This is a genomic window from Bradyrhizobium sp. USDA 4451 (genome assembly GCF_054822585.1).
In genome coordinates, this window is the sequence record NZ_JBTRCH010000001.1 from 6,901,221 (window position 1) to 7,016,563 (window position 115,343).

General features: G+C 65.0%; 91 protein-coding genes and 5 pseudogenes (1 of these 96 only partly in view). 37 read left to right on the forward strand and 59 right to left on the reverse strand.

What is annotated here, in order from left to right; all coding sequences use genetic code 11:
* Positions 1-130 precede the first annotated feature (130 nt).
* Positions 131-517: a hypothetical protein gene (locus ACVMB0_RS32405; RefSeq protein ID WP_456753819.1), complete on the forward strand. Its 387-nt coding sequence runs from the start codon at positions 131-133 to the stop codon at positions 515-517.
* A 21-nt stretch (positions 518-538) separates the two neighbouring features.
* Here the strand turns inward: ACVMB0_RS32405 and ACVMB0_RS32410 are convergent, their stop codons facing one another.
* From ACVMB0_RS32410 to ACVMB0_RS32420, 3 genes are all read right to left on the reverse strand, one after another.
* Positions 539-904, reverse strand: a complete 366-nt coding sequence (locus ACVMB0_RS32410; RefSeq protein ID WP_461348805.1) for a hypothetical protein — start codon at positions 902-904, stop codon at positions 539-541.
* Between the two features lie 28 nt (positions 905-932).
* On the reverse strand, positions 933-1,298 hold the full coding sequence (gene flaF / locus ACVMB0_RS32415) for a flagellar biosynthesis regulator FlaF (RefSeq protein WP_456753817.1): 366 nt from the start codon (positions 1,296-1,298) through the stop codon (positions 933-935).
* A gap of 206 nt (positions 1,299-1,504) precedes the next feature.
* Entirely contained in the window at positions 1,505-2,674 is a 1,170-nt protein-coding gene (locus tag ACVMB0_RS32420; RefSeq protein WP_456753816.1) for a flagellin N-terminal helical domain-containing protein, read from the reverse strand.
* Positions 2,675-3,037: 363 nt separating this feature from the next.
* Here ACVMB0_RS32420 and flbT point away from each other — a divergent pair, with 363 nt between their 5' ends.
* Positions 3,038-3,457 carry a flagellar biosynthesis repressor FlbT gene (flbT, locus tag ACVMB0_RS32425; protein ID WP_456753815.1) on the forward strand — a complete coding sequence of 140 codons (420 nt, stop codon included), beginning with the start codon at positions 3,038-3,040 and terminating at the stop codon, positions 3,455-3,457.
* Positions 3,458-3,531: 74 nt separating this feature from the next.
* Here flbT and ACVMB0_RS32430 read toward each other — a convergent pair whose 3' ends face one another.
* The 5 genes from ACVMB0_RS32430 to ACVMB0_RS32450 all read right to left on the reverse strand — a co-directional run bounded on the left by ACVMB0_RS32430 (position 3,532) and on the right by ACVMB0_RS32450 (position 11,486).
* Positions 3,532-5,412 carry a flagellar protein gene (locus ACVMB0_RS32430; RefSeq protein WP_461348806.1) on the reverse strand — a complete coding sequence of 627 codons (1,881 nt, stop codon included), beginning with the start codon at positions 5,410-5,412 and terminating at the stop codon, positions 3,532-3,534.
* 7 nt (positions 5,413-5,419) lie between these two features.
* Complete coding sequence (gene flgK, locus ACVMB0_RS32435) at positions 5,420-7,297, reverse strand: flagellar hook-associated protein FlgK (protein ID WP_456753813.1); 1,878 nt, start codon at positions 7,295-7,297, stop codon at positions 5,420-5,422.
* Between the two features lie 46 nt (positions 7,298-7,343).
* Entirely contained in the window at positions 7,344-9,176 is a 1,833-nt protein-coding gene (locus tag ACVMB0_RS32440; protein WP_456753812.1) for a flagellar hook protein FlgE, read from the reverse strand.
* A 223-nt stretch (positions 9,177-9,399) separates the two neighbouring features.
* Positions 9,400-9,915 (reverse strand): peptide-methionine (R)-S-oxide reductase MsrB, encoded by a 516-nt coding sequence (gene msrB, locus ACVMB0_RS32445; protein WP_461348807.1) that lies wholly within the window; start codon positions 9,913-9,915, stop codon positions 9,400-9,402.
* Positions 9,916-9,989: 74 nt separating this feature from the next.
* On the reverse strand, positions 9,990-11,486 hold the full coding sequence (locus tag ACVMB0_RS32450; protein WP_461348808.1) for an NAD(P)/FAD-dependent oxidoreductase: 1,497 nt from the start codon (positions 11,484-11,486) through the stop codon (positions 9,990-9,992).
* Positions 11,487-11,581: 95 nt separating this feature from the next.
* Between ACVMB0_RS32450 and ACVMB0_RS32455 the strand changes: the two genes are divergently transcribed.
* On the forward strand, positions 11,582-12,124 hold the full coding sequence (locus tag ACVMB0_RS32455; protein ID WP_456753809.1) for a SixA phosphatase family protein: 543 nt from the start codon (positions 11,582-11,584) through the stop codon (positions 12,122-12,124).
* A 145-nt stretch (positions 12,125-12,269) separates the two neighbouring features.
* Positions 12,270-12,695 carry a universal stress protein gene (locus ACVMB0_RS32460; RefSeq protein ID WP_163159795.1) on the forward strand — a complete coding sequence of 142 codons (426 nt, stop codon included), beginning with the start codon at positions 12,270-12,272 and terminating at the stop codon, positions 12,693-12,695.
* A 102-nt stretch (positions 12,696-12,797) separates the two neighbouring features.
* Here the strand turns inward: ACVMB0_RS32460 and ACVMB0_RS32465 are convergent, their stop codons facing one another.
* The 8 genes and pseudogenes from ACVMB0_RS32465 to ACVMB0_RS32500 form a co-directional block, all read right to left on the reverse strand.
* The gene (locus tag ACVMB0_RS32465; RefSeq protein WP_461348809.1) at positions 12,798-13,307 is read right to left on the reverse strand and encodes a hypothetical protein; all 510 of its coding nucleotides are present in this window, start codon (positions 13,305-13,307) and stop codon (positions 12,798-12,800) included.
* Positions 13,308-13,324: 17 nt separating this feature from the next.
* Positions 13,325-13,647: pseudogene (locus tag ACVMB0_RS32470) on the reverse strand (hypothetical protein).
* Positions 13,648-13,732: 85 nt separating this feature from the next.
* The gene (hspD, locus tag ACVMB0_RS32475) at positions 13,733-14,188 is read right to left on the reverse strand and encodes a small heat shock protein HspD (RefSeq protein ID WP_456797863.1); all 456 of its coding nucleotides are present in this window, start codon (positions 14,186-14,188) and stop codon (positions 13,733-13,735) included.
* Positions 14,189-14,654: 466 nt separating this feature from the next.
* Complete coding sequence (locus ACVMB0_RS32480) at positions 14,655-15,140, reverse strand: Hsp20/alpha crystallin family protein (protein WP_461348810.1); 486 nt, start codon at positions 15,138-15,140, stop codon at positions 14,655-14,657.
* 215 nt (positions 15,141-15,355) lie between these two features.
* Positions 15,356-15,679 (reverse strand): hypothetical protein, encoded by a 324-nt coding sequence (locus ACVMB0_RS32485; protein ID WP_461348811.1) that lies wholly within the window; start codon positions 15,677-15,679, stop codon positions 15,356-15,358.
* 453 nt (positions 15,680-16,132) lie between these two features.
* Positions 16,133-17,524, reverse strand: coding sequence for a serine hydrolase domain-containing protein (locus ACVMB0_RS32490; RefSeq protein WP_461348812.1), 1,392 nt, complete (start codon positions 17,522-17,524; stop codon positions 16,133-16,135).
* Between the two features lie 21 nt (positions 17,525-17,545).
* Complete coding sequence (locus ACVMB0_RS32495) at positions 17,546-20,089, reverse strand: EAL domain-containing protein (RefSeq protein ID WP_456753803.1); 2,544 nt, start codon at positions 20,087-20,089, stop codon at positions 17,546-17,548.
* Between the two features lie 208 nt (positions 20,090-20,297).
* A complete protein-coding gene (locus ACVMB0_RS32500) occupies positions 20,298-20,468 on the reverse strand; it encodes a DUF1127 domain-containing protein (RefSeq protein WP_456753802.1) in 171 nt (56 codons plus the stop codon).
* Between the two features lie 247 nt (positions 20,469-20,715).
* On the opposite strand from ACVMB0_RS32500, the gene ACVMB0_RS32505 reads away from it, so the two are divergent.
* Together ACVMB0_RS32505 and ACVMB0_RS32510 are read left to right on the forward strand one after the other, a co-directional pair.
* On the forward strand, positions 20,716-22,059 hold the full coding sequence (locus ACVMB0_RS32505) for an aminotransferase-like domain-containing protein (protein WP_456753801.1): 1,344 nt from the start codon (positions 20,716-20,718) through the stop codon (positions 22,057-22,059).
* Between the two features lie 88 nt (positions 22,060-22,147).
* Entirely contained in the window at positions 22,148-22,435 is a 288-nt protein-coding gene (locus ACVMB0_RS32510) for a hypothetical protein (RefSeq protein ID WP_456753800.1), read from the forward strand.
* Between the two features lie 160 nt (positions 22,436-22,595).
* Here ACVMB0_RS32510 and ACVMB0_RS32515 read toward each other — a convergent pair whose 3' ends face one another.
* Both ACVMB0_RS32515 and ACVMB0_RS32520 read right to left on the reverse strand, forming a co-directional pair.
* Positions 22,596-23,189 (reverse strand): YdcF family protein, encoded by a 594-nt coding sequence (locus ACVMB0_RS32515; RefSeq protein WP_461348813.1) that lies wholly within the window; start codon positions 23,187-23,189, stop codon positions 22,596-22,598.
* Between the two features lie 69 nt (positions 23,190-23,258).
* A complete protein-coding gene (locus tag ACVMB0_RS32520) occupies positions 23,259-23,873 on the reverse strand; it encodes a hypothetical protein (protein ID WP_456756492.1) in 615 nt (204 codons plus the stop codon).
* 83 nt (positions 23,874-23,956) lie between these two features.
* Here ACVMB0_RS32520 and ACVMB0_RS32525 point away from each other — a divergent pair, with 83 nt between their 5' ends.
* Positions 23,957-24,391 carry a hypothetical protein gene (locus ACVMB0_RS32525; RefSeq protein ID WP_456753799.1) on the forward strand — a complete coding sequence of 145 codons (435 nt, stop codon included), beginning with the start codon at positions 23,957-23,959 and terminating at the stop codon, positions 24,389-24,391.
* A gap of 26 nt (positions 24,392-24,417) precedes the next feature.
* Here ACVMB0_RS32525 and ACVMB0_RS32530 read toward each other — a convergent pair whose 3' ends face one another.
* Both ACVMB0_RS32530 and ACVMB0_RS32535 read right to left on the reverse strand, forming a co-directional pair.
* The gene (locus ACVMB0_RS32530) at positions 24,418-26,424 is read right to left on the reverse strand and encodes a S9 family peptidase (RefSeq protein ID WP_461348814.1); all 2,007 of its coding nucleotides are present in this window, start codon (positions 26,422-26,424) and stop codon (positions 24,418-24,420) included.
* Between the two features lie 78 nt (positions 26,425-26,502).
* Positions 26,503-27,921 carry an MFS transporter gene (locus ACVMB0_RS32535; RefSeq protein WP_461348815.1) on the reverse strand — a complete coding sequence of 473 codons (1,419 nt, stop codon included), beginning with the start codon at positions 27,919-27,921 and terminating at the stop codon, positions 26,503-26,505.
* A gap of 589 nt (positions 27,922-28,510) precedes the next feature.
* Here ACVMB0_RS32535 and ACVMB0_RS32540 point away from each other — a divergent pair.
* The 4 genes from ACVMB0_RS32540 (at position 28,511) to ACVMB0_RS32555 (ending at position 34,537) form a co-directional block, all read left to right on the forward strand.
* A complete protein-coding gene (locus ACVMB0_RS32540) occupies positions 28,511-29,587 on the forward strand; it encodes a lysylphosphatidylglycerol synthase transmembrane domain-containing protein (protein WP_456753796.1) in 1,077 nt (358 codons plus the stop codon).
* 104 nt (positions 29,588-29,691) lie between these two features.
* Complete coding sequence (locus ACVMB0_RS32545; protein WP_461348816.1) at positions 29,692-31,653, forward strand: SGNH/GDSL hydrolase family protein; 1,962 nt, start codon at positions 29,692-29,694, stop codon at positions 31,651-31,653.
* A gap of 299 nt (positions 31,654-31,952) precedes the next feature.
* Positions 31,953-33,542 (forward strand): ABC transporter substrate-binding protein, encoded by a 1,590-nt coding sequence (locus ACVMB0_RS32550; RefSeq protein ID WP_461348817.1) that lies wholly within the window; start codon positions 31,953-31,955, stop codon positions 33,540-33,542.
* Positions 33,543-33,601: 59 nt separating this feature from the next.
* Positions 33,602-34,537 carry an ABC transporter permease gene (locus ACVMB0_RS32555; RefSeq protein ID WP_456753793.1) on the forward strand — a complete coding sequence of 312 codons (936 nt, stop codon included), beginning with the start codon at positions 33,602-33,604 and terminating at the stop codon, positions 34,535-34,537.
* Here ACVMB0_RS32555 and ACVMB0_RS32560 read toward each other — a convergent pair.
* Complete coding sequence (locus tag ACVMB0_RS32560; protein WP_461349804.1) at positions 34,524-34,691, reverse strand: hypothetical protein; 168 nt, start codon at positions 34,689-34,691, stop codon at positions 34,524-34,526. The genes ACVMB0_RS32555 and ACVMB0_RS32560 overlap by 14 nt on opposite strands.
* Here ACVMB0_RS32560 and ACVMB0_RS32565 point away from each other — a divergent pair.
* From ACVMB0_RS32565 to ACVMB0_RS32575, 3 genes and pseudogenes are all read left to right on the forward strand, one after another.
* Positions 34,633-35,338 (forward strand): annotated as a pseudogene (locus ACVMB0_RS32565) (ABC transporter permease). The gene ACVMB0_RS32560 and the pseudogene ACVMB0_RS32565 overlap by 59 nt on opposite strands.
* Positions 35,335-36,315 (forward strand): ABC transporter ATP-binding protein, encoded by a 981-nt coding sequence (locus ACVMB0_RS32570; protein ID WP_461348818.1) that lies wholly within the window; start codon positions 35,335-35,337, stop codon positions 36,313-36,315. The pseudogene ACVMB0_RS32565 and the gene ACVMB0_RS32570 overlap by 4 nt, the downstream one beginning before the upstream one ends.
* The gene (locus tag ACVMB0_RS32575; protein ID WP_461348819.1) at positions 36,308-37,351 is read left to right on the forward strand and encodes an ABC transporter ATP-binding protein; all 1,044 of its coding nucleotides are present in this window, start codon (positions 36,308-36,310) and stop codon (positions 37,349-37,351) included. Before ACVMB0_RS32570 ends, ACVMB0_RS32575 begins: the two co-directional genes overlap by 8 nt.
* Before the next feature lie 59 nt (positions 37,352-37,410).
* Here ACVMB0_RS32575 and ACVMB0_RS32580 read toward each other — a convergent pair whose 3' ends face one another.
* Together ACVMB0_RS32580 and ACVMB0_RS32585 are read right to left on the reverse strand one after the other, a co-directional pair.
* Positions 37,411-37,974: a DUF2147 domain-containing protein gene (locus tag ACVMB0_RS32580; RefSeq protein ID WP_456753789.1), complete on the reverse strand. Its 564-nt coding sequence runs from the start codon at positions 37,972-37,974 to the stop codon at positions 37,411-37,413.
* Between the two features lie 127 nt (positions 37,975-38,101).
* A complete protein-coding gene (locus tag ACVMB0_RS32585) occupies positions 38,102-39,130 on the reverse strand; it encodes an NAD(P)/FAD-dependent oxidoreductase (RefSeq protein WP_456753788.1) in 1,029 nt (342 codons plus the stop codon).
* Between the two features lie 164 nt (positions 39,131-39,294).
* Between ACVMB0_RS32585 and ACVMB0_RS32590 the strand changes: the two genes are divergently transcribed.
* Positions 39,295-39,756 carry an acyl-CoA thioesterase gene (locus ACVMB0_RS32590; RefSeq protein WP_456753787.1) on the forward strand — a complete coding sequence of 154 codons (462 nt, stop codon included), beginning with the start codon at positions 39,295-39,297 and terminating at the stop codon, positions 39,754-39,756.
* A 98-nt stretch (positions 39,757-39,854) separates the two neighbouring features.
* Here the strand turns inward: ACVMB0_RS32590 and ACVMB0_RS32595 are convergent, their stop codons facing one another.
* Both ACVMB0_RS32595 and ACVMB0_RS32600 read right to left on the reverse strand, forming a co-directional pair.
* Positions 39,855-40,175 (reverse strand): 2Fe-2S iron-sulfur cluster-binding protein, encoded by a 321-nt coding sequence (locus ACVMB0_RS32595; RefSeq protein WP_021078007.1) that lies wholly within the window; start codon positions 40,173-40,175, stop codon positions 39,855-39,857.
* Between the two features lie 152 nt (positions 40,176-40,327).
* Complete coding sequence (locus ACVMB0_RS32600) at positions 40,328-40,705, reverse strand: Hpt domain-containing protein (protein WP_461349752.1); 378 nt, start codon at positions 40,703-40,705, stop codon at positions 40,328-40,330.
* Positions 40,706-41,084: 379 nt separating this feature from the next.
* Between ACVMB0_RS32600 and ACVMB0_RS32605 the strand changes: the two genes are divergently transcribed.
* The gene (locus tag ACVMB0_RS32605) at positions 41,085-47,030 is read left to right on the forward strand and encodes an apolipoprotein A-IV repeat region-like domain-containing protein (protein ID WP_461348820.1); all 5,946 of its coding nucleotides are present in this window, start codon (positions 41,085-41,087) and stop codon (positions 47,028-47,030) included.
* A 207-nt stretch (positions 47,031-47,237) separates the two neighbouring features.
* On the opposite strand, the gene ACVMB0_RS32610 is transcribed toward ACVMB0_RS32605, so the two are convergent.
* The 3 genes from ACVMB0_RS32610 to ACVMB0_RS32620 form a co-directional block, all read right to left on the reverse strand.
* Positions 47,238-48,104 carry an MlaD family protein gene (locus tag ACVMB0_RS32610; RefSeq protein ID WP_456753785.1) on the reverse strand — a complete coding sequence of 289 codons (867 nt, stop codon included), beginning with the start codon at positions 48,102-48,104 and terminating at the stop codon, positions 47,238-47,240.
* A 119-nt stretch (positions 48,105-48,223) separates the two neighbouring features.
* Positions 48,224-48,994 (reverse strand): ABC transporter ATP-binding protein, encoded by a 771-nt coding sequence (locus tag ACVMB0_RS32615; RefSeq protein ID WP_456753784.1) that lies wholly within the window; start codon positions 48,992-48,994, stop codon positions 48,224-48,226.
* Between the two features lie 2 nt (positions 48,995-48,996).
* Entirely contained in the window at positions 48,997-50,130 is a 1,134-nt protein-coding gene (locus ACVMB0_RS32620) for an MlaE family ABC transporter permease (protein ID WP_456753783.1), read from the reverse strand.
* A 143-nt stretch (positions 50,131-50,273) separates the two neighbouring features.
* On the opposite strand from ACVMB0_RS32620, the gene dgcA reads away from it, so the two are divergent.
* Entirely contained in the window at positions 50,274-51,275 is a 1,002-nt protein-coding gene (dgcA, locus tag ACVMB0_RS32625) for an N-acetyl-D-Glu racemase DgcA (protein ID WP_461348821.1), read from the forward strand.
* Here the strand turns inward: dgcA and ACVMB0_RS32630 are convergent.
* Positions 51,245-52,444, reverse strand: a complete 1,200-nt coding sequence (locus ACVMB0_RS32630; protein ID WP_461348822.1) for an MFS transporter — start codon at positions 52,442-52,444, stop codon at positions 51,245-51,247. The genes dgcA and ACVMB0_RS32630 overlap by 31 nt on opposite strands.
* 75 nt (positions 52,445-52,519) lie before the next feature.
* On the opposite strand from ACVMB0_RS32630, the gene ACVMB0_RS32635 reads away from it, so the two are divergent.
* The 3 genes from ACVMB0_RS32635 to ACVMB0_RS32645 all read left to right on the forward strand — a co-directional run bounded on the left by ACVMB0_RS32635 (position 52,520) and on the right by ACVMB0_RS32645 (position 55,455).
* On the forward strand, positions 52,520-53,524 hold the full coding sequence (locus ACVMB0_RS32635; RefSeq protein ID WP_461348823.1) for a hypothetical protein: 1,005 nt from the start codon (positions 52,520-52,522) through the stop codon (positions 53,522-53,524).
* Positions 53,499-53,801, forward strand: a complete 303-nt coding sequence (locus ACVMB0_RS32640; protein ID WP_461348824.1) for a hypothetical protein — start codon at positions 53,499-53,501, stop codon at positions 53,799-53,801. Before ACVMB0_RS32635 ends, ACVMB0_RS32640 begins: the two co-directional genes overlap by 26 nt.
* A 118-nt stretch (positions 53,802-53,919) precedes the next feature.
* The gene (locus tag ACVMB0_RS32645; protein ID WP_461348825.1) at positions 53,920-55,455 is read left to right on the forward strand and encodes a caspase family protein; all 1,536 of its coding nucleotides are present in this window, start codon (positions 53,920-53,922) and stop codon (positions 55,453-55,455) included.
* A gap of 67 nt (positions 55,456-55,522) precedes the next feature.
* On the opposite strand, the gene ACVMB0_RS32650 is transcribed toward ACVMB0_RS32645, so the two are convergent.
* The 4 genes from ACVMB0_RS32650 to thiD form a co-directional block, all read right to left on the reverse strand.
* Complete coding sequence (locus ACVMB0_RS32650; protein ID WP_461348826.1) at positions 55,523-56,512, reverse strand: threonine/serine dehydratase; 990 nt, start codon at positions 56,510-56,512, stop codon at positions 55,523-55,525.
* A gap of 42 nt (positions 56,513-56,554) precedes the next feature.
* On the reverse strand, positions 56,555-57,646 hold the full coding sequence (locus ACVMB0_RS32655) for a glycosyltransferase family 4 protein (protein WP_461348827.1): 1,092 nt from the start codon (positions 57,644-57,646) through the stop codon (positions 56,555-56,557).
* A complete protein-coding gene (locus ACVMB0_RS32660; RefSeq protein WP_050403538.1) occupies positions 57,643-58,455 on the reverse strand; it encodes a UDP-2,3-diacylglucosamine diphosphatase in 813 nt (270 codons plus the stop codon). The genes ACVMB0_RS32655 and ACVMB0_RS32660 overlap by 4 nt, the downstream gene beginning before the upstream one ends.
* 370 nt (positions 58,456-58,825) lie before the next feature.
* Positions 58,826-59,623 carry a bifunctional hydroxymethylpyrimidine kinase/phosphomethylpyrimidine kinase gene (gene thiD, locus ACVMB0_RS32665; protein WP_461348828.1) on the reverse strand — a complete coding sequence of 266 codons (798 nt, stop codon included), beginning with the start codon at positions 59,621-59,623 and terminating at the stop codon, positions 58,826-58,828.
* A gap of 203 nt (positions 59,624-59,826) precedes the next feature.
* Here thiD and ACVMB0_RS32670 point away from each other — a divergent pair, with 203 nt between their 5' ends.
* Positions 59,827-60,072, forward strand: coding sequence for an Lrp/AsnC ligand binding domain-containing protein (locus ACVMB0_RS32670; RefSeq protein ID WP_016845986.1), 246 nt, complete (start codon positions 59,827-59,829; stop codon positions 60,070-60,072).
* A 64-nt stretch (positions 60,073-60,136) separates the two neighbouring features.
* Here the strand turns inward: ACVMB0_RS32670 and ACVMB0_RS32675 are convergent, their stop codons facing one another.
* Positions 60,137-61,066 (reverse strand): c-type cytochrome, encoded by a 930-nt coding sequence (locus ACVMB0_RS32675; RefSeq protein ID WP_461348829.1) that lies wholly within the window; start codon positions 61,064-61,066, stop codon positions 60,137-60,139.
* A gap of 167 nt (positions 61,067-61,233) precedes the next feature.
* Between ACVMB0_RS32675 and ACVMB0_RS32680 the strand changes: the two genes are divergently transcribed.
* A complete protein-coding gene (locus ACVMB0_RS32680; protein ID WP_212015693.1) occupies positions 61,234-61,656 on the forward strand; it encodes a CHRD domain-containing protein in 423 nt (140 codons plus the stop codon).
* Positions 61,657-61,751: 95 nt separating this feature from the next.
* On the opposite strand, the gene ACVMB0_RS32685 is transcribed toward ACVMB0_RS32680, so the two are convergent.
* The 6 genes and pseudogenes from ACVMB0_RS32685 to ACVMB0_RS32710 form a co-directional block, all read right to left on the reverse strand.
* Positions 61,752-62,198: a c-type cytochrome gene (locus tag ACVMB0_RS32685; protein WP_456797851.1), complete on the reverse strand. Its 447-nt coding sequence runs from the start codon at positions 62,196-62,198 to the stop codon at positions 61,752-61,754.
* A gap of 103 nt (positions 62,199-62,301) precedes the next feature.
* Entirely contained in the window at positions 62,302-64,611 is a 2,310-nt protein-coding gene (locus ACVMB0_RS32690; protein ID WP_461348830.1) for a xanthine dehydrogenase family protein molybdopterin-binding subunit, read from the reverse strand.
* Between the two features lie 128 nt (positions 64,612-64,739).
* Positions 64,740-66,270 (reverse strand): annotated as a pseudogene (gene murJ, locus ACVMB0_RS32695) (murein biosynthesis integral membrane protein MurJ).
* Positions 66,271-66,312: 42 nt separating this feature from the next.
* A pseudogene (locus ACVMB0_RS32700) lies at positions 66,313-67,465 on the reverse strand (DegT/DnrJ/EryC1/StrS family aminotransferase).
* A gap of 52 nt (positions 67,466-67,517) precedes the next feature.
* The gene (locus ACVMB0_RS32705) at positions 67,518-68,534 is read right to left on the reverse strand and encodes a Gfo/Idh/MocA family oxidoreductase (protein WP_456753771.1); all 1,017 of its coding nucleotides are present in this window, start codon (positions 68,532-68,534) and stop codon (positions 67,518-67,520) included.
* Between the two features lie 251 nt (positions 68,535-68,785).
* Positions 68,786-70,198, reverse strand: coding sequence for a mannose-1-phosphate guanylyltransferase/mannose-6-phosphate isomerase (locus ACVMB0_RS32710; protein ID WP_456753770.1), 1,413 nt, complete (start codon positions 70,196-70,198; stop codon positions 68,786-68,788).
* Between the two features lie 348 nt (positions 70,199-70,546).
* Here ACVMB0_RS32710 and ACVMB0_RS32715 point away from each other — a divergent pair, with 348 nt between their 5' ends.
* Both ACVMB0_RS32715 and ACVMB0_RS32720 read left to right on the forward strand, forming a co-directional pair.
* Positions 70,547-71,512 (forward strand): lysylphosphatidylglycerol synthase transmembrane domain-containing protein, encoded by a 966-nt coding sequence (locus ACVMB0_RS32715; RefSeq protein WP_456753769.1) that lies wholly within the window; start codon positions 70,547-70,549, stop codon positions 71,510-71,512.
* 10 nt (positions 71,513-71,522) lie between these two features.
* Positions 71,523-72,533 carry an MraY family glycosyltransferase gene (locus ACVMB0_RS32720; protein ID WP_461348831.1) on the forward strand — a complete coding sequence of 337 codons (1,011 nt, stop codon included), beginning with the start codon at positions 71,523-71,525 and terminating at the stop codon, positions 72,531-72,533.
* Positions 72,534-72,538: 5 nt separating this feature from the next.
* Here ACVMB0_RS32720 and ACVMB0_RS32725 read toward each other — a convergent pair whose 3' ends face one another.
* The 5 genes from ACVMB0_RS32725 to rfaD all read right to left on the reverse strand — a co-directional run bounded on the left by ACVMB0_RS32725 (position 72,539) and on the right by rfaD (position 80,493).
* The gene (locus ACVMB0_RS32725; RefSeq protein ID WP_461348832.1) at positions 72,539-74,692 is read right to left on the reverse strand and encodes an NAD-dependent epimerase/dehydratase family protein; all 2,154 of its coding nucleotides are present in this window, start codon (positions 74,690-74,692) and stop codon (positions 72,539-72,541) included.
* A 48-nt stretch (positions 74,693-74,740) separates the two neighbouring features.
* Positions 74,741-76,654, reverse strand: coding sequence for an SDR family NAD(P)-dependent oxidoreductase (locus ACVMB0_RS32730; protein ID WP_461348833.1), 1,914 nt, complete (start codon positions 76,652-76,654; stop codon positions 74,741-74,743).
* An 84-nt stretch (positions 76,655-76,738) separates the two neighbouring features.
* Positions 76,739-78,019 (reverse strand): O-antigen ligase family protein, encoded by a 1,281-nt coding sequence (locus ACVMB0_RS32735; RefSeq protein WP_461348834.1) that lies wholly within the window; start codon positions 78,017-78,019, stop codon positions 76,739-76,741.
* A gap of 8 nt (positions 78,020-78,027) precedes the next feature.
* Positions 78,028-79,500 (reverse strand): D-glycero-beta-D-manno-heptose-7-phosphate kinase, encoded by a 1,473-nt coding sequence (gene rfaE1, locus ACVMB0_RS32740; RefSeq protein WP_461348835.1) that lies wholly within the window; start codon positions 79,498-79,500, stop codon positions 78,028-78,030.
* Positions 79,501-79,512: 12 nt separating this feature from the next.
* Positions 79,513-80,493, reverse strand: a complete 981-nt coding sequence (gene rfaD, locus ACVMB0_RS32745; protein WP_461348836.1) for an ADP-glyceromanno-heptose 6-epimerase — start codon at positions 80,491-80,493, stop codon at positions 79,513-79,515.
* Between the two features lie 137 nt (positions 80,494-80,630).
* Here rfaD and waaF point away from each other — a divergent pair, with 137 nt between their 5' ends.
* Positions 80,631-81,695, forward strand: coding sequence for a lipopolysaccharide heptosyltransferase II (waaF, locus tag ACVMB0_RS32750; RefSeq protein WP_461348837.1), 1,065 nt, complete (start codon positions 80,631-80,633; stop codon positions 81,693-81,695).
* On the opposite strand, the gene ACVMB0_RS32755 is transcribed toward waaF, so the two are convergent.
* A complete protein-coding gene (locus ACVMB0_RS32755) occupies positions 81,677-82,723 on the reverse strand; it encodes a glycosyltransferase family 4 protein (protein WP_461348838.1) in 1,047 nt (348 codons plus the stop codon). The genes waaF and ACVMB0_RS32755 overlap by 19 nt on opposite strands.
* A 131-nt stretch (positions 82,724-82,854) precedes the next feature.
* Between ACVMB0_RS32755 and galE the strand changes: the two genes are divergently transcribed.
* Both galE and ACVMB0_RS32765 read left to right on the forward strand, forming a co-directional pair.
* Entirely contained in the window at positions 82,855-83,868 is a 1,014-nt protein-coding gene (galE, locus tag ACVMB0_RS32760) for a UDP-glucose 4-epimerase GalE (protein WP_456753759.1), read from the forward strand.
* 107 nt (positions 83,869-83,975) lie between these two features.
* The gene (locus ACVMB0_RS32765; RefSeq protein ID WP_461348839.1) at positions 83,976-85,787 is read left to right on the forward strand and encodes an ABC transporter ATP-binding protein; all 1,812 of its coding nucleotides are present in this window, start codon (positions 83,976-83,978) and stop codon (positions 85,785-85,787) included.
* 3 nt (positions 85,788-85,790) lie between these two features.
* Here ACVMB0_RS32765 and ACVMB0_RS32770 read toward each other — a convergent pair whose 3' ends face one another.
* Positions 85,791-86,978 carry a dipeptidase gene (locus ACVMB0_RS32770; RefSeq protein WP_461348840.1) on the reverse strand — a complete coding sequence of 396 codons (1,188 nt, stop codon included), beginning with the start codon at positions 86,976-86,978 and terminating at the stop codon, positions 85,791-85,793.
* Between the two features lie 147 nt (positions 86,979-87,125).
* Between ACVMB0_RS32770 and ACVMB0_RS32775 the strand changes: the two genes are divergently transcribed.
* Positions 87,126-87,827, forward strand: a complete 702-nt coding sequence (locus tag ACVMB0_RS32775) for a fumarylacetoacetate hydrolase family protein (protein ID WP_456753756.1) — start codon at positions 87,126-87,128, stop codon at positions 87,825-87,827.
* A 62-nt stretch (positions 87,828-87,889) separates the two neighbouring features.
* Here ACVMB0_RS32775 and ACVMB0_RS32780 read toward each other — a convergent pair whose 3' ends face one another.
* Both ACVMB0_RS32780 and ACVMB0_RS32785 read right to left on the reverse strand, forming a co-directional pair.
* Positions 87,890-88,156 carry a hypothetical protein gene (locus tag ACVMB0_RS32780; protein ID WP_456753755.1) on the reverse strand — a complete coding sequence of 89 codons (267 nt, stop codon included), beginning with the start codon at positions 88,154-88,156 and terminating at the stop codon, positions 87,890-87,892.
* Positions 88,157-88,334: 178 nt separating this feature from the next.
* Positions 88,335-88,556 carry a hypothetical protein gene (locus ACVMB0_RS32785; RefSeq protein ID WP_461348841.1) on the reverse strand — a complete coding sequence of 74 codons (222 nt, stop codon included), beginning with the start codon at positions 88,554-88,556 and terminating at the stop codon, positions 88,335-88,337.
* Between the two features lie 204 nt (positions 88,557-88,760).
* Between ACVMB0_RS32785 and ACVMB0_RS32790 the strand changes: the two genes are divergently transcribed.
* Complete coding sequence (locus tag ACVMB0_RS32790; protein ID WP_456797844.1) at positions 88,761-89,030, forward strand: hypothetical protein; 270 nt, start codon at positions 88,761-88,763, stop codon at positions 89,028-89,030.
* A gap of 3 nt (positions 89,031-89,033) precedes the next feature.
* Here the strand turns inward: ACVMB0_RS32790 and ACVMB0_RS32795 are convergent, their stop codons facing one another.
* Together ACVMB0_RS32795 and ACVMB0_RS32800 are read right to left on the reverse strand one after the other, a co-directional pair.
* On the reverse strand, positions 89,034-89,462 hold the full coding sequence (locus tag ACVMB0_RS32795; RefSeq protein WP_456753752.1) for an SPW repeat protein: 429 nt from the start codon (positions 89,460-89,462) through the stop codon (positions 89,034-89,036).
* Positions 89,437-90,783, reverse strand: coding sequence for an MFS transporter (locus ACVMB0_RS32800; protein ID WP_456753751.1), 1,347 nt, complete (start codon positions 90,781-90,783; stop codon positions 89,437-89,439). The genes ACVMB0_RS32795 and ACVMB0_RS32800 overlap by 26 nt, the downstream gene beginning before the upstream one ends.
* Positions 90,784-90,999: 216 nt before the next feature.
* Here ACVMB0_RS32800 and ACVMB0_RS32805 point away from each other — a divergent pair, with 216 nt between their 5' ends.
* The gene (locus ACVMB0_RS32805) at positions 91,000-92,103 is read left to right on the forward strand and encodes a trypsin-like peptidase domain-containing protein (protein ID WP_461348842.1); all 1,104 of its coding nucleotides are present in this window, start codon (positions 91,000-91,002) and stop codon (positions 92,101-92,103) included.
* A 116-nt stretch (positions 92,104-92,219) separates the two neighbouring features.
* Here the strand turns inward: ACVMB0_RS32805 and ACVMB0_RS32810 are convergent, their stop codons facing one another.
* Positions 92,220-93,917: an NAD-dependent malic enzyme gene (locus ACVMB0_RS32810; protein WP_461348843.1), complete on the reverse strand. Its 1,698-nt coding sequence runs from the start codon at positions 93,915-93,917 to the stop codon at positions 92,220-92,222.
* A 381-nt stretch (positions 93,918-94,298) separates the two neighbouring features.
* On the opposite strand from ACVMB0_RS32810, the gene ACVMB0_RS32815 reads away from it, so the two are divergent.
* Complete coding sequence (locus ACVMB0_RS32815) at positions 94,299-95,636, forward strand: MFS transporter (protein ID WP_461348844.1); 1,338 nt, start codon at positions 94,299-94,301, stop codon at positions 95,634-95,636.
* A 340-nt stretch (positions 95,637-95,976) separates the two neighbouring features.
* The gene (locus tag ACVMB0_RS32820) at positions 95,977-96,132 is read left to right on the forward strand and encodes a hypothetical protein (RefSeq protein ID WP_170991618.1); all 156 of its coding nucleotides are present in this window, start codon (positions 95,977-95,979) and stop codon (positions 96,130-96,132) included.
* A gap of 89 nt (positions 96,133-96,221) precedes the next feature.
* Here ACVMB0_RS32820 and ACVMB0_RS32825 read toward each other — a convergent pair whose 3' ends face one another.
* A complete protein-coding gene (locus ACVMB0_RS32825) occupies positions 96,222-97,151 on the reverse strand; it encodes an aspartyl/asparaginyl beta-hydroxylase domain-containing protein (protein ID WP_461348845.1) in 930 nt (309 codons plus the stop codon).
* A gap of 352 nt (positions 97,152-97,503) precedes the next feature.
* Between ACVMB0_RS32825 and ACVMB0_RS32830 the strand changes: the two genes are divergently transcribed.
* From ACVMB0_RS32830 to ACVMB0_RS32840, 3 genes are all read left to right on the forward strand, one after another.
* Positions 97,504-98,703 carry an ABC transporter substrate-binding protein gene (locus ACVMB0_RS32830; protein ID WP_461348846.1) on the forward strand — a complete coding sequence of 400 codons (1,200 nt, stop codon included), beginning with the start codon at positions 97,504-97,506 and terminating at the stop codon, positions 98,701-98,703.
* Between the two features lie 10 nt (positions 98,704-98,713).
* Entirely contained in the window at positions 98,714-100,432 is a 1,719-nt protein-coding gene (locus tag ACVMB0_RS32835; protein ID WP_461348847.1) for an FAD-dependent oxidoreductase, read from the forward strand.
* A gap of 217 nt (positions 100,433-100,649) precedes the next feature.
* Positions 100,650-101,444 (forward strand): IclR family transcriptional regulator, encoded by a 795-nt coding sequence (locus ACVMB0_RS32840; protein WP_456753743.1) that lies wholly within the window; start codon positions 100,650-100,652, stop codon positions 101,442-101,444.
* A gap of 71 nt (positions 101,445-101,515) precedes the next feature.
* On the opposite strand, the gene ACVMB0_RS32845 is transcribed toward ACVMB0_RS32840, so the two are convergent.
* From ACVMB0_RS32845 to ACVMB0_RS32865, 5 genes and pseudogenes are all read right to left on the reverse strand, one after another.
* Entirely contained in the window at positions 101,516-102,985 is a 1,470-nt protein-coding gene (locus tag ACVMB0_RS32845) for an HlyD family type I secretion periplasmic adaptor subunit (protein WP_456753742.1), read from the reverse strand.
* A pseudogene (locus tag ACVMB0_RS32850) lies at positions 102,985-105,160 on the reverse strand (type I secretion system permease/ATPase). Before ACVMB0_RS32850 ends, ACVMB0_RS32845 begins: the two are co-directional and overlap by 1 nt.
* Entirely contained in the window at positions 105,132-106,463 is a 1,332-nt protein-coding gene (locus ACVMB0_RS32855; protein WP_461348848.1) for a glycosyltransferase, read from the reverse strand. Before ACVMB0_RS32855 ends, ACVMB0_RS32850 begins: the two are co-directional and overlap by 29 nt.
* A gap of 29 nt (positions 106,464-106,492) precedes the next feature.
* Positions 106,493-107,254, reverse strand: coding sequence for a hypothetical protein (locus ACVMB0_RS32860; protein ID WP_456753739.1), 762 nt, complete (start codon positions 107,252-107,254; stop codon positions 106,493-106,495).
* Between the two features lie 222 nt (positions 107,255-107,476).
* The gene (locus tag ACVMB0_RS32865) at positions 107,477-108,601 is read right to left on the reverse strand and encodes a calcium-binding protein (protein WP_461348849.1); all 1,125 of its coding nucleotides are present in this window, start codon (positions 108,599-108,601) and stop codon (positions 107,477-107,479) included.
* Positions 108,602-109,268: 667 nt separating this feature from the next.
* Between ACVMB0_RS32865 and ACVMB0_RS32870 the strand changes: the two genes are divergently transcribed.
* Positions 109,269-110,954, forward strand: a complete 1,686-nt coding sequence (locus ACVMB0_RS32870) for a glycosyltransferase family 4 protein (protein ID WP_456753737.1) — start codon at positions 109,269-109,271, stop codon at positions 110,952-110,954.
* Between the two features lie 144 nt (positions 110,955-111,098).
* On the opposite strand, the gene ACVMB0_RS32875 is transcribed toward ACVMB0_RS32870, so the two are convergent.
* Entirely contained in the window at positions 111,099-113,990 is a 2,892-nt protein-coding gene (locus ACVMB0_RS32875; RefSeq protein ID WP_456753736.1) for a beta strand repeat-containing protein, read from the reverse strand.
* A gap of 612 nt (positions 113,991-114,602) precedes the next feature.
* Between ACVMB0_RS32875 and ACVMB0_RS32880 the strand changes: the two genes are divergently transcribed.
* Positions 114,603-115,343, forward strand: the 5' portion of a protein-coding gene (locus ACVMB0_RS32880) for a hypothetical protein (RefSeq protein WP_461348850.1). 1,395 nt of this gene lie beyond the right edge of the window; the window shows 741 of its 2,136 coding nt (coding positions 1-741); the start codon lies at positions 114,603-114,605; its stop codon lies beyond the right edge, outside the window.

Here is a 115,343-nt window from a genome sequence, read left to right on the forward strand (position 1 = left end):
CGCGGCGGCGGCAGCGCGCCGTTCAGCGTGTTTTCTAACACCCTATTGAGAGGTTCCCCGTAGAGTTGCGGATCGTGAGGGGTTGGGATTTGACTCAAGCAAACGAGTGCCTGTGCACTACGAGGCTGCCATGAGTACAGATTTCAACATCAAGCCGGTGGGGGCACCGGTCGCAGCGCCGATGATCACTCCCGTGAGCGATACGGCGCAGAAGGCAGTGAAGACCGAATTGCCCGCGAGCCAGAGCGTCACCGCTCCGGAGCCGAGCGTGCGCGTCACAATCGACCCCAATGCCGCCAATGCGTCGCTTTCGAACCAGGCTCCATCTGTCACCGACCAGGTCATCATCGACCGCGACGCGCGCGCTGTGGTCTATCAGGTGGTCGACAATCGTACCAACCTGGTGGTGAGGCAGTTTCCGGAAGAAGCCGTCTTGCGCCGCCGCGCCTATTTCCACACGCTCGATCTCAGCAAGGACGCGCCGACGCGCGCCAACGCGACCGACCGCCGCGCTTAGAACGCGCGAACCAACGTAACCTCAGGTCTTCTGCGTGGCGTAGGCCTTGTCGAGATAGGTCGATCCGGTGGCCGGATCGGTGACGACATTGGCGATCAGCGCCGTCCCCTGCTGCACCAGCGAGAACTTGGTATCGCCGATCCGGAACGCGCCGTCCTTGATCAGCACGTCCTGATACTTGCTGGTGCCGTCGCTCTGGTAGTGCACCTTGGCGCGGAAGCCATCGACGTTCGACACCGAGATGCAGAACGACTTGTTGTTGGCGTACTTGCCGCTCCAGCTGCCCTCATAGAGTTTCGGATCGACGGCCACATAGGGCGTCTTTGACGGAACCGTCAGGCCGGCAGCCTTGTAGTTGGCCGACAGGATGCTCAATACGTCGGCCATGTCGAGGCCTCCCGCGCGAACCGGTCGATCAGGCGCGGCCGGAGAGGCCGGCGGCGAGATTGCAGTTGATGTCGATCAGCGACTTCAGCTTCGCCGGGTCCGGATTCATCTGGATGTCGACGGTCTGCTTCATCACGAACACGCCGATGTTGGCGATGTTCTGCCGCACCTCGAGTGGCTGCGGATTGTCGTCGCCCTGCGCCGCGCTGAGGAATATCGACCACAGCCGGCGGTTGAACAGCAATGCATGATCGAGCGCCTTGTCGGCACCGTTCCAATTGGTCTGGACTTCCTGCAGCTGACGGGCCGCCTTCAGGAGCGCCTGCGCTTCGATTTCACGTGGGGACGCCGTCGTCGTGGACGTACGGGCGTAGGCCTGGGCTGCATTCGACATTAATGACCTCGGTGGGATGCGGATTTCTCGAGCCGCGGAGACGCAATTCTAGCGCCCGATATTTATGCATCCGCCGCCTTTAAATATGGTTAGCAGCCGTTACGAAATGCGTCATTCTGACGATGCGGAAAGATACCGTAATATCCCGGAGACAAACAAAAACGGCGGGGTTTCCCCCGCCGTTCCTGAAGAGCTTGTCGTTGCGCTTAGCGGAGCAGCTGCAGCACGCTCTGCTGGCTCTGGTTGGCGAGCGCGAGCGCGGAGACCGCGATCGACTGGCGGGTCGACAGCGCCTGGCTGTTGGCCGCTTCCTCGTTGGTGTCGGCCAGCGTCAGATTCGACGAACCGGTCTGCAGCACGTTGATCAGGTTCTTGGAGAAATCCTGACGGATCTGCACGATCGAGAGGTTCGAACCCAGCGTCGAGGCTTCGCTGCGCAACGCTGAGCTCGCCGAACTCAGCGAGGCGATCACGCTGTTCGCCGAGTTGTTGTCGAGGAAGTCGGTGCCGGCGGTCAGCGACTTCAGACCGAGGCCGGAAGCGCTGAAGGTCACGCCGGTGATGCTCAGCGTGGACTTGCCGGTCTCGTTGAAGGTCAGCTTCAGGCTGTCGCCGTTCAGCAGGTTGATGCCGTTGAACGACGCATCCTGCGCCGTGGTCGTGATCTGCGAGATGGTGTTGTTGTACTGCTGCACCAGCGCCGCGCGCGCCGACTGCGAGGCGGAGTCGGCAACCGGAGCGGTCCCGGCTGCGCTGAACGTTGCGGTGCCGCCGCCGGTGTTGGTGAAGGTCGTCGCACCGATCGTCGAGGACGCCGCGTCATTGGTCGTGGTGATGACGAGCTTGTTGGAGCTGTCAAGGCTCGCCGTCAGGTTGCTGGCCGACAGCGCCGTGTTCAGCTGCGCCAGCGAGCTGCTCGCACCGAAGGTGAAGCTGAAGGCGGGCTGACCGGCCGAAGCCGCGATCGCCAGCACGTCGCCGCTCTTGATCGTGGTGCCGTCGACCAGGTTGGCCGCCGTGCCGCCGAGCGCCGCGGTCGAGGTGACCTGCGACCTGGTGGTGTAGCCCGTCGGGCTCTGCAGCACCTGGTTGGCAATCGACTTCGCGGAATCGACCAGCTTCTGCAGCGAGGTGATGCCGGTGTTGGCAGCCTGCAGCACCTGCACACCGTTGCCGATGCCGTCGAGCAGGTTGTTGATGTCGCTGGCGCGGTTGTCGAGCGACTGTGCGGTGAAGAAGTTGGTCGGGTTGTCGAGCGCCGTGTTGACCTTCTTGCCGGTGGCAAGGCGGTTCTGCGTGGTGGAGAGCAGATCGGCGGTGGACTGGAGGGAGAGGAGGTTCTGGCGAACGGAGGACGAGAGAATGATATCGGACATTTTCATACCTTTCTGGTGTGAAACTGAGGAAAATGCCGCGCCGATCCTTTCTGATCGGGCGGATGGCCGATCCTGCGTTCAAGCCCGCGAAGGAAACAGAAATCTTCGGAACCGCATTTGAGACAAATGCAGAAGAATAAAATTGTCGCCATCAGGCGAGATTCGCCGCGAAAACGACTGAGAGAACTACCGATTCCGGCCGCAAGCCGATCCCTGCGCCCGCCCCTTGTTCACCAAGCATTAACCATCATGGGAAAGGATCGCTGTCGCATCGGCCCCGGGCCGCGACGGCGGCTGCTAAGCAGCGCCGAACATGTTCCGCTAGCTGCGACATCGCGCGACTGCCGGCAAAGGAGAACGGTCATGGCCCTGAAGGTCGAACTCAAACCGAACGAGCGCATCATCGTCGGCAATTGCGTGATCACCAACACCGATCAGCGCGCCCGCCTGCTGATCGACGGCGACCGCATCCCGATCCTGCGCGAGAAGGATATCCTGACGCCGGAGACCGCAGACACCCCGGCGAAGCTGATCTATCTCGCGGTGCAGCTGATGTATCTGTCGCCGGACCCGATGGCGCACCACCCGACCTATTTCAGCCTGGTGCGCGACATCATCACCGCGATGCCGAGCGCCTGGCCGTTCATCGAGAGCGTCAACAACTTCATCCTCAACGGCGACCTCTATCACGCGCTGAAGGAATCCAAGAAGCTGATCGCGCATGAGGAGAAGCTGCTGGAAAGCGCGCGCGCCACTCAGGATGAGACCCGCAAGAGCGCGTAGCGCATCCGCTCGTCGCATCGAAAAAGGCCTCCGCGAGGAGGCCTTTTTGCTGGCTGGAGATGGGCGGTGCGCGATCAGCTGATCGGCAGATATTTCAGCAGCGTGGTCTGATACAGCATCGACGTCGTCTGGTACGACGCCTGCAGGCTGGTCTGCAGCGCCAGGATCTTGGTCGCGACCTCGTCCTGATTGACGCCTTCGACCGAGTCCAGCATCGTCTCCGCCATGCCCTTGAGCTGGGTCTGGCGATCGGTGGCGGCCTTGGTCGCGGTCTGCGCGCCGGCGAACTCGGCCTGCACATCCTGGATCTGCTGCTGGCCGTTCTGCGGGGCAAGATTCCCGCTGACGCGCTGCGCCAGCGCCGTCACCTGCGCGCTCGCATTCGGGTTACTGGCATTGGTGGTGACCGCAGCATACACCGCGACGTTCTGCAGCAGATAGCGGAACGCCTGCTCGTTGGCGCGGGCGCCATATTGCACGGTGATCGATTGATCGACCTGCGCGACCGCGGTGCCGCGCGCCGATCCCGGGCCGTTCTCGCCGGTGTACCAGTAGACGGTGTTGTCGGGCGTGCCCGCGACCAGGCTGGTGGCGGTGTCGAACGGCGGTCCGCCGACCCTGAGCGGCGCCGGGGCCGCGGTGGTGTTGTTGGCGATGCCGAGCGCGCCGAGCGCAGCGGTATTCGAGCTCGAGATCGAGAGGCTCTCGCCGTCGGCGCCGTGCAAGGTGATCACGCCATTGCTGATGGTCGATGGGTTCTTGGTGCCGCTGATCTGGTCGATCTTCGCCATCAGCGTCTGCACGCTGTCGGTGATGTTGACCTGGTTGCCGGTGGCGCCCGAAGCCACGAAGGTGATCGGGGTGCCGTTCACCGTGATGGTGTCACCGGCCGCGAAGCCCGTCGACAGCGAGTCGGTGCCTGCCGCGCCCGAAAGCGCCGTGGCGCCTGAGATCGGCGCCGGCGGCGTGTTGTGGTTGTTGACGGCGGCGCCTGAGACGGTCGCGACCGGATTGAAGAAGTTGTTGGACGCTGCCACCGCGGAGGCTGCGACCAGCGAGGTGTCGCTCAACGTCTTGATCGAGGAGGTCAGCGTCGACTGCAAGTTGGCCGTCGTCGCCGTGGTGTCGACGCCGATCAGGAACGAGCCGGCCGGCGGCGGGTTCGTCGTCGTCGCCGTCAGCTCGATCGCATCGGTGGTACCGTCGGGCAGCGTGAAATTGAACGTGATCTTGTCGCCATCCTTCGGATTGACGGCGCCGAGATCGACCGAGGCGGATTTCGGCGTGCCGGTCGGCTGCGTCACGGTAGCGCCGGTCAATGACGATTGCACCGACAGCAGCTTCAGCCCGAACGGCGAGCCGTCCTCGGCGACGCTGGTCACCGTCGTGGTCGCCGGCGGCGACGAGACGCTCAGGCGCCCCATCAAATTGGCGCCCTGATCGGCCTGCTTGCGCTCATTGATGAGTTGGGTGAGACCGGCCTGGGTTGCCGTGCCCTTCAACATCGTGTCGGCGGGGACCGTGGCTGGCGTATCCATCGCGCGGCCGGAGAACAAATAGCGGTCGCCGGACTGGCTGTTCAGCATCGCGACTGCGTTGGCAAAGGCGGCCTGCGCCGTGATCTGGCCCGAGGTCTGGCCATTGTTGTTAAGCGTCAGCGTCGCCGTGGTCGCCGCGTTCTTCACCTGGGTGCCGACATCGGACAACCCCTGCAAGGTGAGGTTGGCGACATTCAGACGCGTGTTGAGATTGGTGGCAGTGTCGGAGAACGCGTTGATGCTGCTGATCTGGGCGCGCAGGCTGAGCGCGAAGCCGCGATCAAGCCCCTGCCCCGCATAGGTCGTCGAGACCTTGCCGGTCGCGAGTTGCGTCGTCAGGTCGTTGAGCTGACTGCGCAGGTTGAGGATCGTGGTGCCGATATAGGATGTTCTGCCGCTTACGCCGTCGATCGACATGTTACCCTCACGTGAGCTGCAGCAGCGCGTCGTACATCTGCTTGATCGACGACATCACGCGCGCATTGGCCGAATAGGCGTTCTGCAGCGAGAGCAGATGCGCCATCTCCTCGTCCATGTTGACGCCGGAGGTCGAGTCCATCTTGGTTTGCAGCGTATTCAGCACGACGTCCTGACCGTCGGCCAGTTGCTTGGCGGCGGTCGCCGATTCGCCCTGCTGGCTGATGAACTGCTTGGCAAAGTTCAGCAGCGTGCCGGTGAACGGCGCGCCCGACGTGCCGAGGCCGGTCTGCGGCGAATAGCTGTACGATGCGTTCGACAGCTGGTTCAGGATGAGGTTGGCGCGCGTGGTGTCGCCGGCCGGGGTCTGCGGATTGGTCGAGTACACGACCATGCGCGAGGGATCGCCGACCAGCGCGGTGTTGACGCTGATCCGTGCAGCAAGGCCGGTCGACTGGGTGCCGTTCGCGGTGATCGCACCGGTGTAGAGCCCGCCATTGTCGGTGAACAGCGGCAGCTGCGGATCGCCTGACGTCAGCGACGAGACCGTCGAGGTGACCGAGGCTGCGGTCACGTCGGCCTTGTTGGCGGCGCCGTCGTCAAGCACGCGCAGCGTCGATCCCGAGGGATTGGAGAATTGCAGGCCGGTTCCGCCGAGCGCTCCGTTGAGCTGTGCCAGCACCGAGCTCATGCCGCCGGAGAAATCCACGCCCAGCACCTCGTCGTTCGGATCGACGGTCGCGGTATTGCTCAGCGGCAGCACGCTCGGATCGTCGACGCGGATGATCGACAGATTGTGCGTCAGCCCGGTGGTGTTGTCTTTGTAGGAGACGTGGATGGTGTTACCGTTCTGCAGCCCCGAAAGATCGAGGTCGAAGCCGGACTGCGCCCCCGCCGTGGCCGCCGTCCCCGCGGTGGTCTTGTCCGACAGCGCGCTCGACATCGCGGCGGCGAACTGGTCGATCTGGGTCTGGGCCTGCGCCAGCGTGTTGTCGCGCAGCTCGAGATAGGCCGCGATCTTGCCGGAGCGGATCGAGTTGGTCGACACCATGTCGTAGGTGCCACCATGCGGGAACGTGATGGTGATGGTGCCGACGGTGCTCTTGGTCGGGTCGGTGTTGTACAGCGTGTTGGGCGTCATCGTGCCCTGGGCATTGAAGCTGAGCGTCGCCGCCTCGGTGCCGACCAGCTGCACGCCGGAATTGGTGAACACTGACACCTGGTTCTGGCCGTTGGTGACGGTGCGGATGTCCATCAGCTGCGAAAGCTGCGTGACGTAGCGATCGCGCTGATCGAGCAACGCCGCAGTCGACGCATCGGTCGCGCCGCTATTGGCCGCCAGCTGCACATTGAGGCGCGCGATCTGCTGCATCGCATTGTTGGCGGTGTTGATGGAGTCGCTGATGCCGGCTTCGGCATTGGCGCGCAGCGTCTGGATGCCCTGCGAGGTCGCATTGAGCTGCTGCGCCATCGATTGCGCGGCGTTGACGACACCGATGCGCGCCGACTGCGAGTCCGGACTGGTCGACAGCCCCTGCAGCGCGGTCAGGAATTTGTTGTAGGCATCCTCGATGGTACCGGTGGTGTCGGGATTGCCGTACACGCCCTGCAGATTGGCCAGGAATTGCGAGCGGACGTCGGCATAGGCGGCACCCGACGTCTCGGTGCGAAGCTGGGTCTGCAGGAATTCGTCGAGCTGGCGGTTGACGCCGGTGATCAGGACGCTCGAGCCGAACTGGCCGGTGGTGCCGGCGGTCTGGTTCAGCGTCTTCCTGACGTAGCCGGGCGTCTCCGCGTTGGCGACGTTCGAGGAGACGAGCGAGAGCGAGGCCTGCGTGGCGCGCAGGCCCGACATCGCGGTGGAAAGGGCTTGGCTCAAACCCATGGTCTGTACTCGCCTTTACTGCTTAACGCCTGCATCAATGATGCGCTCAGCGCACCACGTTCAGGAGGTCCTGCACCATCGAATTGGTCGTCGTGATCACCTTGGTGTTGGCCGAATAGGCCTGCTGAGTCACGATTAGCTTGGTGAACTCGTCCGCAATGTCGGTGTTCGAGCTCTCGAGCGACGAACCGACGATGGTGCCGGCCTTGCCGAACAGCGCCGCGCCGGATTCGTCGGTCGCCTCGAACGCGCCGCCGTCGATGCGCTTGAGGAAGTTGGTGCCGTTGAAGGTCGCGACCGAAATTTCCGCGAGGTCGATGTTGCGGCCGTTGGTGTAGTTGCCGACGATGCGGCCGTTGGTCGAGACGCTGACCGATTGCAGCTGGCCGGCCGGAAAGCCGTCCTGCTGGATCTGGTTGACCTGGACGTTGCCATTGGCATCCGCGAACTGGGTCACGCCGCCGGAGCCGAAATTGATCACGGGGTTGCCGAGCGAGACGCCGTTGACGACGGCATTGTTGAGGGTGACCGACGAGATCGCCGGCGACATCTGACCGTTCGAGGCGAACGTGAAGTTGACGTTGGCGTTCTGCCAGGAGACCTGCGTGCCGGTGGCGTTGGGGTCGACCTGATAGAACAGGTTCCAGGTATCGGTATGTCCGGCGCCCAGCGAGGAGCTGTCGGTCTTGGCCCAGCGGAATTGCAGGTTCACCGGTGCGCCCGAGACATCGTAGGCGGTGACGGCGCCGCCCGAGACGGATTCGTTCAGGAAGGTCGAGTTGTCGTTGCCGACCACCTGGCCGGTGCCGACGGTGCCGCCGCCGCCGCGGGTCGCGACCGCCGAGCCAGTGAAGCCGAGCGCCGCGAGGGCCGTCGAGTTCGAGCTCGTCACGTTGAGGTCCGACGACGTGCCGGAATGCAGGGTGATCTTGCCGCCGCTGATGGTCGATGGCGTCGCGGTGCCGGTGATCGCGTCGATCTTGGCGAGCAGCGTTCCGATGCTGTCGGTGACGTTGAGCTGGTTGCCGGTCGCGCCCGAAGCCACGAAGGTGATGACGGTGCCGTTGACCGTGATGGTATCGGCCGGCACCACGGGCGGACCGGCGGAGCCGGCGCTGAAATTGGTATTGATCGAGTCGGTGCCCGCAGCGCCCGACAGCAGGGTCGCGGCGGTGTTGGCGACCGACGGCGTCGCCTTGTTGTTCTGCGCGGTGCCGGTGACGGAGGAATCGGTATAGGGCGCGGCCGGCGTGCCCAGCACCAGCGGGTTATGTCCGCTGCTGAACGCGCCCGGCCGGATCAGCTCGGAGCCGGGCACCGAGGTATCGTGCGAGGTGGTCAGCGGATAGGATGCGAGGTTGGCGCGATAGTCGATCTTGGTGGTCTGCTGCGCCGGCAGGAAGTCGTTCTTGAACCGCAGCACCTGCGGCGAGGAGCCCGAGGGGTTGCCGGTGGTCGGGTCGATCGGCACGCCCTCGAGATAGTAGCCGGCGCCGTTGACCAGATAGCCGTCCTTGTTGAGCTGGAAATCGCCGCGGCGGGTGTAGCGGTCGACGCCGTCGAACACCGGCGAACCGTCGGTGAAGCTGCCGGGCTTCTGCACCGCGAAGAAGCCGTTGCCGTTGATCGCCATGAAGGTCGCGACCGAGGCCGACTGCACGTCGCCCTGCACCGAGTTGGTCGAGCGCGACTGCGCGGTGACGCCGCCGGCGAGCTGCGCGGTCAACGCGGTCTGCGGGACGAGATCGAGAAAGGAGGTATCGATGCGCTTGAAGGCCGTGGTCTGCGAGTTGGCGATGTTGCCGGAGATGTTCTCGAGCGCGTACGACCCTGCGCGCAAGCCACCGACCGCGGTCGTAAGTGCGCCGAAGATACCCATGACATGTTCTCCAATTCTAATCCCGGCGGCTGGCAATCAGCAGGTGGCCGCATCGGCGGAGCACGTCGCAAGGGTCGTGCCAGGAAACGAACCGTAACAAAATCATGCGCTTGAAAAAAAAGCCCCGGCCGTTTAACCGGGGCACAATTGCCGGGCAGGCAACAATTGCCGGGACGGAGCGCTGTCGTGACCCGCGCTCCCTGGCTCAAGATGGCGGTACTCGTCAGGTCGCCGAGGGCGCGGTCGGGTGAAACACCAGCGCAAAGCCGTCCATGCAGTAGCGCAGTCCGGTCGGCTTCGGGCCGTCGTCGAACACGTGGCCGAGATGGCCGCCGCAACGGCGGCAGTGCACCTCGGTGCGCACCATGCCGAAGGTGCGGTCCGACGTGGTGCCGACCGCATTCTCCAGCGGCTTCCAGAAGCTCGGCCAGCCGGTGCCGCTCTCATACTTGGTCTCGGACGAGAACAACGGCAGGTCGCAGCCGGCGCAGGCGAAGGTGCCCTTGCGGTGCTCCTTGAGCAGCGGGCTCGATCCCGGCCGCTCGGTACCCTGGTTGCGCAGGATCTCGTATTGCTGCGGCGTCAGCTGCGCCTTCCACTCGGCGTCGGTCTTCTCGATCTCGAATTTCTCGGCGGCCTTGTTATCAGAGGCCTCGGCCGGCGAGGCGCGCAGCCAGCGGAAGGCGGCGAAGCTCAGCAGGCTGGCGACGGAAGCAAGCAGGATACGGCGATCGATCATCAATCATCTCCGATGCGGGCGGCCAAGTCGGGCCGAACGGGCTCGTCAACAAATACGAACCCCACCGCTGGACGTTACATCCGCCCGTCGGAGATCCGCTCACTTTCTTGCGAGGCGCGAGGATACCGCGGCTCATCGTCCTCAACCGGCCGGGGCGCAGGCGGGGCCGCCGGCCGCATCGCGCCCCCCGGCGGGCGACGGGGCGCCGGTCCCCGGGTTCCCGCCTTGAGATTGGCCTCGGCAAGCCGCGCCTCACGGGCCTCCTCCCTGGCGCGCGCCCCCTCGCGGTAGCGCGCCAGGACGCCCGCCACGGAGGAAGCGCCCCTCGTCCACAAGCTGACGAAATGGCCGGCAACGCGGCCGGTGGTGCCGCCGGCCCAGACCAGCTCGAACGGCGAGAACAGCCGCCAGCGGTCGTCGCCCCACAGGATACTGCGTGCGATCAACTGGCCCGCGAGCGCCGAGGTGCTGAGCCCCTGCCGGCCGAAGCCGCTCGCCACCCACAGGCCTCGGCGCAATTGTCCGATCTGCGGCATGCCGTGCACGGTGACGCCGACCGCGCCGCCGAACACATCGGCGACCGGAACCTTGCCGAGCTGCGGAAACACCGTGGCGATGCGGCGCTGCACCGCCGCGCCGAGCCGCTTCGGCCGCGCATTCCAGGTGGTTTCCGGACTGGCCCACAACAGGCGATCGCCGTCGACGACGCGGAAATGGTCGATGCCGTCGCTGTCGACGACCGAGCCGGGAAAGGCGATGGTCTCCGCCAGCCGTTCACCGAGCGGCTCGGTCAATGCCGCGTAGCGCCACACCGGCAGCAGCGTATCGGACAAGCGCTTCAGTGGCGAACCGAGATGGACATTGCCGGCGAGGACAATGTGGTTGGCGCGCAGCCGCGCCGTCGGCGTCACGATGCGTTTGCGGATGCCCGAGAAATCGATGCTGACGACCGGCGTCTCCTCGAAGATCCGCACGCCTGCCCGCACGGCCAGCGCGGCGAGCCCGTGGACATATTTGCGGCCGTCGATCTGCAACGCCCTGGGGTAATAGATGCCGTGGAAGTAGCGGCCGGTCCTGAGCACGCTGCGCACGCGATCGACCTGCCAGCCTTCGACCTCGGTGGCAAAATCCTCGCCCAGCGTCTGCAACCGGCTGATCAGCGCCTCGCCGATATCGACGTTGGAGACTTCCAGCGCGCCGTCGCTCGCCTTGATGCCGGGGATCAGATCCTCGGTGGCGGTGGCGCGGACATAGTCGGCGCCTTCTTTGGACAGCGCCCACAATTCGCGGGCATTGTCGAGGCCGACGCGCTCGATCACATCCGATATCGGCAGGCCATAGCCCGGCATCACGGTTCCGAGATGATGGCCGGAGGCGTTCCAGCCGACCTGGCGGCCCTCGAGCACGGCGACGCTGGCGCCAAGCCGCGCCGCCTCGCGGGCCACGGTCAGGCCGGCCAGCCCCGCCCCGACCACGCAAATGTCGACGTCGAGGTCGAACGCCAGGCGGTCGCGGAACGCCGAGGCCGCCTCGTCGGGGCCGTCCGCCGCACTTGTGGAAGTCTCGCTCATGGCGTTTCTTACGAACCGCTGCGGCGCTTGTCACCTTGTCCAGGGCATGAGCCTGTAGAATTAATTCGACCAGACCGAATCGAGAATGGAAGTTCATGCGCCGTTTGCTGCTGCTGCGTCACGCCAAGACCGAAACCGACGCGCCGTCAGGGCAGGACCAGGACCGTCGCCTCGACGAGCGCGGTCACCGCGATGCGGCGGAGATCGGCGGCTGGATCGCCCGCCATCCGCCCCTGCCCAACCTGGCACTGGTATCGCCGGCGGTCCGCACCACGCAGACCTGGGAGATCGTGCGCGACGCACTGAAGGGTGCGGGACCTGCGCCGAAAGTCGAATTCGTGCCAGACCTCTACGGCGCCGATCCGGCGCAACTGCTGACCGCGATCCGGATGGCGTCCGTCACCGATCCGAAGCGGCTGCTGCTGATCGGCCACAACCCCGGCATGCACGAGCTCGCCTTGACGCTGACCGGCAGCGGCGAGGAGGCCGCCAAGCGCGCGCTCGCCGACAATCTGCCCACCTCGGGGCTTGCCGTGTTCGACTTCGCGACCGACGACTGGAACGAGGTCTCGTTCCGGCGCGGCAAGCTCGTGCTGTTCGTCAGTCCGAAACTGTTGAAGCTGGCATCGCGCAACTGACGCGAGCGGACAGCGCGGTTCCGTCATGCTATATTGATTTCCGCGCGACAGGGGGACCGGTTCGCGTCGATGCAACGAAGAAGAAGGCGCGCGTCCCGGCACAGGGACTAAACGGCTCCAGACCAATCGCGGACAGGAGGCGCAGATGTACAAGTCCATTCTCGTGCCGATCGACCTCGCCGATACCGATCTGGCGAAGCCGGCGATCGCAACCGCTGCAACATTATCGCAAACATGGAACGGCGCGGTGCGCCTGCTCAACGTGCTGCCGATGACACCGGTGATGCTCGCCGAATATGTCCCGGCGGATTTCGACAGCCAGCAGCGTGAAACGTCGGAAGAAGCGCTTGCCATCGTCGCGCGCGAATCCGGCATCGCGCCCGGGCGCATCTCCGGCGTGGTCCGCCAGGGCGGCATCTATCACGAGATCCTCGAAGAGGCCGCAAACATGAAGGCCGATCTGATCGTGATGACCTCGCACCGGCCGGCGATGCGCACCTACTTCCTCGGCTCGAATGCCGGGCACGTGGTGCGCTATGCCAAATGCTCGGTGCTGGTTGTGCGGCACTAAAGGGGATGGGCCATGGGGCCGCCGCAGGCGGCTCTGCCAAAATATCGAAGAACAACCCCATGCAAAGGAGCCGGCGGCTCACATTCTGCCCCTCGGAGCTTCTTAGGCGTCCATGGAAAGACCGTCCGGACCATCGCGCCCCTGGTGACGGCGAGATCTCTTGCCGTGATCGGCGGCGGGCTCGGGTTCCGGCTCCACACGGTGCAAGGCGTCAAGGATATCGTCGAAGCTGACGGCATTATCCTGAACGGACTGGCTTGCTCCCGGAATCGCGCAAGCGTTTGCCGCCCAGGAGGACAGGATTGCCCGCTTCTCGTACCGTGTCAGATCGCAGTCGTCGACGACGTCCATGGGATGAGCGAACGCGCCGGCCGGGTTCAGCAGCGCGGCCATTTCAAGCGTCGTCGTTCGTCCCTCGATCCTCGGCAGCAGCGCGGAGAGGCGCTCGGGGAACGTCTCTCGCAGAAGTTCCGCCGCGGAAGCCTGCTCTTCGCTCAATCGGCGCTCGACATAGGAGCGCTCAAGATCCGAGAGACGCGTTGCCAGCAGCCTGCGATAGCGGTCGATATTCCTTTGATGCGCGCGCAGCCGTTGCAGGTTCGCTTCGAGCATGGTCCGACCTCCCCGCCTCAGGCAGCGATGGCACGTTCGGTAGAGCGCAATCGGCAGGGCTTGCCTCCGGGAGAGAATTCCGGGGACCGCCATCGAGCTCGCACAGCGCTTCGAGGATCTCGTCGATCGAAACCGGCTTCTTCAGTCCGGCAGGCGAGCGCATCGAGGGGCAAGATGCGATTGCGGAGGCATCCGACGCCCAGGACGCCAGAATTGCCCTCTTCTCGCCGGTTGTCAGGACGGGGTGATTCACCACGTCCTTCGGGTGCTCGAAGACCGTGCCGGGATGAAGCAGCGCGTTGAAGTCGAAAACATTGTCGTCGGCGGTCGTCGGCCGCATGGTATCCTCCTTTTCATTGACGACGAGCGGCAGCCGCGCGGCGCGTCGCGCGGCCGCCAATCTGAGCCCTGACTAGGCTGCCTTGCTAGGCTGCCTTGGCTTCCAGCTTCTGGACGTTGTCGGCCGGCACGCCGTTGATGGCAATCCGGCGCGGCTTCATGGCTTCCGGGATCTCCCGGACCAGCTCGATCTTGAGCAGGCCGTTGTCGAACGCGGCGCTCTTGACCTGAACATAGTCCGCCAGATTGAACTGACGCTTGAAGTTGCGGGTCGAGATGCCGCGATACAGGAAGTCCCGCTCGGCCTTGTCGGACTTGCTGCCTTCGATCGTGACCACGTTCTGCTCGGCCGTGATCGTGATATCGCTTGGCGCAAACCCGGCAACCGCCAGCGAAATCTGATAGCGGTCCTCCGCTAGCCGTTCGATATTGTAGGGGGGATAATTGTCCTCGCCGGCCCGTTGGGCCATTTCCGCGAGGTCAAACAGGCGGTCGAAGCCGACGGTCGAGCGCCACAAGGGAGAGAAGTCGTAAGTGCGCATAGCCAAATCCTCCTAAGAGCAAGATGGATACGAGCGGCACCGGACACGACCGGTGCCCGTCTCACTGCCCGGGCCCATGCGGCGCCCGGACGCCACCATTCGGTGGCGACTAAAAAATTAGCAAAGTCGCTTTTGGTTTCAAGAGGGACGCAGAAAATTTTCTGAAGACCGTTGGCGCTGGCCCGGCGCCTCCGGCTTTCGTTAGCAAACGCCGAAAACTTTCCGCTGGGCTCGGTTGCACCGGTGAGGATTGCGGCCCGTGCACCGCCCATGGCGATGCCCCTTCACCATGAACGCAAGCAGCAATGCGGGCGGCGTCTTCGGCGCCGCCCGCGTTGATTTGGCTTGGAGCACGATCCGGAAAGGTGTCGAGTGGTTCTCCCTTGCGACAAACGCGGAACGCGTTTGCGCGAAGATCAGCTCGAGGCAAAAGCGCGAAAACGATTCAACGCAATCTCGTCGCGCTTTAATGGGCGTTGATAGCGATGCGCTTGACGCCTTCTCGCGGCTTGTCGGATTTCGGCAAGGAGATCGTCAGGACGCCGTTCTTGAACGACGCCTCCGCCTTGTCCTCGTGCACGCCCTCAAGCGGGATCTGGCGCTCGAAAGAGCCGTAATAGCGCTCGGTGAAGTACTTCCCCTCGCCGTTGCGTTCGGCCTTCTTCTCACCGCGGATGGTCAGAAGGCTGTTGGCAATTTCGACCTGGACGTCCTTCTCGGTCATGCCGGGCAGCTCCGCCGAGATGGTCAGGTTCTTGTCGCCATCGTTCAGCTCGAGCCTTGGCCAGCCGAAGCGGCCCTCCATGAGCGGGCTGGTGCCGCCGAAGCCGCGAAACACATCGTCAAACAGACGATTCATCTCCCGATGCAACGTCATGAACGGATCGTAGGTATCGCGCACGGGCGCAAGCTCCTGGTTCTTTGTCCAGGGAATGAGATCACGAATAGCCATGTTTCTTCTCCTGTCGGTACGGGTTTGTTCTCCTGTTGATACGGGCCGGTGCGGGCGCGCCTTGCGCCCACACCCGGCATCCCGATGCTGTGACTGCGGTCAAGATCTGCGGTTCTTTCAAGCGCCTCCTTTGATTTTTTTAAGCTGGAAGCGGCCGCCCGCCCTGCGATGCGGGCGGCCACGATGCAGGCTGGGACATTCCGGCCTCGTCGACTTCAGCTGACGTGGGGCGGGTCCCGCTCGTCATCCCAGGGAAGGCGGAACATGCCGGGGTGGCTGCTGTCCGGCAGCAGCAGGGTGTCGACCTTGAGCAGCGGTGCGTCCGGCTTCCAATCCATCCAGCGCATCGAATCGAGATAGCGGACGGGTGGGAGCGGCAGTGCATGGCCGGCTCGATCGGACGTCACTTTGGGCGTGCTGTCCATGGCGATGGCGCCGGTCGGCGACAACATCGCCAATGCGAAGGCGCCGGCAATAAATCTCCGGCTACGGCTGAAGGTCTCCCGGGCAGCGGAGACGGGTTTTCGATTCCTGGTCATCTCATCCTCCTGTCGGTACGAAGCTGATCCATCCGATCGTCAGAAAGCTGAGGACGAACATGAGCCAATGCAGTACAGCCGTCCCGCTTTTGCGCGATCGAGTTTGCATGCGTCTGCTCATCTTGGGTCTCCTGGTATGTCTCTCCTTTCTCCTTCGAGCATGAGCCGGCCATCGTTGCCGATGGTCTCATCAGCAATTCAGCAATGCTTCGCCGGCGCCGCTGTCGCGGGCTTCGACTTCCTCGGCCCCGGCGACCAGCGTCCAGAACCGGCTCGGCGGCAACCGACTTGGGAATCGAAAAAATGCCCTTCAAGGGCCTGGCCAAATTTTTTTTGCGACTGACAGCGCCGGAATCTAATCTCGGCGGTCAGGCTCGATGAAATGCTGACCGAAGGCGCGATGGTCGCTATGCGCCGAAAAGCGGATACAGCGAGCCGACTGCTGCATGCAGATCACTGGGGCAGCGCCAGCCCGTCGATTTGCATGACGCCAAGCTGGTCGAACAGCTCAATCCGTTCACCGTTCAGCACTGGAATGTAGCAGCGACGACTGGCACCCGAGTTCAGGATACAGAGCTTATCCTCCGCGACCGTCCATGTCCCGGCTGCAGGTTCAAGGGCCTCGTCCCGGTGCGTATAGGTCATCCGGCCGTCGGGATCGAATCGCATTGTGCGCGGACCATCCCTGAGCTTGGGACCGAAGCTGATCGTCCTGCCCTGGAGTTTTGTGGCCAGGGTCTCACTTGTGGGTCGTTCGCCGATCGCTGCGGTGAGCGAGGCATCGGGCCCGGGATCATAACCCTCGGCTTTCAGGATCAGCCAGAAGAGCCTGGCAAAACTACGCATGGAAGGTTCGGTGTAGGGCGTGTCGCGGTCGACACGATGCACCACGACGAGGTCGAGCGCGGGCACGACCAAGGCGTATTGGCCACCTTGACCTTCGGCCCAAAAGCTGCCCTCGGGCAAAGTCACCGTAGGCGCAACGGCACCACCCAGAAAGCCGGTCCACCAGAGATAGCCATAGCCCGGCCCGAACGCCGCTCTCGAATAGCCACGCGTGCTCTCTTCCACCCACTCCCGCGGCACGATCTGGTGTCCGGCCCAATTGCCGTTGTGCAGATAGAGAAGTGCAAAACGCGCCAAGTCCCGTGCGCTCATGCGGATCTCATAGGCGGGGTGGATAGACGCTTCGCCGCGGACGTAGCTGCCATCCTGTTGCCGGTAGTCCTGCATGCCGATTGGCTTTGCTATCTTTTGGTCGAGCGCCTCGAAGATGCCGCTTCCGGTTGCGTGTTCGTAGATCGTGCCGAGCGCGTTGAAGTCCCAATTGTTGTAGTACCAGAAGGTGCCGGGCGGGTGGCTGCCGCGCGGCGGTCGCATCTTGGCCATGTCCGGCGTCTCGTAGAGCGCTGCGTGGTAGACCCCGGAACGCGCTTCGAGGAGTTCGCGCACCGTCGCGCCCTTCTCGCTCCCGCTCAGGCCGGGCGGATTATCGTCGATGCCGAGTTCGCCAAGCGTGCTGTCGAGATTGATCAGGTGATCCGACACAGCGATGCCGATCAGGGCGCTGAGCAGGCTCTTGCGGACTGAAGCGACTTCCATCGGCTTCGTCGTATTGCCCCACTCCGCCACCACCTTTCCGTGCTGAACGATCACAACCGCGCTCGAGCGAAGTTGATCCGAAAAGGATCGCGCCTGGGCCAATACGGTCTCCGACCAGCCCAACTCTGCAGGGGTGACATGCTCCCACTCCGCGGCTGGGAAGCCGTCTTCAGCTGTGGCAGGCCCGAACCGAACCAAACCGCCGAGCAGCACGACGGCGAAAACAATCTGGCGAATATACATTGGATCCCACCCGTTGTTCGCCTAGCCGCGATTCTGTTTCGGCTCGGTCCGGCGCGCCTCGCGCTCGATCGAGGCGGCGACCAGCGGCGCCTGGTCGGCTGCGATCGGCGGCGAGAACACGAAGCCCTGCACCAGGTCGCAATTGAGGGTGCCGAGCACATCCACTTCGGCCGGCAATTCGGCGCCCTCCGCCACCACGGTCATGCCGAGCCCGTGCGACAGCGCGATGATGCCGCCGAGCAGCTTGCGCTTCTCCGGCGCGCTGGAAATGCCGTCCACGAAGGCGCGGTCGACCTTCAGGCAGTCGAACGGCAGCCGTGTCAGATAGCCGAGCGAGGAATAGCCCGAGCCGAAATCGTCCAGCGCCAGCCGGGCGCCGAGGTCGGAGAGCGCCGTCAGCGTGCGGCTGATCCGCTGCTCGGTGTGATCGACGAACAGGCTTTCGGTCAGCTCCAGGCAGAGCAGCTTCGCCGGAAAGCCGGTCTCTGCCAGCACGGCCGCGACCGCCGCCTCGAAATCCACGTTCCAGATCTGCGCCGGCGAGACGTTGACCGAGACGGAGCGTGGCGGCAGCCCGGCATCGAGCCAGGCGCGGCCCTGCCGGCAGGCCTCGCGCAGCACCCACAGGCCGAGATCGACGATCAGCCCGGAGCTTTCGGCGATCGGGATGAACTCCGCCGGCGAGATCGGGCCGCGCTCGGGATGGCTCCAGCGCAGCAGCGCCTCGAAGCCGGTGACGCGGCCGGTCTTCAGGTCCAGCTGCGGCTGGTAATGCGCCTCGAGCGCGCCGGCCTCGACGGCGTGGCGCAGATGCCGGCCGAGATCGAGCCGCTCATCGACCGCCTGGGCGTAGACCGGCTCGAACAATTGCGCCCGGCCGCGCCCGGCCTCCTTGGCCATGTAGAGCGCGAGATCCGCATTGCGCATGGCGGTTTCCGCCGTCGTGCCATGCTCCGGCAAGCGGGCGATGCCGATAGTGGCGCCGACAAAGGCCTCGCCCTCGATGAGTTCGACCGGGGCGGAGAGCTTGCCGATGAGCCGATCGGCAAGCCCGGTCAGCGCGGTGTCGGACGCGCCGTATCCGTCGGCCAGCACGGCGAATTCGTCGCCGCCGAGCCGGGCGATGAAGGCGCGCGGCCCCAATTCCTGCCGCAACGCGGCCGCCACCCGGATCAGCAATTCGTCGCCGGCGGCATGGCCGAGGGAATCATTGACCTCCTTGAAGCGATCGAGGTCGATCAGCAGCAGCGCGCCGCCGCGGCTGCCCGGCGCGCAGCCCTCGATCAGGCTGGCGAGCTGGCGCTTGAACAGCGCGCGATTGGCAAGACCGGTCAGGGGATCGCTGTAGGCGAGCTGCTCGAGCTGGCGCTCGGCCTCCTTGCGCTCGGTGACGTCCTGCACGGTGCCGATGATGCCGATCACCTTGTCGTGGGCGACCTCCGCCTTGCAGATCACGGCCAGATCGCGCGCCGTGCCGTCTGCGTGCAGCACACGCAGGTCGGTGGCCTCGGTCCTGCGGCTGCGCAGCACCCGCTTCTGCACCTCGCGGAAGCGCTCGGCGTCGCCGTCCAGGAAATAGGGCTTCATGCTCGCATCGGTCGGCTCGAACGTGCCGGGCGCAAAGCCGAGCAGCTGGTAGAGCTCGGGCGCCCAGACCGTGCGGCCGGTGTCCAGCCGGTAGCTCCAGGTGCCGATCTTGCCGAGGCGGTGGGCTTCCTCCAGCGCCCGCGTGCGCTGGTCGAGCAGCGCCTTGGCCGCGCGGAGCTGGGTGATGTCGCTCGACGTGCCGCGATAACCGCGGAAGCTGCCATCATCGGCGTAGATCGGCTTGCCGCTGGTGCAGATGCTGACGCGCGAGCCGTCCTGGCCGATCAGCGTATAGGTGAAGTCGCGAAAAGGGCGACGGGCCTCCATGTCGGCGCGGTGCTGCGCCATGGCCTCCGCGTCCTCCGGCGCATAGGCCAGTTCCCAGCGCGCCTTGCGGCCGGCGGCCACCGTCTGGAAGGCGGCATTGCCGGCGAGCGATTTGGGATAAGGCAGCAGGCGATGCTCGGCATCGCTTTCCCAGCACCAATCCGAGGCGGTCGAGACAAAATCGGCCAGCCGCTGCTCGCTCTCCGCCAGGCGCCGCAGCGCGGAGGTCTCCTCGGTGACGTCGCGAACAATGCCGGACACGCGCCGGACCTGACCACGCGCGTCGAAGTCCGGCTCGCCATGCACCACGCAGTCGAGCAGGCTGCCGTCGGAGCCGCGCAGCCGCGTCTGCACGGCATAGGGCCGCCCCTCCGCCCAGCAGGCCGCGTAATGCGACTCCAGAACCTTGCGGCTTTCAGGCAGATAGCGCTCGCGCACCTCAGCGATGGAGACGAAGCCGTCGACCGTCTCGAATTGGTAGAAGGCAGCTAGCTCCGGCGATATCCAGAATTCGGTCGCGGTGGCGCTCTGCGATTCCCAGTAGCCCATGCGGGCGAGCCTGATCGCACAGCGCAGCGACCGCTCCTCGTGCCAGCGGCGACGCGCTTCCCGGGTCGGGGCCTGCCCTTGCGACAATTTGCGAGCGGCCATCGGTCCCCAACTACCACGCTAGCGTACGCGGCGAATACGCTAGCATAGCGCGTCACAACCTTGCAGCGACGCAGATCACAAACCGGGGCTCTTCCGCTTCTTTGGTGTAGTTTCGGTGAATGCTGCAAACCGGCGCCGAGCTCGTTGTTTGAGCACGAAAAACCGCTGCGTCGTTTTCCGGATCACGCGCCAGCGCAGCAGCAGCAGCCTAACGCACCCGCACCAGTTCCAGATCGAGATCGCCGGTGACGGCGGTCTCGATCTGACAGCGCGAGATTCCGATGTCGCGCAGCGTCCGGTCGTCGAGCTGGCGCAGCGTCTTGATCGCCTCGCGGCGCATCCAATGGCCCGCCAGCGCATCGCCCGTCAGTCGGAGCAATCGGAGCAATCCGCCGCGCATGCTGGACCGCGCGGGCGTAGGGGCGGTTGAGGTTACCGTCGTCATCGTCTATCTCCTTCTATGCCCAGACGGCAAAGCTGTGCCGTTGACGCAAATGCCATTTCGCAGCCGCGCCGTCATCACCTCGGGTTGCTTTCGCGCTCCTCGGTACAATCATGGGCTTGTTTCCCCTTAAATGATCCGGTACATTGCTCGGAGCAAGCGAAACATTGTTCTCGGTGCAATAATGTCCCGGTTCGAATATCTGAAGCTGGCGGATGCGGTGGCCGCCGAGATCGCCAGCGGCGCGCTAAAGGCCGGCGACCGCCTGCCGCCGCAGCGTCATTTCGCCTATGACCGCAACATCGCGGTCTCGACCGCGAGCCGGGTCTACACCGAGCTGTTGCGGCGCGGGCTGGTGGTCGGCGAGGTCGGCCGCGGCACCTTCGTGTCCGGTGAAGCGCGCCGCGGCAATGTGGCCCCGCCCGAGCCGCGCGGCGCCCGCATCGACCTCGAATTCAACTATCCCCTGCTGCCGCACCAGGCGACGATGATCGCCAAGAGCCTGGAAGGGCTCGAGCGGCCCGAGGTGCTCGAAGGCGCGCTGCGGCCGGCCACCAGTTTCGGCACCCGGGCGGCGCGGACGATCTCCGCCGAATTCCTCGCACGCAAGAGCTGGTCGCCGAATCCGGATCAGATCGTGTTCACCGCCAATGGCCGGCAATGCATCGCCGCCGCGCTCGCCGCTGTTGTGCCATCAGGCGGACGCTGCGGCGTCGAGGCGCTGACCTATCCCTTCGTGAAGGGCATCGCCGCGCGGCTCGGTGTCTCGCTGGTGCCGCTTGCGATGGACGAGCACGGCGTCCGCCCGGACGCGGTGCAGAAGGCGCATCGCGAGGCGCATCTGTCCGCGATCTATGTCCAGCCCACGATCCAGAACCCGCTCAGCATCACGATGCCGGCCGAGCGTCGCGCCGAGCTGTTGCGCGTGGTGGAGAAGCTCGGCCTCGTCATCATCGAGGATGGCGTCTACGGCTTCCTCGATGACGAGGTGCCGCTGGCGTCGCTGGCGCCGGACAGCTGCATCGTGCTCGACAGCCTGTCGAAGAAGGTCGCGCCGGGCCTCGCGCTCGGCTTCATCGTCTCGCCGCCGCGGCTGCGCGAGAGCGTCATGGCCGCGGTGCGCTCGGGCGGCTGGACCGCGTCGGGCTACGCCTTCGCGGCGGGGCAGCGGCTGATGGCCGACGGCACCGCCGCCGAATTGTCACGGCTGAAGCGGATCGACGCCGGCCGCCGCCAGCAGATCGCGGCGAAGCATCTGGCCGATTTCGAGATCCAGACCAACCCGAAATCCTATCACCTCTGGCTGACCTTGCCGCCGCACTGGCGCTCGCAGACCCTGGTCGCGGCGGCAGCGCGCCGCGACATCGCGCTGACGCCGTCGACCACCTTCGCCGCCACGCCGGGCCATGCGCCCAATGCGGTGCGGCTCGCGCTTGCCGCGCCGCCGATGGAGCAGCTCGATCTCGGCCTGCGCACGCTTGCCGGCATGCTGAGCGCGACCGAAGAGGATTTCGATTCGACGGAGTGACATCGCATCTGCACTCCGAGTTGGCGTTCGGAACGCAGCACCAACATCAATAACCGCAGGCGGCGTACGTCTTTCGAGCGAGACGAAAATGCGCGCCCTCGGCAACGAAGTCGACATCGAGGCACTGGTCGCCTCTGCGATACTCTCCGATCACGCCGCACTGCAGATATTCGAGGTTGATCCGCCAGCGCTTCTCCTGCGGCGAGTAGGTCGCGAAGTCGTGCTGCGCGACAGGCGCCCCCTTGCAAATCCCGGCAACGTATTGCCGCACATCGACGGGCAGATTGTCGATGTGATGGTGATCAAGCGGATCATGCTTGTTGCCCACGCTGCCCTTGGAGAGAGCCGGATGCATGCTCAAGAGGATGAGGCATAGAGCCAGAATGGGGGTCCGGATTGTCATCTGACACTCCAGCTGAAAGCAAATCAGGCGCTAATATTACAGCGTGTTGCTTACAGCCCGCTTACAGTCCGCACGCGCGAAGCGCTGCTTCATTGCGCTTGATTGCGAACCGGCTTCGACGGCAGAGCCGGCGCTAGGCCACCGGCCATTCCGCGACAAATCCCCTCGCCTTGTACGGCTCGATCTTGTCCCATTCGGTCAGGACGCGGCGGCGAAACTCGGGAATGGTGTGCCAGTGCCCGCGGGGGACGGCAAAGCTGTCCACCGTCACCAGCATCTTCTCGACCTCCGGCCAGTGCCGGTGCAGCGTCATCGGATAGCGCCGCGCAGTCCAGCTGTTGCCGAGGCAGATCACGCTTTGGACGTTGGCGAGCCCCAACGCGGCTTCGATCACCGGCAGCGAGAAGATCACATTCTCGCCGGTGTTTTGCGCGCGATGTTCCTCGAGGATCCGCTCGGCCGGCACGCCGCCCGCTACCATCGCGGCCTTGATGATTTCGCATTCCGAGCGGTCATCGCCCGGCGTGATGCCGCCGCTCACGATCGACCAGCGCGCAAAGCCGCCGCGCCAGAGCCGCACCGCCATATCAACCCGCTCGGCGACATCGCCGCGGGTACCGAACACGAACAGCAGATCGGCGGGCCTCAACGGCGTCTCGATCAGGTGCTGCGCATTGATCGCGGCGATCTCGTCGTCAGACGGCATCCGCAAGCTTCGATCCTGCACGCCCCGCTCTCCCCCGCCATAACGTCGGCGCGACGATGCCGCGTGCGGGCCCGGGCACGAAGTCACAATTCATTGCGCTTGATTGCGGGTGACCTTCGGCAGCAGCGCATCGGGCAACCGATCGAAACTGTAGCGCCGCGGATGGTTGCGGGTGACGAAGCCGCCGACCTGCCAGGTGAACAGCGCGGCAAAGCCGACCAGGAACAGCGCGCCCATCCAGTTCGCGGTCCATAGCGCCATCAGCAGCAAGCCGAGCATTGCCACCGCAAGGCAGGCCAGCAGCGCCAGCGCGGCGGTGTATGTCTTCGGCCCGAGCCCTCCGACCAGCCGGGCCGTGCTGCCGGCCGCCTGCATCCTGCGATGCAGCGCGACGATGAAGTCGCGATAGAGATGGCCCTGCGGCGCCACCAACGTCGCGGTCTGCCAGGTGGTCGAGAGGATCGCGATTCGACCGCCTTTGGCGTTGTCGATGTCGGCGCGAAACCGTTGCTGCTGCATCGAGACCGGGCGATAGGACAGCTTCACGGCGGAGATGTCGGCGTAGTCCCAGACGCCCGACCGGCCGGCGATCCGCCACGCCAGCCCGTCCTCGGTCAGTTCGAACTGGTGCGCCGAGCCGATCAACGAGGCCTTGTACGCATAGCGCACCGCTGTGCCCTCGCCTGCCTCCGACCGGTCCTGCAACGCTGTTGGCAATCCGCCGTTCCACCTGATCGAGCGTATCCGCGCGCTTGCGCGGAAGGTCGGGCCTATCCTACAAGCGGGTCATGCCCGAGACGACCTATTTTCCACGCTACCTCATCCTCGGCGGCGCGATGATATCCGGCGTGCTGCTGGCGCTTGCCGTGCACATGCTCGGCGCGCGCTACGGGCTCGATCTCGGCGGCCTGTGGCGCTCCGATACCCGCGAATTCATGCCGGCCGGCGCGGCGATCGCCTGGTGGCTGATCGCATCCGTCGGGTTTTCCGGCGGCTACTTCACCGCCAATCTGATGCACAGCGCCGTCGCCGGCCAGATCCCGCAGCGGATGCGGCAGTTCCTGATCGTCGTCGGCGTGCTGATGCTGGCGGGCGCCGGCCAGGCCGCCTCGGCGCCGAGCACGGTCTCGACCATTTCCGCCGTGGTCGCCGGCCTTGCCGCGCTGTGCCTCGGCGCCGTGATGGCGTTCTGCGGCGCCTATTTCGCCCTGCGCAAGGACTAGAACGCTTTCGAGCGGCGCGATCCGTCTCAGCCGCGCAGCCCGGGCACCAGTTCGGCTCCGGTCTCGACCTTGAGCGACGAACCCGCGAAGTCATTGCCGATCGGCTGGCAACGACCGCCAAGGTGCTTGGCGAGGAATGCTTCGGTGACACCATAAAAGGCGAGCCGATTTTCCGGCCGCACAAAGCCGTGCCCCTCGTCGGCGAATGTGACGTAGGTCACCGGCACGCCACGCTGCTTGAGCGCATTGACCATCTGCTCGGACTCGGCAGCCACGACCCTCACGTCGCGCATGCCCTGGGCGATCAGGATCGGCTTCACGGCGCGATCGATGTGGGTCAGCGGCGAACGTTCGACCAGAAACGAGCGGCCCGCCTCGGTGTCGGGATCGCCGAGCCGGTTTTTCCAGACGCTGATCCACGGGCCCCAGTAGGGCGGGATCGTCGCCATGAAGGTGACCAGATTGGAGATGCCGAACAGATCCACGATACAGGCGAAGACGTCGGGCGTCTTGGTCGCGGCCACCAGCGCCGAATAGCCGCCATAGCTGCCGCCGAAGAAGCCGACGCGCTTCGGATCGGCGATGCCTTGCGCGATCGCCCAATCGACCGCGTCGATCAAATCGTCATGCATCTTGCCGCCCCATTCGTGGTCGGCCGCGGTGACGAAGGCTTTGCCGAAGCCGGTCGAACCGCGATAGTTGACGGCAAGCACCGCATAGCCGCGGCTGGCGAGCCATTGATGGACCGGGCTGAAGCCCCAGCTGTCGCGGTAGTACGGACCGCCATGGATCACCAGCACCAGCGGCACGCGGCCGGCTTCGGCCTCGACCGGCCGGGTCAGGTAGCAGTTGAGGCGCAGGCCATCGCGCGCGGGGATCACCACCGGTTCCAGCTTGCGTAACGCCAGGCCATCGAGTGCGCGGCGCTGGGTGAACAGCTTGTGCACCTCGCGCGTCTTGCGGTCGAGCAGCGCGTATTCGCCGCTCTCGGTATCGCGCTCGTAGTAGATGCTGCCGAGCCGCAGATCGTCGCTGTTGCTGACGAAGCTGATGTCGCCGGCGCCGTGCCGAGTCAGATCGGCGAGATCCTGGCTGACGCCGGGATCGATGGCGTGCCAGCGGACCCGGTCGGTGACCGCCAATGCCGCGATCGGCCGGCGGTGCTCGTCGAAGATCGCGCGCACGATGTCGGCGTCTTCGTCGGCGGCGAGCAGCGTGGTCCGGCGCGTCGCCATGTCGAGCGCGAAGAACGCCGCCTTGTCGCGGCCCCGCGAGTCGATCAGGTACATCGTGTTGCCATCCTCGCTGAAATCGAGGATGTGCGTCGTGTCGGTATCGGCAATCGGCACCGTCGCGAACGGCGTCCAACTGCCGTCCGGACGACGCTCGAACACTTCGGCAGTGCCGTCGGCGGCCAGCCGCGTGGCGATGCGCAACCGGAATGCGCTGTCGGTGACCAGGCCGGCATAGTCCGGATTCTCGTAAACGAGCACGCTTGCGCCGGTCACGATATTGACGCGGTACAGATCGAAATATCGCTTGTCGCGCTGGTTGTGCTGCAGCAGCATCTCGTCGGGAAACTTGCGATCGGATTCCTGCACGAACGACTTGACGCCGGCCTCCGGCGTCAGCGGCACGATCTTGCCGTCCGTGACGTCGACGCTGGCGGCGCGCCAGTTCTCGTCACCGTCGCGCTCGCGAAAGAACACCAGATGGCGGTTGGTATGGGCCCAGCGATACACGTTCGAGATGTTGCGGTCGGTGACGCGGGTGACCGGCCGCGCCGCCTTGAGGTCGGACAGCGGCGCGATCCAGAGATTGTTCACGCCGTCGAGCGGCGCAACCCAGGCCAGCTGCGTCCCGTCGGGACTGAGGCGGACGTTGATGTAATCGGGATTGTCGAAGAACACCCGGCGCGCGATCAGGCCGGGTGCTTCGGCACGCGCCGAACCGGTCAGGTTGGCAAATGGCAGCGAGGCGCCGAGTATGGCGGCGCGGCGCAGCAACAGACGACGGTCGATTGGCGCAGACATCTGATCGGCCCCCTCGGCGACAGCCCTCGACGGTGCAAGGTTAAATGCCGCGCCGCGACCGCGCAACGACGGCCTGGCTCATTGCCGCGCTTGTGATGATGCGCCGATCCAGATCAGCGCGGCGCCGGCAAGCAGCACGCCGGTGGAGATCACCAGTGCCACATGCAGGCCGGCAATGAAGGCCGCGGATCGGCCGACCAGGGAGCCGAACAACGCAACGCCGAGCACGCTGCCGGTCTGCCGGGTCGCATTCAGCACCCCGGCCGCGACGCCGGCATGCCTCGGCTCAGCACTGCCGAGCAGCGTCGATGTCAGAGGCGGCACCAGCAGGCCGAGGCCGCCGCTGATCGCGACGAGTTGCAGGCAGATCGCGGGATAAGCCGTGCCCGGACCGATGAACAGCAGTGCCAGACATCCGGCGGCGGAAACGGCGGCGCCAAGCGCGATCGCCGCCGGCGCGCCGATCCGCTCCGCGAGATGCGGCGCGATCAGGTTGGCGGGCAGCACCGCGCCGAGCATCGGCACGAACGCCAGACCCGTTGCAAACGCCGACAGCCCGTTGATCTGCTGGAAGTAGAGGCTGAGCACGAAGATCAGTCCGTAGAACGCCACATTCACCAGAAGACCGACCAGCGAGGTCAGCGCGAACATCCGACGGCTGAACAGCGAGAGCGGCAGCATCGGCTGCGGCGCGCGCGCCTCTTGCCAAATGAACAGCACGGAGAAGATCGCGGCGAGAACGAAGCCTGCGACCACGAACGGGCTGTCCCAGCCGAGCGCGCCGCCTTCGATGAGCGCGCCGGCCAAAGTGCCGAGCGCGGCAATCGCGGCGAGCTGCCCCGGCAGATCGAGCCGGTGCTGCTGATGGCGGGTGGTTTCGTCGGCAAAACGCCAGGCGAGCCAGAGGCCGGCCAAGCCGATCGGCAGATTGACCAGGAAGATCGCACGCCAACCGACCAGCGTAATCAGTCCGCCGCCGACAAACGGGCCCGCGGTCAGCGCAAGGCTCGCGCCGGCAGCCCAGACGCCGACCGCGCGTCCGCGCGCCTTGTCGTCCGCATAGGCGTGGCGCAGCAGCGCCAGCGAGTTCGGCACCAGGATGGCCGCGGCCAGCCCCTGCACGCAGCGCGCGGCAATCAGTGTCACCGCATCTGGCGCGACCGCGCACGCAACCGATGCCGCGGTGAAGATCGCAAAGCCCGCCATGAAGACGCGCTTGGCGCCGATCCGGTCACCGAGCGCACCCGCGGTCAGGATGAAGGCGGCAAAGGCGATTGTGTAGGCGCTGACCACCCATTGCAGTTCGGCAACCCCGCCGCCGAGCGAGGCGCCGATGGCATTGAGCGCGGTGTTGACGATGGTGACGTCAAGCTGCACGACGCCGTAACCGAGGCTCATCGCGGCGAGCGTCAATGTCGCCGCAAGCCCGGTCCTTTGTGGATCGGACGCCGCGCGCTCGTCCGGCGTGCGCCGGAGGTTCAGGAATGTCTGTTGCATGCTCTTGTCCTCGCTCTGGGCGACCAATGCGAGAGATAGAGCTTCGTTTCTATGAAACACTTCGCCAATGATCGAAGTGTGTCATGGTCGACGCTGGCTGGGCCGTCGCCACCTTGCGCGGCGTTTTGCCTCAATAGACCTACGGACCGGCTCCGGCGCGCCGCGTCCCGGCCGCACTCCACGGCCGGATCATGCGTGCCCGGATCGACTTCACACTTTGGTAAACGCCAGCGCGGGCGCTGACGTCCCATGCCGATGCATATCGTCCATTCGCTGTGCGCCAGCTGCCCGCGACAGTGCCGAGACGACCCCAAAATCGGCAAAAATGCCGATGAAATCGCTGGGAACGATGGAACACGCAGTCGTTCCGTCATAGCGGACCCCACGTCTGCGACTCACATTCCGCAGAGCGAGAACATATGTAGCCAGTATGACAATGGCGCTGGACGAGGGTCGAAGCTTGGCTTGTCAAGGGCTGCACAACGCATCGGTTTTGCCTTATGGGTCATCGCGTACGGTGCGTTTGCCCGTCACCCGTCGCCGTCCGTGACCGGGTCCCACTGAAATTGCCGCCCCGCCGGGAGGATGAATGCTTCGGCTGCTGACCACGCTTGGGCGTGGTTTCAAGGAAAAGATCGGCTGGAAACGGCTCGGGATCGCCGCGAGTGTATTGATCATCGCGCTGGCGATCATGTCGCTCGTCCACACCCTGAAGGGCGTCGACACCGGTGTCATCCTCACCGCGCTGACCGACATCGCGCCGCACCGGATCGCGCTGGCGGCGCTCTGCGTGGTCGGAGCGTTCTGCACACTGACCTTCTATGACTTCTTCGCGTTGCGCACGATCGGCAAGACCCACGTCCCCTACCGCATCGCAGCGCTGTCGAGCTTCACCAGCTACACGATCGGTCACAATATCGGCGCCACCGTCTTCACCGGCGGCGCGATCCGCTTCCGGATCTATTCCGATTACGGCCTCTCCGCGATCGACGTCGCCAAGATCTGCTTTCTGTCCGGCCTGACCTTCTGGCTCGGTAATCTGTTCGTGCTCGGCTTCGGCATGGCCTGGCACCCCGCGGCGGCATCGGCGATGGACCTGCTGCCGCCGGCGATGAACCGGCTGATCGCGCTCGGCTGCCTTGCCGGCATCGGCGCCTATTTCGTGTGGCTCTTGACCGGCGAGAAGCGCCGCGAGCTCGGCCAGAACGGCTGGAAGGTGGTGCTGCCGTCAGCCAAGCTGACGCTGCTGCAGATCATGATCGGCGTGGTCGATCTCGGCTTCTGTGCGCTTGCGATGTACCTGTTGATGCCGACCGAGCCGCACATCGACTTCGTCTCGCTAGCGGTCGTGTTCATCCTGGCGACGCTGCTCGGCTTCGCCAGCCACGCCCCCGGCTCGATCGGCGTGTTCGATGCGGCGATGCTGGTGGCGCTGCCGGAGTTCAGCAAGGAACAATTGCTGGCGACGCTGGTCGTGTTCCGCATCCTCTATTTCCTGATCCCGTTCGGGATCTCGATCTCGATCATGGGCATGCGCGAGCTCTGGCTCAACGTGGTGCAGCCCTGGCAGGAACGAAAGCGATTAAGCCAGGCCTGCACGGCCTCGGCGACCGTGCGGCAACCGATCGAAAGCCGGCAGCAGCGGATCAGGCAGCTGAAACGGTAACAGGCAACGCTTCGGCGCCTCGTCCCGGTCTTTCGCTCCCGGATTTTCGATCCCCCGCCGCCGCTTCTCTTATTTTCGCCGTACCGCTCGCGTCAAACCGCGCCATGATTGGCTTTTTGGTTCGATTTTCGTTTCGTGTGACGGTCTGCAGCGTGCTGCTCGGCAGCGCGCTGGCGGGGATACTCGCCTCGGCCGCCGAGGCGCAGGACGACAGCCAGCTGCAGATCTCCTGGGAGGTCCGCAACCGCTTCCGCCTGTTCCGCGAGGAACGCGACTTCCGCCTGCATGTCGAAAGCGGGCTCGGCCGCAGCGTGCTGGCCTCGGAACAGGCACTGGAACTGCAGAGCGACGGCCGCGGCTGGGCGCGCAACACGGTCAACCGGCTCTGCATCGACCTGCAAGGCCGCGTCAACGAACCCTGCACCCGCGACAACGTCAAGGAAAGCTATCTGACGCCGATCGATCACCCGATCACCGTGCGGCTCACCGGCCCGGTTCCGGTCGGCGCCACCTGCGCCTGGTCGTTCGACGACGGCGACGGGCCGCAATCACAGACCTTCGACTGCGCCGAGCCGGTCAATCTGCGGGTCCGCTACGGCCGCACCACGGTCGCGACCGTCGACGTCGCGAGCGGCGCCGAAGCCAACCAGCGCGTCACGACCCAGATCGCGGTGCGTGACTTGCTGATCGCCGGCCTCGGCGACAGCATCGCATCCGGCGAAGGCAATCCCGACCGCGCCATTGCGCTCTCCGACGAAGGGTTCTGCTTCCGCTCCTATCTCGGCGGCGCGCAATACTACCGGCCGAGCCGCGCCGGCTACAAAGGCGGCCGTGCCTGCGAGGCGCCGGATACCCTGACCAACTGGCAGCGCCAGAGCGCGCTGTGGCTCAACTCGGCCTGCCACCGCTCGCTCTACAGCTATCAGACCCGCACCGCGCTTGCGCTCGCCGTGCAATATCCGCACATCGCGGTGACCTATCTGCCGCTGGCCTGCACCGGCGCCAGCATCGCCGACGGCCTGCTCGGCTCGCAGCAGGCGCGCGAATGCCTCCCGACCAAGACCGTCAACACCTGCTCGGGCACCGTCAACGGCCAGATCGCCGAGCTGCGCACCGCGCTCGCCGCCGCCAAGCGCCGCCAGCCGGACCGCACGCTCGACCTCGTGCTGCTGTCGATCGGCGCCAACGACATCTACTTCTCCGGCCTCGTCGCCAACGTGATCGTCGACACCCCGACCGAACGCACGCTGTTCAGCCAGGGCGGGTCGCTCGCCAGCGTCGATGATGCCCGCTCGGCACTGGCGCGCGACCTGCCGGCCGGCTTTGCCAAGCTGCGCGAGGCGCTGAAGCCGCTGGTCGGCGGCGACCTCTCGCACGTAATCTATACCGCCTATGCCAACCCGGCGCTGGCCAATGGCGGCACGCCGTGCCCCGGCGGCCGCGCCGGCTTCGAGATCCATCCCGCCTTCAACGCCGACCCGCGGCGGCTCGCCGAGGTCTCGGGCTTCGTGCAGAACGAGTTCCTGCCGCAGATCAAGGCGCTCGCGCAGTGCCAGTCCGGCATCATCTGCCGCAATCCGCGCGCCGACCGCATGACCTTCGTCGATGCGCATCAGGATGCATTCGCAAGCCACGGCTTCTGCGCGCGCGCCTCGAGCGATCCGGAGTTCGACCGCGACTGCTTCGCCGCCAATGGCGACAGTTTCGAATCCGATATCGTCGCCGCCGCCAACCAGCCGCTGAAATGCGGCCGCAGCGCCGGCGAATACCGCGCCTATCTGCCGCGTGCGCGCTGGATCCGCGACGCCAATGACAGCTACTTCGCCGCGATGACCTACCCGCAGGGCCTGCCGTCCTCGATGCAGCCAACCGACATCCACGATGCGACATGGGGCATCCTGTCGGCGGTGTATGGTGGCGCGGTTCACCCGACTGCCGAAGGCCATGCGGCGATGGCCGATGCCGCGGTGCCGGCCGCCGCCACCGTCCTGCAGTTGAACACCGCGGTGCCCGAGGTGATTTCCGAGCCCGTGGCCCCGCTGCCGACTCCGCCGCAGCAGCGCTGAAGCGCCGCTCCGCCGGCCAAATTTCATTCAATCGCAATTACTTAATTACCGTCCATTTGCAGACCGAAGAGGTGAGCGCGGCTGATTCAACTGCAGCGCGCGTTCTGCGGTTGCAACTCTGGATACGCACGGTCCCCCACCCCGTGCTTTTCATTCGCCGGGCTCCCGATGGTCGTCCGGCGCTGGCGTTGAGCGTTCCACACCTATTGGAGCCGATCGCCATCACCACCGAACGTGTGCCTTGCGCTTGACGTGCTGCGAGTGGTCAACTCGCTGATCGATATTCCAGTTGGGGAAGCATGATGTTCAGGCGGATTGCGATCGTGGCCGGATTGGCACTGACGCTGTCGGGCGCGGCGGAGGCCCAGACTCCGCGCAAGGGCGGCACCATCAGGATGACGGCGCCCTACGGCTCAAGCTTCACCAGCATGGACATCCACACCACACCGCGCGCCCAGGACGAGATCTACGCCAAGGCCCTGCACCGCTCGCTCTACATCTGGGACTCGACCGAAGGCAAACCGGTTCTGGAACTCGCCAAGGAGGTCACCGTCTCGGGCGGAGGTCTCGTCCATACCTTCAAGCTGCGCGACGACGCCTATTTCCACAACGGCCGCAAGATGACGGCCGACGACATCATCTGGTCCTACAATCGGATCATGGACGGCACCAAGGCTTATCCCGGCGCACGCTTTGTCCGCGTCATCGAGGGCGCCGCCGAGGTCGAGAAGGGCCAAGCCAAGGAAATCTCCGGCCTGAAGAAGATCGACGACTTCACCCTCGAAATGAAGCTGACCGAGAAGGTCGATCCCGCCTTCTATTTCTTCACCGCGCTGACCTCGATCTATCCCGCTGATGAGGCGGCGAAAGAGAGCTTCATCCAGAAGCCGATCGGTCTTGGTCCATTCAAATTTGTCGAGCACGTGCCGGGATCGCGCATCGTGCTGGACCGGTGGGACCGGTTCTACAAGCCCGGCAAGCCCTATGCCGACAGGATCGTGATCTCGCTGATGGGTGAAGCCGCGGCCCGCGATGTCGCCTTCCGCAACAAGGAGATCGACACCTCGGTGCTCGGGCCCGCGCAATATGTCGCCTATCAGGCCGACCCCGACCTCAAGGGCACCATCGTCGAGGTCGCCGAGGTGTTCACGCGCTATATGGGGATGAATCCGACGTTCAAGCCGTTCTCCGACAAGCGGGTCCGGCAGGCCATCAACTACGCGATCGACGCCGATCTGATCATCAGCAAGCTGGTCAAGGGCAAGGCCTACCGCGCCACCAGCTGGCTGCCCTTGACCTCGCCTGCCTACGACAAGGCGATGAAGCCCTACCCCTACGATCCCGCGAAGGCCAAGCAATTGCTTGCAGACGCGGGCTATCCCAACGGCTTCGAGTTCGAATGGACCACCAGCCAGAATGAAAGCTGGGGCCTGCCGATCGTCGAAGCCGCCATCCCGATGCTGGACAAGGTCGGCATCAAGGTGAAGGTCAAGCAGGTCGAGACCGCGGTGCTGGCCGAAGTCATTCGCAAGGGCGACTTCCAGGCCTTCATCTATTCCCAGGCGACCGGCCCGGATCCGCAGGCCGCGCTGAAATGCTTTCACTCGGCGACGCCGCAATCGGCCTGCAACTACACGACCTTCAAGAACGCCGACTTCGACAAGCTGATCGATGCGGCCGGGCAGACCGACGACGCCGCAAAGCGCACCCAGCTGCTGCAAAAGGCCAACGCGCTACTCCAGGAGGAAGCGCCGATCTGGTTCTTCAACTACAACAAGGCCGTCATGGCGGTGCAGCCCTGGCTCAAGGGCATTCAGCTGGACGCGACGGAACTGACCCATCAGAACGTCGAAGACCTCTGGGTCGACGACACCTCGCCGGCGAAGTGACAGTGCCATTGCTCTGCCTCCATCGCGAACAACGACGGAGGCAGTGAGGAAAACGTCCAATGCTGTCCTTCGCGATCCGCCGAGTCCTGCAGACCATTCCGACCGTGCTGGCCGTCGTGCTGCTGATCTTCGTGCTGTTCAGCATCGTGCCGGGCAGCATCGCCTCGAGCATGGGCGACGACGGCCGCGGTCCGACCGACCCGCAGGTCGTCGAACGCATGAAGAAGCAGCTCGGCCTCGACGATCCCGTCTACGTCCGTTTCGGCTCCTATATCGGTCGGCTCACGACGGGTGATTTCGGGACCTCGTTCCGGACCCGTGAGCCGGTCACAACCATGATCGCGAAACGGATGTGGCCGACGCTGCAATTGATCTTCGCGGCGCTGGCATTTGCGATCGCGGTCGGCGTCCCGCTCGGCTTCGTCGCTGCGCTGCGGCCGGGCAGCATCGTCGACACGGTCTCGATGGTGCTGGCGGTGTCCGGCCTTTCGATGGCCAAGTTCTGGCTCGGGCTGCTGCTGATGTATCTGTTTGCATTGAAGCTCGGCTGGCTGCCGAGTTTCGGCTATGGCGACGGCGGGCTGAAATACCTGTTGCTGCCCGCCGTGACCCTCGGCGTCTCGCCGATGGCGCTGCTGGCGCGGACGACGCGGGCCGCGGTGCTCGAGATCATGACCGCGGATTTCGTCCGGACCGCGCGCTCGAAGGGCATGAGCGAAACCCGGGTCGTGACCTGGCACGTGATGCGCAATGCGCTCGTCATCATCCTCACGGTGATCGGCTTGCAATTCGGCGTCGTGATGGGCCAAGCGGTCGTGGTCGAGAAACTGTTCTCCTGGCCCGGCATCGGCTCGCTGCTGGTCGACAGCGTCCTGCAGCGCGACATCCCGGCCGTGCAAGGCACCATTCTCGTCGTGGTGCTGTTCTTTCTCGCGGTCAATACGTTGATCGACCTGCTCTACGGCGTGATCGATCCCAGGATCAGATACGCATGAAGTTTGGCACCAGCACGATCATCGGCGGGGTGCTGTTCGCGCTTGCGATCTTCGTCGGGCTGTTTGCGCCCTGGCTGGCGCACACCGATCCGGTCATGGGCGCCAATTTGATGAATGCGGAGGAGCCGCCGAGCTGGATCTGGTGGTTCGGCACCGATGCGCAGGGGCGCGATATCTATTCCCGCGTCGTGCACGGCGCACGCATCTCGCTGACGGTCGGCATCGTCTCGCAGCTCGTCAACAGCGTGATCGGCGTGACGTTGGGCCTGACCGCCGGCTATTGGGGCGGCTGGTGGGACGATGTCGTCAACGCCCTGACCAATCTGATGCTCGCAATCCCGTCGCTGATCTTCGCGCTCGCCATCATGGCGGTGCTTGGACCCGGCCTGACCAGCCTCCTGATCGCGCTCGGGCTGACCAACTGGTCGTTCTCGTGCCGGATCGCACGGGCGTCGGCGCTGTCGCTCAAGAGCGGCAAAAGTGCTGGGCTACGGCGATCTCCGCATCATGGTCACGCAGCTGCTGCCCAACATGCTCGGCCCCATCATCGTCATCAGCACGTTGGGCATGGGCGGCGCGATCCTGGCGGAAGCCGCGCTTTCGTTTCTCGGCCTCGGCATCCGCCCACCCTATCCGAGCTGGGGCAGCATGCTGTCGGAGGCCCGCGACCAGATCACCACGGCACCGTGGCTCTCGGTTTTCCCGGGCCTCGCCATCTTCCTGACGGTGCTCGGCCTCAACCTGCTCGGCGACGGCCTGCGCGATATCCTCGATCCACAGTCGCGGAGCCGGCGCACATGACGGCCCCTCCTTTGATCGAAGTCGAGAACCTGCGCATCGACCTCAACGACGGGGCGCGCCGGATTGCGGCGGTCGAGGGGGTTTCATTCCGCATCGATCGCGGCGAGACATTCGGCCTCGTCGGCGAATCCGGCTGCGGCAAGAGCATAACGGCGCTCGCGTTGATCGGGCTGTTGCGCCGGCCGCTTTCGCTCGGTGCCGGCGCGATCCGCTTCGACGGCCGCGAGATCCAGGACCTTCCGGCGGCCGAGCAACGCACGCTGCGCGGCAACCGCATCGCCATGATCTTCCAGGAGCCGATGACGGCGCTCAATCCGGTCTCGCCGATCGGCCGGCAGATCGCGGAGATGTTCGTGCTGCATCAGGGCAAGAGCTGGCGTGACGCCGACCGGCTCGCCGTCGAGGCACTGGCGAGCGTCCGCGTCCCGGCGCCCGAGCGCAGGGTGAGGGATTACCCGCACCAGCTTTCGGGCGGCATGCGTCAGCGCGTGATGATCGCCATCGCGCTCGCCTGCGGGCCCGATCTCCTGATCGCCGACGAGCCGACGACCGCGCTTGACGTGACCGTGCAGGCGGAGATCATCGAGTTGATGCGGAATTTATGTGCCGAGCGCGGCACCGCGATCCTGATGATCAGCCACGATCTCGGCCTGGTCGCCAATGTCTGCCGCCGCGTCGCGGTGATGTATGCCGGCCGCATTGTCGAGGAGCGCGGCTCGGACACGCTGTTCCGCGCATCCGCGCATCCCTACACCAAAGGCCTGGTCGACTCGCTGCCGCGGCTCGGCACGCGTGCAGCGCTCGGCCGGAGCAAGCTCAAGGAGATCGCGGGCGTCGTGCCGGCGATTGCGGATTTCCCGGCCGGCTGCCGGTTCAATCCGCGTTGCACGCAGGCGACCGGGATCTGCCGGACCACCGCGCCGGAGACGACACAGCTCGGCGACGGCGGGCTCGTCAGGTGCCATCACCATGCATGACGCAGCGCACGGCTCCAGCGACGATGTCATCCTCCGCGTCGAGGATCTCGCGGTCCATTATCCGATCGGAGGCGGCTTGCGAGGCGGCGGGCGGCGACTGTTGCGTGCGGTCGACGGCGTCGATCTCGAGCTGAAGCGCGGCGAATGCCTCGGTCTGGTCGGCGAATCCGGCTGCGGCAAGTCCACGGTCGCGCTGTCGATCCTTGGCCTGCAGACGCCGACGCGCGGCCGGATCGTGCTCGACGGCAAGGTCGTCACCGGCGGTCAATCGCTCGATCGCATGGCATTGGCCCGCATCGTCCAGATCGTGTTTCAGGATCCCTACGCCTCGCTCAATCCGCGCCAGAGCGTTCGTCGGACGCTCGAGGCGCCGCTGCGGCTGCACGGCGTGACGGCCAAAAGCGAGATCGACGGACGCATCGAGGCGATGCTGAGGCAGGTCGGCCTTCGGCCCGAGCAAGCCGGCCGCTACCCGCATGAATTCTCCGGCGGCCAGCGCCAGCGCATCGGCATCGCCCGCGCACTGATCCTCAATCCCAGGATCGTCATCTGCGACGAGCCGGTATCGGCGCTCGACGTCTCGATCCGGGCCCAGATCATCAATCTGCTGCTGGAGTTGAAGGAAACGCTCGGCCTCTCCTACATCATGATCAGCCATGACCTCGGCGTCGTCGAGCACATGAGCGACCGGGTCGCGGTCATGTATCTCGGCCGCATCGTGGAGAGCGGCGACTGGCGCGAAATCTTCGAACGGCCGGCGCACCCCTATACGCAAACCCTGATCTCGGCGATTCCCGATCCGCTGCGCCGCGCACCGCTTGCGACCACGAGGGGCGAGCCGCCCAGTCCGCTGAATCCGCCGGATGGCTGCGCGTTCAATCCGCGCTGTCGTCATGCCGAGGCGGTCTGCCGTCGCGCGCCCGCGCCATCGCTTGAAACGCGTCCCGACGGACACGCGGTCCGCTGCTGGCGGGCCGACGAGATCGCCGGCCAGATTGTTGCGGATTCCGCCGCAGCCTTCAATCGCGCGACCTGAAGTCGTTCGTTGGTGCAGGCCGCGTGCCGGAGTACGGCGAACAAGATCGAGAGCGAACCTTACCGCTTCTTCAGCGGCTGTGGCGGCGGCTGTTTCACCGCGGCGGCCTGCGCCGGCAGATACTTCGCGACGATCGCAGGATCGAGCTGCGCCATCGCGGTGTCCGGCAGCCGGGTCCAGACCTCGTCCTTGCCGAACAGCGAGATGCCGAGATAACCGCGCATGGTCAGCGTCTGCCCATCGGCGCTCAGCGTCATCTTGGCCTTGTAGATCTTGCCATTGCGCGGATCGAGCACGTTGCCGCCCTCATAGGCGAGCCCGTTGCGCTTCATGTCACGGATCAGGGGAATGCCGAGCCACGGCATATCCTTGCGATCGTCGGTGCATTTCGAGCAGACAGGATTGGGCGGATCGTCGGGCGATGCGAACATCTTCGCGATCATGCCCTCGTACACGCCGTTGCGCTCGACCACCAGGAACCAGCCCTCCGGCTTGCCGTCCTCGATCTTCTGCCAGAGGCCGGCTGCCGACAGCTCGGCCGCCGAGGCGGCAAGCGGAGCCGCCAGCGCAAAGGCCGTGGCGATCGCAAGGATCAGCCGAAGTCTGGACAGCGTGTTCCGCATCATCATCACCTGATCAATCGACGACCCCGAATAGCCGCAGACTACGGCCATTTCGCGGAGTGTTCCAGTACCCGCCCCGCGCAGGAACTGACCCATGCCCCCGGCATTGGTCGCTGTCGGAGCGGAATCAGTTCACGCCAAGCTTCTTCTGCAAACTTGATGACGAGGTTGTGTACTGGAACACCAGCCGCTTGTCCGGATAGACGTAGCGATGCGCCTTCTGCGCCATCAGCGCGCCTTCGTGGAAGCCGGAGAGAATGAGCTTCAGCTTGCCCGGATAGGTGTTGATGTCGCCGATCGCGAAGATGCCTGAGACGTTGGTCTCGAACGCCGCGGTGTCGACCGGCACCAGATTGTTCTCCAGCGCGACGCCCCAGTTCGCCACCGGGCCGAGCTTCATGGTGAGCCCGAAGAACGGCAGCATCGTATCGCAGGCGATCGTCGACAGCGCATTGTCGTTGCCCTTCAGCGCGGCGCCCGAGAGCTGACCGTTGGCGCCTTCGAGCCCGGTGACCTGCCCGATCCTGAGGTCCATCTTGCCGTCGGCGACCAGCGTGCGCATCTGCTCGACGCTGTGCGGCGCCGCGCGGAAATCGTCGCGCCGGTGCAAGAGCGTGATGCGCTTGGCGATCGGATGCAGGTTGAGCGTCCAGTCGAGTGCTGAATCGCCGCCGCCGACGATCAGGATGTTCTTGTCGCGGAACTGCTCCATCTTGCGCACGGCATAGAACACCGAAGTGCCTTCATAGGCCTCGATGCCGGGCACCGGCGGCCGCTTCGGCTGGAACGAGCCGCCGCCGGCCGAGATCACCACCACCTTGGCTTCGAACTCCTTGCCGGCATCGGTCTTCACGCGGAACAAGGGATCGCCGATCTTCTCGATGCTCTCCACCATCTCGTTGAGATGGAAGGTCGGGCCGAACGGCTTGATCTGCTCCAGCAGCTGGTCGGTGAGGCCCTGGCCGGTGACCAGCGGAATGCCGGGAATATCGTAGATCGGCTTCTCCGGATAAAGCTCGGCGCACTGCCCGCCGATCTTGTCGAGGATGTCGACCAGATGCACCTTCATGTCGAGCAGGCCCAGTTCGAACACGGCGAACAACCCGCAGGGGCCCGCGCCAATAATCAGCACATCGGTCTTGATCGCTTCGCTCATGTCCGCTTCTTTTCAGTTGAGATCGACTGCACGGTTCTCGCCTGTCCAGCCAAGCATGGGCCGGATCGGGACATGCATAATAGGGACAGCGGCTGGCGCGGCAACCCCTTGCCGAGCCTGCGCAACTCGGCTGTATGGACGGCAAACCGACGGAGATCCCCCTCGTGAATGCCCCTGTCCGTGCTGACGATGCGCCGCGCCTGGAAGACTTCCCCTATCGGCTGTCCGACAATGTGCGCTTTGCCGATCTCGACCCCAACGGGCACGTCAACAATGCGGTGTATGCGAGCTATTTCGAAACCGGCCGCGTCACGCTGGTGAAGGATCGGACCATGGGGCTGATGCCGGCAGGGCTTGGCTGGATCATGGTGCGCCTCGACATCCATTTCCGCGCCGAGTTGCACTGGCCGGGCCGGATCGAGCTCGGGCTCGGCCTCGTCAAGTTCGGACGGACATCGACCACCTTCGATCAGGTGGTGTTCTCGGAAGGACGCTGCGTGGCGTCGGCAAAGGCGATCACCGTGATGATCGATGAGGCCACGCGCAGGCCGACACCGCTGCCGGCGGAGGTCAAGGAGAACTTCCGCCGCTGGGTTCGTCGCGGTGTGAATCCGGACGGCGAATAGAAGCGTTTTCGAGCGAAGTGGACGCCGGTTCGCGTGAAGCAAACGCGTCAAAACAAAAAGCGAGAGCTCGGTTCTGATTCGATCAGAACCGAAAAACTCTAGGCCTGCCGCTCGGGCGTCGACACGACCAGTCCGTCGAGCTCGTCGGTGACCTTGATCTGGCAGGACAGCCGCGAATTCGGACGCACGTCGAAGCCGAAATCCAGCATGTCCTCTTCCATCGGAGACGGCGCGCCGACCTTCTCGCGCCAGGCTTCATCGACATAGACATGGCAGGTCGCACAGGCGCAGGCGCCGCCGCATTCGGCTTCAATGCCGGGAATGGCGTTGCGGATCGCGCCTTCCATCACCGTCGCGCCGTTCTCGATATCAATGGAGCGTTTCTCGCCGGAATGGTCGATAAAGTGGATTTTGGCCATGATTGCTCGTGCTGCCGGAATGCGCCGGACGATGGATGGAAAGGTCCCGGCAGTCGTATAACGGGTCGGTCCGCGCAGCGCTAGCGCGGAGACCGAAAAGCTGTCAGCCCGGCCGGCAAGTCTCCCGGCCGGCCTGTGGAGATGGCTGGAGCCTAGGATCGGCCCAGAATCAGCTCGATCGCGATCCGCGCCTCGGCAATCGCGGCCCCGAGCGCGGCCAGCGGCTGGGCCGGATCGGAACCGGCCGTCAGCGCGGTTTCCAGCCGGGCGGCGGCCTCGGCGACGCCAAAGGCGCCGATCGCCCGCGCCGATCCCTTCAGGGTGTGGGCGTGGGTCGCAGCCTCCGCCGGCAGTGCGGCCAGCTCCCCGAGAATCCGTGCCGACTGGGTCGAGAACATCGCCAGCACCTCCCGTTCGAGCTCCGGGTCGCCCAACGTCATGCGCTGGAGGTGCTCGACGTCGATCGGGCCGTCGCCGGGGGCGAGCGGCGGCGATTGTGTCCATTCAACCCGTTCGAGATGAAGCGGCATGGCCTGTCCCTGTCGTCTCCGCCCGGCCCTGGCCGGCGGATCGTTGGCCCAGCCAATCACGAAACTGGTTAACGGATTGTTGTCGGGATGATCGGCAAAACCGCCTGATTCTGGACAATTTCCGGACACAATCGGCGTGCTGCGGCGGGAATTTCGAGTACCCATAAGGCCTTATGGCGCAAAGCTGTTAACGATGATTAAGAAAGTATTAATCGCAAGCATTTCATTCGCATCACTCTCCCCATAGGATGTTTGCGGATGTAGCGGACAAGCCGCCGAGGGGGCGCTTGCGCTCCGCTTGTGGGCACCGGCTTCGAGCATGCGTGGGGACGATCGCAGGCTCGCCGACGCGTAAATAGTGAGAGGGCTCAGACTGAACATGGCGAACACTCCCAAGAAGGTCAAAGATCCCACCGAAGTCGCGCTTTCTGCCATCCAGGAAGCCCTCAACATCAGCGAACAGGGCGCGGAGAACCGCAGCCCCCACAATGAAGGCGCCACGCCGCCCAGCCTGCCGTCGTCAGCTCCGGATTTTTCAGCGACATCGTTCGATCAGCGTCCGACTCCCGAACGTTCGGCGTTCGAGCCGATCGAGGAACCGCGCGCGCCGCGCCGCGCCGCCAATGACGACCGCGAGAGCATCGGCCAGATGCTGCAAACGCTGCAGGGAGGCCGCGCCCGCAACGCCTTCACGCTGTTCTTCGTCTGCTCCGGCGCCTGGCTGCTCGGCGGCGTCATCCTCACCATCGCGTTCTGGCCGGCGCTGCAGGCCTCGATGGCCCAGGGCACCGGCGTGCTGGTGCTCGCCGGCCTCGCTGCGCTGTTCGCCGTTCCGATCCTGCTGTTCTACTATCTCGCCAGCCTCGCCTCGCACGGCCAGCGCATGCAGATGATCGCGCAATCGATGGCGCAGGTCGCGATGCGCTTCTCCGAGCCGGAGAACGCCGCCGCCGATTCCATGGTGACGGTCGGCCAGGCGATCCGCCGCGAGGTCGCGGCGATGGGCGACGGCGTCGAGCGCGCGATCGCGCGCGCCGGCGAACTCGAGACCTTGGTTGCCAACGAGGTCGCTGCGCTGGAACGCGCCTATTCCGACAATGAGGTGCGCATCCGCGCGCTGCTGCAGGATATCGCCCATCAGCGCGACAATCTGGTCGGCCAGGCCGAGCAGGTGCGCAGCGCGATCTCCGGCGTGCAGATCGACCTGCGCCACGACATCGCGCTGATCTCGGACGCAATCGCCTCGCGCGTCGACGAGGTCGCCAAGAGCATCACCGGCGCGCTGGAAGAGCGCGGCCAGCACATCACGACCGCGCTGAGCCATGCCGGCGACAACATGATCCTCGCGCTCGGCGAGCGCGGCGGCGACCTGCTCGACCGCCTCGAGGAAGCCAGTGCCGAGACCACGCGCGCGGTGCTCGATGCATCGGAACGGCTCACCACCAGCCTCAACTTCAAGACCGGCCACGTCCATGACGAATTCGTCGACCTGGCCGATCGCGTCCACGAGATGCTGAACGAGCGCATCGACCGCATCACCGGCGAGTTCGAGCAGCGCTCGTCTGCGATTGTCGATGGCATCTCCGACCGCACCGAAGAGGTGCACGACTCCCTGAAGAACTCCGCGGACTCGCTGCTGCTCGAGCTCGAGCTGCGCAGCAACGACCTCGTCAGCAAGATCGACGACGCCGGCAACCGCCTCGCCGGCCAGATCATGACATCGGGCGACAAGGCGAGCGAGGCGCTCGACGTCACCGTCAATTCGCTGGTCGCCAAGGTGGTGGGCCAGACCGAGACCGCGCACGACTCGCTGTCGCTGCAGATGAGCGCGTTCGACGACCTGGTGAAGAACCACGGCAGCGAGCTCGCCGAGAAATTCGCCCGCGACTCCGGCACGCTCGGCGCGCTGATCACCCGCCATATCTCGGAATTCGACCGCACGGTGAAGACCTTCGGCGGCGATATCGTCGAGCGCATGGGCCAGCGCACCCAGGACATAGCCGACAGCCTGAAGACCTATGTCGACACCTTCGACCATCGCGTCACCAGCAATAGCGGCGAGATCACCGCCTCGCTCGACCAGCGCCTGCTGCAGTTCGAGACCACACTCGGCAGCCGCGTCAGCAATCTCGACGCCTCGCTGACCGACAAGCTGTCGTCGTTCGACAGTTCGCTCGCCAGCAGGATCGGCTCGTTCGACGGCCGCCTGCAGTCGCTGGATGAGGCGATCGACGGCCGCATGAAGACGCTCGAAGTCACCTTCGAGAGCCGCGCCAAGTCGGTCACCGACACCATTGATGGCCATCTCGGCACGCTCGCGACCCAGCTGACCGAAGGCGCCACCCAGGCGATCCATTCGATCGACTCGCGCCTCGGCCTGCTCACTACGACCCTGACCGAGGGCACCGTGCAGGCGATCGCCGCGGTCGACCACCGTATCAACGGCGTCACCGAGACCATCGACGGCCACAGCATCCGCCTGGTCGACACCATCAACGGCCACAGCACCCGCCTCGCCGACACCATCAATGGTCACAACACCCGCCTGGTCGAGACCATCAGTGGCCATAGCTCGAACCTGACCGACACCATCTCGGCGCGCTTCGCCGACATCCAGCAGGGCATCGAGAGCCGCGTCGGCGTCATCGCGAGCGACATCGACACCCGCGTCGCGCAGTTCGAGGACCTCCTGGGCTCGCGCGTCGAGGCCGTCGCCGGCCGCATCGAGAGCAGCGGCCGCCAGGCCAGCGAGGACCTGATGTCCCGCGCCGAGCTGTTGTCGTCGAGCATCAAGTCCCATGTCGAGGACGCCGAGCGTTCGCTGACCAATCTCGTGGTCAACACCAGCGAAACCATCCAGACCGGCGCGCGCACCGCACAGCAGGCGCTGCTCACCGTGTCTGCCGACGTCGGCAACCAGCTCAAGCTGAGCTCGGCCGAGGTCGAGGGTGTGCTGACCGCCGTCGGCACCTCCGCGGCCAACGCGATCCTCACCAGCGCCCGCGACGCCCAGGTGTCGCTGGTCTCCGCCTCCGGAGACGTCGCTTCGCAGATCAAGGCGCTGTCGGAGGATGTCGAGCGCACGCTGCAGGCCACCGGCAGTGCCACCGCAGCCTCCGTGCTGTCCGGCGCCCGCGACGCGCAGACCACGCTGGTCTCCGCCTCGGTCGAAGCCGCAAGCCAGGTCAAGTCGCTCGCGGCCGACGTCGAGCAGTCGCTGTCGATGTCCGGCTCCGCCGCCGCCGAAGCGATCATGACAGGTGCCCGCGAGGCCCAGACCACGCTGATCGCGACGTCGACCGACGTCACGGGTCAGGTCAAGTCGCTCGCCAGCGACGTCGAGCGCTCGCTGTCGATGGCCGGCACCGCGACCGCGGAAGCGGTCGTCGCCTCCGCCCGCGAGGCCCAGAGCACGCTGGCCGGCGCATCCACCGAAGCCGCCAACCTGGTCCGCACGCTCGCGGCCGACATGCAGCACTCGCTCTCGACCGCCGGCACCGCGACCGCGGAAGCCGTCGTCGCCTCCGCTCGCGAGGCCCAGAGCACGCTGGCCGGCGCGTCGACCGACGCCACCAATCTGGTCCGCACGCTGTCGGCCGACATCGAACGCTCGCTGTCGATGGCAGGCTCCGCCACCGCCGAAGCCATCGTCACCGCGGCCCGCGAGGCCCAGAGCACGCTGGCCGGCGCATCCACCGAAGCCACCGATCTGGTCCGGACACTGGCCGCCGACATGGAACGGTCGCTGTCGATGGCCGGCTCCGCCACCGCGGAATCGATCACCGCCGGCGCGCGTGAAGCCCAGAGCACACTGGTCAATGCCTCGACCGACGTTGCAAGCAAGGTGTCGGCGCTCGCCTCCGACATCCAGCGTGCGCTGTCGATGGCAGGCTCGGGCACCGTCGAGGTGCTGACCGCCGGCGCCCGCGAGGCGCAGAACACCCTGGTCACCGCCTCCACGGAAGCTGCCAACCACGTCAAGTCGCTGGCAGCCGATGTCGAGCGCACCCTGACGTCGGTCGGCACCAACACCGCCCAGTCGATCCTCGGCAGCGCCCGCGATGCCCAGACCTCGTTCGTGGCAACCTCCACCGAAGCGGCAGCCCAGATGCGCGCGATCTCCGTCGAGATCGAGCGCTCGCTGACCACGACCAGCGCGGAGACCGCGCAGACCATCCTGGGCAGCGCCCGCGAGGCCCAGAGCTCGTTTGCGGCGACCTCGGCCGATGCCGCCGCCCAGATCCGCACGCTCTCGACCGATATCGAGCGCGCGCTGGGCTCGGTCACGGCCAAGACCACCGACAACATCCAGACCTCGGCGCAGAACGCCCAGGCCGCATTGATCACGATGTCCAACGAGGTCTCGACCAAGATCAAGACGACTTCCGCCGACATCGAGCGTTCGGTGCTGTCCGCGACCAGCGCATTCGGCTCGGCGATGACCGGCAAGACCGACGAGATCGTCACCTATGTGCAGCAGCAGACCGAGCGCCTGTCGCAGATGGTCGACGGCCGCCGCGGCTCGCTGGTCGAGGCGCTGACCGCCAAGACCACGCAGCTGTCGGCCGACATGGATCGCGCCACGGCAGACGCGTTGAAGGCGATCGAAACCCGCGGCCTCGCCTTCTCGCAGTCGATGGCGGCGCATGGCGGCGATGTCGCCCGCAACATCACCTCGGCCGGGGACCAGGCGACCGGCGCCGTGGCCAAGTCGCTCAAGGAGCTCGAGCAGGCCTCGCGCGCGGCGATCGACCAGTCGCGCCAGGTCTCGATCTCGGCCGTCACCGAGATGCAGGAGACCAGCAAGATCCTGCGCACCGACACGGTCGCGCTGTTCGAGCGGCTGCGCGAGGGCAACATCCTGCTGCAGGAAGTGTTGACCGGCGCCCACGACAACCTCAACTCGCTGGAGCGCGCGCTGGTGACCCGCGTGGCCGACTTCGTGTCCGCCATGAACGACGTCACCTCGCGCAACGGCGTGGCGACCCAGACGCTGGAAGACCAGCTGACGGTGTTCAACAGCAAGACCGGCAAGGCGCTGGAGGATCTCGGCGCACTGTCGAGCCAGTTCGAGACCCACGGCAAGGCGCTGATCGAGGCGGCTGCCGTGGTCGAACAGGCCAACCGCTCGACGACGGCTTCCGTCAGCGAGCGCAAGGAGGCGCTGGAAGCGCTGGTCACGACCATCGACCTGCGCACCACCGATCTCGACCAGCGGCTGTCGCGCTTCACCGGGCTGCTCGATGAATCGCTCGGCGCCGCCGAGGAGCGCGCCCGCGACATCGCGCGCGTGGTGGCGGAGACCGCCGGCGCCGGCTCGGCTGCGATCAGCCGGCAGTTCGAGGCGGTGCGCCAGGCGGCCGAGAACGAGCGTCAGCAGACCGTCGACGCGATGAACGAGCTCTACCAGCAGAGCAACGCCGAGACCGATGCGATGTTCAAGGAATCGACGGAGAAGTTCTCCGCGATGGTCACGGCGATGAAGCAGATGGCGAGCGAGATGCACAGCGAGCTCGAGGCCACCCGCAACGAGCTGCGCCGCGGCGTGCTCGAGATGCCGCAGGAAGCCGCCGAGAACACCGCGCAGATGCGCAAGGTGATCGTCGACCAGATCGAGGCGCTCGCCGAGCTGAACCGCATCGTCGCCCATCACGGCCGCGGCCTCGACGTGGTCTCGACCAACCGCGCCAGCGTCCGCCACGAGGAGCCGGTGATGGCTGCCGCCGCTGGCGGCCGCGCCGACCTGCGGATGCGGGACGACGCACGGATGCGGGACAATGGCAACAGCGCTTCGACGCTGCCGCCGCCCGACCTCGGCATGGCGAGCTCGCGCCGCACCGAGGCCCCGTCGGTCAGCCCGGCGGGCCCCAATAACGGCGACGGCTGGCTGTCCGACCTGCTCAACCGCAGCGATGCGCCGCCGCCTGCCCCGCAGGGCCGCGACGCGCAGCAGCGCCCGCGTCAGCAGCAGCCGCAGCAGCCGGCCGCCAATCCGCTGGAGTCGCTGTCGCTCGACATCGGCCGGCTGATGGACCGCACGCTGGCCGCCGAGATGTGGGACCGCTACCAGCGCGGCGAGAACAAGGCGTTCAGCAAGCGCCTGTACACGCCGGCCGGCCAGAAGGCCTTCGACGAGGTGGCCCGCAAGTATCGCGCCGACCGCGGCTTCAAGCAGACGGTCGACCGCTACATCGCGGAGTTCGAGCGCCTGCTCGACGAAGTCGCCCGCGACGGCCGCGGCCAGCAGGAGCTGGCCGGTCACCTGACCTCGGAGACCGGATTGGTCTACACCCTGCTCGCGCACGCCGCGGGACGGCTGGGGTAGAACTCACGAGTTGCGAATAGCGAACGAAAAAACGGAGACCGAGAGGTCTCCGTTTTTGTTTGGGCTAACCGATCCGCAGACTGCGCGTCTGCGATACCGCGCGGGCGCCAACCATCGTCATTGCGAGCGAAGCGAAGCAATCCATTCGCCGCTTGTGGAGCAATGGATTGCTTCGTCGCTAGCGCTCCTCGCAATGACGATGCTACGTCACTGCCGCCGGCGCGGCCCGGGCGCCGCCGGGGCCGGTGCGGGCTCGGGGGCGGCGTTGTTGCTGCCGCCGAAGATCACCCGGCTCGGATTGCGGTCGAAATTGTTCACGGCGCGGCTGATGTCGGCCAGCGTGCGGCGGCCGTCATTGATCAGGAGATTGGAGCGCTTGTCGATGTTGTCGGCGAGCTCGCGGATCGACTTCACCATCAGGTTCAGCTCGCTGCCATTGTTGCCGCCGGCGATCGCGTTGAGGCCCAGCATCAGATTGTCGGCCTTGCCCATCACGCCGTCGACCTTGAGCATGACGTTGTCGATCTTCTCCGAGTTGCGCGCCAAGGCCTCGGTGAAGACCTCGAGATTCTTCAGCGAGTTCTTCACCGACTGCTGATTGTCGGCGACGATGCGGTTGACGTTCTGCAGGGTGGCGCGGATCGCCTCGGTGACGTCCTGCAGCGCATTGGGGTCGGCGGTCAGGACCGGGATGCCGTCCTCGTCCAGCGGCACCGGCGGGGCGGCCTCCTCGCCGCCCTTCAGCGAGATCGCGGCGACGCCGGTGAGGCCCTGGAATTCGAGACCGACCAGGGTGTCCTTGCGCAGTGGTGCGGTGTTCTCGATCATCGCCAGCGCGATCACGCGGCGCGGATTGTCGAGCTTGACCGAGACGACTTCCCCTATTCGAATACCGTTAAAATTGACATTGCCGCCATTGCGCAAGCCCGACGCCGGCCCCTCGAAGATCACCCGCAGCGGACTGCGCTGCTTGGTGGTGTGCAGGCTCTGGAACCACAGCACGAAGCCGAACGCCGCGGCGATCACCGCCAGCGTGAAAGCACCGATCAAGACGTAGTTCGCCCGCGTTTCCATCAATTGCTCGCGTTAATCACCGTTGGGCTCTCGCGCAGCCGGCCTGCGTTCGAGCCCGTCGAATTCCTGTTGGCGCATGATCTCGTCGGACAACCGGTCTCCAGTTTCGGGATCATGGGCTAGGCCACAACGGCACGGGCGCGCTTGCCGTTGAAATATTGCTGCAGCCAGGGATGCTGCGATGCCTTCATGTCGGCGATCGATCCTGCAGCAATGATCTTACCGTTCCCTAAAACGGCGATACGGTCGCACGCGGTGTAAAGACTGTCGAGATCGTGGGTTACCATGAAAACGGTCAGCCCCAAAGTGCGCTGCAGGGTGCGCACCAGCTCGTCGAAATCGCCGGCGCCGATCGGATCGAGGCCCGATGTCGGCTCGTCGAGAAATACCAGCTCGGGATCAAGCGCGAGCGCGCGCGCCAGCGCGACGCGCTTGATCATGCCGCCGGACAGTTCGGACGGATAGCGATCGGCGACTTCGGGCTTCAGGCCGACCATCACGAGCTTCGCCACCATGATCTCGTCGAGCAGCCGCTGCGAGACGCGCAGATATTCGCGCGCCGGAAACTGGATGTTCTGGCGGACCGTGAGCGAGGAGAACAGCGCGCCCTGCTGGAACAGGATGCCCCAGCGCCGCTCCACGGCGCGGCGCTGCGACGAGCTCGCGGCATCGAGATCGACGCCGAATACCTCGATGCGGCCGGAGACTTTCGGCACCAGGCCGATGATGGTGCGCGTCAGCACCGATTTGCCGGCGCCCGAGGGGCCGACGAAGCCGAGGATCTCGCCGCGCTTGACGTCGAGATTGAGGCCGTCGAGCACACGCGTCTTGCCGAATTGCACGGTGATGTCGCGGACCCGGATGATGGCGTCGATGTCCTCTTCCGCCATGGTCACATCCCGATCGAGGCGAAGAAGATCGCGAACACGCCGTCCATCACGATCACGAAGAAAATCCCTTTCACCACCGATGCGGTGGTGTGCTGTCCGAGCGATTCCGCCGAACCCTGTACCGCCAGCCCTTCGACGCAGGCGACGATGCCGATCACCGCCGCCATGACAGGCGCCTTGACCATGCCGACGATGAAATGGTCGATCGATATGGCATCACGAAGGCGGAGCAGGAAGGCCTCCGGATCGACGCCGCCATAGAGCCAGGCGACGAGACCGCCGCCATAGAGCGCCGCCATCGCGCCGAGGAAGGCCAGGATCGGCAGCGCCAGCACCAAGGCCAGCATGCGCGGCAGGATCAGCACCTCGATCGGGTCGAAGCCCATGGTGCGCAGCGCGTCGATCTCCTCGCGCATCTTCATCGAGCCGAGCTCGGCGGTATAGGCCGAGCCGGAGCGGCCCGCGACCATGATTGCGACCAGGAGCACGCCGATCTCACGCAGCACCAGCACGCCCAGCATGTCGACCACGAAGATGTCGGCGCCGAACCGGCGGAAATGGAAGATGCCCTGCTGCGAGATGATGCAGCCGATCAGGAAGGTGATCAGCACCACGATCGGCACCGCGCGCCAGCACACCTGCTCGAGGTGATGCACCGTCGAGGTCAGGCGGAAGCTGCGCGGATGGATCAGCACGTGGCCCGCCGCGGCGATCACCGCGCCGAGCATGTCGACCAGGCCGATGATGGTGCCGCCGATGCCGGCCACGGTGCGCCCGATCTGCTCGAGCATGCCCGTGATCGACAGCGGATCGCTGACGACCCTGGGCGCCGGGCCGACGCGCCGGACCTCGTCGACCAGGCTGGAATAATTCGCCGACAGGCCCGCGATCTCGGCTTCCGCGCTGGGATCGCTGAGGCTGCGGCGCAGCCGCTCGATCAGCCAGGCGCCGAAGGTGTCGAGGCTCGCGACCTGCGACACGTCGATGAAGATGTGGGGACGGCTGCCGCGCAGCTTCTCGGCGTCGGACACGATCCGCTCGAGCGCGGGAGCAAAGCGGGCGGTCCAGTTGCCCGCCGCGCACAGCGCCAGTCCTTCGCCTTGGGCTATCCGCTCCAGTGTCGGGTCGCCGCTCACCTTTTGCCTACCCCTCAAGCCGGTTGGCCGCCGCTCACGCAGATCTCCGGCGGCTTGCCGGATCGGCTTGTCGAATCTGCCACTAACCAGCCATAGTTGGTTGCAGCTCGCAAGCTACGGTTCAGGAAATAGTAGACTTTAAAATGACTTCCACTCCACAAGGAGCGATTTCCCTGAACGCGCGGATCGAGCGCTGGCCGATCGCGGGGACGTTCACGATCAGCCGAGGCGCCAAGACCGAGGCGGTGGTTGTGGTGGCCGAGGTGAGCCAGGGCGGCTTCATCGGCCGCGGCGAATGCGTGCCCTACCCGCGCTACGGCGAAACGCCCGAGGCGACGTTGCAGGCGATCCAGGCCATGCAGGGGCTGCTCGCCAACGGCATGGGCCGGATCGCCCTGCAGGGTCGCATGCCCGCCGGCGCCGCCCGCAACGCGCTGGACTGCGCGCTTGCGGACCTCCAGGCCAAACGCGCCGGCCAGCGAATCTGGAACCTGCTCGGCCGGCCGGCGCCGGAACCGCGTACCACCGCCTATACGATCTCGCTCGGAGCACCCGAGGCGATGGCGGAAGCCACCGCGAAAGCCGCGCATCGCGCGCTGCTCAAGATCAAGCTTGGCGGCGATGGCGACGGCGCGCGGATCGCTGCCGTGCGCAAGGCCGCGCCGGCCTCCGAATTGATCGTCGACGCCAATGAAGCCTGGACGGACGACAACCTCGCCGCCAATCTCGCAGCCTGCGCCGATGCCGGCGTCACGCTGATCGAGCAGCCGCTGCCGGCCGGCAAGGATGAGGCATTGGCGCGGATCAAGCGCCTGGTTGCGGTCTGCGCCGACGAGAGCGTGCATGATCGTGCTTCGCTCGAAGGCCTGCGTAGCCGCTACGATGCGGTCAACATCAAGCTCGACAAGACCGGCGGGCTGACCGAAGCGCTCGCGATGGCGGACGCTGCCCGCGCGCTCGGCTTCGAGATCATGATCGGCTGCATGGTCGCGACCTCGCTTGCGATGGCGCCGGCGCTGCTGATCGCGCAGGCCGCACGCTTCGTCGACCTCGACGGCCCGCTGCTGCTGGCCAGAGACCGCGACCACGGCCTGCGCTACGAGGGCAGCCTGGTCTATCCGCCCGACGCCGCACTCTGGGGATGATGGGATAGGCGTCGACGCGCCAGCCACATCACGAGCCCGCCGATCGCCGCCATCACGGCCATCATGTCGTAGACGCCGAGCCCAATGCGCGCATAGACCATGCCGCTGACGATCGCCGTGGTGCTCGCGACGATGCCGCCGCAGGCGGTGAGATAGCCTTGCGCGCGCGCCATCACGTGCCCCGGCACGTGCTGCACCATCAGGCCCATGATGCCGACCTGCGTCAGGCCGAAGCTTAAGCCATGTCCGAGCTGGACCACGGCAAGCACCGCAAGCGGCGGCTCCTGCGCGGTGATCGCCCAGCGCGCCGCGGCGCTGACGGCCGCGATCATCACCAGCACCGCCGACGGCAGCGTGAAGCGCGGCGAAGCCGCAAACAGCACGATCTCGGCGATCACGCCAAGCACCCAGAGAACAGCGATGGTCAGGCCGCTCAGCCCGGCCTGCTGCCAGGCGATCGATGCGAAGATGTAGTAGGCACCATGGCTGCCCTGGATCAGCGCCGAGGACACGATGATCGCGAGGAAGGTCGGATTGCGCAGCAACTTCGGCGCGCCGATCGCATGCGCGACTGAGGTCACTGGACGACCGAGCGGCCGCAAGGTCAGCCCGACCAGCGCGCCAAGCAGGGTCATGGCCGTGATGATCCAGATCAGATCGACCTCGGCGACGAAGCGCAGCAGGAACCCGCTGATCAGCGCGCAGACCGCGAAGGCCGCCGAGCCCCACAGCCGCAACGGTCCGTAATTGAGGCCGAACTGCCTGACGCCGCGCAGCGCATAGGCGTCGGTCAACGGCACCATCGGCGTCCAGACGCAGCAGGTCAGCGCGTAGATCGCGAGCAGCACGAATGGCTGGTGCTGGGTGCCGATCACGGCAAAGCCGAACGCGGTCGCGAATCCCGTGGCAATGATCGCGCCGCGCAGCATCTGGCGCCGCTCCGCTGTGGCGGTGACCAGCGGCAGCACGGTGAAGCGCGTCACCGGCGGCACCGCCGTGATGATGCCGATCCAGGTGGCGTCGATGCCGATCGCCTTCAGCCACACCGTGAAAAACGGCAGGTGAACCCCGGTCATCCCGAACAGCGTGGCATAGAATGCCGCGAGGCTGCGCGCGAATCGCCGCGATGCAACCTTTGCTGCAATGGGGATTTGTGATTCGGAAGACATCAATTCAATTGCGATTCGCGCGATATCGTGGTGATCGTTAACCCAACGCGCAGTGATTTGCGCGGAGAGATTGTGATGGCCGAAGAAGCATTCGCCCTGTCGCCGATATCCGCCCGCGCGGCCCTGCCGAGCGAGGAGGATTATGCTGCGATCAGCGCGGCCTTCATGGAGACGTCGCGGGGCCGCTGGTTCCTCGGCGAATACGCCAAGCGCAACCGCAATGCCGACACGCGCATGGTGCTCGATGCGGTGGCGCGGATCGAGGAAAGCCTCAGCGCGCAGCGGCAGGCCGCCGCCGCGGCGATCAGGGACGAGCAGCTGGCCCAGACGCTGGCCGCCCTGCGCGGCGCGATCGAGGCCGCCCAGGCCTCCGCCATGTCAGCGCTTGACGGCATCAGCTTCGAACAGAACCTCGCGCCGGTGCGCAAGGGCGTGCGGGTGATTCGCGAAATCTCCTGGCGGCTGCGCGAGATCGGCAATGACGGCCGGATCTGCGACATCATCGATTCGCAGGCCAGCGCGATCGAGGCCGGCGCCGCGGAGGTGTCGATGAACGATGCCAAGGCCGTGCTGAAGACCGCCTTCGCAATGCTGGCCCGACGCCTCAGCGAATTCGATCCGGTCACGCCCGCGGCCGAGCCCGTCGTGGCCGAGGCACCGGTGGCGGAGCCGCCCGCGGCTGCTCCCACGCCGCCGCCGGTCACCGAAAGTGTTCCCACCGAGCTCACGGCCCCCTATGCTGCGATGGCGGCGACGCCGTCAGCGGCGCCCCAAGAGCCCGTTGCAACGCCGCGCGCCGAGCCGGCCCCGGCTGCCGCGCCGCAGCCGAGCGAAGCCTGGATCAAGGCCGAGGCCGCACTGGCCGAGGCCGAAGCCGCAGAACTTGCCCGCGTCACCGACGAAGCCGCCGCCGAAGCCCAGGACGAAGCGTGTGCTCGAGCTGATCGCGATGGAGATGGGCGCGCCCGATCCGATCGACGAAGAGGCGATCGCAGAGGAGATGCGCGCAGCCGAGGAGATGCGCATCGCGGAGGCGATGGCAGCGGAGCCCGAAATGGTTGCTCCGGCCATTCAGCCTAAGCCTGCACCGGCGCCCGAGCCCAAGGTTGAGATCAAGGTTGAGATCAAGGCCGAGCCCGCACCGGTCGCTGTCGCAGCGGTTGCCGAAGCGCCGGCCCCCGTGCCGCCGCCGCTCCCGCCCGCCAATGAGGCTGCCGCTGCACCCGCAGCAGAAGTCTCGCTCGGCTCGACCATCATCGCGAGCGGCCTGCTGAAGAAGCCGAATGTCGCAGCCAACGACCCGCTCGCGCCGATCCGCCGCATGAGTCAGGCCGAGAAGATCGCGTTCTTTTCGTAAGCGCTGACGATCTCCAACCGCGCACCTCCGTTGCGTGACCCAGCTCACGTACCGCGGCCGCATCTGCGCCTAGCCTCCCACGACCGGTCCCGCACCGGGATCAGCCTGGGAGCGCGCCATGGTCCGCCTGACATCGACGATGATATCGGCCGCCTTGCTCGGCCTGTTCAGCCTTGCTGCGCCCAGCGCAGGATTTGCCGAGACCGGCAACATCACCGTCGGCAATGCGACGCAGGCGCCGGCACAATCCGTCGATCAAGCCGCTTCAGCGGCGACGCCTGCTGCCGCGACGCCCGCCGCGTTGCGCGGCGCCGAGCAGCGCGTTGCGCTGGTGATCGGCAATGCCAACTATCAGAACGCGCCAAGGCTCGCCAATCCCGGCAACGACGCGCAGTCGATGGCCGCGCTGTTGAACGCGGCCGGCTTCGAGGTGATCGCCGCGACCGACCTCAGGCAGGGCGACATGGTGAGGGTGTTGCAGGACTTTTCCGGCAAGGTCGCCGCGCGCGGTCCCAACACGGTCGCGATGATCTATTACGCCGGCCACGGCGTGCAACTCGCCGGCGAGAATTATCTGATTCCGGTCGACGCCAGGATCGCAACGCCTGCTGACCTCGACGGCAATGCGGTGCGCCTCGTCGACGTCATGGGCACGCTCGAGAACATCCCGAGCCGGATGCGCATCGTGGTGCTCGACGCCTGCCGCAACAACCCGTTCCCTGACGTCAACGACGCCGGCCGCGGCCTTGCCGTCGTCGATGCACCGAGCGGCTCGATCGTCGGCTATTCGACCGCGCCCGGCATGGAAGCGCAGGACGGCAGCAACGGCCACAGCCCCTACACCAACGCGTTCCTGCGCCTGGCACGCGAGCCCAATCTGACGATCGAGCAGCTGTTCAAGCGCGTTCGCCTCGAAGTCAACTCGACGACCGACGGTCGCCAGACGCCGTGGGAAAGCTCGTCGCTGACCTCCGATTTCACTTTCTTCGGCGACACCGCGATGGCGGCGGCGCGCGCGCCCGCGAATGGCCCGGTCGTGCAGATGGCGTCGAACCTGCCGAACCGCTCGGTGCGCCAGGCCTATGACTTCGTGCTGTCGGAGGGCCGGCCGGACTATTATGAGGAATTCATCCGGCTCTATCCGCGCGATCCGCTGTGTGACCGCATCCGCTTCCTGTTGACCAACTGGCTACAGGTCGCGGCCTGGCACAAGGCGGTGCTCGCCAACACGCCGTTCGCCTACAAGACCTTCCACGACAATTTCGCCGGCAGCCCCTACGCGCAGCAGGCCCTGAAGCTGCAGATGCAGCCGAAGGCAGTGCCATTGATGCAGTTCACGCGGCTTTCGAGTCGTCAGACCTTCCGGCCGATCAATGCGGGTGCGCAAGGCGCGATCGGCAAGATCGTGACCCTGCCGGCGCCCGGCGCGAAGCCGGTCGGCATGCCGAGTTCGATCGGCAAAAGCAAGGTCGCCGCGGCGAACAACTCGTCGAACCCGATCATGAAGGACAACGGCCATGTCCGCACCGAACGGCAGGGCATGCCGGTGAACCGGATGCGATCAAGTGATAGCCATACCGCCTTCCACGCGAGTTCGTCAGGTTCGCACATCGGCGGAATGGGCGGCGGCCGCGGCGGCGGCTTCAGGCACTGATCCGTCGCTCAACGAATCGGGGCAGAGCGATCATCGCCCTGCCCCGCTTCTTTTCAAAATGCTGTTCTCAGGCGACGAGCTTCGCGAACAGGTCGGCATCGACATTGCCGCCCGAGAGCACGATGACGACGTTCTTGCCCTTGGCGTCGATCCGGCCAGCCAGCAGCGCCGCGAGACCGATCGCGCCGCCGGGCTCGACCACGAGCTTCAGCTCGCGATAGGCAAACGCGACGGCGGCACCGACCTCGTCGTCGGAGGCGCTGACGCCGTTTGCCAGCAGCTTGCTGTTGATGGCGAAGGTCAGCTCGCCCGGCATCATCGCCATCAGCGCATCGCAGATGGTACGCGGCGCAACCGCATGCGCTTCGCGATGGCCGACCTTGAGCGACAAGGCATGATCGTCATAGCCCGCAGGCTCGGCGACGATCACCTGGGCCTGCGGATACTTGACCTTCACCGCGGTGGCGACACCGGCGATCAGGCCGCCGCCGGAAGCCGGCGCCACCACGATGTCGGGCACGAGCCCGAGCGCGGCCATGTCCTCGGCGATCTCGCGGCCGGCGGTGCCCTGGCCCGCGATCACCAAGGGATCGTCATAGGGAGGCACGAGCGTCGCGCCACGCTTGCTGGCGATGCCGCTGGCGATCGCCGCACGGTCGTCGCGATCGCGATCGTACAGCACGACCTCTGCGCCGTAGGACTTGGTCCGCTCGCGCTTGGTGAGCGGCGAGTCCGCAGGCATCACGATGGTCGCCTGCATGTTGAGGATCTTCGCCGCCGCGGCCACGCCCTGGGCATGGTTGCCCGATGAGAACGCCACGACGCCGCCGCTCCGCTTGTCCTGCGGGATCGAGGCGAGCTTGTTGAAGGCGCCGCGGAACTTGAACGATCCGGTCCGCTGCAACATCTCGGGCTTGAGGAAGACCCGGCTGCCGACGCGTTCGTTGAGAACGGGAAAGGTCAGCAGCGGCGTGCGCACCGCGAACGGCGCGACCACCCTTGCGGCGGCATCGATGTCCGCAGCAGCGACGGGTGGATTTAGAACGGTGTCCGTCATCCGCAATTTGTATCGCGACGGCAGGCAGCCCGGCAAGACGCTTTAGCGTGAGGTTTGGTGGCTCGCCGGCAATGCCGCAAAATGATGCTCTTCGGCACCGAATTCCAATGCCTCCCCCTCACCGTCCGGCGGCGCGGGGCGGACATTCATGCAGCGATCGATGAACACCCGGGCCGACGCCTGCCAGGTGTGGAGCGCGGCAAAATCGACGCAGGCCTGGCGCGGAATGCTGAGTGCCTCGAGGCAGGCGTGGTGCAGATCGTCGTCGAGCACGCCGACCGGCGCCGCGCCGATCACGTCGCGAGGACCGGTGACCGGAAAAGCGGCAACCGGCAGGCCGCTCGCCAGCGCCTCGAGCAGCACCAAACCGAACGTATCGGTGCGGCTCGGGAAAACGAACACATCGGCCGCGGCGTAGATCTCAGCCAATTCTTCCCCATGGCGGGCGCCGAGGAACACGGCGTCCGGATATTTCCGCTCCAGCGCCGCCCGCGCCGGGCCGTCGCCGACCACGACCTTGGTGCCGGGCAGGTCGAGATCGAGGAACGCCTCGAGGTTCTTCTCCACCGCAACCCGGCCGACGCTGAGATAGACCGGCTGCGGCAGGCAGAGATCGACGTCGCGTGGATGGAACAGTCCGGTATCCACGCCGCGCGACCACAGCACCACGTTGCGGAAGCCGCGCTGGCGCAGCTCGGCCGCCAGTGCCGGGGTCGCGGCCATCACCGCCCGGCTCGGCCGGTGGAACCAGCGCAGCGCGCGCCACACCCAGGCCTCCGGGACCGGCGTGCGTGCTGACACGTATTCCGGAAAGCGGGTATGGAAGCTGGTCGTGAACGGCAGGCCGTGCTTGCGGCAATAGCGGCGCACCGAGAGCCCGATCGGGCCCTCGGTCGCGATATGGATGCTGTCGGGCCTGGCCGCCTCGATCAGGCTGGCGACCTTGGCCCGGTACGGCAGCGCCAGCCGGAGATCGCGATAGCTCGGCATCGCGAAGGTGCGGAACTCGTCCGGCGTCAGGAAGCTCACCTCGACGCCGAGCGATTTCGCCGCCTGCGCCATCATGGTCAGCGTGCGGACTACCCCGTTGACTTGGGGATGCCACGCATCGGTCGCGACCAGGATATGCGTCATGCAGCGCGTGCCGTCACTCGCGGAACGGGCGCGATCCGGCGCACCGGATCGGTCCAGGTGATGATCTCGAAATGGCCGTCCTCATGCTCGGCGAGCGCGGTGCAGCTCTCCACCCAGTCGCCGCAATTCATGTAGCGGATGCCGTGCTCGTCATGAATCGTCGCGTAGTGGATGTGGCCGCAGATCACGCCGTCGCAGCCGTGACGCCGCGCCTCTCCCGCCAATGTCGCCTCGAACGCGCCGATATAGTTCACCGCCTTCTTGACCTTCAGCTTGGCCCATTGCGACAGCGACCAATAGGGCACGCCGAACATCTTGCGGAAGAAGTTGACGAAGCGGTTCATCTGGATCGCGAAGTCGTAGGCCTTGTCGCCGAGATGGGCGAGCCAGCGCGCGTTCTGCACCACGAGATCGAAGATGTCGCCGTGGATCACGAGGTAGCGCTTGCCGTCGGCGCCGGTGTGGACGGTGTTCTCCACCACATCGATGCCGCCGAAATGCGTGCCGTAATATTTGCGCAGGAACTCGTCGTGGTTGCCCGGGACGTAGATCACCTTGGCGCCCTTGCGCGCCTTGCGCAGCATCTTCTGCACGAAATCGTTGTGCGTCTGCGGCCAGTACCAGTTCGACTTCAGCGCCCAGCCGTCGACGATATCACCAACGAGGTAGATCGTGTCGGCATCGTGAGAGCGGAGGAAGTCCAGCAGACGGTCGGCTTGCGAACCGCGGGCTCCGAGATGGACATCGGAGATAAACAAAGTGCGAAAGCGCCGCTCGGGGCTTTCTTCACTCAAGGAGTCGCTTCCCATGCCTGTGCACCTAACAGATTCCTGTGACAAGGCGATGACGATCCCCGCGACCCAAGGCCCCACAAACAGTTAACGAGAATCAGCACTACGCCCCTCCAATGCGGATAACAGCGGCGTGCGACAATCTGGCGACACGGGCGGTCGCCGCTGTGTGGAACGGGCATTACGGAAATGCACGGGAGCTCTCGTCCACCGTCATTGCGAGCGAAGCGAAGCAATCCATCGCCTCGCAAGCGGGGATATGGATTGCTTCGTCGCTGACGCTCCTCGCAATGACGGGCTTCACCGTTGCAAACGAACGTAATCGGGGCCTTCGCGCGCGGAGGGTTCATTCCCGGATTGCGCTGCGCTTCATCCGGGCTGCAGGCAATCAGTAGTAATTGTGAAAATGATGCACCGGCCCATGGCCGTGGCCGACGGCAAAACGATCGGCGGCGGCGATCGCGTCCGTGATCCAGGCCTTGGCATGACGCACGGCAGTCTCCATCGTCTCACCCTTCGCGAGTCCTGCCGCGATCGCCGACGACAGCGAGCAACCGGTGCCATGCGTGTTTGCTGTCGCGATGCGTGGCGCCCACAGCGCGATGCTGCGTTCAGCGTCGATCAGATAGTCGATGCTGTCAGCACCATGTCCGTGGCCACCCTTGACCAGCACCGCGCGACATCCCATCGCCAGCAATCGCTTGCCTTGCCGCTCGACATCGGCTTCGCTCGAGGCGACCGGCTCGTTCAATAGCGCCGCCGCTTCCGGCAGGTTCGGCGTGATCAGCGAGGCCAGTGGAAACAGCATGGACTTCAGCGCATCGACCGCCTCGGCGGCCAGCAGCCGATCGCCTGAGGTTGCGACCATCACCGGATCGAGCACGACGTGGCGCGGCGCCCAGCGCGTCAGCGCTTCGGCGATCGCAGCGATGGTCTCGGCTTGCGCCACCATGCCGATCTTGACCGCACCGACATCGAGGTCGGAGAACACCGCATCAAGCTGGGCGGTGACGAATGCCGCCGGCACCGGATGGATGCCGCTGACCCCGGTGGTGTTCTGCGCGGTCAGCGCCGTGATCGCGGAGGCGCCATAGACCCCGAGCGCCGCGAAGCTCTTGAGGTCGGCCTGGATACCCGCCCCGCCGGAGGAATCCGAGCCCGCAATGGTGAGCGCGATCGGCGTCATCGTGCGACACCGGCGGTCGAGACGAATGAGATCGTGACAATTGGGACCATGGCCTGTCCTAGCCCGGCCGCGCACCGGCAGCAAGTTCGCCTGACTTTACCGCGCGTTGGCCTTGAGTTGCCGTTGCGTTGCCCCTTCTTGTCCCCTTGCCTTGGCCGCCGGTTTTTGGCCTATAGTCGGCCAAATCCCCGGAGACGACTTTGATGGTTCCTTTCTTCGTCCAGATCAAATGCAAGCTCGGCCAGTCCTACACCGTCGCCAACGCGCTGGCGGAAGCCGAGATTGCGTCCGAGATCTATTCCACCGCGGGCAATTACGACCTCCTGGTCAAGTTCTATGTCGACCACGACACCGACATCGGCCATTTCATCAACGAGAAGGTTCAGGTGATCCCGGGCATCCAGGACACCCTCACCATCATCACCTTCAAGGCGTTCGGCGCGAAGTAGAGCATGATCCGGTAAAGTGCGAAGCGGCTTTCCGAGCGGATCATGCTCAAACAGGAACCCGCTGCTAGGGCTTCTTCTCGGGCTTCGTCGGCTTCGGCGGCCCCTCGACCGGCGGCAGCGACTTGATGTAGTCGGCGATCGCGTCGCGATCACTTGATGAGAGCTGCGAGGTGTTGCGGATCACGCGCACCATCGATCCGCCGGCGCTGTCGCCGTCCGGCGTCTGCCCGCTCTCGAGGAAATAGGCGACATCCTTTGCGCTCCAGTCCGCGATACCCCTCGGCGTGATGTTGGGCACCCAGCCTTCGCCTTCCGGATTCGGGCCGCCGGCGAAGCGCTGCGCGGTGATGATGCCGCCGAGAAAATTCCGCGGGCTATGACATTCGGCGCAATGGCCGAAGCTGTTGACCAGATAGGCCCCACGATACCACTGCGCCGAGCGGCTTGCGTCCGCGATAAACGGCTTGTCGTCCATGAACAGGAATTTCCAGACCCCGACATTGCGCCTGATGTTGAAGGGGAACGGCAAATCATGCTCGCGCACCTTGCCGGCGACCGGCGGCAGGGTCTTCAGATAGGCGAACAGGTCGCGCACGTCATTGACCCTGGCGTGCTGATACGACGTGTAAGGAAACGCAGGGAAATAGTGCGTCCCTGACGGCGAGGTCCCCTTCATGACCGCGGTGACGAAATCGGCCTCGCTCCAGCGGCCGATGCCGTCGTTCGAATCCGGCGAGATGTTCGGCGCGTAGAAGGTGCCGAACGGCGACGGGATCGCGAGCCCGCCGCCCAATCTGGTGCGGTCGTCCTGCTTCGGCACGGCGTGGCAGGAGGAACATCCTCCCGCATTGAACGTTGTGAGGCCGTTGGCCAGGTTGGGCTGGTAGGCAGGCAGCGCGCTCGCAGCAACGGTCGCGGGGATGGTCAGCCACCAGTACACACTGAGGCCGATGATGCTGGCGAGGCCGGCAAGGAGAAGAATTCGTCGCAACATTCACCGATCCGTCATTGGTCGCGTCAGCATATCAACCACTATGATGACAACCCGTCGTACAAGCTCTCATCAAATTTGCCGCAGCTCACGATCATTTTGGGAATAATTCGGCAAACCCGCTGTTGAAGAAACTGCAACCGTCCTGTGACGTCAAAGGGGAGAGAACCATGCCAAACAAGACCTTGCTTGCCACGCTGACACTCGGTGCTGCCGTCGCCCTCGCCGGTCCGGCCTTCGCCGAGAAGCTGCACGCCAAACTGGACGGCAAGTCCGAAGTGCCTGCCAACACCAGCGCCGGCACCGGCACTGCCGATATCGACTACGACGCGGCCAGCAAGAAACTCAGCTGGAAACTGACCTATTCCGGCCTGTCAGGCCCGGCCACCGCCGCGCATTTCCACGGCCCGGCCGAAGCCGGCAAGAATTCCGGTGTCGCGGTCGCGATCCCGAACGCGACGTCGAGCCCGGTCGAAGGCAGCGCCACGCTGACCGACGCGCAGGCCGCCGATCTGCTCGCCGGCAAGTACTATGTCAACGTCCACACCGCGGCCAACCCGGGCGGCGAGATCCGCGGCCAAGTCACGAAATAACGAGTCACGAGTCACAAGACTTCAACAAGAAACGGCCGGCACAAAAAAGGGCGGACGCCTCACGGCGTTCGCCCTTTTCATTGACCGGATGGCGATCAGCCCTTCTTGAGGCGATAGGTCTCGTGGCAGCCGCCGCACTGCTTGCCGATGACACCGAGCTCCGCCTTCAGGGTGTCGACATCCTTGATCTTGCCTTTGGCGTCCGCAACGGCCTTGGCATAGCTCGCGATGTGCTGCTCGAAGCCGGCCTTGTCCTCCCAGATCTTCGGTCCGGCCGAGTAATCGCCATCCGTCTTCAGGCCCTTGGAGCTTTCAGGGAACAGCGTCGGCAATTTCTTGGCGGTGTCCTCGAACTTCGCCAGTGCCGCGTCGACCGTCGCCTGGTCGTAGGGCTTCTCGCCCTTGACGATGGCCCCGAGCGCACCGGCGTTCTTGCCGGTCTCCTTCATCTGGGCCTGGGTCTGCTTGACCTGCTCCTGATCGGCCACGACCGCACCCATACTCAACACCAGCATCGCTGCAACGACGACGACCCGCTTCATCGGCAAAACCCCTCAATTCCGCTCTGTCCCGGTCCGCAGGTACGCGGCCGGCCTGGTTGCAAAACACCGCAGGCGGAATCTTCATTCCGCCTGCGACAATTTATCAGAGATTATGGCGGCGCTGCGCCTCGCGGATCGCGATCCAGACCCGTTCCGGCGTGGCCGGCATGTCGATGTGGTCGATGCCGTATTCACGATGCAGGCCCTCGACGATCGCGTTGACGACCGCCGGGCACGAGCCGATCGCGCCGGCCTCGCCTGCGCCCTTCACGCCCATCGGATTGGTGGTGCAGGGCACGTTGTGGGTCTCGAACACGAAGGACGGCCCGTCGGAAGCGCGCGGCATCGCATAGTCCATGAAGGTGCCGGTGACGAGCTGGCCGTCGGTCGGGCTATACACCGCCTGCTCCATCAGCGCCTGCCCGATGCCCTGCATCGCGCCGCCATGGACCTGGCCCGCGAGCATCAGCGGATTGAGCGTGACGCCGAAATCGTCAACGATGACGTAGCTGACGATCTTGATGATGCCGGTGGCGGGATCGATCTCGACTTCGGCGAGATGCGTGCCGTTCGGATAGGTGCCGTCGGCGCTGGCAAACGTCGCGCTTGCATTCATCTTCGACGTATCGCCACCGGGACGCTTGGCGAGATCGGCGAAGCTGACCGAGCGGTCGGTGCCGGCGATGCGGATGCGGCCGTCGGCGATTTCAAGATCGCCGGTGCCGGCTTCCAGCGCCTGCGCCGCAAGCTCCTTCAGCTTGTTGCCGAGTTCATGCGTCGCCCGCTGAACGCTGACGCCGCCCGACGGAATCGAGGCCGAGCCGCCGGTGCCGAGCCCGGTCGCAATCTTGTCGGTGTCACCCTGCAACACATGGACGCGCTCCGGCGGCACGCCGAACTGCTCGGCGACGATCTGCGCATAGGCGGTCTGGTGGCCCTGCCCGCTCGACTGCGTGCCGATCAGGACCGAGATGTCGCCATTGGGATCGAGCGCCACATTGGCGGTTTCCTCGCCCATCGTGCCGCAGACCTCGACATAGCTCGCCATGCCGATGCCGCGCACCAAGCCATCCTTCTTGGCCGCCTTGGCGCGCTTGGAAAACTCCTTCCAATTGGCGATCTCCATGGCGCGCTTCATATGCGCGACGAAGTCACCGGAGTCGTAGACCTTGCCAGTCGCGGTCGTGTAGGGCAGCGACTTCGGCGGGATGAAGTTCTTCCGCCGGATCGCATCGGGCGTCATGCCGAGTTTTCGCGCGGCCGCATCGACCAGCCGCTCGATCACATAGGCGGCTTCGGGACGGCCGGCGCCGCGATAGGCATCGACCGGCACCGTGTTGGTGAACACGGTGCGGACACGGCAGTGGAAGGCCTGAATGTCATAGAGCCCCGGCAGCATGCCGGCGCCGCCATGCGGGATGTAGGGCGCAAAGGTCGAGAGATAGGCACCCATGTCGCCCATCAGGTCGACATCCATGCCGAGGAATTTGCCGTCCTCGGCAAGTGCCATCTTCGCGGTGGTGAGATTGTCGCGGCCCTGCGCGTCGCCCATGAAATGGTCGGAGCGCTCGGCGGTCCATTTAACGCTCTTCTTGAGCTTGCGCGCCGCGACCGAGATCAGCGCATATTCGCGATAGGGAAACAGCTTGGTGCCGAAGCCGCCGCCGACATCCGGGCAGATCACCCGCATGTTCTCCTTCGGCATCTTCAGGATCATGTCGCAGAGGATCTCGCGCAGACGATGGCTGCCCTGGCTGCCGATCGTCAGCGTCAGATGATCCTTCTTGGCGTCGTATTCGGCGACCGCCGCGCGCGTCTCCATGAAATTGGTTATGACGCGCGGGTTGACGATCGTGATTTCGGCCACCGCATGGGCCTTGGCGAACGCGGCCTCAGCAGCGCCCTTGTCGCCGATCGAGACGTCGAACAGAACGTTCCCAGGCTTGTCCGGCCAGACCTGCGGCGCATCCTTCTTCACCGCATTGACGAGACCTGCCACCGCCGGCAGCGGCGTCCACTTGACGTCGATCGCCTCGATCGCGTCGCGCGCATGATCGACGGTGTCGGCGACCACGAAGGCGACGGCGTCGCCGACATGGCGCACCTCATCCTTGGCGAGGATCGGATAAGGCGGCGCGATGAACGGATCGGTTTCGAGATTGAACAGGCACGGCAGCCCGCCGAGCTCGGCGACATCGGCCGCCGTCAGGATCAGCGCCACGCCGGGCATGCCGCGGGCCTTGCCGACATCGATCGTATAGGTTGCGTGCGCATGCGGCGAGCGCAGCACCAGCGCGTGCAGTGCGGGAGACGGTGCGACGTCGTCGGTATAGCGGCCTTTGCCGCGAATCAGCGCGTCGTCCTCCTTGCGCCGCACACTTTGTCCGACGCCGAATTTGATGGGAGCTGCCATCGTCTCTCCAATTGGCTTGGTTGTTTGCATGCATATTGGCGTGGTTGTCAGCGAAGCGCAAACCGCTTTCGGCCGCACGCGGCGCTATCCCACGGCCGGCTCCTATGCATTTGATTTGACAGGTAAAACTATACGCGTCGAAGGGCGAACAGCCAGCCGCGGCCGAACAGCGTGAGGATCAGGAAGCCGTAGACGAAGACGCCGACCACGATCAGCAGCAGCAGGATCATCTCGTCGCGGAAGAACCGCATCGGGGCAAACCACACATAGGCGAAATGCGAGGTCAGCCACAGCGCGAGCGCCAGCAGCACGCCGCACAGCCCGAAGGTGGCGAACGAGCGGATCAGCGTGCGATCGAGCGCGAGATAGCCGCGGCGGACGGCAAACATCAGCACCAGCAAGAGATTGACCCAGGCGCCGACCGCGGTCGCGAGCGCAAGCCCGACCTGCGCCAGCGAACCGACCAGCGCGATCTTCAGCGCGACGTTGACCGCGACCCCGGTCAGCGCCGCCTTGACCGGCGTCGCGGTATCCTTGCGGGCATAGAAGGTTGCAACCGCGCTGCGGATCATCACGAAGGGAATGAGCCCGACCGCGTAGGCCGCGAGCGTGGCGCCGGCGCTAGCGGCATCGGCCTTCGAGAACGCACCGCGGGCGAACATCGCGCGCATGATCGGATCAGCGACCGTCAGGAACGCCGCCACGAACGGGACCGAGAACAGCAGCGTGAAATCGAAGGCGCGGCGCTGCGCGGCCATGGCACCGGGTGTGGTCGTCGGCGGTCAGGCGCCGCGACATCTCCGGCAGTAGCACGGTGCCGATCGCGATCCCGATCACGCCGATCGGCAATTGATTGAGGCGGTCGGCATAATACAGCGCCGACAGCGCACCCGCGGGCAGGAAGGTCGCGATGATGGTATCGGCGAACAGCGCAACCTGCGTGCCCATCGAGCCCAGCGTCGCCGGCCCCAGCGCGCGGAAGAACGCGCGGACGTCCTCGTCGAGCTTCAGCGGCGCGAATCGCGGCAGGCCGCCATGGCGCGCGAGGTCGCCGGCCAGCAGCGCAAATTGCAGAACGCCCGAGATCAGCACGCCCCAGGCCGCGGCATGGCCGGCGCTAGGGAAGAATGCCGCCAGCGCCAGCGTCATCATCATGGCAAGGTTGAGGAAGATCGGCGCGGCGGCCGCGCTGGCGAAGCGATGCATCACGTTGAGCATGCCGCCATAGAGCGTCACCAGCGTGATCAGCAGCAGATAGGGAAAGGTGATCCGCGTCAGCTCGATCGCGAGCTTGCGCTGCTCGGCGTCCTCGGTGAAGCCCGGCGCAAGGATGCTCATCGCCTGCGGCGTGAATGCCATCGCCACCACCAGCAGGATCACCTGCGAGGCGAACAGCAGCGTGAAGATGCGGTCGGCGAACAGCCGCGCCGACGCCTCTCCCCGCTCGCCATGGACATGGGCGTAGGCCGGGACGAAGGCGGCGTTGAAGGCGCCTTCGGCAAAGATCGCGCGGAAGTGATTGGGCAGTCGCAGCGCCACGAAAAAGGCGTCGGCGACCGGTCCGGCACCGAGGATCGCCGCGAGCATGATGTCGCGCGCGAATCCGGTGACCCGCGATAGCAAGGTATAGCCGCCGACGGTGAAGATGCGCCCAAGCATGGCTGCTTCTAGCGCATCATCACCCTACGTCAAAATGACCTATCAGGCCGAAAGCGCGCTGCGCACAGCCGCGATGACACGGTCCTGCGCCGCCTCGTCGAGATAGGGGTGCATCGGCAGGGCGATGACGTCCTTCGACAACCGTTCGCTGACCGGCAGGCCGCCATCGGCAACCGGATAGTGGCTGTAGGCCGTCTGCTGGTGCACCGACTTCGGATAGTAGATCATGGTCGGAACGCCCTGCGCCTTCAGCGCGGCTGCGAAGGCGTCGCGATCGATGCCCTCGGACAGGCGGATGGTGTACTGGGCCCACACCGAGGTACAGCCCGGGGCAACGCGCGGCACCGCGACGAGGTTGCCGAGCGCGCGCGAATAGCGCTCCGCGACCTTGTTGCGTGCGGCGATCTCGTCGTCGAAGATCTTCAGCTTCTCGAGCAGGATCGCCGCCTGCATGGTGTCGAGCCGCGCGGTGAGGCCGAGCCGCACATTGTCGTACTTGTCCGAGCCCTGGCCGTGAACGCGGATGCTGCGCAGCGTGCGCGCGAGTTCCTCGTCGTCGGTGAAGATTGCGCCGCCGTCGCCGAAACAGCCGAGCGGCTTGGCCGGGGAAGAAGCTGGTTCCGGTCGCGAGCCCGAAGGTGCCGAGCCTGCGGTTCTTGTAGGTGGCGCCAAAACCCTGCGCGGCATCGTCAAGTACGAAAAGCCCCTCGGCCTCGGCGACCGCAGCGATCGCATCGTGGTCGGCGCTCTGGCCGAACAGATCGACCGGGATCACGGCCACCGGCTTCAGCCCGCGCGCCCGCGCCGTCGCGATGCCGCGCTTCAGCGAGCTGACATCGATGTTGAAGGTCTCTTCGTCGACATCGACGAACACCGGCGTCGCGCCGGTCAGCGTCACGACCTCGCCGGTCGCACAGAAGGTGAAGGTCGGGCACAGCACCGCATCGCCCGGTCCGACATTCTTCGCCATCAACACCATCAGCAGCGCGTCGGTGCCGCTGGCGCAGCTCACCACATGCTTGGCGCCGGTATAGTCCGCCAGCGCCTTCTCCAGCGCGGTGACTTCCGGACCGTTGATGAACTGGCAGTGATCGAGCACGCGCGCAACCGCGTCATCGATCGACTTGCCGAGCCGCCGGCGCTGCGCGGAGATATCGATGAAGGGAATGGGCTCAAGCTGCATATGCTGGTTCATGGAAACTCTTTGCACGTGTTGAGTGAATGACAGACAGCCGGTGAACGGACGATCAGCCGGCGATGCGGCGCGGTCCCTTGCGGATCGTCGAGGCGGCAGGCCGCGCCGGCGATTCCAGGCAGCGGATCGCGATTTCGAGGCTGGCGACGCCCTCGTCGCCGGACACCGCCGGCAGCTTGCCGCAGCGCACGGCATCGAGGAAGGCGATCAGCTCGGCGCGCAACGGCTCGTCGTGGCCGACCGGCAGATGACGCATCGAATAGCTGCCGTCCGGCTTGAAGCCGAAGCATTCGGTGACCTGGCGGGTGAGCAGATCACCCATCACGTATTTGCCGCGGGTCGCGACCGTGACGTTGCGTGCCTTGAACGGCGTCAGCCAGTTGGTGTTGATGTGGGCGAGCACGCCGGAAGCGGTGCGGAATTGGAGCAGCGCGATGTCCTCACGCTCCGCGACCGCGCTGGAAAGCTGCGGCTGCACCTCGACGATGTCGGACTCGGTGAACCAGCGGATCAGGTCGATGTCGTGCACGGCGAGGTCGATCACGACGCCGACATTGGACATCCGCGGCGGGAACGGGCCGACCCGGGTGATGCCGATCGACAGGATGTCCTCGCCCGAGATCGCCTGCTTGATCGCGGCAACCGCCGGATTGAAACGCTCGACATGGCCGACCATCAGCGTGACGCCGGCGCGCGCGGCGGCCGCGACGATCTCGCGGCCTTCCTCGACGGTGGATGCGACCGGCTTCTCGACCAGGATGTGGATGTTGCGCGCGATGCAGGCGAGCGCGATCTCGTGATGCAGATGGGTGGGAGCCGCGATCGTCACCGCATCGATGCCCTCTGCGAATAGCTGATCGAGGGTTTCAAAGGCGCGGCAGCCGACCAGGTCGATGGCGCGGGTGCGGTGCTCCGGAAGCGGATCGACGATGCCGATCAGCAGGACGCCGGGCAGTCCGGCCAGCACGCGGGCATGGTTGCTGCCCATCACGCCCGCGCCGATCACACCGACGCGCAAGGCGCGGCCGATATCGGCCTTCGCGCCGGCTGCGGACACTTTTGCATTCATATCGTAGACCCCAAGTAACGTTCTGGCGGTTGTCCCGGCTCCTCGGGGAGCCACACCGGCTCCGAGGGAATCAGCACCCAGGCCCCTCTTCCCGATCTGCGCCTTCGGCGCAAATCACCCCGCTTCGTTGGCAGCCGCTATAGCACGGCGTCACAAATGTGGCGAATGCCAACAACGAAATCCGGACACGTTTTGATTCAAAGAGTTACATCGCCCGCGGCTCAATTCCGAGCGCGGGGACCAGCTCGACCTCAGGTGCGCTGATAGTCGTCCTCGATGCGAATGATGTCGTCCTCGCCGAAATAGCTGCCAGTCTGCACCTCGATCAGCTCCAGCTGAATCTTCCCGGGATTCTCCAGCCGGTGCACCGCGCCGATCGGGATGTAGATCGACTCGTTCTCGTGCACTGTCTTGATCAGCTCGTTGACGGTGACCTGCGCGGTCCCGCGCACCACGATCCAGTGCTCGGAGCGGTGATGGTGCTTCTGCAAGGAGAGCCGCCCGCCCGGCTTGACGATGATGCGCTTGACCTGGTGGCGGTCGCCATTGTCGACCGACTGATAGGAGCCCCAGGGCCGATGCACCTTGATGTGGTCCTCGGTCACCTTAGGCGCCGCCACCTTCAATTTCGCGACCAGCCGCTTCAACCCGTTGGCGTCGTTCTGGCGCGACACCAGCACGGCGTCCTGGGTCGCGACCACGACGAGATCGTCGACGCCTTCGAGCGCGACCAGCGCACGATCGGTCGAGACGTTGCAATTGCGGGAGTCTTCGAACACCGCCGCGCCGCGTGCCGCATTGCCCTGGCCGTCCTTGTCGGAGAGCTCCCAGACCTGGCGCCACGAGCCGATGTCGGACCAGCCGCACGCCACCGGCACCACCGCGGCATGGGCTGTCTTCTCCATGACGGCATAGTCGATCGAGATCGCCTTCGCCGCGCCGAAGGCCGCGGCGTCAAGCTTGTAGAACCCGAGGTCGCGCGTCGCGGACACAACCGACTGCTCCACCGCGGCAACGCTGTCCGCATCGACATTGCGATACTCGTCGAGCAGCACGCCGGCGCGGAACATGAAGTTGCCGCTGTTCCAGAGATAACCCGCATCGATATAGCCGGCTGCAGTTGCGCCATCCGGCTTCTCGACGAATTTCGCCACCGCGCGCACTTCGCCCGCGACCACCTCGCCCGGATTGATATAGCCGTATTCGGTGGCGGGCCGTTCCGGCTTGACGCCGAAGGTCACGATGCGGCCGGCTTCCGCGGCCACCAGGCCGCCGCGGCACGCGGCGGCGAAGGCCGACGTGTCCCGCACCAGGTGGTCGGCGGCGAGCGCCAGCACGATGGCTTCGCTGTCGCGGCTTTGCGCGAACGCCGCCCCGGCCGCGATCGCAGGCCCCGAGTCGCGGCGCATCGGCTCCAGCAACACATCAGCTTCGCGGCCGATCTCGGCCAGCTGCTCCAGCACCATGAAGCGATAGGCCTCGTTGGTAATCACGATCGGCCGCTCGAACAGGCCGGCATCGGAGACCCGCAGCAGCGTCTCCTGGAAGGTCGAGCGCGCCCCGAACAGCGACAGGAACTGCTTCGGATGCACCTCGCGTGACGCCGGCCACAGCCGGGTGCCCGCACCGCCGCACATGATCAGGGGAATAATTCGTCGATCCATCGATGCCTCAAGTCCTGTCGTGCAAGGCCTGCCGTGTCCATCCGCGGACGGACACCAAATTGGCCCGGCCGCCGCGGCTGGCGGCCCTGTTACCTGGGAAGCATTATCCGGGCAGTCACGCGCCCCCACGCGTCTGGTCGGATTTTACCGGTCTTGTAACCTCCCGGCGAGCGGCTGGCCGCCCCCCGTTCCGGCCTGTTTAGCCGTCCCTTCGCGCCTGCCGCAATAGGGACCACTACGGGTATTGCCAGATCGGTGCGGAAACCATACCAAGGCGGCGAATTTGGGCGCGCGAAAGCGGTTTGCGCTGTTTTTGACACATCCTGAAACCTTGCAGCGCGAACGGAAATGCGCCGAATCCTGCTTTCGACCGTCAAGATCCTGATCTCGGCTGCGCTGCTGTATTTCTCGCTGCGCAAGGTCAATCTGCATGACCTCGCCTCCCGGATCCAGGCCGAGAGCCTGGGCTGGCTCGGCCTGGCGATTGCGGTCACGTTCCTGCAGATCTTCCTCGGGGTGCTGCGCTGGCGCGAGATCAGCGTAGAGTGCGGCGCGCCGCTGCAGACCGGGCAGGCGATGCGTTACAACGTGATCGGCACCTTCTTCAACCAGACCCTACCCTCCTCGATCGGCGGCGACGCCGTGCGGCTGTGGCTGGTCGCGCGTGCCGGTGCGGGCTGGCGCGCCGCAACCTATTCGATCTTCGTCGACCGCGCGATCGGACTGATCGCGCTCGCCGTCGTGATCGCTGCCGCCCTGCCCTGGAGCTATCGGCTGATTTCCGACTTCCACGGCTGGACCGCCTTGCTGCTGCTCGACCTCGCCGCGCTCGCGGCCGGATTTGGTTTCCTGCTGATCGGCGTGTTGCCGTGGTCGTGGCTGAAACGCTGGTGGGCAACGCATCACATCCACGCCTGCGCCGTGATCACGAACCGGGTGTTGTTCAGCCGCCAGCACGGACTTTGGGTCGCGACTCTCTCGATTGCCATCCACGTGGTGACCGTCGTGATCGGCTGGTGCGTGGTGAAGTCGATCGCCGCCCCCGTCACCTTCGGCGAGATCTTCCAGCTGCTGCCGCCGGTGATGCTGATCACCATGATGCCGATCTCGATCGCGGGCTGGGGCGTGCGCGAGGCCACGATGGCACTGGCCTTCGGCTATGCCGGATTGATCGCCAATGAGGGCGTCAACATCTCGCTGCTGTTCGGCGCGGTCTCGTTCGTGGTCGGCGTGTTTGGCGGACTGGTGTGGATCGCAAGCCCGGAAAAGGCCGCCAAGGGTGCCGAGCCGATCGAAGTCCCGGGATCGCAATAGCCGGACCGCGATGAGCCATTTCGAAATCCTCCTGTCGTTGATCGCCGCGGTTATGGCCGCGTCGATCTCGGCTATCCTGATCAGGGCGACACGGCCGCTGCTGCTGCGTGTCGCACTGGCGAAGCCGAATGCGCGGTCGTCGCACCGCATTCCAACGCCGCAGGGCGCCGGCATCGCGGTCACGGTTGCCACGCTGCTGGCGGGCGGAATCGTCATCGCGCTCGCCGGATCGCCGGACCTGACGATCCCGTTCCTCGTGTTCGCAGCCTGCCTGTTCATCGCCGTGGTGGGCTTTGCCGACGACATCCGCTCCCTGCCGGTCGTGCCGCGGCTGTTGTTGCAGGCCGCCGCCGTCGCGGCCGTGGTGCTGTCGGCACCTGGTGACCTCAGGCTGGTTCCGGCTGTCCCGCTCTGGCTTGAACGCGGCCTGCTGCTGATCGCCGGCCTCTGGTTCGTGAACCTCGTCAACTTCATGGACGGGCTCGATTTGATGACGGCAGCCGAGGCCGTACCAATCACGGTCGCGGTCGCCCTGCTCGGCTGCTTCGGCCAGGTCCCGGCTGCAGCCGCGTTGGTCGCGGCGGCGCTGTGCGGGGCGCTGCTCGGTTTCGCGCCGTTCAACCGGCCGGTCGCGAAGATCTTCCTCGGCGATGTCGGCAGTCTGCCGATCGGCCTGCTGCTCGGCTGGTGCCTGCTCGAGCTCGCCTTGCATCAGCAGTTCGCCGCCGCGCTGCTGCTGCCGTTGTATTATTTGACGGATGCGACGGTCACGCTGTTTCGCCGCATGGCGCGACGCGAACCGTTCTGGGCCGCGCATCGCTCGCACTTCTATCAGCGGGCGACCGACAACGGCTTCACGGTATGGCGCGTCGTCGGCGAGGTCTTCGCGCTCAACCTGGTACTGGCGCTGCTCGCATTCGCTTCGGTCGCCCTCAACTCCCTCGCCGCTGATATCGCGCTGCTGCTGGCCGGCGTGCTCGCCGTCAGCTGGCAGCTGCGGCGGTTCTCGCGACCGCTCTGATCAGGTCAGGTTTCCGTTTTGCGCAGCGCGCGCTTCAGTCCCTCGTCGAGGCTCAGTGGCTGCCGCCAACCGGTGCCCGCGATCTTGGAGAGATCAAGTTCAAGCGAGGCGTACAGGCTGTCATAGGCCTCCTTGCGCCCGCTCATCGTGAGCGACACCTTCAACAGCGGCGGCGGCAGCCAGAACAGGCGCGGCGAGGTTTCTGCCGCGCGGGCAAGGCGCTCAACGAACTCCCGCGTCGAGACCTGCTCGCGATCGGCCACCAGAAACACGTCGTAATCGTTCCCTGGATGAGACAACCGGTGCAGGATGAACGACGCCAGGTTCTCCGCCGACACGAACGCGCGACGATTCTTGACGTAGGCGAGCGGAAGCGGCAAGCGATTGATCACCGCGCGCTTGAGCAAGGCGAAATTTCCCTTGGCACCGGCCCCGTAGATCAACGGCGGCCGGATCACGGTCACCCTCATGCCGCTGCCCGGCGCAATTTCCTTTAAGCCGACTTCGGCAGCGGCCTTCGAGTTTCCATAGAGGCCGCGGGGCGTCAGGACATCGTCCTCGCGAAATGGCGGGCGCCCGTAATTGCTGCGCCCGTGCACCAGGATCGTGCTGACGAAAATGAAATCCCGGACACCCGCCGCGGCCGCGGCACGCGCCAGATGCAGCGTGCCTTCGATATTGACATTGCGGTAAAGCTCGATCGCCTGCTCGTCGGACTGCTGGTGAACGCGGGCCGCAAGATGAACAACGACGTCGACGCCGTCGAGAGCGGCGCGCCAATCGGTGGCTGGACTGAGCGAGCCGATCGCCACGTCGTTGGCGTCTTGCGGCGTGGTTCGCACCGCGCTGCGCACCATCCAGCCATTGCGCGTCAGCGCGGGCACCACATGGCGACCGACAAAGCCGCTGGCACCCGTCACCAGTACCGTCCGCCGACCATCGCTCATGCCGTGCGCTCCACTTCGCGATTGGATAGCAGCTCCGCAACCAGCGCGGCATAGCTCGCCAGCGCCCGCTCCGGACTGAAGGTCCGCGCGGCCGCGACGGCGCGCTCGGCCATCGCAGCGTCCTGCGATCGCGACGCCAGGCGGATGGCGTCGGCGAGTTGATCCGGCCCTGCCCGGCGAGACCACCCAGCCCAGCCGGTTTTCGCTGACCGTCAGCGCCGCCTCGGCCTCGGGCTCGGAGACCAGGATGACGGGCCGGCCGGCCGCAAGCAGGTTGTAGAACCGGCTCGGCACCGACACGCCGGCGACGTCCTTGCGATAGGGAATGAGCCAGACGTCCGCGCTGGACAGCAAGGCATCCAGTTCGCCGTCGGCGACACGCTCGACCAGCGTGACGTTGGCAAGCTGCGCCGCGGCTTGCATCTCTTTCAATCGCGCAAAGCCCATACCCCAGCCCGAGAGCAGGAAATGAATGTCGCTCTCGTGGCGCAACAGCTGCGCTGCGTTAAAGACGATGTCCGGATCGTGGGTGAAGCCCAGATTGCCGGACAGGCCGACCACGAAACGGGCGCCGATCGCCTTGCGAAACGGATTGTCGGGGCTGACGGGACGATTGCCCGGGGCAAGCGTAGCCCAGTTCGGGATGAACCTGATCTTGTCCTGTGTCATGCCGCCATAGCGCAGCAGCAACTTCTCGGCGTCGCGGCCGATCACGATGACGATGTTCAATGCACGGAACATCAGCGCGTTGATCGCGCGCATCGCCCGCGCCACCAGCGAGGCCGGTCGCAGCAGCCCGGCCATCACGAGCACATCGGGAAACAGGTCGTGCAGGATCAGCGCCGACTTCGCGCCCTTCAACCGTGCCGCGGCGGCGACCGCGTAGGGCAGCGCAAACGGGGCGGTCACCGTCAGCGCGACATCGCCGCGCTTGAGCCGCGACAACAGCGCGAAAAAGATTCTGCCGGTGAACAGCGCCTCGGCGAGCGCGCGCTTGACCAGCGCCGCCTTGCCCGGCAGCCAGTTCCTGATCTCGACGACGACAGGTCGTCCGGCCTCCGGTGCGCGCGCCGAGCCTGGCATCCCGGAGACCACCATCACGTCCGTCTCCTGCGCGATCCGTTCGGCGATCGCGGCCATGATCGCGGCGGTCGTGCTGTGGTCCGGCGGATAATGCTGGCTGACGACCACGACTTTTCGAGAATGAGGCATCAATAGCTTTCGAAATAGTCCTGCCCTATCCTCCGCAGGACGGCGCGGTCAGGCGGCATTCGATCCGAACTCGGGCACGGCATCCTGCAGCACGGCGCGGATGGTCACGCGATCGTCTCGCTCGATCGCATCCTCCAGCGCCGCGAGCCACTTGCGCAGCGTCGACATCGGCGGCTGGTTCGGCTTGGCCGCCATCACGCCGGCGACGCCGATCTCGAGCGTCGGCTCCTGGCTCGCGAACAGGATCTCGTTCAGCCGCTCGCCGGGCCGGATGCCACTGAACACGATCTCGACGTCGACGCCCGGTTGCAAGCCCGACAGGCGGATCATCCGCTCCGCGAGATCGACGATCTTCACCGGCTGGCCCATGTTCAGCACATAGACCGAGACGTCGGGCCGCGCCGGCGTCATGGCATGTGTCGCCGCGGTGATCACGAGATCGCAGGCTTCGCGGATCGTCATGAAGTAACGAACCATGTCCGGATGGGTCACCGTGATCGGCCCGCCGGCCTCGATCTGCGCCTTGAATTTCGGCACCACCGATCCGTTGGACGCCAGCACGTTGCCGAACCGCACCGAGATCAACCGCATGTGCGGCTTGCCCTTGGCCTCGGTCATCAGGTCGTGGTCCAGCGCCTGGCAATACATCTCGGCGAAACGCTTGGTCAGGCCGAGCATCGACACCGGCTCGATCGCCTTGTCGGTCGAGATCATTACCATCGCGCTCGCGCCCGCGGCACGCGCTGCGTCGGCCACGTTCACGGACCCGAAGATGTTGGTCTTGACCCCCTCGCTCCAGTCACGCTCCAGGATCGGCACATGCTTGAGCGCCGCGGCATGGAACACGATATCGGGCTTGAACTCGCTCATCAGGCGCGTGATGCGCTCGCGATCCCGGATGTCGGCGATCCGCCCTTCGATCTCGGGCCCGCTGTCGCGCGCAGCCAGCGCCTCGGTCACCGCATAGAGCGCCGGCTCCGAGTTCTCGACCACCAGGAGGCGCGCCGCCCCGAAAGTCGCAACCCGCTCGCAGATTTCCGCGCCGATCGAGCCGCCGCCGCCGGTCACGATGACGGACTTGCCCCTCACCAGCGTCTCGAGTCGCGCGTAGTCGATCTTCTGGCTCGGGCGCAGCAGCAGATCTTCGACCGCGACATTGGTGAGCCGCGGCGCGTCGCCGCCCTCCAGCGACGGCAGCCGGCTGACCATCAGGCCGAGCCGTCTGGCGCGCATCAGCACGCTTTCCGCATGCGCGTCCGGCTCAAAGGCGGAGGGTGTCATGACCACGCGCTTGATCGGCCGCTGGCGGCTCTCGAAATCGCGAATCACGGCCTCGATGTCGTCGACGCCGCCGACCACCGGAATGTTGCGGATCATCTGGCCGCGATCCGCGGCCGACGGCGACAGCACGCCGACCGGCCAGAGCCGCTTGATGGCGCCGTTCTCGATGCCGCGCAGCACGACTTCCGCATCGGCGGTGCGTCCGACCAGCAGCGCCGGCGCGGCGTTGTCGGAGCGGGCGTGCAGGCGCGTGCGCGAGTAACGGAAATAACGATAACCGAGCCGCAGCGCGCTCAGCGCGAACACCTCGAGGAAGAAGAACAGGACGATCGTGATCCGGCCGAGGAACACCGGACTGTGCGAGTTCGCTCCCTTGAAGAAGTAGACGTAGTCCAGCACGACCAGCGCCAGCGTCAGCACCGCGGCGACCCGCAGGATATTCACCGCGTCCGGCAGCGAGGTGAAACGCCATTTCGCGGTGGTCAGATTGGAGAAATAGCTGACGACAACGCTGAACAGCACGAACCAGGGCAGAATGCGCAGCAGATGCGGCAGTCGATCGGTGAGGAGGCTGCCTTCGAAACGCAGGTAGAAGCTCGCCAGCAACGCAAACGTCGTCGCCAGAGCGTCATGCGCCAGGATCAGGAAGTTGCGCAGGGTAAATTGTGAAAGACGCGTCATCTAATGGACGGGTTGCCGGCAACTGGGAATTCGCGATGGGACATTGGCAGGCTGATAGCGTATCTGCAGGGCCCTTGCCAGCGATCACGGACGGATCGGAGGCCCGGGTTCCATATCGGCCCCCGCTCGCCCCTTCAACGCCATGCCGCCGGCAACCCCGACGCCCAGCACATACATCCAGCCTTCGTGAAAGTCGAAGATGTGTGAATTAAACAACGAACTTGAAATATTCTGCACCACGACGAGAAGTCCAATCCAATTGACGAGACCGTCGCCGCGGAACAGCACCAGGTGCAGCAGCCACATCGCGTACAGGATCGCCACACCCACAATGCCCCACTGCACGGCGACGTTCAACGTCTGATTGTGCGGGTTGCCGATCACTTCGCTTGAGGCTTCCCTCACGCCGCCGGTCGCGACGCGCTCGAACAGTCCTCGCGTCGCTCCGGTGCCGTGGCCGATGACCGGGGCCTCGGCGAAGAATCCGAGCGACTTTCGCCAGAATTCGAGCCGCAGACCGAGCGAGGTCGGCTCATTGCGCTCCATGTAGAGCTTGTAGTCGCGCTGGAACGACTCGGCCGTCCAGCGCAGTTGTGGCGATGCGTACCACGCCACCACGGACGCCGCGGCGGCCGCGCACAGGATCAGGACGATGCTGCGCCAGCGCAGATGGAGCGGCGCGAATACCGCGAACATAATCGGAACCGTCACCAACGCCGTCCGCGACACCACCACCATCGCCAAGTTGGCGAACAGGCTGAGCGCGACCGCGATCAACAGCACCGCCGGCCGGATGCGCTTGGCCCGCAGCAGCATCACGATCGGATAGGCCAGCCCGACCGCGCACAGGGTGAATTCCTGGCTCTGGTCGATGTAGTTCTTGACGAAGACGCCCTGCTCGCCCGGAGCCGGCGCCCGCAGCGCGAGATGCGGATAGGCAAGCACCAGCCAGGACATCAGCATCAACAGCGTGCAGGACACGACGAAGGCCGCGAACACCCAGGTGCCGCGGGTCGAGCGCTGGAAATGATAGAGCAGGACCGGAAGCACCAAGAGCTTCGCGGTCGGCCCGACCGCATACAATCGCGCCCCCCAGGCGGCGTCGGACCACAGCGTGCCTGTTAGCGCGAGGCAGAACAGCGCGATCGGCGCCACGCAGATCGGCCGTTGCAGCAGCGCCCAGAACGCCTTCAGGTCGACCGTCGGCGCGATCGCGATCAAGAGCACGACGCCGAAGATGCCGACCAGCGAGGTCGACCACGGCAGCGACAGCGCGATCAGCACCGCGACCACGTCGGTCGTGGCCTGCCAGCGCGCCGGATCGCGCCACGCCGGGCACGCCGCGGCGCCTGCCGGGGATGCCACGCTCGCGCTCACGCCTTGCCCTCGCGGGCGCGGGCCACCAGCGAGGTCGTGCTGTGGCCGGCCAGGATCTCGACCAGCACCACCTCGCCGCCGGCGGCCTCGACGATCTCGTGGCCAACCACCTGCTCGCGGGTATAGTCGCCGCCCTTGACCAGCACGCTCGGCCGCACCTTGGTAATCAGGTCGATCGGCGTGTCCTCCTCGAAAATGGCGACGAGATCGACGGCCTCCAGCGCCGCCAGCACCTCGGCGCGGGCGCGCTCGTTCTGCACCGGACGCCCCTCGCCCTTCAGCCGTTTCACCGAGGCGTCGCTGTTCAGGCCGACGATCAGGCGGTCGCAGGCGCCGCGCGCGGCGGTCAGCACCTTGACGTGTCCGGGATGCAGGATGTCGAAACAGCCATTGGTGAAGCCGATGCGCAGATCCCGCCGGCGCCATTCCGCAAGATGCGCGTCGATGTCACCGCCGGCCGGAACGATCTTCTCCTCGGCCACCAGCGAGGCGTGCGGCAGGATCCTGCGCCGCAGTTCATCGGACTTGACGATCGCTGTGCCGGTCTTGCCGACTGCGACCGCGGCTGCAGCGCTCGCGATCCGCAGCGCGGCTTCCCAATCGGCACCGCCCGCCAGCGCAAGCGCCAGCGCCGCGGCAACGGTATCGCCGGCCCCGGAGACGTCGCGCACCTTGACCGGTAGCGCCGGCACATGGATCGAGCCGCCGTCCCGCGTCACCAGCGTCATGCCGCGCTCGCCCTGCGTCACCAGCATCGCCTCGCAATCGGCGAGATACATCGCGTCGGGCGCAGCCTGCGCGATGCTGTCCTGGCTGTCGGCGCGGCTGCGGGTCGCCTCGGCGAATTCCTTGCGATTCGGCGTCAGCACGGTCGCGCCGCGATAGATCGCCAGATTGGCGCTCTTGGGATCGACGATCACGCGCTTGCCAGCCTGGCGCGCGGCATCGATCACGTTGCGGATCACGCGCGCGGTGAGCACGCCCTTGGCATAGTCGGACAGCAGCACGATATCGGCCTGTGCAAGACGCGGCAGGATGGCGTCGATCAGCTGCTGTTCGATCGCGGGCGCGGCCGGCGCGGCGAGCTCCCAATCGGAGCGCAGCATGTGGGTCGAGAACTGTTCGGAGACGAAGCGCACCTTGCGCGTGGTCGGACGCGCAGTGTCACGCACCAGCACGGTCTCGATCCCGGCCTCCTTCGCCAACGCCTCTGACAGCATTGTGCCGGCGGCATCCTCGCCGATCAGGCCGACGAAGATGCAGCGGCCGCCGAGCGAAGCGATGTTGCGCGCGACGTTGCCGGCGCCGCCGATATTGGTCTCGCTGCGCCGGACCGCGATCACCGGCGCCGGCGCCTCCGGCGAGATCCGCGACACGTCGCCATAGACGAACTCGTCGAGCATGAGATCGCCGACGCAGAGCACGGTCTGGCCCGACATGGCACGCGAGATCGTTTCAAAATCGAACATCAGTCATCCGCTCTAGCGATAGCGATCGGCACGATCGAGAAAGCCTTTCACATAGGCCCCGACCGCGTCTTCTAACCGTGTGAAACCGCCATTGTATCCGGCGCGCGCGAGGCGATCGACGACGCTCTCGGTGAAGTACTGGTAACTGCCGCGAATCTGCTCGGGCATGTCGACATACTGGATGTTCGGCTCTAGGCCGAGCGCGCCATAGGCCGAGACGATCAGGTCCTTGAAGCTGCGCGCCTGGCCGGTGCCGACGTTGAACAGGCCGGAGACCCGCGGCGTCGCGATCAGCCACATCATCACCCGCACGACGTCGTCGACATAGATGAAGTCGCGGCGCTGGTCGCCGTCGGCGATGCCCTCGCGATGCGACTTGAACAGCTGCACGACGCGGCCCGCCCGGATGTCGTCGAAACGGCGCGCCAGCACGCTCATCATCGGGCCCTTGTGATATTCGTTGGGGCCGAACACGTTGAAGAATTTCAGCCCGGCCCATTGTGGCGGCAGCGGTTCGCGCTTCGCCACGCGCTCGGCAACTGCGAGATCGAACAGGTTCTTGCTCCAGCCATAGAGGTTCATCGGCCGCAGCCGCTTGAGCGCGTCGACCGATCCATCGTCGTCAAACCCCTGCTCGCCGTCGCCATAGGTCGCGGCCGAGGAAGCATAGATCAGCGGGGTTGCGGTCGCGGTGCACCAGTCGAGAAGACGTAGCGGTGTCCTGAAATTGGCTTCCATGACCGCATCACCATCGGTCGCCGTGGTCGACGAGATCGCGCCGAGGTGGAGGATGGCATCGAGTTGACGGCCCTGCAGCCAAGCCATTAGCCCGGCTGGCGGCACAAAATCGGCGATCTGGCGCTTGGCCAGGTTCCGCCACTTGCCGTCGTCCCCAAGAATGTCGCAGACCGCGACGTCGCTGCGGCCGGCGTCATTCAACGCGGCTACGAGGTTCGACCCGATAAAACCGGCGCCCCCGGTTACCAGAAACATGATGAAATCCCGCCAGATTCCTTTGCCAGCCGCCAGCTTTGCCCCACTCCCGCGCCACAGGCAACGACGGCTTTACCTCTCATCGCGAACCGGTTACCGACTGGGCCGCGCCCGGTCCGGCTTTGGCCTATTTAGAAATGAATATTGATTCAATATCTGACATCGAAACACAGGACACCGAGGATACCAGACCGATCCTCGTCGTACCCTATGTTTGGATCGGCGATTTCGTGCGCGGCCACACCGTGGTCCGGGTGCTGCGCAAGCGCTGGCCCAACCGGCCGGTCGATCTGCTGACCACCCGCCAATGCGCCCCGCTGGTGGACTACATGCCCGGGGTCCGGGCCGGGATCGTGTCCGACCTGCCGCGCAGCCGGCTTGCCCTCGGCCGGCAGCGCTCGCTCGCCGCCGAACTGCGCAAGCGGAACTACGCCACCGCGCTGGTGCTGCCGCGCACCTGGAAGGCGGCGATCGCGCCGGCGTTGGCGGGGATCCCCGAGCGGGTCGGCTTCTTCGGCGAGGCCCGGTTCGGCCTGATCAACGCGATGCGCTGGGGCGAAAAGCAGCAGCCGCGCTTCATCGACAAGAACGCCATCCTGGCGCTGCCTGACGGCGCCGCCCGCCCGCCGGAATGGCCAGTGCCGCAGCTTCGGGTTCCCACAGACGAGATCGGGCGCTGGCGGCAGGCCAACGGCCTCGGCAGCGGTCCGGCCATCGCGCTCGGCCCCGGCTCGGTCGGCGTCTCGAAGCGCTGGACCTATTATCCCGAAGCCGCGCGGCTGTTCGCCGAGCGCGGCTTCGACGTCTGGGTGGTCGGCGGCCCCGGCGAGAAGGCGATGGCGCAGGAGATCACGGCCAAAGGCGGCCCGCGGGTCCGCGATCTCACCGGCACCGATCTGCGCAACGGCGCGCTGGCGATGGCCGCGGCCAGCGTCGCCATCACCAACGACTCCGGGCTGATGCACATCGCGGCCGCGATCGGCACCCCGACCATGGGCATCTTCGGCCCGACCGATCCCTATCTCTGGAAGCCCCTGAACGGCCTCGCCGCGACGGTACAGCAGACCAAGAGCAAGCTGCCCTGCCAGCCGTGCCAGCGCACGGTCTGCACCATGAACGACCATCGCTGCATGCGCGACATCGCCCCCGAAGAGGTCGTGGAGATCGCGCAGCGCGTGCTGGCTCAGATCAGCGTGCGATAGACCGCCGCGATCGCGTTGGCCTCGGCATCGAGGCTGAACTTATCCACAACTCGTTGCCGCGCCCGCGCGCCCATCGCGGCAGCCGATGCCGGATCGCGCATCAACGGCTCGAGCGCGGCCACCAGCGCGTCGACGTCGCCGGGCGGAATCAGCACGCCGGTCGAGCCATCCTCGACGACGAATTCGGCGGCGCCGGCGCGCGCCGCCACCAGTGCGGCTCCCGCCGACATCGCCTCGATCAGGGTCAGGCCAAAGCCTTCGTTGCGCGAGGTGAAGGCGTAGATCGTCAGCCGCTGATACCAGCGCACGACCTCCTCGATCGGCAATTCACCGGTGATGATGACGCGCGATTGCAGCCCGGCGGCCTCGATCTTCCGCTTCAGCTCGTTGGCAAAGGCCAGTTGCTCCGGCACGACCGCGCCAACAATAACGGCGGTGAAATCGGGATAGCGCGGCAAGAGCCGGCACATCGCCTCGACAAAGACATCGCTGCCCTTCTGCGCGCGCACCCGCCCGAAGCAGCCGATCGCATAGCGCCCGGGCAATCCGCTCTCGGCGAAGGCCGCGGCGCGATCGGCCGGCGGCGCATAGCTCTCGGTGTCGACGCCGTGCATCACCACCGTCGCCTCGCGCTTCAGGTACGAGGCCGACAGCGGGCTGGTGGCGATGATCGCATCCATGTTGCGGATCAGCCAGCGCGTCAGCCAGGTGTGATGGCGCTGCGCGGCTGAGGTGAACAGCAGCTTCAGCGGCCAGCCGAGCGCGCGCAGCACGAGGCCAGCGATCATCTCGTCATTGCGCCGCGCGTGCCAGATCACGGGGAGCGCGCGCCGCCACAGCCGCATCAGATCGGCAAATCCCATCGCGTCGATGCCGTCAGGCCGATGCGAGCCGAGCCAGCCTGCGCGAAACATCCTGGCAAGCTTCGGCGCGACCATGCGGTTGGTCGCGGTGACACCCGAATAGCGTCGGTGCAGATTGGGCACGATGAGCTCGAGCTCGCCGGCTGCTGTGTTCTCGATCGGCACGCAAGTCTCCGTTTCGTGCCAGCTCCTATACGCAACATTAAGCATAGTGGCCAGTTCGGCCGCGGCGAAACCCCCTCTTCACCGCACTCCCGTTAGCATCGTCGGTTAAAGATATCGGGAGAGCTCTCACCATGACCGTGCTCGTGACCGGCGGTGCCGGCTATATCGGAAGTCACATGGTTCATGCGCTGGTCGATGCCGGCGAGAGCGTCGTCGTGATCGACAATCTCTCCACCGGCTTCTCCGCGTTCCTGCCCGAAGCTGTTCCGCTGTTCATCGGCGATGCCGGCGACGAGAACCTGGTCGAGGGCGTGATCGCACAGCACGGCATCGACAGCATCATCCATTTCGCCGGCTCCGTCGTGGTGCCGGACTCGATGCGCGATCCGCTGGGCTATTACCGCAACAACACCATGACGACGCGCAGCCTGCTCAATGCGGCGGTGAAGGGCGGCATCAGTCGCTTCATCTTCTCCTCGACCGCGGCGGTCTACGGCAATCCGGACCAGGTGCCGGTGCCCGAGATCGCGCCGACCCGGCCGCTGTCGCCCTATGGCTCATCGAAATTGATGACCGAGATCATGCTGCACGACGTCGCCTCCGCCCATGGCATGAGCTACGTCGTGCTGCGCTACTTCAACGTCGCCGGTGCTGACCCGAAGGGCCGTGTCGGCCTTTCCACCATCGGCGCCACCCATCTGCTCAAGATCGCGGTCGAGGCCGCGACCGGCCAGCGCGCCAAGATCGACGTGTTCGGCACCGACTATCCGACCCAGGACGGCAGCTGCGTGCGCGACTTCATCCATGTCAGCGACCTGGTCGAGGCGCATCGCTCGGCGTTGTCCTATCTGCGCGGCGGCGGGCAATCGGCCACGATGAATTGCGGCTATGGCCGCGGCTATTCCGTGCTCGAGACCATCGAGGCGGTGCGCCGGGTTTCGATGCGCAATTTCGCGGTCGCCTACGCCGGACGCCGGCCCGGCGACATCATGACCATGGTGGCCGATACGGCGCGGATCCGCTCAGTTCTCGACTGGACCCCGCGGTATGATGATCTCGAGACCATCGCGAGCCACGCGCTGGCCTGGGAGGAGAAGCTGTTCCGGGAGCGCGGCGGCGCCGCGCGACAGGCAGAATCGGCCTAAAAATCAAGCCGTTATCAAGTCGTTATTGGACTTGAAAAAGCCCCGCCAAGCGGGCAAGGAGGACCGCAACCTGACGGCCGGCGCTACCCGCCGTCAATGGAACGCGGATGGCTCAGTTTCCAAAGAAGATTACCGACGATCCCTATGGCGCGGCGATCCTGATTCGCCGCCTGGTCACGGAGCAGGGGATCATCTACTGGCGGCGCTATCTGACGGCGTTCGCCCTGATGGCTGTTGCGGCCGGCGCGACAGCCGGCGCCACCTACGTGCTCGGCCAGGTCATCAACCAGGCCTATGTCGACAAGAACATTCCCGGCATCGCGATGTTCGCCGGGATCACGGTGGTGCTGCTGTTCATCAAGGGCGTGGCGACCTACGGCCACATGGTGATCCTGTCGAAGATCAGCAACGCCATCCTGGCGCGGAACCAGCGGCAATTGTTCGCCAAGCTGATGAGCGAGAGCATCGGCTTCTTCTCGCAGCGGCACTCGTCGGAGTTCCTGGCGCGGCTCACCGCCGGCGCCAAGTCGATCACCGACGTGCTCAACATGCTGGTCAATGCGATCGGCCGCGACTTCCTGATGCTGATCAGCATGGTCGCGGTCATGGTCTGGCAGGACCCGCTGATGTCGTTCATCGGACTCGTCGCGGTGCCGCCGGCGATGCTGGTGCTGCGCAAGCTGGTGAAGCGGATCAAGGGCCTCGCCTATAACCAGTTCACCGGCACCGCCGACATCATGGAGACGATGCAGGAATCGCTGCAGGGCATCCGCACCGTGAAGGCGTTCACGCTGGAAGATGCCATGCAGCAGCGTATCGACGAGAACATCGCGATCGTCGAGCGCAACGCCAACAAGATGGCGCATGTCGCCAACCGCTCCAACCCGCTGATGGAGATGCTCGGCGGCTTCGCGGTCGCCGGCTGTCTGATGTATGGCGGCTACAGCGTGGTGGCGCTCGGTTCGACGCCCGGCCAGTTCTTCACCTTCCTGACCGCCTTCCTGATGGCGACCGAGCCGGCCAAGCGGCTGGCGCGGCTCAATATCGACCTCAACAGCCAGCTGGTCGGCGCGCGGATGCTGCTCGAGGTGGTCGACAGCCCGGCCAGCGAGCAGGCCGACGACGACAAGCCGGCGCTGAAACTGTCCGACGCGCGGATCGAGCTGCGCGATGTCGGCTTCGCCTACCGGCCGAGCGAGCCGGTGCTGAACCACATGAGCTTCACAGCCGAGCCCGGCAAGGTCACCGCATTGGTCGGCCCCTCCGGCGGCGGCAAGTCGACGGTGCTCGCACTGCTGCTGCGCTTCTACGAGACGCGCGAGGGCGAGATCCTGATCGACGGCCAGTCGATCCTGTCGGTCTCGCGCAAGTCGCTGCGCCAGCAGACCGCCTATGTCGGCCAGGACGTCTATCTGTTCCGCGACACCATCCGCGCCAACATCGCCTTCGGCAAGCAGGGCGCCACCGAGGCCGAGATCATCGACGCCGCCAAGGCGGCCTGCGCGCACGACTTCATCATGAGCTTCCCGCTCGGCTACGATACGCCGGTCGGCGAGCACGGCACGCAGCTGTCCGGCGGCCAGCGCCAGCGCATCGCGGTCGCCCGCGCGCTGATCAAGAACGCGCCGATCATCCTGCTCGACGAGGCCACCGCCGCGCTCGACTCGGAATCCGAGAAGCAGGTGCAGGAGGCGATCGAGCATCTCTGCCAGGGCCGCACCACGATCGTGATCGCGCACCGCCTGCACACCATCATGCATGCCGATGCGATCCTGGTGGTCGAGGGGGGCACGATCGTCGAGCGCGGGCGGCATGAGGAGCTGCTGCGCCGCGGCGGCCGCTACGCCTCGTTCTTCCGCCTGCAGCACCATCACGACCCGTCGCCGCTGGCACTGGCGCCGATCAGCGCCACCGGCTGAGGCTCATTGCCTGTCGTCCTTGGCGACAAGGCCTGCGCGCAGCACGCGCAGGACGTTGCCGCCCATCACCTTGCGGATGTCGTCATCGGAGAATCCGCGCGACATCAGCGCCTGGGTGACGGCGACGATCCCGCCGGCATCAAAGCCCGTGGTGGTCGAGCCGTCGAAATCCGAGCCGAGGCCGACATGGTCGATCCCGACCAGGTCGCGGACATGGGCGATCGCCTTAGCGACATTGCTCGGATCGAGCGAGCACACCGCCCCTTGCCAGAAACCGATGCCGACCACACCGCCGGTACGCGCAATGCCCCTGACTTCGTCGTCGGTGAGATTGCGGTTGATCTTGCAGGTCGCCTGAACACCGCCATGGCTTGACACAACCGGTCGTGTTGCCATCGCCAGCACGTCGGCAACCGCCGCATGGCTGGCATGGGCGAGGTCGACGATCATGCCGATCGCCTCCATCCGCTGCACCACCCGGCGGCCGAGCGGCGTCAGGCCGCCCTTGGCGACGCCATGCATCGAGCCCGCGACATCATTGTCGAAGAAATGCGCGAGGCCGGCCATCCTGAAGCCGGCGGCGTAGAGTATGTCGAGATTCTCGATCTTGCCCTCGAGATCATGCAAGCCCTCGATCGACAGCATGCCGCCGACCACCGTCGCGCCGCTGGTGCGGTCGGCAAGCAGGCGATCGATATCGGCCGGTGTCCTGATCACGCGAAGCCGCCCGGCCGACTGCTCGGCGAAACCTTGCAGTTTCTCGGCATGCCACAGCGAGCGCTGCAGCAGCGAGAACCAGGTCCGCGGCGGTTGCAGATCGATGATCGCGAGGTTCGTGATCGTGTCGCTGTCGCCGCCATTGGCGTCGTAGTTCTGGCCCTTCGGCGACTTGGTCACCGACGAGAACACTTGCAGTGCGTAATGCCCCTCGACCAGGCGGGGCAGGTCGATATGGCCGCGGTCGGATCGCGTGAGCAGGTCGCGCTTCCACAACAGGCTATCGGCATGCATGTCCGCCACATCGAGGCTCGCCTGCAGGGCCTGTGCGGCGGGCGCGATGTCCACGGCCACGTGCTGGACCTTGTTCTGCCCGCGGTCGATCCGTTCCGGGGTGATCACAAAGAAACGGACGGCGGCGGCGACCAGGACCGCTGCGACCAGCGCAACGCCGAGGGAAAGCCATTTCCGCATCGGCATCACCGCCGGCCAGCGATGGGCACACCCGGCGGAAAGCTCGCCTCACATCTGCGTCTGGTGCAGCCGCAGCCCCTAGCCCCCAGCGCCGTAACCGCGTAAACACGGCCCGCGCTGCCTCCTTCAACCCTTCGGGACCCGTTCATGAACGCCGCTTCCACCGTCATTCCGCTTCCCCCGCAGCCCTCGCTTCCCGTCGTCGGCGAATCCGGCACCTATCCGGTCCGCCGCATCTGGTGCGTCGGGCGCAACTATCTCGAGCATATCAGGGAGATGGGCAATGACGAGCGCGCGCCGCCGTTCTTCTTCGGCAAGCATGCCGACATGCTGGTGCCTGATGGTGCGACGATCCCCTATCCGCCGCTGACCAAGGACCTGCATCACGAGGTCGAGCTGGTCGTGGCGATGAAGAGCGGCGGGCTGAACATTCCCGCCGACAAGGCGCTCGAGCATGTCTACGGCTATGCGGTCGGCATCGACCTGACCCGCCGCGACCTGCAGATCGCCTCGCGCAAGAAGGAGCGGCCCTGGGAGGTCGGCAAGTCGTTCGACTATTCGGCGCCCTGCTCCGCGATCCAGCCGGCTTCCAAGATCGGTCACCCGACCGCGGGCAAGATCTGGCTCACCGTCAACGGCAAGGAAGCCCAGAAGGGCGACCTCACCGAATTGATCTGGAACGTGCCTGAGATCATCTGGCAGCTGTCGCAGCAGGTGAAGCTCGCCGCCGGCGACCTCATCATGACCGGCACGCCCGCGGGCGTCTCGCAGCTGCAGGTCGGCGACAAGCTCGAATGCGGCGTCGACGGCGTCGGCAAGCTCACTGTGACGATCGGCAAGCCGGAATAGACCCCGGATTCGCCTCATCATCAGGCTGCGGCCCCGAACCTGGTTCGGGGCCGTTTGCTTTTTCAGAATTGCTCATGGCCGGGATGATTGGGGTCGCCCAAATATCCGCCGCCTCCGCTGCCGCCGGCACTGTCGCCACTGTAACCACTTCCGAGGCCCGGCGACGGATCGATCGGCTGGCGATGCGGGCCGCCCGAGCCGCCCGGGGGCAGTTTCGCGCCCACATTCTTCGGCGGCGCCATGGGAAGTCTGCCCGCCTGCGCGGAGTTCAGCGCGGTCACGCCGAACGCGACAACGGCAACGAAGGCAAGAAGCGAATTGCGTGTCATGCGACGTCTCCTTGAACTCGGGCCGGGCACCATGCACCAGCTCCGACGCCGCAGTCGTCACACGATCGCATCAGCCTGGCTGTGAGGCGGGTCACGCTCAATCCCGGCCCCTTCCCGACGCCCTTGTATCGTCCCGGAAACCCCGGACCAAAGGTCCGGGGCTTTGCGCGACGCGTACTCAGCGCATCGTGCCGGGCATGCAGGGCGGTTCGGTGAAGGGCGCGGTTGCGAACGAGCCGACGTTCGGCGCCCGCACGCAATCGGTGGTCTTGCTGCTGACCGCTGTCGTCGCCTGAGCATGGGCGCGCCTCGCCGCAGCATTGCTGCCGGCGGCGGACGCCTGAGCCGAATACGCAGCTGCCGCAACCAGAGCAACCGTCACAAGGGTCAATTTGGTCATTGGGTTTCTCCGCAATGGGTGAAGCCGACCAAGCTCGGCTCCTGTGACTAGGGAGCGTCATCGCCCTATCATTATTTCATCACGTGCGATCACCGAACCGAGAGCGCTTCATCACGCGCATCGAGCGGGAATATCGGAACGACAGAGGCACTCCATTTCATCAGGGCCGCCTGCAAGCGCGGCGATGACGGTATGGAGATTCTCATGAGTAATTGTCGGCGGCTTGGCAGGCAGGTTGGCCTGGCCGCAATCCTGTCTGCGACAATGGCGACAGCTTGCTTCGCACAGGTATCGGTGCAGGAGCCTAGCGCCTACGCATCAAACGAGACGGCGACGCGGCCATGGTCGGCGCCGGTCGGCCATCGCCAGCCGCGCGCCGCCGACATCCCCGCGGCAGCGGCGTCGCAGCAGACCATCGATCAGGAAGACGCGATCGTCGATCGGAAGATCAGAGGCATCTGCCGCGGCTGCTAGCTTCTAATGCTTTGCTGTGGCCTGCGACGCTGCCGACCCGAGATGCGTCTTCTCGTACTCGAGCCACAGCTCGAGCAGCGCCATGAACGCGACTACCGCACCCGCCGCAATGGCAAAATGCATCGCGCGGGTGTGGGTGAAGCCGAGCAGCCAGGGCGAGACGATCAGCCAGCATCCGACGACCAGGTTGATCCATTCCTCCCAGATTGAGAACGCTGCGATCGCCGCCAGCGACATGATCGCGATCGCGGCGCCACTGATCCTGAGATCGATCGCGGCCGTCGGGTTGGCGTGTGCGAACAGCCACGGCGCAGCGAGCAGGAAGATCGCCGCGACGAGGTTGTAGAGATCGAGTGCCGATTCCTTGCGCCATTTCACCATCGTCTTCTCCCTTGCTGTCTCGAACTCACCGCCGGTGCGCGGCTGCGGCATTGATGTCCTTGCCGGTGTAGTCGGTCATCAGCGCGGTCGCGACCAGCGTGATGACGGCGCAGAGCGCGACATAGATCGCGATTGCGGTTGCCGAATGATAGCTGCCGAACAGCCAGGCCGCGATCAGCGGCGCCGGTCCGCCGGCGATGACAGATGCGAGCTGGTAACCGAGCGAGGCGCCGCTGTAACGCAGCCGTCCGGTGAAGCTCTCGGCGATCAGGGCGGCCTGCGGCCCGTACATCATGTCGTGCGGGATCAGCGACAACACGATCGCAAGGAAGATGATCGCCGCCGATCCGGTGTTGAGCATTGCGAAATAGATGAAGCCGAAAATTCCGGTCACGACCGCGCCGATCATGTACATGTTCTTGCGGCCGATCTGGTCGGACAGGTGCCCGAACACCGGGATCGAGACGAACGACAGCACCGAGGCCGAGAGCACGGCGGTCAGCAGGAAGTCGCGCGACACGTGCAGCGTGCCGATGCCGTAGGAAAACACGAAAGCGGTGAAGATATAGAACGGCGCCTGTTCGGCCATCCGCGCGAAGGCGGACAGCAGGATCTCCTTTGGATGATCGCGGATGACGGTCAGCATCGGTGTGCGGTCGAGCTGGCGCTCGGCCAGCAGCTTGCTGAACACGGGCGTTTCCAGAATGCCGAGCCGGATATAGAGACCGACTCCGACCAGAACGATGCTGAGCGCGAACGGAATGCGCCAGCCCCAGGCCAGGAACTGCTCGCCCGACATCTGGCTGAACGCCAGCACGGCAAGGTTGGCGAGGAACAGCCCGCAGGGCACGCCGAACTGCGGCCATGACGCGACCAGGCCGCGGGAGCGATCATTGCGCGCCCACTCCATCGACATCAGCACCGAGCCGCCCCATTCGCCACCGACGCCGACGCCCTGGATGAAGCGCAGCACGGTGAGGATCACCGCGCCCCAGATGCCGATGCTGGAATAGGTCGGCACCAATGCGACCGCAGCGGTCGCAAGGCCCATCAGCAGCAGCGTCGCGATCAGGGTCGACTTGCGGCCGATGCGGTCGCCATAATGCCCGAAGATCGCGGCGCCGATCGGGCGCGCGACGAAGCCGACCGCATAGATCGCGAATGCCTCCAGCGTACCGACCCAGGGGTCGGAATGCGGAAAGAACAGTTTTGCGAACACCAGGCCGGTGACGGTGCTGTAGAGGAAGAAGTCATACCACTCGATCGCGGTCCCGACCGTGGAGGCGATCACCGCACGGCGCAGCTGGAGCTGGTGTTCGGATGGCGTGAGCTGGCTGGCGTCGAGGCCAATTGATGGGCCAAATATTGCCATGGGGGCGTCTCCCTTGGACAAGCCCCCGGATGAATTTTTGACCGTTTGGGTCGTTTGAACGCAAACGATACGGCGGACCGGAAGTTCCAACTGAAGGGAACGCAACGGCTAAAACTTTAGTCGAGCCATTGCCGGATAAGGCGTCGAGGCGAGCATTTGCCGCGCTGCCACAAAGTTTTCCAAATTCGAACCTACGCGAAAAACGGGGTGACGAAGATGGCTCGCATGCGTTCATTCTCGATCGGAGTCTTGCTGCTGGTGCTGTCGGCGACCAGTCCTGCCGCGGGCCAGATCCCGGATCTCAGGACCGGCGGTTCGGTCCCGACATTGGCGCCCCTGGTCCGCCAGATCACCCCGGCCGTCGTCAACATCTCCGTGCACGGCCGGATTCGCGAGGACAACCCGCTCTACCGTGACCCGGTCTTCCGTGAGTTCTTCGACATCCCGAAGCAGATCGAGAAGGAGGTCAACGCCACCGGGTCGGGTGTGATCGTCGACGCGCAGCGCGGCTATGTGCTGACAAACAATCATGTGGTCGAAGGCACCTCGGTCGTCCAGATCACGACCAAGGACGGCCGTCAGTTCTCCGCCAAGGTGGTCGGGCGCGACCCGCCAACCGATGTCGCCGTATTGCGGATTCAGGATCCTGGCGGACTCAAGGCGCTGCCGCTCGGCGATAGCGACGCACTGGAGGTCGGCGACTTCGTACTCGCGATCGGCAATCCGTTCGGCCTCGGCCAGACCGTGACCTCGGGCCTCGTCAGCGCGCTGGGGCGCACCGGGCTAGGCAAGCAGGGCTATGAGGATTTCATCCAGACCGATGCAGCGATCAATCCCGGCAATTCCGGCGGCGCGCTGGTCAATTTGCGCGGCGAGCTGATCGGCATCAACTCGGCGATCATCTCGCCGGCCGGCGGCAATGTCGGAATCGGATTTGCGATCCCGGTCAACATGGCACGGCGCGTGATGGAGCAGATCATCGCCACGGGACGGGTCGAGCGTGGCCGGATTGGAGTTGCGCTGCGGGACCTCCATCCGTCCAGCAACGGGGGCCGCACCGAAGGCGCCGTGATCGCCGAAATCGCGGCGGATTCGCCGGCAGAGCGGGCCGGATTGCGCAAAGGCGACGTCATCACCATGGCCGACGACCGCCCGATCCGCACCGCGGCGCAGCTCCGCAATCTGATCGGCCTCGCCCGCATCGGCCAGGAGGTGAAGTTCACACTGCTGCGCGGCGGTGCCACCGGCAGCGCGGTCGTGAAGGTGGCGCCGCCGCTGGAGCAAAGCGGCACGCTGACCAGCGGGAATCGGCTTCGCTAACGCCTGATGCGAATAGGTTGAGCAGGAGCGGCGTCGAAGGTTCACCGCTCCCTTTGGACACGCGAATTTCTGAGCCGACGCATATCGCGCCAATACGCGACGGATGGCGCTACTCGTCAGCCCGCCACGCTGCGCCGATACGGCACGTAGCGCGGGGTCCAGACCTTGGCCTGGATGCGGGCTTCGACCTGGTCGATCGGAATATCCTTGGCGAGCCCTTCCTTGTGCGCCTGCAACGCCACCGCGAGCGCAACGGTCTGTGAGACTTCGCGCAGCGCGCTGACCGGCGGCAGCAGATTGTGCTTCGGGTTGTTGCGCGCCGGCGAGGCGCTGGCCAATGCCTTGGCGGCCGCCATGAACATCCCGTCGCTGACCCGGCTGGCGCCCACCGCGAGCGCGCCGACGCCAACGCCCGGGAAGATGTAGGAGTTGTTGGTCTGGTCGACCTTGAAGCGCACGCCGTCGCGCATGATCGGCGGGAACGGGCTGCCGACGCCGATCAGCGCCCGCCCCTCGGTCCAGGCTTCGATGTCGGAAGGCGTTGCCTCCTCGCGCGACGTCGGATTGGACAGCGGGAAGATCACCGGCCGCTTGTTGCACTCGGCCATCGCGCGCACGATCGGCTCGGAGAACGCGCCGGCCTGGCCGGAGACGCCGATCAGGACCGTCGGCTTGGCGTTGCGCACGACGTCGAGCAGCGCGATCTTGTCGGGATGGCTGAGCTGCCAGCCGGCGATCGCCTCCTTGTTTTGGACGAACGGCAGCTGGAACGGCGCGAGCCCGCTCATGCCTTCGAGCAGCAGCCCGTCGCGGTCGACCATGAAGAAGCGTTTTGCGGCCTCGCTCTCCGACAGGCCGGCATCAATCATCGCGGCACGGATCAGGCTGGCGATGCCGCAGCCGGCCGAGCCGGCGCCAAGCACGGCGACGCGCTGCTCGGTCAGCGGCACACCGGTGACGTTGATCGCGGAAAGCAAGGCGCCGGTCGCCACCGCCGCGGTGCCCTGGATGTCGTCGTTGAAGGTGAGGAGCCGGTCGCGATAGCGCTCGAGCATGCGCGTCGCGTTATTCTTGGCGAAATCCTCCCACTGCAACAGCACGCGCGGCCAGCGCTTGATCACGGCCGAGACGAATGCCTCGATGAAGTCGTCATATTGCTGGCCGCGGACGCGCTCGTTGCGCCAGCCGATATAAAGCGGATCGGCCAGGCAGTCCGGATTGTCGGTGCCGACATCGAGCATGATCGGCAGCGTCGTCGCCGGATGCAGGCCGCCGCAGCCGGTATAGAGTGCGAGCTTGCCGATCGGGATGCCCATGCCGCCAGCGCCCTGGTCGCCGAGGCCGAGAATCCGCTCGCCGTCGGTGACGACGATCGCCTCGACGTGATCGAAGCGCGGATGAGCGAAAATGCGGTCGATCCGGTGCTGGTGAGGAATGCTGAGGAACAGCCCGCGCGGCTTGCGAAACAGCCGGCTGAATTTTTGGCAGCCCTCGCCGACGGTCGGCGTGTAGACGATCGGCAGCAGCTCTTCCAAGTTGCCGACCAGGAGCGCGTAGAACAGCGTCTCGTTGGTGTCCTGCAATTCACGCAGAAAGGCATAACGCTCGATGTCGGTCTCGTAGCCGCGCAACGCCTCGAGACGGCGCGAGACCTGCTCGTCCAGCGTCAGGATGTTGGGCGGCAGCAGGCCATGCAGGTCGAATGCCTCGCGCTCGGCCTCGGAAAACGCCGTGCCCTTGTTCAACTGCGGGTCGGCGAGCAGCTCGTAGCCGCTCAGCGCGGTGGTGGCGAAATCTGCAGTGGACTCGGACATGAGAAGGCCTTTCGCTACGGAGGTCAGCGGCACTGTAGCACTTCGACGCCAGCGACCGGAACCCGAACCCCGGCTCGCCAGCTCTTGTCAAGCCATGAGGCCGCGCCGGTTGCCTCGCAGCCACTGATGACAGTGCGATGAAGCCGGCACCGATGCCCGGATTGCGTGCGCCGGCTGCGATGCGCCTGTGGATCGTTGCATGGTTGCCAATCACATCATCGCGAGCGCGAGACCGATGGTCGTAGCGGAGAGGCGATCAGGACCGCGAGCAACATGTCGTCCATGTCGAAATCGCAACGCAGGCTTGGCAACTTCCGTTCTGGTTCGACGCCAGCTGCGCCGATACTGTCCGGCAAAACAACAGGTGAGGAAAAACGAATCATGTCGGGAATGCAGTTTGCGACGCCACGTCTGAAATCGATTCAGCGCGTCGCGCTGGCTCTGCTGGTCGTTGCCGGGGTCGTCAACTACATTGATCGCGCGACGCTTGCGGTGGCCAATCCGCTGATCCGCGAGGAACTCGGATTGTCCATTGCGGACATGGGTTATCTGCTTTCGGCGTTCCTCTGGGCCTACGCGTTCTCGCAGCTCCCCACCGGCGCGATGGTCGACCGGCTCGGCCCGCGCCTGCTGCTCACCATGGGCCTCAGCCTGTGGTCGCTGGCGCAGCTCGTCGGCGGGCTGGTGCAGAATTTCGGCCAGTTCTTCGGCGCCCGCGTCCTGCTCGGAATCGGCGAAGCCCCGCAATTTCCGACCGGCGCGCGCGTGGTCCGCGACTGGTTCAATCAGCGTGACCGCGGGCTTGCCACGGGCGTGTTCAATTGCGCATCATCGCTCGGCACCGCGATCGCCGTACCGCTGCTGACCTACCTGATGCTGACCTTCGGCTGGCGCGCGATGTTCGTGATCATGGGCGTTGCCGGCCTTGTCGTCGCCGCCTGCTGGTACCTGCTCTATCGCAATCCCGAGCAGGTCGCGCTCACCGCGCAGGAGAATGCCTATCGGACGCAAGGCGATCCGCCCGGCGGGCGCACCAAGGTCACATTGCGCGACTGGTCGCTTCTGTTCCGCTTCCGCACCACCTGGGGCATGATCTTCGGCTATTTCGGCTGCATCTACCTGACCTGGATCTACACCGCCTGGCTGCCGGGTTATCTCGAGATCGAACGCCATATGAGCGTGAAGTACACGGGATGGGCCGCCGCGGTGCCGTTCGCCTGCGGCGTGGTCGGCGGCGTGCTCGGCGGATACATCGCCGATTTCCTGGTGCGGCACGGCGTCGAGCCGCTGCGGAGCCGGCGCTATCCGGCCGCGATCGCCCTGCTCGGCACAGCCGCGTGCACGGTGGCCGCGGCCTATGTCGAGAGCAACGCGCTGGCGATCGCCTTCATCTCGATCTCGCTGTTCCTGGTCTATGTGACCAGCACCTGCGCCTGGGCTCTGAGCTCGGTCGCGGTCCCGACCAATTGCACCGCCTCGATCGGCTCGGTGCAGAATTTCGGCGGCTATCTCGGCGGCGCGCTGGCGCCGACCGTGACCGGCCTCATCGTGCAGAAGACCGGTTCGTTCGTGCCGGCGCTGGTCGTCGGCGCCCTGATCGGCGTCGTCTCGGCCGGATGCTATCTGTTCATCGTCGACCAGCCGATCACGGCGGCCGACATGGATGCCGCGGCCGACGCCATCGGCTCACTCGGCGTCGGCGCCAATCGGGAACCGTGATTCCGAACGAGGCAGCGGAGAAATCGTAGGGCGGATTGCGCTTCGCTAAACTAATCCGCCCTACCGCATCTTACGCATTCACATCAGCGCGCATTCGACGTCACCGCGGCATGAGGATCGGCGCGTCCACAACATACCTTGGTATGCCGTTCTCATTCGTTGTGATGTCCTGTGCTGACGCGTGTACAGTTGAGCGGTGGCAGGCGATTCTTAAACTCGCGGCTACGTCAACGGATGCGCATGAGTTCCGTGATCGGGATCACTGCTCCGAAGCGTGAGTCGCGAAACGATCGCGACAAGCAAAGTCCACCAGGAACGCGGGTCTTCGAGGAATACTCCGATGATCGTCAACATTCAGAAGCTGAACGGCCTGTGGCACCTCATCGTCGGGTCGTGCAAGATCCGAACCCCGTTCCTGGAGACCCAGGACCGGGAGTGGGTGGTCGCGTACGCTCGACGGGTCTACCCCGGCGCCAAGGTTTTCGAGCGCGACTGACGCTGCTGCACCGCGCAGCTTATCCCGCAGACGAAAGCCCCGGAGCATGCTCCGGGGCTTTTGCTTTCAATGTGGCAACGCCGCGGCGATCAGCGCAGCGCCGACATCACGATCAGGCCGAGGATCAGCGCGGTCGCGGAATATTTGAGCGTGTAATATACGTTCCGATTCCATTCCTTGACCTTGCGGCTGGCGAGATGGATCTCGTAGAGCTTGCCGAACACCTTGTTCAGCGCGCCGACATGCTCACCGTCGACGTTCTGGGTCGCCGACGCCTTGACGATGTTGTGGCTGACCCAGCGGTTGATCCGGGTCATGAAGCCGTACCTCATCGGGCGCTCGACATCGCAGAACAGGATGATGCGGTTGACGTCGGTCTTGTTCTCGGCGCTGTGGATGAAGGTCTCGTCGAACATGAAGGCCTCGCCGTCGCGCCAGACGCATTCGACGCCATCGACGAGAATGCGGCACTCATTCGAGTTCGGCGTGACGAGACCGAGGTGATAACGCAGCGAGCCGGCAAAGGGATCGCGATGCGCCCCGAGCTTGCCGCCGGGCGGCAGCATCGCGAACATCGCGCCGTGCACGTTCGGGATCGAATTCAACAGCTCCACCGTCTGCGGGCACAGCGTGCGTGCCGACGGCAGGAAGTCGTCGTACCATTTCAGGTAGAAGCGCTTCCAGCCGCTCTTGAAGAACGAATAGAACCCCCAGTCGTTGTTCTTGGCGGCGGCGCGGATGAAACCCTCGTCGAACAGCCGCGTGGCCTCGTCGCGGATCGTCTGCCAATTGTCGGAGAGCTTTTTGAGCTCGGGAAACTGCTCGACCGGAATCACCGGCGTGTTGGGCACCGCGGAGCCCGCATACATCAGCACGTTGTAGGGCGCGAGGTAGGTCGAGTGATCGCCGAGCTGGCGGGCGAAGCGGAGCCGCTGCTTGCCGCGGAAGTGGACGTAGAGTGTGGAGGCCACCAGCACGTAAAGAATGACGAGCTGCGGCGCGAAGAGCTGTCTCAACATGATCCGTCTATGATCGCAGCCCGCCGACGCCCTTGATGCGCCGCCCCCTGCAGCCTTCCCCGGTGACGGATGGCTCAGTCAGGGCGGCGAAGCGCGCTGCCGTTCCGCGAAAATCCCCTGTTTCATAGTAACTTGGTACTTCAGCAAGCTCTGGCGCGAGCCGAAAGCCTGCTGCCGTGCCATCCCGGATGAGCCATGTAAGCGTCTACTCACCAAATGTGAAGCACCGCCTCATTCGAAGAAGTATCTATGTGGCAACATTCCCACACGATGATTTGCCATTGACAAACTTATTAGATAATTCCTAATCGTAAGATGAACCGCCGAAGATGCGGACATCCAGGGAGGAATGATGAGACATTTGTTGGCGGCAGCCATTCTCGCGGCGATGACCACGGCCGCGCACGCCCAGATTTCCGATGACGTCGTGCGCATCGGCGTGCTGACCGACCTGTCGAGCTGGGGACGCGACAATTCCGGTCCCGGTTCGGTCGAGGCGGCCAAGATGGCGGTGGAGGAATTCGGCCCGACCGTGCTCGGCAAGCCGATCGAGATCATCTCCGCCGACCACCAGATGAAGACCGACGTCGGGGTCCAGATCGTGCGCGGCTGGTTCGACAACAACAAGGTCGACGCCGTCGTCGACATTCCCAACTCCGGTATCGCGATCGCCGTGCACAACATGGTGCGCGAGCGCAACAAGATTGCGCTGTTGTCCGGTCCCGGCGCGAGCTCGCTGACCGACGAGCTGTGCAGCCCCAACACCGTGCACTTTACCTACGACACCTACGCGCTTTCGAAGGTGACGGCGTCGGCGGTGATCGCGGAAGGCGGCAAGTCCTGGTACTTCATCACCGCGGACTACGCTTTCGGCCAGCAGCTCGAGAAGGATGCGACGCGCTTCATCAACGAGATGGGCGGCAAGGTGCTCGGGGGCGTCAAGCATCCGACCAACACCGCCGACTTCTCCTCCTTTGCACTGCAGGCGCAGAGCTCGAAGGCCGATGTAGTGGCATTCGCCAATGCCGGCCAGGACACCGACAATTCGATCAAGCAGTCCGGCGAGTTCGGCCTCGTGCAGGGCGGCCAGAAGCTGGTCGGCCTCCTGATGTTCGACACCGACGTGCATGCGATCGGCCTCAACGCCGCGCAAGGCACCTACATGACGACGGCGTCCTACTGGAACATGGACGAGAAGACCCGCGCCTGGTCGAAGAAATTCTTCGCCCGCACCAACGTGATGCCGACCATGATCCAGACCGGCGTCTACGGCTCGGTGCTGCACTATTTGAAGGCGATCCAGGCCGCCGGCACCGATGATCCCAAGGTGGTGATGGCCAAGATGCGCGAGCTGCCGATCGAGGACACCTTCGTGCATGGCGGCAAGCTGCGCGAGGACGGCCGCGTGATCCGCGACATGTATCTGGCCAAGGTGAAGAAGCCCTCGGAATCCAAGGAGCCGTGGGACTATCTCGACATCATCAAGACGGTGAAGGGCGAGGAGGCCTTCCGTCCGGTCTCCGAGTCGAAGTGCCCGCTGCTCAAGAAATAGGATCGATCGCGTGGCCAACGAAGAAACCTATGAATGCGACGCGCTGGTCGTCGGCTCCGGCTGCGCCGGGCTGTCGGCGGCGGTCACCGCCGGCCATCACGGACTGAAGGTCCTCGTCGTCGAGAAGGAGCCACGCTTCGGCGGCACCACTGCGCGCTCCGGCGGCTGGCTGTGGATTCCCGGCACCTCGCTGGCCAAAGCCTGGGGCATCGAGGAGAGCCCCGACCAGGCCAAAACCTATCTGCGCCACGAGGCCGGCAACAGCTTCGACGCCGCGCGCGTCGATGCGTTCCTGACCGAAGGACCGAAGGCGGTCGACTTCTTCACGACCAGCACCGCGGTTCGCTTCGACATGCCGCTGACCTTCCCGGACTATCACGCCGAAGCACCCGGCGGCGCGCAGGGCGGCCGCTCGATGGTGACGCGGCCATTCGACGCCCACGAGCTTGGGCCGGCCCTCAAGGATCTCGGCAGCCCCCTGCCCGAGCTCACCGTGTTCGGCATGATGCTCGGCTCCGGCAAGGAGATCGTGCATTTCATGCGCGCGACGCGGTCGCTGAGCTCGGCGGCCTATGTCGCCAAGCGGTTGTCGAAACATGCCCTCGACGTGATGCGCAACGGCCGCGGCATGACCCTGACCAACGGCAATGCGCTGGCCGGGCGGCTGGCGAAATCCGCCCTCGACCTCAAGATCCCGCTCTGGCTCAACTCGCCGGTGCGCGAATTAATCGTCGAGAACGGCGTGGTGCGCGGCGCGGTGGTCGTGCGCGAGGGCCGTGCCATCCGAGTCGACGCGAGGCGTGGCGTCGTGCTCGCCTGCGGCGGCTTCCCGCACGACGTCGCACGGCGGCAGAAGATGTTTCCGCATACGCCCACCGGAAAAGAGCATTATTCGCCGGGCCCGACCGGCAACACCGGCGACGGCCTGCGGCTTGCGGAATCCGCCGGCGGCCGCATCGACGATTCGCTGCCGAATGCTGCGGCCTGGGTGCCGGTCTCGGTCACCACGCGCAAGGACGGCTCGAAGGGCGTGATGCCGCATTTCATCGACCGCGCCAAGCCCGGCGTGATCGCTGTGATGGCCGACGGCAAGCGCTTTGCCAACGAAGGCAATTCCTACCACGACTTCGTGCAGGCGATGATCAAGGCGGCGAAGCCTGGCGAGGAGATCGCGGCGCACCTCGTATGCGATCATGCGACGCTGCGCAAATACGGCCTCGGCTGCGTGCCGCCGCGCCCGATGCCGCTCGGCCATCATCTCAAGACCGGTTACCTGAAACGCGGCGCGACGCTCGCGGAGCTTGCCGCGCAGACCGGCATCGATGCAAAAGCCCTCGAGGCAACAGTCGCCGAGTTCAACATGACCGCGGCCGAAGGGCGGGATCCCGCCTTCGGCAAGGGCTCACGCGCCTACAACCGCTACCAAGGCGACGCATTGCACGGGCCCAATCCCTGCATCGCGCCGATCCAGCACGGGCCGTTCTACGCCATCAAGATGGTGATCGGGGATCTCGGCACCTATGCCGGAATCCGGACCGACGCCAATGCCCGTGCGCTCGACGCCGACGGCCAGCCGATCGAGGGCCTCTATGCGGCCGGCAACGACATGGCGAGCATCATGGGCGGCAACTATCCCGGCGCCGGCATCACGCTCGGCCCCGCGCTGACCTTCGGCTATATCGCGGGCAAGCACCTCGCGGGTGCAATGGAGGAGCGAAGCGCAGCATGAACCGACTCCCGTCACCCTGAGGAGGCCGCAACGCGGCCGTCTCGAAGGGTCGACGGCCCGACTGTGGCCGTGCATCCTTCGAGACGCCGCTTCGCGGCTCCTCAGGATGACGGAGATAAAGACGGATGCAGTGCGCCAGGATTGTGGTGCCGTCACGCGTCTCGCGGACGGCATGGTTTCCTGCTAATTGCGACAGCACGAACGCGAACAGGGGCACATGGCCAGAGAAAGCCGCGGCATACAGTCGATCGAGGTCGGCGGAGAATTGCTTCGCGCGCTCGCGCGCAGCGGCGAGCCGATGATGCTGCGCGATCTCGCGCGCGAGGCCGGCATGCCACCGGCCAAGGCCCATCCCTATCTCGTCAGCTTCTCCCGCATCGGCCTGATCGAGCAGGACGAGACCACCGGCCGTTACGAGATCGGCGCACTGGCGCTCGAACTCGGGCTGATCAGCCTACGCCGGCAGTCCGCGGTGCGGATCGCAACGCCGCGCATCGCCGCCCTTGCCGACAGCATCAATCACGCAGTGTCGCTGTCGGTGTGGGGCACCCACGGCGCGACCGTGGTGCGGCTCGAGGAGCCGAGCCATCCCGTGCACATCGCGATGCGCGTCGGGTCGGTGGTCGCGCTATTGGAGACCGCGACCGGCCGGGCCTTCGCCGCCTTCATGCCGCCGAACGCGATCAGGACCGCGCTCGACAGCGGCCTCGACCGCCTCGGCGTCGGCTTCAATCCGAAGCGTGAGACCGCCGGCGCCAAGATCACGGAGCTGCTCGCCGAGGTCCGCAGCCGCGGCCTTGCACGCGCGATCGGCGATCCCCTGCCCGGCGTCAACGCCTTCGCCGCGCCGGTGTTCGATCACGCCGGCCACGTCGCGCTGGTCATCACCGCGATGGGCCCGGAGGGCACCTTCGACGCAGGCTGGGACAGCGCGATCGCAACCGCCCTGCGCAGCTGTGCCGGCGATATCTCGCGGCAACTCGGACACAGCACGGTGCAGACATCAAGCTGATGGAGGCTGCCCCCTCCGGTCGGGAGAAGGCCTTCTCGTTATGCTGCATGCGGAGCGGAGGGAGTATTGGCTCAGCGCTCCCTGAAGGCCTCGGACGTAACCTTTGTAAGCGGCGAGAGCAGATAGCTGATGATGCGGCGGTTGTCGGTCTTGACTTCGGCGGTCAGGGTCATGCCCGGCGTGAGCGGGATGATGGCATCATCGATCTTCATCGCCGTCTCCTCCAGCGCTATAGTGACGAGGAAGACGAAATTCTGCGGCTGCCCCGGCGCGCCCGGCTGGTTTGCCATCGCATTCACGGTGCTGGTCGGATTGGCCTGCTGGCGTCGAGCGGTCTGTTCATCGATCGCATCATTGGCCACGTTGATGACCTTGCCGTGCAGCGAACCGAAGCGGGTGAACGGGAAGGTATCGACCTTGACCACGACGTCCTGGCCGACTTTGACGAACCCGATATCGGTGTTCGAGACGTAGACCTCGGCCTGCAGTTTCCCGCCGTCCGGGACGATGCTGAGGAGCTGCTGGCCGGTGGTGACGACCTGGCCGAGCGTCGTGACGGCAAGCCCCTGTACGGTTCCGGAGGTCGGGGCAAGCAGTTTGGTGCGGGCCAGCTTGGTATTGGCCTTGGCATATTGCTGCACGGCGTCGTCGAGCTTCTTCTCGGCGTCGGCAAGCTTCGTGCTGTTGTCAGCGATGAAAGTCGCGAGATCCTTGTCCTTCTCGGCGCCCAGTTCGGCGATCGCGGCCTCGGTCTCGAGCAGCTGGCCCTTGTCGCTGGCAAGCGACGATCGTGACTTGTCCAGCGACTCCAGCGCATCGAACAGGTTGATCTTGGTGCCGACCTCGAGCTTGAGTGATGCCTCGCGAACCGCCACGCGGTCCTGCAGTGTTTTGATCAGTTCGGTCTGATAGGCGATGCTCATGTTCAGACGTTCTCGGGTCGCGTGCTTCTGCGCGATCTGTTTCTCCAGCGTCCCGAGGGTCTCGGCGAGCTGGGACACGTCCGCCGCCAGGACACGCGTCTCACGGCCGCGGAAACCGGGCGGTACATCGTCCTGCCATTCGATCTCGGTAACCGGAAGCAGCGGCTTGAGCGGCCAGGCCTTGGCCTGATCGATCGCCACTTTCCGCCGCGCGACCTCCGCGCGAAGCGCGCTCGCCGCCTCGCTTTGCCGCCTGGCCTCGGCCTCTGCCTCGGCGGCATCAAATGTCATCAACTCCTGCCCGGGCTCGACATGCATTCCGTTGGTCACAGACAGCGAGACCACGGTACCCGGATCGAAAGGCTGGATGAACTTGGTTTGGCCGGACGGAACGATCTTGCCGAGCGCCACGGCATGCACGTCCAGCTTGCCGAACACCGACCAGGCAAGCGCCGCTGCCACGAATGCGCAGATCGTGAGCATCAGCGCCACCTTGACCGGCGACGCGGGAGTTTCCAGGATTTCGAGCGCGGACGGCAGGAACTCGCGGTCGGGACCGCGAACGTCCGACTTGAAAGGAAAGAGAGCCTGACGAACCGGCGTGACGTCCTTGCCCATCACTTTGTCCAATCGTTCTGCAGCGACCACAGACGCGCGTAGAGGCTGCCGCTGTTTGCAATCAGCTGGTCGTGATTTCCCTGCTCGACGATCTTCCCGTCGGACATGCCGATGATCCGGTTGCACGGCCGCACCGCGGCGAGCCGGTGCGCGATGATGATGACGGTGCGGCCCTTGGTGATGGCGCGCATGTTGTTCTGGATGATGCGTTCGCTCTCGTAATCGAGCGCGCTTGTCGCTTCGTCGAGGATCAGGATCCGCGGGTTGGTCGCAAGCGCTCGGGCGATGGCGATGCGTTGACGCTGCCCCCCCGAGAGGTTGCTGCCGCGCTCCTCGATCATCGTGTCATAGCCTTGCGGCAGCGCACCGATGAACTCGTCCGCACCGCCCAGACGCGCGACGTGCATCACCTGCGCACGCGTCATGGCGGGGTTGGCCAGCGCGATGTTCTCGTGAATCGTCCGGTTGAACAGCAGGTTTTCCTGCAGCACGACTCCGATCTGCCGGCGTAGCCAGCTCGGGTCGAGTTGCGCCACGTCCACGCCATCGAGCAGAACCTGGCCACGCTCCGGCAGATAGAGCCGCTGAATCAGCTTGGTCAATGTCGACTTGCCCGAGCCTGATGGCCCGACGATCCCGATCACTTCGCCGGCCTTCAACCGCAGCGAGACGTTGCGCAGAACCTCGGGGCGGCCAGGCTGATAGCGGAACGAGACCTCGCGCAACTCGATATCGCCTTTCGGTGGCGGCAGCGTCGGCAGGCTTGCCGGAATCGGCTCGACCGGCGTGTTGAGAATGTCGCCCAGTCGTTCGACCGACACCTGAACCTGCTGCAAATCCTGCCACAGTTGCGACAGCCGCAAGATCGGCTGCAGGACCTGGCTCGAGATCATGTTGAAGGCGATCAATTCGCCGACCGTCATCGACCCGGAGATCACCGCCTGCGCGCCAAATAGCAGGATCATCGCCGTGGTGAGCCTGCCGACATACTGGATCAGATTCTGCCCGAGGGAACCCAGCATCGACGCTTCGAAGGATGTGCGTACATACGCGGCCAGCCGGTCTTCCCACTCCGCCTGCATGATCGGCTCGACACTGGCGGCCTTGAGCGTCAGCGCGCCGACGATCGACTCGACCAGGAATTGCTGGCTGCGTGCGCCGCGATTGAATTTCTCCCGGATCTTCTCGCGCAGGAACGGGCGGATCAGGCCCGCGATGAGGATGTAGAGCGGCAGCGTCGCCAGCACGACGAGCGTCAATGGCACGGAATAGAGGAACAGGACACCGACGAAGACAAAGGTGAAGAACAGGTCGAGAAGCGACGTCAGTCCCTGGCCGGTGAGGAAGTTCCTGATGGTCTCGAGCTCGCGCACGCGCGCGATCGTCTGGCCTGTTGCACGGGTCTCGAAATAGGCGATCGGAAGCCGGAACAGATGATGGAACAGCCGCCGCCCGAGTTCGACATCGATGCGGTTGGTGGTATGGCTCAGAGCATAGGTCCGAAGGTATTGCAGCGTCGCCTCGAACAGGCCGAGCGACACCATGCCTACGACCAGCACGATCAACGTCGACATCGCCTTGTGAACGAGCACCTTGTCGACCACGAGCTGGAAGAACAGCGGCGTGATCAGGCCGAATATCTGCACAAAGAACGAGGCCAGCAAAACGTGCGAGAGCACGCGCCGGTAACGCCAGATCGACGGCAGGAACCAGCTGAATCCGAACGTCTTCGGATCGATGCCGGCGCCGCCGGCCCCGCCGCGTGACCAGCACGATCTCGCCGTTCCATTGCTGGGACAATTGCTCGAGATCGACTTCGGCGGTGGCGCGTCGCACAGGGTCGGCCAGACGGAACTGGCCGGTCTTGGCGCCGGGCGCGAGCACCAGGAAGCCGCCTTCCTTGAGTCCGATAATGGCCGGCAACGGACACCTTGTCAGACGCTTCGCCGTGGCGTTGGTGATCCAGCGCGCCTTCAACTCCAGACGTTTTGCGGCCGCAACGAGGTCCGCGGACTCGGCCATCCGTCCGGCCAGCCCCAGTTCGTGGCCGAGCTGCCGCGGATCGGCGGCGATGCGGAAATAGCCCGCCACCAGCGCCACGGAATACAGGCCCGTGTCGACCTTTTCGACCGACGCCGGAGCGTCGTCATCGCGGATTGCTGATTGCAACGTCATGACTATCCCTTGCTACCACCGCAATACCGCTTTCAACACCAAGGACCCGTTCGACGCTTGCTCTTGCCGGTTTGCCGGGCCTGGCCGGATCGAACTGTCGAACAAATTCCATCCATTCCGGCAGGCAGCGCCGCTTCAGATCGTACCGATCGACGATGGTGCGGCGCGCAGCTTTCCGCAGGCCCTGAAACCGCGACGGCGCCGCCAGCGCCTCGATCGTGAGCTCGGCGAGCCGTTCCGCGTCAAAGAAATTGACCAGCAGTCCGTTCTCGCCGTCGACGATCACCTCTTCGACGGGCGCCGTCTTCGAGGCGATCACCAGCGCGCCGGCGCTCATCGCCTCCAGCATCGACCAGGACAGCACGAACGGATAGGTCAAATAGAGGTGCGCGCTCGATATCTGCATCAGCGCGACGAATCTGTCGTACGGGATCGATCCGACGAAATGCACCCGATCGAGCGGCAGCGAATCCCGGACCTCTTCCAGGAAGATGTTTTTCCAGCTGCGGCCGTCCCGCGGCCGCGGTCCATAGGACGCGCCATCGCCTCCCACGATCACCACCTGGGCGTTCTTTCGCTCCGCGAGGATCGCCGGCAGCGATCGCATAAAAATATGATAACCCCGGTAGGGTTCGAGATTGCGGTTGACGAAGGTAATGACTTCGTCATTGGCGCCGAGTGTCCGGCCGTTCGGCAGCACGAAGGTCGCCGCCGGATCGGGTGCCACCACGTCGGTGTCGATGCCCTCGTGCAGCACCCGGATCTTCGATTGCAGATGCGAGGGATATCGCGCCCTTTGCCACTCCGTCGGAGCGACCGCGGCGTCGGCGTCGGCCATCGAGAGCAGGATCGGTGCGTTGTTCAGGCGCGCGGCATAGCGTTCGTTGAACGTCAACGTCGCGCGGAACTCGGGATCGAAACCGATATTGGCCCCGTCGGCCGAATAATAGAACTCGGCGTGGACCGCGAGCTTCGCCGACGGCCAGACGTCGCGCACCGCGAGCGCTTCGCCCCATCCGACATGGCCGAAGACGAGATCGGGAACGTACCCTTGATCCCTCAACTTCAGCATTTCGTCGGCGGCATGCCGTCCACGCACCACGTGTTGCGAGAAGGAAGCCGCCAGCGGAGAGGGCTTGCCAATATTCGCTTCATTGAAGCGGTAGCGCCGGACCGGCACGATTTCCGGCCTGGTGTTACGACTATCGCAGAGCGCCAGGACGTCGTCGCCGGACTTTTTCAAGAGCTGCGCGATGTGTCTGAACTGCGCCGGAAAGTTCTGGTGAATGAAAAGAACGCGCATGATCTGATGTTCGGTTTGAAATGATTTTCCTAGCGCTGCTTCTCAATAAGCAACGTCTTCGGCCGCCGCGATCTGGCGGTCTCGAACAATGAATAGGTCCGGCTGACATAGTTGGTCACCGAGGATACGCCCTGCATGTACTCGCGCAGCTGTGGCGTCATGTCCGCCTCGACCAGACGAACGGGCCGGGTCGGATCCTGGAATTCGAAGCGAACGTAGAACCACGGGTCGCCGCGCTTCAACACCAGCTCTTTGCTGATATCGTGCCATTCGAACGCCCACATCATCGGACGCGGCCAGATATGGATCGGCAGTCGGCCGCCGATCATGACGCCCGGCAACGGCGTCGAATAGTAGTGATTGAAAGCGGGCAACTGCATCATGTAGGCGAGTTCATCGGCCAGGAAGATGTAGGGGCTCGCAATTTGCAGAATCGGCCGCTTGGGATGCCGCCATTCCTTTGGGGAATTGAGCCGGACCAGTTCCGCAAGCGCCTTGGGCCGGATCGTGGCCATGTCGCCCGCCGTACTGCGGAGCCGTGGCTCGTTGGTCTTCGGATCGAGTTCGATACGGATCTGAATGTCGACGGGGCAATTGACCTGGAATATCCGCGAGTCGTGATCGATCACGGCAGGGCAGAACGACACGCTCTTGGCGTGCGAGGTGCGCTTCTCTTCCCGGGTGAGCCGGCTCGGCGCCTCCCAGATGAAGGTGGCCTTGGTGGTATCAAGCGTCCAGCCGACCTCGACAGCCCGGCTGAGGGATACCTTCTTCTTCAAAAAATCAAACATCCCCTGAACCTCTGCCGGCCATCATAGATTGCCTGGGCCGGCCCCTGCAATTGACACCCCCACCGCAGCCACCTCCGCAAAAACACGGTGAGAAACACGCCGCGCCCGGCCGCTACGAGAGCGGACGGGCGCTTTCGGTCTGAAACCGGGGGGTCGTGGACCATCCTGCTCCGGTTGCGGCCGCGAAAAGGGCCCGGGAGAGTACTCCCGGGCCATTTCGCGTTAACTGACAATCGAGAAATTCGACGCCGTGACCGTCGATGCGGTAGCCCCATTCAGCCAGACCGCAGTGTCGCTGTCGACCTGGATGACGAAGTACGCGCCGTTCTGGAAGGAATGCGACAGCACGTCCGCGAACGAGGTGAAGCCGGAACCATTGAACTGCACGGTATCGGTGGCCGCGTTGAAGTCCTGGACCACCTGGACGCTCGGCACGTCGTTGGAGACGAACGTGTTGTTGCCGCCGCCGCCGAAGTAGTAGTTCACGCCTTGGCCGCCATCGAAATAGTCGTTGCCGGCACCGCCGAGAAGCACGTCGACGCCGTCACCCCCGTACATGGTGTCGTCGCCGTTGCCGCCGTAGAGATAATCATTGCCCTTGGCACCGTACAGGACGTCGTTGCCGTCGTCGCCGTTCTCGACCACCGAACCCTGGGTGGCAATCAGGACGTCGTTGCCCGCTCCGCCATAGGCGTTGCTGAGATTGCCAGCGCTCAAATAGATCCAGTCGTCGCCGGCATCGCCTTCGATCAGATCGACGCCGTCGTTGCCGACCATCGTATCGTTGCCATTGCCGCCATATGACGTGTCGTTGCCGTCGCCGCCGTACGTCAGATCGTTGCCGTCGCCGCCGAACAACAGGTCATCGCCACCGCCGCCTGCCAGCACATCGTCACCCGCGCCACCGTACAGACCAGGCGCGACACTGATGCCGGCGGCCACGATATTGGCGCCGCTGTCATTGCCGTCGCCGCCGAAGATCGTATCGTTACCATTCGAACCATACAATGCGTCTCGGCCGGCACCGCCGTCGATTATGTGGGCCTGAGTGGTTAGGCCGAACGTATCATCGTTGATATAGTCGTCGCCGGCGCCACCGTATTCCTGCTGAACGACGGCGCTATTGCCGCCCTGGATCCAGTCATTTCCGTCGCCGCCATAGAAGTTGCCCCAAGCAGGACTTGTCCACAGGGCGTACAGGTAGTCGTTACCTTGGCCGCCTTCCCAGTAGTCGAAACCGACGATGCTGCTACCCAGCGTGTCGTTGCCCTGGCCGCCGTAGAGTGAGTCATAACCAGCTGTGTAGCTGACGCTGTTGTCAGTGCTGTCGCCGTAAAACACGGGCATAGAATGTCTCCGTCAATATGGGCTCTCGGTCGAGCCAGCCAAAAAACACGAAGGCAGCAGCAGAATAAAATTGAGAGCTGCCCGACGAACCGGCCTCGAGAGGCCGGGCGTAAAAATAAGCCGTTAACCTAGCATCCAACTGTTTTGGTATCGGCGCTGGGTGCGAGGTTCAATGGAAACGAAAAAACACCTACCTTAACTTCCAAAGCCGGCGGTGGAGCTGGGTGACCGGCGTTGGCACCAAGTGCCGGAGTTGCGAAGATGTGCGGTCCGGCTTGGAACAGTGCACGCGGCTCGGCAACAGAGTCCCGGAGCCTGTCTTGCCTGCTAACAATAGAGGAAATCATCGCCGATTAATGTGGTCGCGCTCACACTTGGTTCGACCGACCAGAAGGCCATGTCGCTACGCACCATGGAACAGCTCCGTCAAGATCCGGGCTCTTGGTCGAGCCCGCTGAAAATATCCGGCGACGCAGCGTTGACGTCACCCCGACAAAATGGCCGCGGAGGCCAGACCTGCAATAGACTGATACGCTAACACGGTCTTGGCCAACCACGCTATCGCTCGCAGGTTGCAGGTTCAAGGAGATTGCAAAAAGAAAACGGGTTCCAATATCTTGCCCTCTCCTGATATCAATCTCCGGTTTAATTTATTTTGGATAACCAGATGTCGTTTCCGACTGCCGCGATCTCGTATCTTCCCGAAGCCTACTCGCTTGGCGATAAGCGAATCATGGGACGCCAGGCCGCTGGCGCCGGATTTCTTAAGGCGCTCGCGCGCGAGAAACCGGAACGGCTGTTCTGCTACACGCCAAAGCGGGAATTCGTCGACCAGTTCGCGACCGACATCCGGCGCTCCGGATCGGATGCCACCACCATCGAATGGCTGCCGCCGCCGGCGCACCGACGGCTTGGCGAACCGGGGTTGCTGTATCTGCCCGATCCCGGCCTCAGCCAGTATGCCTGGCGACGGGCGCGGCATTCGCCCCGCGCCTACAGCCTGTGCGGCATCACGCACACGACGATGACACATGTCGCGATGGGCATGCTGTCGTCGATGCCCCTCAGTCCACTCGAGCATTGGGATGCCGTGATCTGCACCTCGCTCGCGGTGCACAAAAGCGTTGACCAGTTGCTCTCGGCACAGGCCGCGTTCCTGAAGGCGAGGCTCGGCGCGCGGCGCATGCCGATCCCGCAGCTTCCGGTTATCCCGCTCGGGGTGAACTGCGCCGACTTCACGTTTCGCGATGGCGAACGGCAGCGCGCCAGGCAGATGCTGGGCATCGACGACGATGAGATCGTCTTGCTCTACGTTGGACGGCTGTCTTTCCACGCCAAGGCCCACCATGTTCCGATGCTGCTGGCTGCGGAACAGGCCAGCAAGGGGCATAGGGTCGTGCTGGTGCTGGCGGGTTGGTTCGGCAAGGACGCCACCGAGCAGCTCTTTGTCCGCGAGTGCTCGGAATTCGGCCCATCGCTGCGACGCATCTTTGTCGACGGACGCAAGCCCAAGGACCTCAGGGCCGCATGGGCGGCAGGAGACATTTTCACCTCGCTTGCCGACAATTTTCAGGAAACGTTCGGGCTTACGCCGGTCGAGGCAATGGCCGCCGGACTGCCGGTCGTGGTGTCGGACTGGAATGGCTACAAAGAGACCATCCGTCACGGCACCGATGGCTTCCGGGTACCAACGTTCACCCTGCCACCCGGTTCGGCCGAATTCCTGGTCGAGCGGGCAGACTTCGGCTTCGACAACTACGATACCTACACGGCACTGACGAGCGCAATGATCGCCGTCGACATTCCCGCCGCAGCAGCCGCCTATGCCGCACTCTTTGCCAATCCCGATCTGCGGCGACAGATGGGCGCGGTGGGGCAGAAGCGCGCGCGCGATCATTATGACTGGTCGCAGATCATGAAGCTGTATCGCCAGCTGTGGACCGAACTCGCCGACCGCAGGCGAAGCAAAGTCGAAGGCACAGTTCCGGCCGGAATGGTTCGTCCGGACCGGCTCAATCCATACACCATGTTCAACGGCTATCCGACCCGAACGCTCGAGGGCGCATGTGCGTTCGCGCTTGGCGATGGCGTGGACCGCAAGGAAGTGCAACGCAGGCTATCAGCCGAAAGCATCGGTCGTGCCGCACAGACACTGACCAGGCCGCAGGCCGTGGACGGCATCGTCAACGCATTTGAAAAGCATGGTCCATCATTGTCGATGTCGGAACTGGTTAAACACACACCCGACATCCCGCGCGATGTCGTCGACAGAACGGTGATGATTCTCGCCAAGTGTGGCGTTCTCAGGCTCTTGCCCAACCCGCACGCGACGCCTTCCGCGAGCAAACGATAATCCGGCAGCCGGCTGTCCTGCTCGCAGCTTCACCGCACCGACCCCCGGAAACGGGATCACAAATGAGAAGGCCGCCTCAACCGGCGGCCTTCTTTGGAGCGTATTGCAGTCAAAACTCCGGAGATCAGGGCCCGGTCTCAATTCTCAACTGAACTTGAACATGCTCGCATCGAGCTGTGCCGGCGCCACGCCGATCAGCCAGACCGCACTGCCGGCAGCATCGGTGATGATCGTGGTGTTGATCCCGGCAACGTAGGTCTCGGCCGCCTGTACGTCGGCAAACGAATGCAGCGATGTCCCTGCAAAGTTCACGAAGTCATTCACGCCGCCCGTATTGAAGTCCTGGACGACCATGACCTCCGAAGAGGCGTCGCTGATCACGAACGTATCGGAGCCACCACCGCCCCAGGCGTAGTCAACGCCGCCGCCACCGCTGATGACATCGTTGCCGCTGCCCATCAGGAACACGTCGACGCCGCTGCCGCCGGTCACCGTATCGCCGCCGTTGGAGCCATAGACGTAGTTCTGGCCCGAACCGCCGTAGATGACATTGCCGTCGGCCTCGCCCGACGAGATGAAGATGTTCAGGCCCGAGCCGCCGTACATGGTGTCGACGCCTGCGCCGCCGTAGAAGTAGTTGGTGCTGTTCCCGCCATAGAGATAGTCGGTGCCATCACCGCCAAACATCACGTTGACATCGCTTCCGCCGGTCCCACCCGAGCCGATCAAGGTATCGGTGCCGGCCCCGCCAAACAGATAGTTGAAGCCGGCGCCTCCATAGAGCACATCATTGCCGTCCTCTCCCAGCAACACGTCGAGGCCGTTGCCGCCGATCAGGACGTCATTGCCGGCGCCGGCATAGATATAGTCGTTGCCGTCGCCGGCATCGCCATAGTCGTCGCCATTGCCGAGAACGAGCACGTCGTTTCCGGCGCCACCGGTCGCGGTATCATTGCCGTCACCGCCGTAAAGCGAGTTATTGCCGGCATTGCCCGTCAGGACGTTGTTCAGCGCGTTGCCGGTGCCGAAAAGATTGCCCGAACCGTCCAGGATCAGATTCTCGACGTTGGCGGTCAGGCTGTAGTTGATCGTGGTGTGAACAGTGTCGGTGCCTTCACCGGTGTTTTCGACCACCACGTCGCCGGGATCGTCGACGTAATAGGTGTCGTTGCCCAGCCCGCCGGCCATCGTGTCCGCACCGGCCCCGCCGTCCAGCGTGTTGTTGCCTGCGCCGCCCGTGATGAAATTGGCGAGCGCGTTGCCGGTACCCGAGACATTGTTGGACGTCGCGATCGCGAGGTTTTCAACGTTGGCAGCGAGCGTGTAGTTGAAGTTACCGACGATCACTGCCGTGTCGGTGCCCTCGCCCACATTCTCGGTGATGGTGTCGCCGGGATTGTCGAGAATGTAGGTATCATTGCCGGCACCGCCGACGAGCGAATCTGCGCCGCCGATACCGTCGAGCAGATTGTCGCCGCCGTCACCGATCAAGGTATCGTTGAAATTCGACCCTCTCAGTCCTTCGATCGAGGTGTAGGTATCGCCGGCAGCGTCGCCGGTGTTCGAGGCCGGATTGGCCAGGCTGGCCAGCACGCCGGCCGCGGCGTTGACATACTCCGCAACGTCGTTGCCGGCTCCGCCATCGAGCGCGTCGGCACCTGCGCCACCACGCAGATTGTTGTCACCGCCGTCTCCGGTCAGCGTGTCGTTGAAGGCCGAGCCGATAATGCCTTCGATCGAGCTATACGTATCGCCCGCGGCCTCGCCGGTATTGCTGGCCGGATTTGCAAGACTGACGACCAGCGCCGTCGCCGCATTGCCGTAGTCCGCGTAGTCCGTGCCGGCGCCGCCGACGAGCGAGTCGGCGCCGAGGCCGCCTCGCAGGTTGTTGTTGCCTCCGTCGCCGATCAGGGTGTCGTTGAAGTTACCTCCCTGGATGCCTTCGATCGAGGTGTATGTGTCGCCGGCAGCTTCACCGGTGTTCTGGGTGGGATCGGCTAGGTCGGCCACAATGCCCGTGGCCGCATTGCCGTAGTCGGCGTAGTCGTACCCCGCTCCGCCATCAAGCGAGTCCGCGCCGGCGCCACCGCGCAGGAAGTTGTTGTTGGCGTCGCCGATCAGCGTATCGTTGAATGCACTGCCTCTGATCGCTTCGATCGAGATGTAGACGTCTCCGGCGGCTTCTCCGGTATTCAGCGCGGAGTTCGCCAGATCGGCAACGACCCCGGTTGTTGCATTGAAATAGTCGGCATAGTCAAAGCCGGCGCCGCCATCCAGCGTATCGGCTCCGAGACCGCCCTGCAGGAAGTTAATTCCGGAATCACCGACCAGATGATCGTTGAAGTCGCTGCCGCGCAATCCTTCGATCGAGATATAGGTGTCGCCGGCCGCTTCGCCCGTATTCTGGGTCGGGTCTGCGAGGTCTGCCGTGATGCCGACGCCCGAGTCTGAATAGGAAGCGAAGTCGAAGCCGGCACCGCCGTTGAGCACGTCGGCTCCGGCGCCGCCGCGCAACGTATTGTTGTTGGAGTCGCCGATCAGCGTGTCGTTGAAGGCCGAGCCTCTGATCTTGGAGATGTTGGAGTAAGTATCGCCGGCTGCTTCGCCGGTGTTCTGGGTGGGATCGGCGAGGTCGACCACAAGCCCGGCGGATGAATTGGCGTAGTCGGCATAGTCATTGGCCGAGCCGCCGATGATCGAGTCGGCCCCCAACCCGCCCTGCAGGTAAGAGGTGTTTCCATTGCCGATCAGGGTGTCGTTGAAGTTGCTGCCGATCAGGCCTTCGATCGATGTATAGGTGTCACCGGCCGCAAAACCCGTATTGACGGCTGGGTTTGCCAGGCTCGCTTTAATGCCGACGCTGGAGTCGATGTAGGATGCAAAGTCTATCCCGGTTCCGCCGTCCAGGGAGTCGGCGCCATCGCCGCCGATCAGCGTGTCATTGCCGGCAAGTCCCAGCAGCGTGTCATTCGTGTTCGAGCCGTTAGGTGTTCCGGTTACGGTGTCGTTGCCTGACGTGCCTGTAAATGTCGCCATGATATAATCCCCTTGCGTGGTCAAAAAAGTCGTTGTGCAATGCGAGTAGTCGGCAGAATCCAGATTTCGGCAGGAGAAACGAAGCGGGAAACGCCGATTGGCTAAACAGAGCGTGAGAGCAAAAACGACAGCAGTGCAGCAGCGAAAGAGCTGCCGCTCAGTTAGTGCGTTGAGTTGATCAGGTGACGAAAATCCAATCGGGGCGCGTTCAGCCGACCTGGACCGGCAATGAGTTCCCCCTCCCCTTTTCCAATATTAACGAAATAGTAAATATGGAAACAATCTAAGCGAGAGGATTTACGCGAGTCAACGCTCATCTGCACGACGATTGTCGCGGAATTCGCCTGGTCGATCTGCGGACCAGCTCACGGCAGCGCCACGAGCTCGGGCGGGTAGTGTCGTCGGCCGCAAGCTTGCGACTATGCGCTGCGGTGCACTCGCAACCGCAACATGATTCCAGAGCCTGGCCTGAAGACAACATTGCGTTCAGCTTGACGACGATAGGTCGCAGACGCTTTGGCCAGGATCTCGAGCATCGGCCCTTGCCGGAACCGAAAATCACTGGAAACTGCGCGTCGATTGCAGATGTCATGGAAGGTGGAGGATCAAGCGATGGGAAGCGTATGGCGAAACCCCGTACTGATCGCGAGCGTGCAGCCCAATCCTCCTGTCAACGGCACCGATAACGGGTCCAACAACCTCGATGCACCTGTGCTCGCCGCCATCGGCAACGACCAGATGGCGATGGTCTACATGCAAGGTGGCTATGCCAACTTCCCTGACCTCAGCTACCGATCCATCGTTCTGCAACGGGTCGATCCGCTCGGCAATACGTTCGGGACCCCGATCACGATCACCAGCAGTTCTTACAGTCCGACCTTGATCGGCTCGGTCCTTTCGTCGCCTGGCGTGACCGCGCTCTCCACTGGATCGGTCGCCGTTTCCTACACTTACGGATCCTACAACACGGGCACGCTGCGGACCGACGTGTTCGCGAAGATTGTCGCGCCAGACGGCACCGTCGGGGCGGAAATCAAGCTCAATACCACCGCGGGCAACGAAACCAACGCAACGATTACGGCCGTGGCAGGCGGCGGATTTCTTGCGGTCTGGCAAGATGCCATTTCCCCTCTACCGGGCAGCGTCGGCGGCGACGGCTCCGGCTCGGGCATCAACGCCCAGCTGTTCGATGCCGCCGGTAACAAGATCGGTTCCGAGTTTGCGGTCAACACGACGACCGCCGGGAGCCAAACCACCCCTTCGGCGACGACGCTCACCAATGGCAACATCCTGGTCAGCTGGATCAGCGGCGCCAATGTCGAAGCGCAGATCTACACCTCGGCCGGCGTTGCG

Bases quoted from the DNA above. Each gene is read 5' to 3' on its own strand.
- ACVMB0_RS32405 (WP_456753819.1), top strand. From the start codon at position 131: ATGAGTACAGATTTCAACATCAAGCCGGTGGGGGCACCGGTCGCAGCG.
- ACVMB0_RS32410 (WP_461348805.1), bottom strand. From the start codon at position 904: ATGGCCGACGTATTGAGCATCCTGTCGGCCAACTACAAGGCTGCCGGC.
- flaF (WP_456753817.1), bottom strand. From the start codon at position 1,298: ATGTCGAATGCAGCCCAGGCCTACGCCCGTACGTCCACGACGACGGCG.
- ACVMB0_RS32420 (WP_456753816.1), bottom strand. From the start codon at position 2,674: ATGTCCGATATCATTCTCTCGTCCTCCGTTCGCCAGAACCTCCTCTCC.
- flbT (WP_456753815.1), top strand. From the start codon at position 3,038: ATGGCCCTGAAGGTCGAACTCAAACCGAACGAGCGCATCATCGTCGGC.
- ACVMB0_RS32430 (WP_461348806.1), bottom strand. From the start codon at position 5,412: ATGTCGATCGACGGCGTAAGCGGCAGAACATCCTATATCGGCACCACG.
- flgK (WP_456753813.1), bottom strand. From the start codon at position 7,297: ATGGGTTTGAGCCAAGCCCTTTCCACCGCGATGTCGGGCCTGCGCGCC.
- ACVMB0_RS32440 (WP_456753812.1), bottom strand. From the start codon at position 9,176: ATGGGTATCTTCGGCGCACTTACGACCGCGGTCGGTGGCTTGCGCGCA.
- msrB (WP_461348807.1), bottom strand. From the start codon at position 9,915: ATGATCGATCGCCGTATCCTGCTTGCTTCCGTCGCCAGCCTGCTGAGC.
- ACVMB0_RS32450 (WP_461348808.1), bottom strand. From the start codon at position 11,486: ATGAGCGAGACTTCCACAAGTGCGGCGGACGGCCCCGACGAGGCGGCC.
- ACVMB0_RS32455 (WP_456753809.1), top strand. From the start codon at position 11,582: ATGCGCCGTTTGCTGCTGCTGCGTCACGCCAAGACCGAAACCGACGCG.
- ACVMB0_RS32460 (WP_163159795.1), top strand. From the start codon at position 12,270: ATGTACAAGTCCATTCTCGTGCCGATCGACCTCGCCGATACCGATCTG.
- ACVMB0_RS32465 (WP_461348809.1), bottom strand. From the start codon at position 13,307: ATGCTCGAAGCGAACCTGCAACGGCTGCGCGCGCATCAAAGGAATATC.
- hspD (WP_456797863.1), bottom strand. From the start codon at position 14,188: ATGCGCACTTACGACTTCTCTCCCTTGTGGCGCTCGACCGTCGGCTTC.
- ACVMB0_RS32480 (WP_461348810.1), bottom strand. From the start codon at position 15,140: ATGGCTATTCGTGATCTCATTCCCTGGACAAAGAACCAGGAGCTTGCG.
- ACVMB0_RS32485 (WP_461348811.1), bottom strand. From the start codon at position 15,679: ATGACCAGGAATCGAAAACCCGTCTCCGCTGCCCGGGAGACCTTCAGC.
- ACVMB0_RS32490 (WP_461348812.1), bottom strand. From the start codon at position 17,524: ATGTATATTCGCCAGATTGTTTTCGCCGTCGTGCTGCTCGGCGGTTTG.
- ACVMB0_RS32495 (WP_456753803.1), bottom strand. From the start codon at position 20,089: ATGGCCGCTCGCAAATTGTCGCAAGGGCAGGCCCCGACCCGGGAAGCG.
- ACVMB0_RS32505 (WP_456753801.1), top strand. From the start codon at position 20,716: ATGTCCCGGTTCGAATATCTGAAGCTGGCGGATGCGGTGGCCGCCGAG.
- ACVMB0_RS32510 (WP_456753800.1), top strand. From the start codon at position 22,148: ATGCGCGCCCTCGGCAACGAAGTCGACATCGAGGCACTGGTCGCCTCT.
- ACVMB0_RS32525 (WP_456753799.1), top strand. From the start codon at position 23,957: ATGCCCGAGACGACCTATTTTCCACGCTACCTCATCCTCGGCGGCGCG.
- ACVMB0_RS32530 (WP_461348814.1), bottom strand. From the start codon at position 26,424: ATGTCTGCGCCAATCGACCGTCGTCTGTTGCTGCGCCGCGCCGCCATA.
- ACVMB0_RS32535 (WP_461348815.1), bottom strand. From the start codon at position 27,921: ATGCAACAGACATTCCTGAACCTCCGGCGCACGCCGGACGAGCGCGCG.
- ACVMB0_RS32540 (WP_456753796.1), top strand. From the start codon at position 28,511: ATGCTTCGGCTGCTGACCACGCTTGGGCGTGGTTTCAAGGAAAAGATC.
- ACVMB0_RS32545 (WP_461348816.1), top strand. From the start codon at position 29,692: ATGATTGGCTTTTTGGTTCGATTTTCGTTTCGTGTGACGGTCTGCAGC.
- ACVMB0_RS32550 (WP_461348817.1), top strand. From the start codon at position 31,953: ATGATGTTCAGGCGGATTGCGATCGTGGCCGGATTGGCACTGACGCTG.
- ACVMB0_RS32555 (WP_456753793.1), top strand. From the start codon at position 33,602: ATGCTGTCCTTCGCGATCCGCCGAGTCCTGCAGACCATTCCGACCGTG.
- ACVMB0_RS32570 (WP_461348818.1), top strand. From the start codon at position 35,335: ATGACGGCCCCTCCTTTGATCGAAGTCGAGAACCTGCGCATCGACCTC.
- ACVMB0_RS32575 (WP_461348819.1), top strand. From the start codon at position 36,308: ATGCATGACGCAGCGCACGGCTCCAGCGACGATGTCATCCTCCGCGTC.
- ACVMB0_RS32580 (WP_456753789.1), bottom strand. From the start codon at position 37,974: ATGCGGAACACGCTGTCCAGACTTCGGCTGATCCTTGCGATCGCCACG.
- ACVMB0_RS32585 (WP_456753788.1), bottom strand. From the start codon at position 39,130: ATGAGCGAAGCGATCAAGACCGATGTGCTGATTATTGGCGCGGGCCCC.
- ACVMB0_RS32595 (WP_021078007.1), bottom strand. From the start codon at position 40,175: ATGGCCAAAATCCACTTTATCGACCATTCCGGCGAGAAACGCTCCATT.
- ACVMB0_RS32600 (WP_461349752.1), bottom strand. From the start codon at position 40,705: ATGCCGCTTCATCTCGAACGGGTTGAATGGACACAATCGCCGCCGCTC.
- ACVMB0_RS32605 (WP_461348820.1), top strand. From the start codon at position 41,085: ATGGCGAACACTCCCAAGAAGGTCAAAGATCCCACCGAAGTCGCGCTT.
- ACVMB0_RS32610 (WP_456753785.1), bottom strand. From the start codon at position 48,104: ATGGAAACGCGGGCGAACTACGTCTTGATCGGTGCTTTCACGCTGGCG.
- ACVMB0_RS32615 (WP_456753784.1), bottom strand. From the start codon at position 48,994: ATGGCGGAAGAGGACATCGACGCCATCATCCGGGTCCGCGACATCACC.
- dgcA (WP_461348821.1), top strand. From the start codon at position 50,274: ATGACTTCCACTCCACAAGGAGCGATTTCCCTGAACGCGCGGATCGAG.
- ACVMB0_RS32630 (WP_461348822.1), bottom strand. From the start codon at position 52,444: ATGTCTTCCGAATCACAAATCCCCATTGCAGCAAAGGTTGCATCGCGG.
- ACVMB0_RS32635 (WP_461348823.1), top strand. From the start codon at position 52,520: ATGGCCGAAGAAGCATTCGCCCTGTCGCCGATATCCGCCCGCGCGGCC.
- ACVMB0_RS32640 (WP_461348824.1), top strand. From the start codon at position 53,499: ATGGTTGCTCCGGCCATTCAGCCTAAGCCTGCACCGGCGCCCGAGCCC.
- ACVMB0_RS32645 (WP_461348825.1), top strand. From the start codon at position 53,920: ATGGTCCGCCTGACATCGACGATGATATCGGCCGCCTTGCTCGGCCTG.
- ACVMB0_RS32650 (WP_461348826.1), bottom strand. From the start codon at position 56,512: ATGACGGACACCGTTCTAAATCCACCCGTCGCTGCTGCGGACATCGAT.
- ACVMB0_RS32655 (WP_461348827.1), bottom strand. From the start codon at position 57,646: ATGACGCATATCCTGGTCGCGACCGATGCGTGGCATCCCCAAGTCAAC.
- ACVMB0_RS32660 (WP_050403538.1), bottom strand. From the start codon at position 58,455: ATGGGAAGCGACTCCTTGAGTGAAGAAAGCCCCGAGCGGCGCTTTCGC.
- thiD (WP_461348828.1), bottom strand. From the start codon at position 59,623: ATGACGCCGATCGCGCTCACCATTGCGGGCTCGGATTCCTCCGGCGGG.
- ACVMB0_RS32670 (WP_016845986.1), top strand. From the start codon at position 59,827: ATGGTTCCTTTCTTCGTCCAGATCAAATGCAAGCTCGGCCAGTCCTAC.
- ACVMB0_RS32675 (WP_461348829.1), bottom strand. From the start codon at position 61,066: ATGTTGCGACGAATTCTTCTCCTTGCCGGCCTCGCCAGCATCATCGGC.
- ACVMB0_RS32680 (WP_212015693.1), top strand. From the start codon at position 61,234: ATGCCAAACAAGACCTTGCTTGCCACGCTGACACTCGGTGCTGCCGTC.
- ACVMB0_RS32685 (WP_456797851.1), bottom strand. From the start codon at position 62,198: ATGAAGCGGGTCGTCGTCGTTGCAGCGATGCTGGTGTTGAGTATGGGT.
- ACVMB0_RS32690 (WP_461348830.1), bottom strand. From the start codon at position 64,611: ATGGCAGCTCCCATCAAATTCGGCGTCGGACAAAGTGTGCGGCGCAAG.
- ACVMB0_RS32705 (WP_456753771.1), bottom strand. From the start codon at position 68,534: ATGAATGCAAAAGTGTCCGCAGCCGGCGCGAAGGCCGATATCGGCCGC.
- ACVMB0_RS32710 (WP_456753770.1), bottom strand. From the start codon at position 70,198: ATGGATCGACGAATTATTCCCCTGATCATGTGCGGCGGTGCGGGCACC.
- ACVMB0_RS32715 (WP_456753769.1), top strand. From the start codon at position 70,547: ATGCGCCGAATCCTGCTTTCGACCGTCAAGATCCTGATCTCGGCTGCG.
- ACVMB0_RS32720 (WP_461348831.1), top strand. From the start codon at position 71,523: ATGAGCCATTTCGAAATCCTCCTGTCGTTGATCGCCGCGGTTATGGCC.
- ACVMB0_RS32725 (WP_461348832.1), bottom strand. From the start codon at position 74,692: ATGCCTCATTCTCGAAAAGTCGTGGTCGTCAGCCAGCATTATCCGCCG.
- ACVMB0_RS32730 (WP_461348833.1), bottom strand. From the start codon at position 76,654: ATGACGCGTCTTTCACAATTTACCCTGCGCAACTTCCTGATCCTGGCG.
- rfaE1 (WP_461348835.1), bottom strand. From the start codon at position 79,500: ATGTTCGATTTTGAAACGATCTCGCGTGCCATGTCGGGCCAGACCGTG.
- rfaD (WP_461348836.1), bottom strand. From the start codon at position 80,493: ATGTTTCTGGTAACCGGGGGCGCCGGTTTTATCGGGTCGAACCTCGTA.
- waaF (WP_461348837.1), top strand. From the start codon at position 80,631: ATGAATATTGATTCAATATCTGACATCGAAACACAGGACACCGAGGAT.
- galE (WP_456753759.1), top strand. From the start codon at position 82,855: ATGACCGTGCTCGTGACCGGCGGTGCCGGCTATATCGGAAGTCACATG.
- ACVMB0_RS32765 (WP_461348839.1), top strand. From the start codon at position 83,976: ATGGCTCAGTTTCCAAAGAAGATTACCGACGATCCCTATGGCGCGGCG.
- ACVMB0_RS32770 (WP_461348840.1), bottom strand. From the start codon at position 86,978: ATGCGGAAATGGCTTTCCCTCGGCGTTGCGCTGGTCGCAGCGGTCCTG.
- ACVMB0_RS32775 (WP_456753756.1), top strand. From the start codon at position 87,126: ATGAACGCCGCTTCCACCGTCATTCCGCTTCCCCCGCAGCCCTCGCTT.
- ACVMB0_RS32780 (WP_456753755.1), bottom strand. From the start codon at position 88,156: ATGACACGCAATTCGCTTCTTGCCTTCGTTGCCGTTGTCGCGTTCGGC.
- ACVMB0_RS32785 (WP_461348841.1), bottom strand. From the start codon at position 88,556: ATGACCAAATTGACCCTTGTGACGGTTGCTCTGGTTGCGGCAGCTGCG.
- ACVMB0_RS32790 (WP_456797844.1), top strand. From the start codon at position 88,761: ATGAGTAATTGTCGGCGGCTTGGCAGGCAGGTTGGCCTGGCCGCAATC.
- ACVMB0_RS32795 (WP_456753752.1), bottom strand. From the start codon at position 89,462: ATGCCGCAGCCGCGCACCGGCGGTGAGTTCGAGACAGCAAGGGAGAAG.
- ACVMB0_RS32800 (WP_456753751.1), bottom strand. From the start codon at position 90,783: ATGGCAATATTTGGCCCATCAATTGGCCTCGACGCCAGCCAGCTCACG.
- ACVMB0_RS32805 (WP_461348842.1), top strand. From the start codon at position 91,000: ATGGCTCGCATGCGTTCATTCTCGATCGGAGTCTTGCTGCTGGTGCTG.
- ACVMB0_RS32810 (WP_461348843.1), bottom strand. From the start codon at position 93,917: ATGTCCGAGTCCACTGCAGATTTCGCCACCACCGCGCTGAGCGGCTAC.
- ACVMB0_RS32815 (WP_461348844.1), top strand. From the start codon at position 94,299: ATGTCGGGAATGCAGTTTGCGACGCCACGTCTGAAATCGATTCAGCGC.
- ACVMB0_RS32820 (WP_170991618.1), top strand. From the start codon at position 95,977: ATGATCGTCAACATTCAGAAGCTGAACGGCCTGTGGCACCTCATCGTC.
- ACVMB0_RS32825 (WP_461348845.1), bottom strand. From the start codon at position 97,151: ATGTTGAGACAGCTCTTCGCGCCGCAGCTCGTCATTCTTTACGTGCTG.
- ACVMB0_RS32830 (WP_461348846.1), top strand. From the start codon at position 97,504: ATGAGACATTTGTTGGCGGCAGCCATTCTCGCGGCGATGACCACGGCC.
- ACVMB0_RS32840 (WP_456753743.1), top strand. From the start codon at position 100,650: ATGGCCAGAGAAAGCCGCGGCATACAGTCGATCGAGGTCGGCGGAGAA.
- ACVMB0_RS32845 (WP_456753742.1), bottom strand. From the start codon at position 102,985: ATGGGCAAGGACGTCACGCCGGTTCGTCAGGCTCTCTTTCCTTTCAAG.
- ACVMB0_RS32855 (WP_461348848.1), bottom strand. From the start codon at position 106,463: ATGCGCGTTCTTTTCATTCACCAGAACTTTCCGGCGCAGTTCAGACAC.
- ACVMB0_RS32860 (WP_456753739.1), bottom strand. From the start codon at position 107,254: ATGTTTGATTTTTTGAAGAAGAAGGTATCCCTCAGCCGGGCTGTCGAG.
- ACVMB0_RS32865 (WP_461348849.1), bottom strand. From the start codon at position 108,601: ATGCCCGTGTTTTACGGCGACAGCACTGACAACAGCGTCAGCTACACA.
- ACVMB0_RS32870 (WP_456753737.1), top strand. From the start codon at position 109,269: ATGTCGTTTCCGACTGCCGCGATCTCGTATCTTCCCGAAGCCTACTCG.
- ACVMB0_RS32875 (WP_456753736.1), bottom strand. From the start codon at position 113,990: ATGGCGACATTTACAGGCACGTCAGGCAACGACACCGTAACCGGAACA.